Below are 97,730 nucleotides of genomic sequence, written 5' to 3' on the forward strand. Positions count from 1 at the left end.
CGACCCGTTGTTGCGGGTGCGCAGCTCGCCGAACCACGGCTCGTACGACTCGAAGACGTGGTGCAGGATGCCGGTGCCGCGGGTCTCGGTGAGGAACTCGGTCCGGAAGCCGATCAGGCCGCGCGCCGGGACCAGCCACTCCATCCGGATCCAGCCGGTGCCGTGGTTGACCAGCTGCTCCATCCGGCCCTTGCGGGTGGCCAGGAGCTGGGTGATGGCGCCCAGGTACTCCTCCGGGGAGTCGATGGTCAGCCGCTCGACCGGCTCGCAGGTCTTGCCGTCGATCTCCTTGGTGACGACCTGCGGCTTGCCGACGGTCAGCTCGAAGGACTCGCGGCGCATCTGCTCGACCAGGATCGCCAGGGCCAGCTCGCCACGGCCCTGCACCTCCCAGGCGTCCGGCCGCTCGGTGGGCAGCACCCGCAGCGAGACGTTGCCGACCAGCTCCTTGTCGAGCCGGTCCTTGACCATCCGGGCGGTGACCTTGGCGCCCTTGACCCGGCCGACCAGCGGCGAGTTGTTGGTGCCGATGGTCATCGAGATGGCCGGCTCGTCCACGGTGATCAGCGGCAGCGGCACCGGGTTCTCGGCGTCGGCCAGCGTCTCACCGATCATGATCTCCGGGATGCCGGCGACGGCGATGATGTCGCCCGGCCCGGCGGACTCGGCCGGCTTGCGCTCCAGCCCCTCGGTCATGAGCAGCTCGGAGATGCGTACCCGCTGGGTGCTGCCGTCGGTGCGGCACCAGGCCACGGTCTGGCCCTTGCTGATGGTGCCCTGGCGGACCCGGCACAGCGCGAGCCGGCCCAGGAACGGCGAGGCGTCGAGGTTGGTGACGTGGGCCTGCAGCGGCGCGCCCTCGTCGTACGCGGGCGCGGGGATGGTGTCCAGCAGCGTGCGGAACAGCGGCTCCAGGTTGCTGCTGTCGTCCGGGACGGCGCCGTCGGCGGGCTGGGTCAGCGAGGCGATGCCGTCGCGGGCGCAGGCGTAGACGATCGGGAAGTCGATCTGCTCCTCGTCGGCGTCCAGGTCGAGGAACAGCTCGTAGGTGTCGTCCACGACCTCCTTGATCCGGGCGTCCGGGCGGTCCACCTTGTTGATCACCAGGATGATCGGCAGCCGGGCGCGCAGCGCCTTGCGGAGCACGAACCGGGTCTGCGGCAGGGGGCCCTCGCTGGCGTCGACCAGCAGCACCACACCGTCGACCATGGTCAGGCCGCGCTCGACCTCGCCGCCGAAGTCGGCGTGACCGGGGGTGTCGATGATGTTGATGGTGACCGGTTCCGAGCCGTCCGCCGGCATGTACCGCACGCCGGTGTTCTTGGCGAGGATGGTGATGCCCTTCTCGCGCTCGAGGTCCATCGAGTCCATGACCCGCTCGGTGGTCTCACCACGGGCGCCGTAGGCGCCGGCCTGCCGCAACATGGCGTCGACCAGGGTCGTCTTGCCGTGGTCGACGTGGGCGATGATGGCGACGTTGCGGAGGTCGGTGCGTAGCTGCATACCCTCCATACTCCTGTCTGCGGTTGCCGGGGCACGCCTCGGGGTCACCCCGAGATCGCCCGGATCTGCGTCGAAAGTGCTGTGCCGACCGTTCCAGCGACTGGCATGCTGACACCCGTGCGGGGTGTCCGATGCCTGACCTGCTGAGCTGGCTGCAGGAGCTGCCGCCCCTGCTGATCTACCTGGCCGCCGCGGCGATCGTCGCGGCGGAGACCGCGGTGATCGTCGGGCTGCTGATGCCCGGCGAGGCGACCCTGCTTCTGGTCGGCTTCCTAGCGTACGCGGGGACGCTGCGCCTCGCGCCCGTGCTGGTGGCCATGACCGCCGCCGCCGTGATCGGAGACACACTCGCGTGGCGGGCGGGCCGCCGGTACGGCCCCCGGCTGCGCGCCTCGGGCGTGGGTGCCCGGATCGGCGCGCACCGGTGGCGGCGGGCCGACTCGCTGCTGGAGCGCCTCGGCGGCCGGGGCGTGCTCGCCGCCCGCTGGATCGCGTTCGCCCGCACGCTGGCGCCCCGGCTGGCCGGGTCGGCGGGGATGCCGTACCGGCGGTTCGCGCCGTGGAACCTGGCCGGGGTGGCGAGCTGGGTCGGCGCCTCGGTGCTGGCCGGCTACCTGGCCGGTGAGTCGTACGAGCGGGTGTCGAAGCTGCTCGGCCGGGCCACCGGAGCGGTGCTGGCCCTGCTGCTGTGCCTGCTCGCCGTGGTGCTCGCCGGCCGCTGGCTGGGGCGCAACCCGGACCCGGTACGCGCGCTGGCGGCGAGGGCCGCCGCGTTGCCGCCGCTGCGCTGGCTGCGGGCCCGGTACGGGGTGCTGTTCTTCCTGGTCGCCATGCGGGTCGGCCCGGCCTGGACCCTGCTGATCAACCTGGCGCTGGGGCTGGCGCTGCTGTTCGTCGCCGGGCTGGCCGTGGCGGTCCTGCTGGAGGCGGTCGTCGCGCACAGCGGGCTGGGTGTCCTCGACGGGCTGGTCGCCGACTGGTTCGCCGCCCGGCGTACCCCGGGTGTGGTCGACACGGCGCTGCTCGCGGTGTCGGTGCTGCGCGGCTGGGTGCTGATCGCCGCGGTGGCGGTGGTGGCCGCGGTGGTGGCGCGGCGGGGTCGGGCGTGGCGGGCCGACCCGCTCGGGGTGCTGGGCACTGTCGGCGCCGCCGTACCGCTGGTGTTGCTCGTCGTCGTCGCGGACCTGACCGGTCCGGGCGGCCCGGACCGCCCCGGTGACCTGTTCCCGACGCAGAACGCGGTGGTGACCGCGAGTTTCGGCACGCTCGCCTGGCTGCTGTCGCGGGGTGCCCGCTGGCCGGTGGGCGCGGCGGTGTGGACGGCCGCGTCGGCGGGGGTGGTCACTGTCACCGGCGCGCGGCTCTACCTGGGCTTCAGTACGGCCAGCGGCACCGTCACGGCGGTCCTGCTCGGCCTCACCTGGACGACCGTGTTCGTGGTGGCGTGGGCGACCCGGAACCGGCTGGCGGACCGCGACGAGCGTCCGGCCGACGCCGAGCCCGGGGATCGGCCGGCCGGCGCGGTCCCGGCGGAGTCGCCGCCCCGGCCCCGGCGGCGCCGGCCCGCGTCGCGGGTACCCCCCGGACCTGTCGATCCTTGCTAGGGTGCGCCGACGGGGGACTACGGGGAGGTCCGATGCGGCGAGGACTCGGCCGGTGGGCCGTGACGGTGGTGGCGCTGTTCGCGGCGGCCACGCTGACGGCGTGCGGCGAGCAGGAACAGCCGGTGCGGGAGGTCGCCGTGGAACTGCCCACGGCGGCGCCGGCGGAGCAACCCCAGGAGGCGCCGGCCGACGCGCCGAGCGAGGAGCCGGCGGCGGTCGCGGCGATGGGCGGTCGGCCCAGCCCGAGCGCGTCGGCGAAACCGAAGCCGCGGGCGAAGCCGACCCGCACGACCACGGCGCCGCTGGCCCGGCCGAAGCCGCCGACCGAGACCCAGGTGCCACCGGCGCCACCGAAGCCGGTGGACGACGGCTGCAAGCCGAGCTACCGGGGCACCAAGGCCAGCCAGAGCCAGGTCAAGGCGGCGCTCGCCGACGCCGCGGCGCGTACCTACTGGCCGACCTCGGCGCCGGACATCCGCATCCCGTCGGCGCTGCTGAAGGCCACCGCCTGGCAGGAGAGCGGGTGGCAGTCCAACATCATCGCCTGTGACGGCGGGGTCGGGCTGATGCAGGTCATGCCCGCCACGGCGGAGTGGATGAACCAGCGGTTCGGCCAGTCGTACGACATCGACGCCTACCGGGACAACGCCTACCTGGGCGGCACCTACCTGGCCTGGCTGACCAAGTACATCGGCGACATGTACTTCGAGTCCGACTACCGGCTCGACGCCTCGCTGTGCACCAGCGAGCTGAACTCCTGCCTGCTCAACGCCGTGATCGCCGCCTACAACTACGGGCACGGCGCGGTGGCGCGGGAGGACCAGCCGCTGGCCATCCCCAACCCGCAGTACGTGCGCAACGTGCGGGCGCTGATGACCGAGTGCGAGTGCCTGAGCTTCTGAGCGACCGGACGATCGGGCGGGGGCCGGCGCGTACGCCGGCCCCCGCCCGCCGGTTCAGTCCCGTGCGGGAACCGGCTCGGCCGACGCCCCGGTTGACGCGTCGGCGTCCCGGGTGATCCGTCCGGGCCACCAGAACCGGTCGCCGAGCAGGAACGCCAGCGCCGGCACCAGGACGGTCCGGACCAGCAGCGTGTCCAGCAGCACGCCGATGCAGACGATGATGCCGATCTGGGTGAGCGTGATCAGCGGCAGCACGCCGAGCACCGCGAACACCGCCGCCAGCAGGATGCCGGCGCTGGTGATGACGCCGCCGGTGACCCGCAGCGCCGACAGCATGCCGTCGCGGGTGCCGCTGCGCCGGGCGTCCTCCCGGGCCCGGGTGACCAGGAAGATGTTGTAGTCGACGCCGAGCGCGACCAGGAACACGAACGCGAGCAGCAGCACCCCGCTGTCCAGCGCCGGGAAGTCCAGCACGTGGTCGAAGAGCAGCCAGGCCGCGCCGAGGCTGGCGAAGAACGAGCCGATGACCGTGAGCACCAGCAGCAGCGGCGCCAGCAGCCCGCGCAGCAGCAGCACCAGCACCGCGCCGACCAGCAGCAGGATGAGCGGCAGGATCAGCTGCAGGTCCTTGGTGTTGGCCTCGTTCGAGTCGTACGTCGCGGCGACCGAACCACCGACCAGGGCGCCGTCGGGGGCGTCCGCGCCCTCCACGGCGGGCGGTGCCGAGTCCGGTACGGCGGACACGGCGTCGCGCAGCGCCACCACGGCCCGGTCGGACGCGGCGCTGCCCGGCTCGGCGGTGAGCACCACGTCGATCTGGGCGACCCGGTCCCCGGCGGCGCCGGGCCGGGCCGAGGCGACCCCGTCGACGCCGCCGGCCGCGGCGAGGACGGCCTGGGCGGCCTGCGGGGTGGTGAGCACCGCGACCGGCTGGGTGCTGCCGGCCGGGAACGCCCGGGCGAGCGTCTCCGCTCCGGCGACCGCCTCCGGCTTCTCGCTGAACTGCTCGGTCTCGGACAGCCCGGTGCGGATGCCCAGGCCGCCGAGGGCGAGGCCGGCGAGCAGCAGGACGGCGAGCGCGGCGACCGGCAGCGGCCGGCGGACGACCAGCTCGCCGAGGCGGCCCCAGATCCGGCCCTCGCGGGCGGCGCTGCCGACGCGGGGGACGAACGGCCAGAACAGGCCCCGGCCGAACAGCAGCAGGGCGGCGGGGAGCACGAACAGAGCGGAGAGCATGGCGAAGATCACGCCGGTGGCGCAGGCCAGTGCGAGCGCCCGGTTGGTCTCCTGCTCGGACAGCAGCAGTGTGAGCACGCCGAGGACGACGGTGCTGCCGCTGGCCAGGATCGGCTCGGCGGTGCGGCGCAGCGCGGACCGCATGGCGGCGAACCGGTCCTCCTCGCGGCGCAGCTCCTCGCGGTAGCGGGCGATGAGCAGCAACGCGTAGTTGGTGGCGGCGCCGAACACCAGCACGCTGGCGATGCCCGTCACCTGCCCGCTGGGCAGGTAGATGCCGAAGGCCGGTACGAGGGACTCCACCACGCGCAGCGTGATCTGCTCGGTCGCGCCCACCACCAGCAGCGGCACCAGCCACAGGAACGGGCTGCGGTAGGTGACGAGCAGCAGCACCGCCACCACGGCGGCGGTGACCAGCAGCAGCGTGGTGTCGGCGCCCTGGAACACCTTGCCCAGGTCGGCGGTGAACGCGGGCCCGCCGGTGACCTCGACGGTCAGCTCGCCGGGCAGGTCACCGACCGCCTCGCGGAGCTTCTCCACCTCGTCGACCACCGCCGACGGCCCGCCCTCGGTGGACAGCGGCACCGCGACCAGCGCCACGGTGCCGTCCGGGGAGACCTGGGCGGGGGAGACCCGCCCGCCGGCGGCGAGCGAGCCGAGGTCGCCGGAGATGCCGTCGAGCGTGCTGCGGTCCGCGCCGCTGAGCGGGCCCCCGTCGGCGCGGCTGACCACCACCAGGGCGGTCTGGGCGTCCTTGGAGGGCAACTGCTCCTGGAGCCGCTCGACCTGTGTCGACTGCCACTCCACGGACAGGCCGGTGTCGGAGACGGGCGCCGGATTGTCCGGCTTCGGCAGTCCGAAGGCGACCACGCCGACGACGAGCGCGGCGGCCAGCGTGAGCCAGGCGGCCAGCCGGCCCCGGACGACGCGGGTGAACAGAGACATCTGATGCCCTCACATATTGGTCGCGGGGGATTCTCTCTTAACGAGTATCTTGATGAGCGAGATTATCCGGGGTGGTTCTATGCTGCAACCGGAACTGTTCGACGGGGGGTGGCGGCAAGCGGTGGCGGCGCACAGGATGTACCGGCGACGCGACGACCCACGCGGTCGCATGGTGGCCGACATCACCAACGACCTGCGTCGTTACTCGGTCGACGCGCAGCACATCGGGCACGCGTTCGCCGGCCTGCACGGCCTCAACGCCACCGACCTGTACGCCCTGATCGCGGTCATGGAGGCCGAGCTGGTGGGCGACCCGATCACCCCCGGCCGGCTCGGCGAGGCGCTCAACCTCTCCTCCGGCTCGGTGACCGCGCTCGTCGACCGGCTGGAACGCGGCGGCCACATCCGGCGCGACCGGGACACCGCCGACCGCCGCAAGATCCTCCTGCACTACGCCGACCGCGGCGCCACGCTCGCGCAGAGCTTCTTCGGTCCGCTGGGTCGCCGTACCGACGAGGTGATGGAGCGCTTCAGCGACGACGAACTGGCGGTGGTGCACCGGTTCATGGCCGAGATGGTGCACTCCATGCGGACCCACCGGGACGAGATCCGCGCCGCCCCCCGTCGCGGCGCCGCCTCCGGCCCGGCCGACTGATCATGCGGCTGGTCACCCGGGCCGCCACCGCGGCGCTGCGACTGCCCGCCGCCCGCACCGGGCGGGTCGCCGTCACCCGGGACATCCCGGTCCGGGTACGCGACGGCGTGACGCTGCGCACCGACCACTACGCGCCCGGCCTGCCCGCCGCGCCTTGCGTGCTGATCCGCACCCCGTACGGGCGGGGCGGGCCGGTCCGGCTGCTGGGCCGCCTGATCGCCGAGCGGGGCTTCCACGTGGTGATCCAGTCGTGCCGCGGCACGTTCGGCTCCGGCGGCGAGTTCGCCCCGCTCGTGCACGAGCGCGAGGACGGCCTGGACACGCTGGACTGGCTGCGCCGCCAGCGGTGGTGGACCGGCGCGTTCGGCATGTTCGGCGCCAGCTACCAGGGCTTCGTGCAGTGGGCGCTCGCCGCCGAGGCGGGCGACGAGCTGCGCGCGATGGTCGCCGTGGTGACCGCGTCGGCCACCCGCGACTCGACGTACGCGGGGGAGTCGTTCGCGCTGGACACGGTGCTCACCTGGGCCGAGCTGCTCCAGGCGCAGACGGTGCCCTGGCTGGCCCGGCAGTGGGAACTCAAGCGCGGCCAGCCCCGGCTCGCCCGCGCCCTGGCGCACCTGCCGCTGGCCGAGGCCGACCGGGTCGCCACCGGCGTGACGGTGCCGTTCTTCCAGGAGTGGCTGCGCCACCACACCCCCGACGCCGACTACTGGCGTACCCGGGTCTTCGGCGACCGGATCACCGAGGTCCGCGCGCCGGTCGCCATGGTCAGCGGCTGGCAGGACATCTTCCTGCCGGCCCAGCTCGACGACTACGCCCGCCTGCGGGCCGCCGGGGCGCGGACCCGCCTGGTCGTCGGGCCGTGGACGCACGGGAGCCCGGGGCTGCTCCTGGCCTCGCTGCGGGAGGGCCTGGACTGGCTCGACACCCACCTGGCCGGGCGGCCCGGGCCGGAACGCGCGCCGGTGCGGGTGCACGTCGGCGGCACCGGCGGCGGCTGGCGTGACCTGCCGGACTGGCCGCCACCGGCCACACCCGCCCGGTGGCACCTGCGCTCCGCCGGCGGGCTGGCCCCGGAGCCGCAGGAGCGCGGCGCGCCGGACCGGATCTGGTACGACCCGGCCGACCCCACCCCGTCGCTCGGTGGCCCGCTGCTGGTCGCCCAGCGGGCCGGCGCGGTCGACAACCGGCCGGTCGAGGCCCGCCCCGACGTGCTCACCTACACCAGCGAGCCGTTGCGCGACCCGGTCGAGGTGGCCGGGCCGGTACGCGCCGAGATCCACCTGCGCAGCGAACTGTCGTACCTGGACGTGTTCGTGCGTCTGTGCGACGTGGACCGGCGCGGACGCTCCTGGAACGTCTGCGACGGCCTGGTCCGCGTCGAGCCCGGGCGGTTCCCGCGCGATCCGTCCGGAGTGGTCACCGTGCCGGTGACGCTCTGGCCGACGGCGTACCGCTTCGCGCCCGGGCATCGGCTGCGGGTGCAGGTCTCCGGCGGCGCCCATCCCCGCTACGCGCGCAACCCCGGCACCGGCGAGCCACTCGGCACCGCTGTGACCCTCCGTGCTGGCTGGCGGGAGATCCTCCACGATCGTGAGCATCCCTCGGCGTTGGTGCTGCCGCTCGTGCCGGCACCGTCCACAGCGGGCTGATAGTTCAAAAAACCGCCTCTGAGCTGGGCACTTTCCCCTAACCGTGGTTAAGCTCGGAGCAAGTGCCCGGTGCCGTGCAGTTATCCGGCGGGGCGCGTCCGCGGATCGCATGTCATCACGCGGTGTGATTGTCGTGCCCTCGCCGGTCATCGATCGGAAGGGGAGGCTGCCATGACGTCGGCCCCGGCGAACCTGCTGGCCGTCCGGAACCTGTTACTCACCTACCTCAACGTCGACAAGAAGGCCGTACGCGCCGACGACCTGGAGCCGGCGGAGGTCGGCATCGTCGGCGACGTCAACCATCGCGGCGGCTACCACTGCGGCTCCGACCGGGTCGTCACGAACGACTACTCGGTGGTGGAGTCCAGCCGGGACCGGTCCGGGCTCACGCTGTACGCGTCGGCGCTGGACGTCGGCACGTTCTCCGTCCGCTCCGGCGGCGGGACGCACAACCTGCGGACCTTCTCCGCCTGGATGGTGGCGCAGTGCGCGGCGAACGCGGCCGACACCCGGGACATCCGGGAGATCATCTACTCCCCGGACGGGCGGACGGTGCGCCGCTGGGACCGGCTGGGCCGGCGGACCAGCGGTGACAGCAGCCACCTGTTCCACACCCACTTCAGCTTCTTCCGCGACTCCACAAAGGCGGGGCGGGACCAGACCCCGCTGTTCCGCCGCTACCTCACCGCGATCGGGATGATCGCCGTCGTGAAACCGGAGGACGACATGGAACAGACCGACAAGCTCATCGGCAACACCGGCTCGAAGGGCCGCACGGTCGGCGACGTCCTGGCCGACCTGCAGAACCTGCGCAACTGGCTCATCTCGCCGGTGAACACCACCGGCCTGGTCAACCCGCCGATGGCGAACTCGCCGTTGCAGCAGATGCTGGCGATGCTGCGCGCGTGGCCGGCGCTGGTGGCGCAGGTGAACGAGCTGTCCGGCAAGGACTTCACCGACGAGGAACAGATCGTCTCCGGGGTGCTGGCCGGGCTGCCGCCGGAGAAGATCGCCGAGGCCATCCCGCCGCAGATCGCCCGGGACGTGGCCGACGAACTGTCCCGCCGGCTGACCGCCTGACCGTCCGGCGCCGCGACCCTCGCGTCGCGGCGCCGCGGTCCGGCCAATTCGGCAAGAGGTGTTGCGCAACAACTATTGCGGATGCCAGACTCCCCGCATGGAACAGCACACCGTCCGCCAGGTCACCGACTCGCGGGTGCTCGCCGCGCTCGCCCACCCACTGCGTCGCCGGCTCATGGACGTGCTCAAGGTGTACGGCCCGTGCACCGTCGGCATGCTCGCCGAGCACACCGACCAGGCGCCGGCGAACGTGAGCCACCACCTCAAGGTGCTCGCCGCCGCCGACCTGCTGGTCGAGGCGCCCGAGCTGGCCCGCGACCGCCGGGAACGCTGGTGGAAGCCCCGCAGCCGGGGCGTGCGCTGGTCCGAGTCCGACTTCGGCGACGACCCGTCCACCCGGGTGGTCGTCGAGGCCGCCGGCTCGCTCAACCTGGCGCGGCACACCGAGCTGGTGCGGGCCTGGCGCACCGCGTCCGACGAGACGCACGCCGCGTGGAACGACGCACCGTTCAGCACCGACCACTGGCTGCACCTGACGCCGGACGAGTTGGAGGCGCTCGGCCGCGAGGTGATCGCCCTGCTCACCCGATGGGCCGACCGGCCGGTGCCCGACGACGGGCAGCGCCGCGAACCGGTCTTCGTGTTCGCCCACGGCGTCCCCGGCCGTCCGTGACCGCCCACAGCGTTCCGGCGACGGCCGCGAACGCCTTACCGGGGCGCCCGTGGTGACCGCCCCCGCGCGCCCGTCCGAGCGCCCCGCCCCGCCGCGCGGCGGTCTGTTCCGGCACCGCGACTTCCGGCTGCTCTGGACCGCCCACACGGTCAGCGCCGTGGGCAGCAACATGACAGTCGTGGCGCTGCCGCTGGTGGCGGTCGCGGTGCTCGACGCGACCACGTTCCAGGTGGCGGTCCTCACCGCGGCCGCGTGGCTGCCGTGGCTGCTCGCCGGCCTGCCGGTCGGAGCGTGGGTCGACCGTGTCCGCCGCCGGCCCGTGATGATTGCCGCCGACCTGGCCGGCGCCGCGCTGTTCGCGAGCGTGCCGGTGGCGGCCCTGCTCGGACTGCTCACCGTCGGCCACCTGCTGGTCGTGGCGCTCGGCGCCGGGCTGGCCCGGGTGTTCTTCGAGACCGCCGACCAGGTCTACCTGCCCACGCTGCTGCGTCCCGAGCAGGTGCCCGAGGCCAACGCCCGGCTGCACGCCACCCAGACGGCGAGCTACCTCGTCGGGCCCGGTCTGGCCGGTCTGGTCGCTCAGATCGTCGGCGCGGTGGCAGCGGTGGCGCTGGACGCGCTGAGCTTCCTGTTCTCCGCGCTGTGCCTGCGCCGCATCCGCGCCGTCGAGGCCCGGCCGCACCGTCCCGCCGGTACGGCGTCGCTGCGCCGGGAGGTCGCCGCCGGGCTGCGGTTCGTCGTCCGCGACCCGTACCTGCGGGTGCTGACGGTCTTCGGAGCGGCGAGCAACATCGGGCTCACCGGCTACCAGGCGGTGCTCGTGGTGTTCCTGGTCCGCTCGGCCGAGCTGCCCGCCGGGCTGGTCGGCCTCCTGATCGGACTCGCCAGCCTCGGTGGTGTGATCGGCGCCGCGCTGGCCGCGCGCCTGTCCCGCCGGCTCGGCAGCGCCCGTACGGTGCTGGTGGCCGGCACCCTGACCGGCCCGCCCGCGCTGCTGATCCCGCTCGCCGGTCCCGGCGCACGCGTGGGCTGGCTGGTGCTCGGCGGGGTGCTGGTGAGCCTCGGCGTCGCCGTCGGCAACGTGGTGAAGGGCAGCTTCCGGCAGACGTACACGCCGCACCGGCTGCTCGGCCGCGTCACGGTGAGCATGCAGCTGCTCAACTACGGGACGATTCCGCTGGCCGCCCTGCTCGCCGGAGCGCTGGGCGCGGCCTGGGGGCCGCACGGCGCGATCCGGGCGATGACCGCCTGGCTGGCGCTGACCCCGCTGATCCTGCTGGCCGGGCCGCTGCGGAAACGGCGCGACCTGCCGGCCGCGCCGTCCTGATGATGCACTGCGGCGGCGGTCGGAGCCCGACCGCCGCCACCGGCACGCGTTACATCGGACGGACGTTGTCCGCCTGCGGGCCCTTCTGGCCCTGGGTAACCTCGAACTCGACCTTCTGGCCCTCGTTCAGCTCGCGGTAGCCACTGCTCTGGATGGCCGAGTAGTGGACGAACACGTCCGGGCCTCCGCCGTCCTGCTCGATGAAGCCGAAGCCCTTTTCCGAGTTGAACCACTTGACCGTGCCGGTTGCCATGCGTCTCTCCCTGTTCCAATGCGGGCGAGCATCGGCTCCACGGCCGGTGATCGCCCTGTACCACCTCGACAGTAACCGTCCGGGCCGGAATCCGCTGCCGGAAGCGCGCGGCGCGCCCGTGAATACGTGCGCGACCGGAAAAAGACCCCGCCGCCGGGCCGGGCGCGGCATGCTTGCCCCGATGAGCAGGCAGACGGCTCTGGCCGACCTGGAGCAGGAGATCGCGGCGCCCGGCGAGGGCCCGGACCGCCTGCGCCTGGTCGGTACGCCGTTCGTTCCGGAGGTCCGCCTGTACCTGGCCGAGGACGCCATCCTGTGGTGGGCCCGGATGGAGGCCGCCGCCGGGCGGTCGCTGCCGCCGCCGTACTGGGCCTCGGTCTGGGCCGGTGGCCAGGCGCTGGCCCGGCACCTGCTGGACCACCCCGAGCTGGCCGCCGGGCGGCGGGTACTCGACCTGGGCGCCGGATCGGGGCTGGTCGCCATCGCCGCCGCGCTCGCCGGGGCCGACCAGGTGGTCGCCAACGACATCGACCCGTACGCGGTGGCGGCGGTCACCGTCAACGCCCGGGCCAACCGGGTCCGGGTGACCGCCGACGGCGCCGACCTGCTCGACGGGGTGGCGAGCGCCGACCTGCTGGTGGCCGGGGACGCGCTCTACGACGCGGGCCTGGCCGCCCGGGTCCTGCCCTACCTGCGACGGTGCGCCGCGCACGGCGTGCAGGTGCTGGTCGGCGACCCGGACCGGGGCCACCTGCCACCGGACGGGCTGGAGCTGGTGGCCAGCTATCCGGTGCCGACCACCGAACCCTCGGTCGACTCCCCGGTACGCCGGGTGCAGGTGCTGCGACCCCGCTGACCCTAAGGGTCTGCCCGGGCGGGTGTCGGGGACCACTGGGGGATCACGCCCGATGTGCCGGCCTGCCGCCGGGGCATAGCGTGCAGCTCATGAACGAGATCGTGGCCGCCGCCGGTGAGCTGCCCACCACCCTGCTGATGGGGTTGCTCGGCGTGGTCATGCTCGCCGACGCCGTACCCCTGATCGGGGTGCTGGTGCCCGGCGACGCCGCGGTCCTGGCCGCGGTCGGCGCGGGTCGCCCGGCCGGTGGGGCGCTCACCGTGGCGGCGGTGGTCGCGGGCTGCCTGGCCGGCTGGTCGCTGAGCTTCTTCGCCGGCCGGCGCTGGGGCGGGCGGCTGCGGGACAGCCGGGTGGGCGGCTGGATCGGCGAGTCCCGCTGGGCCGCCGCCGAGACGCTGCTGCACCGCGGCGGCGGACGGATCGTGCTGGTGGCGCCGTTCCTGCCGGTGTTCAACGCGCTGCTGCCGCTGGCCGCCGGCGGGCTGCGGATGTCGTACCGGCGGTTCCTGGCCTGCGCGGCGCTGGGGGCCACCGGGTGGGCCGGGCTCTACGTGGCGCTGGGGCTCGCCGCGCGGACGCTGACCGGCCTGCTGCCCGGCGCGCTCAACCCCACGGTGCTGACCATGGCGGTCGGGCTGCTGCTGGCCGGTCCGGTGCTGCTCGCCACCCGGCGCCGGCTGCGGGCGGTCACCGGCTGACCGCGCCCGGCCCGGCCGTCACGGGGGAGGCCGGACCGGGCGTGCTCACCAGCCGCGGGCGCGCCACTGCGGCAACGCGGGCCGCTCGGCGCCGATGGTGCTGTCCTTGCCGTGGCCGGGGTAGAACCAGGTGTCGTCCGGCAGCCGGTCGAAGAGCTTGGCCTCGACGTCGTCGATGAGCCGGCCGAAACGCTCCGGGTCCTGGTCCGTGTTCCCCACGCCACCGGGGAACAGCGAGTCACCGGTGAAAAGATGCGGGGTGCCGGCCGGGTCGCGGTAGAGCAGCGCGATCGAGCCCGGCGTGTGCCCGCGCAGGTGGATGACCTCCAGCGCGCAGTCGCCGACCGGCACCGTGTCGCCGTCGCCGAGCCGCTCGGCCTCGATGGGCAGACCCTCGGCGTCGTCGGCGTGCACCAGCGCGCGCGCCCCGGTCTTGGCCACCACCTCCTCCAGCGCGACCCAGTGGTCCATGTGCTGGTGCGTGGTCACCACGGCGGCCAGACCACCGTCGCCGACCAGCTCCAGCAGGCGCGGCGCCTCGTTCGCGGCGTCGATCAGCACCTGCTCGCCGGTGGCGTTGCAGCGCAGCAGATAGGCGTTGTTGTCCATCGGGCCCACCGACAGCTTGGTGACGGTGAGCCGGTCGAGCTCGCGCACGGCCGGCGGACCGCCGGGCGTGACGTCTCCGGTGTAGGTCATGACGATGTTCAGATCCATTCCGGTGGGTTCGGCAGAGGGCCGTCGGGTTCGACGGTGAGCAGCTCGCCCGCGCCCCGGCCGGTCAGCCAGGCGGCGAGTTCCGGCGCGGGGCCGGTGACCGTGGGCGCCCCCTCGGGGTCACCCACGACGAGTTCGGACGCCGCACCGTCGAAGCGCAGCACCATGGCGGGTGCGGCCGGGTTGCCGGCCAGCCCGGTCACCACCTCGTGCAGCAGCCGCTGGGCGAACGCCTCCGGCCAGTCCGCGGGCCGGTACCCGGCCGCCAGGTCGACGTGGTGCACCTCGACCTCGCGCAGCCGGCCCCAGACCAGCATCGCCGCGGGCCACGGGCCGCGCCGGGTCTGCACCGTCGCGCCCCAGGCCTCCACGGGCATCGCGGCGACCGCCGTGTCGAAGCGCTGGCCGCTGCGGCGTACGTCGTCCAGCAGGTCGGCCGGGCCGCGGCCGGCGCCGGCGTCGATGTCGTCGGCGCGGGCCTGCGCCGAGGCGTACATCGGGATCTCCTCGCCGGTGCGCGCCGAGGTGAGCAGGTTGACGAACCCGTCGGCGTTGCGGGCCAGGTGGGTGAGCACGTGCGCGCGGGTCCAGCCCGGCAGCAGCGAGGGTGCCGCGACGTCCGCGGCGGTCAGGCCGTACACGGTACGCAGCAGCCGGTCGTTCGCCTCGGCCAGCGCGCCGGTCAGCAGCAGGGGGTCGCTCGTCATCTCGTTCTCACGCGTCCGACCCTAGCGGGCCGGACCGGGCCGTGCCCGGGGGGAAATCGCTTTCGGCGCGTCGGCGCGCCACCTACCGTCGGGGCCGACGACATCGCCGCCGGCGCCGGACGCGCCGGGGTCCACGTCGTCGCGAACGCGGCACCGGGAGTCGGAGGGGAGGTGGTGCGCATGCCGGTCGCAACGCGTGTGTTCCGCCGTACCTCCCCTCGACACCGATGAGGACACCATGACTCTCGATCTGACCGCCCTCGGCTGGGACGCCGGCTGGGCGGCCCATCTCGACCGGCGTGCCGGCCACCGTCACGGGCGGGTCGCCCGGGTGGACCGGGGCGTCTGCACCGTGCTGTGCCCGCAGGGGCCGGTGCGGGCCAGCCTCGGCGGCGGCGTGCTGTCCGCCGCCGCCCGCGACCTGACCGCGCTGCCCTGCGCGGGTGACTGGGTACTGCTGTCCACCTGGCCCGACGGCCCGGTCACGGTGGAGGCGGTGCTGCCGCGGCGTACCGCCCTGGTGCGGCGTACCGCGGGCAAGGACGCCAGCGGCCAGGTGCTGGCCGCCAACCTCGACGCCGCCGCGGTGGTCGAGCCGGTGCACCCGGAACCGGACGCCGCGCGGATCGAACGGCTGCTCTCCCTGGTGCACGAATCCGGGGCGGAGCCGCTCGTCGTGCTCACCAAGGCCGACCTGGCCGCCGACCCGGCGGCGGTGGCCCGGCAGCTGGCCGACCTCGCGCCCGGGGTGCCGGTCCTGCCGGTCAGCGCCGAGCGGGGCACCGGCCTGGCGCCGCTGCGCCGGCACGTCGCCCCGGGACGCACGCTCGGCCTGCTCGGCCCCTCCGGCGCCGGCAAGTCGAGCCTGGTCAACGCGCTGGCCGGGGCGGACGTGATGCGCACCCAGGCGATCCGCCGCGTCGACGGCAAGGGCCGGCACACCACCACCTGGCGGTCGCTGGTGCCGCTGCAGGGTGGGGGAGCGGTGCTGGACACCCCCGGCGTACGGGCGGTCGGCCTGCTCGACGGCGCGTCCGGCCTGGACCGGGCGTTCGCCGACATCACCGAGCTGGCCGCCGGCTGCCGGTACGGCGACTGCGCCCACGACGCCGAGCCGGGCTGCGCGGTGCGGGAGGCGCTGGAGGACGGGGAACTGCCGGTGCGCCGCTGGGAGAGCTGGCGCCGGCTGCAGCGGGAGATCGAGCACGAGAGCGGCCGGCGCGCGGCCCGGCTGGCGGCCGAACGGCGGGGTGGTTGGCGGGGCGGGCGGCGACGCACCGGGCGTCCGGCGACCCCGCCCGCTCCCGGGGCATTCTGAACCGGCCCGGGCCGGTCGGGCCGACCTGCGTGGTTCGCGCCCGACCGGCCTGAGCTGGGGGAATGTTCGCGCGACGGAAGTTGTCATACGTCGGGGCTAGAGTTGCCGAGGCGTCTTTTCTGCGCCCCGACAACCTGTGAAAACCACCCAGACCCGGCGTCTGGTGCACAGATCCGCCTCATATTCTTCTTCCGGGAGCACACGCACCGTGGCCGACCGACTGATCATCCGTGGCGCGCGCGAGCACAACCTGCGTGACGTCAGTCTCGACCTGCCCCGGGACGCCCTGATCGTCTTCACCGGGCTCTCCGGTTCGGGCAAGTCGAGCCTGGCGTTCGACACCATCTTCGCCGAGGGGCAGCGCCGCTACGTCGAGTCGCTGTCGTCGTACGCCCGGCAGTTCCTCGGCCAGATGGACAAGCCCGACGTCGACTTCATCGAGGGCCTCAGTCCCGCCGTCTCCATCGACCAGAAGTCCACCTCGCGCAACCCGCGCTCCACCGTCGGCACGATCACCGAGGTCTACGACTACCTCCGCCTGCTGTTCGCCCGCATCGGCGAGCCGCACTGCCCGATCTGCGGCGAGCGGATCTCCAAGCAGAGCCCGCAGCAGATCGTCGACCGGGTCCTGGCCATGGCCGAGGGCACCCGGTTCATGGTGCTGGCGCCGGTGGTGCGCGGCCGCAAGGGCGAGTACGTCGACCTGTTCGCCGAGCTCCAGTCCAAGGGCTACGCCCGCGCCCGGGTCGACGGCGTGGTGCACCCGCTGACCGAGCCGCCGAAGCTCAAGAAGCAGGAGAAGCACACCATCGAGGTGGTGATCGACCGGCTCAGCGTCAAGCCCAGCGCCAAGCAGCGGCTGACCGACTCGGTCGAGGCCGCGCTCGGCCTCTCCGGCGGCCTGGTGCTGCTCGACTTCGTCGACCTGCCAGAGGACGACCCGGCCCGGGAGCGCCGCTACTCCGAGCACCTGGCCTGCCCGAACGACCACCCGCTCGCCATCGAGGACCTGGAACCCCGCGTCTTCTCCTTCAACGCCCCCTACGGCGCCTGCCCGGAGTGCACCGGCCTCGGCACCAAGAAGGAGGTGGACCCCGAGCTGGTCATCCCCGACCCGGAGCGCACGCTGCGCGACGGCGCGATCCAGCCCTGGGCCACCGGGCACAACCTCGAATACTTCCTGCGGCTGCTGGAGGCGCTCGGCGAGGCCGAGCACTTCGACATCGACACGCCGTGGCGGGCGCTGCCGTCGCGGGCACAGAAGACGATCCTGCACGGCTCCGACGACCAGGTGCACGTGCGCTACCGCAACAAGTACGGCCGCGAGCGCTCCTACTACACCGGCTTCGAGGGCGTGGTGCAGTGGATCGAGCGCCGGCACACCGACACCGAGTCGGAGTGGTCCCGGGAGAAGTACGAGGGCTACATGCGGGACGTGCCCTGCGCGGCCTGCGGCGGCACCCGGCTCAAGCCGGAGGTGCTCGCGGTCACGCTGGCCGGCAAGAGCATCGCCGAGGTCTGCAACCTCTCCGTCGGCGAGGCGGCCGACCTGCTGGCCGGCATCGAGCTGACCGACCGGCAGAAGATGATCGCCGAGCGGGTCCTCAAGGAGATCAACGCCCGGCTGAAGTTCCTGCTCGACGTCGGCCTGGACTACCTCTCGCTGGACCGCCCGGCCGGCACGCTCTCCGGCGGCGAGGCCCAGCGCATCCGGCTGGCCACCCAGATCGGCTCCGGTCTGGTCGGCGTGCTCTACGTGCTCGACGAGCCGTCGATCGGCCTGCACCAGCGGGACAACCACCGGCTCATCGAGACGCTGCTGCGGCTGCGCGGGCTGGGCAACACGCTGATCGTGGTCGAGCACGACGAGGACACCATCCGGGTGGCGGACTGGATCGTCGACATCGGCCCGGGCGCGGGCGAGCACGGCGGCGAGATCGTGCACAGCGGGTCGGTGCCGGCGCTGCTCGACAACACCGAGTCGGTCACCGGGGCGTACCTGTCCGGGCGCAAGTCCATCCCGACGCCGGCCACCCGCCGGCCGCAGACCCCGGGCCGCGAGCTGGTGGTGCACGGCGCGCGCGAGCACAACCTGCGCAACCTCACCGTGAGCTTCCCGCTCGGCCAGCTCATCGCCGTCACCGGCGTCAGCGGCTCGGGCAAGTCGACGCTGGTGAACGACATCCTCTACACCGTGCTGGCCAACCAGATCAACGGCGCCCGGCTGGTGCCCGGCCGGCACACCCGGATCACCGGCCTGGAGAACGTGGACAAGGTCGTCGGCGTGGACCAGTCGCCGATCGGGCGGACGCCGCGCTCCAACCCCGCCACCTACACCGGCGTCTGGGATCACATCCGCAAGCTGTTCGCCGAGACCACGGAGGCCAAGGTCCGCGGGTACGGCCCGGGCCGGTTCTCGTTCAACGTCAAGGGCGGGCGCTGCGAGGCGTGCTCCGGCGACGGCACCATCAAGATCGAGATGAACTTCCTGCCGGACGTCTACGTCCCCTGCGAGGTGTGCAAGGGCGCGCGCTACAACCGCGAGACGCTGGAGGTGCACTACAAGGGCAAGACGGTCGCCGAGGTGCTGGACATGCCGATCGAGGAGGCGGCCGAGTTCTTCTCCGCCATCCCGGCCATCCACCGGCACCTCCGGACGCTCGTCGACGTCGGCCTCGGCTACGTCCGGCTCGGCCAGCCCGCGCCGACGCTGTCCGGCGGCGAGGCGCAGCGCGTCAAGCTCGCCTCCGAACTCCAGAAGCGCTCCACCGGCCGCACCGTCTACGTGCTCGACGAGCCCACCACCGGCCTGCACTTCGAGGACATCCGCAAGCTGCTGATGGTGCTGGAGGGCCTGGTCGACAAGGGCAACACGGTCATCACCATCGAGCACAACCTCGACGTGATCAAGACGGCCGACTGGCTCATCGACATGGGGCCGGAGGGCGGTCACCGGGGCGGCACCGTCATCGCCACCGGCACGCCGGAGGAGGTCGCCGAGGTGCCGGAGAGCCACACCGGGCAGTTCCTACGGCCGATCCTCAAGCTCGACGGCGAGGCCAAGGGCGCCAAGGCGGCCACCACCCGGGCGGCCAAGGCCAACGGCAGCGCCAAGTCGCGCGCCCGCAAGGTCCCCGCCGGGGCGCGCTGACCCATCCGGTACGCGTTTTCGCAGGCCGGGCAGCGAATGCCCGGCCTGTGACGCGCCAGTATGAACCGTGCCCCACGCTGGTGCGTGTTTCCGCAGTAAGCCGAGAGAAAGGCCGGACATGAGTGATGATCAGGCGCTGACCCGACCGGTCACCCAGAGCCGCCGTACCCTGCTCGCCGGAGCCGGAGCGATCGGCGCGGCCGTGGTGCTCGCGGGCTGCGGCAGCGACGACGACGCGTCCCCCGGGCTCGCCCCGACCAGCGGCGGCCCGCCCGGCGCCACCGCGACCGGCGACGCCGGCGGCGGCGACCGGGACGGCGGCAGCGCGCTGGCGCGCACCTCGGACATCCCGGTCGGCGGCGGTGCCGTCTTCGCGAGCCAGGGTGTGGTGATCACCCAGCCCGAGGCCGGCCAGTTCAAGGCGTTCGACCCGATCTGCACGCACCAGCGCTGCCCGGTGTCGAACGTCGACGGCGGCACGATCAACTGCACCTGCCACAACAGCCGGTTCTCGATCGTCGACGGCTCGGTGAAGGGCGGCCCGGCCACCAAGCCGCTCGCGGCGAAGGAGATCAAGGTCGACGGCGACCAGATCAAGCTGGCCTGACCTGTTCCGCGCCCCCGTCGGGCGATGGTCGGCGGGGGCGCGGCTACGGTCGGGTGTCAGGGGTGCGGACTAGGCTTGACACCGTGGCTGACCCCTCGACCTACCGTCCCGCGCCCGGCACCATCCCGGAGTCGCCAGGGGTCTACCGCTTCCGCGACGGCACCGGCCGGGTGATCTACGTCGGCAAGGCGCGCAACCTGCGCAGCCGGCTCAACTCCTACTTCGCCGACCCGGTCGGCCTGCACCAGCGCACCCGGCAGATGGTGTTCACCGCCGAGTCGGTCGACTGGATCACCGTCGCCACCGAGGTCGAGGCGCTCCAGCAGGAATACACCTGGATCAAGCAGTACGACCCCCGGTTCAACGTCCGCTACCGCGACGACAAGTCGTACCCCTATCTCGCGGTCACGCTCGACGAGGAATACCCCCGGTTGCAGGTGATGCGCGGGGTGAAGCGCAAAGGCGTGCGCTACTTCGGGCCGTACTCCCACGCCTGGGCGATCCGCGAGACGCTCGACCTGCTGCTGCGGGTCTTCCCGGCGCGGACCTGCTCGTCCGGGGTGTTCAAGCGGGCCGGGCAGGTCGGCCGGCCCTGCCTGCTCGGCTACATCGGCAAGTGCTCCGCGCCGTGCGTCGGCAGCGTCACCGCCGAACGGCACCGGGAGATCGTCGACGGCTTCTGCGACTTCATGGCCGGCCGCACCGACACCATGGTCCGGCGGCTGGAGAAGGAGATGCTCGACGCCAGCGAGCAGCTGGAGTTCGAGCGGGCCGCCCGGCTGCGTGACGACGTCGCCGCGCTGCGCCGGGCGATGGAGAAGCAGACGGTGGTGCTCGGCGACGGCACCGACGCCGACGTGGTCGCCTTCGCCGACGACCCGCTCGAAGCCGCCGTGCAGGTCTTCCACGTCCGCGGCGGCCGGGTGCGCGGCCAGCGCGGCTGGGTGGTGGAGAAGACCGAGGACCTGACCACCGGCGACCTCGTGCACCACTTCTGCACCCAGGTGTACGGCGGTGAGCAGGGCGAGGCCGACGTGCCCCGCGAACTGCTCGTGCCCGAGCTACCAGGCGACGCCGACGCGCTCGCCGAGTGGCTCACCGCCCGCCGGGGCAGCCGGGTGTCGCTGCGGGTGCCGCAGCGCGGCGACAAGCGGTCCCTGCTGGAGACCGTCGAACGCAACGCCAAGGACGCGCTGGCCCGGCACAAGCTCAAGCGGGCCGGTGACCTGACCACCCGCAGCCAGGCGCTCGACGAGATCGCCGACGCGCTCGGCATGAACACGTCGCCGCTGCGCATCGAGTGCTTCGACGTGTCCCAGATCCAGGGCACCGACGTGGTAGCCAGCATGGTCGTGTTCGAGGACGGGCTGCCGCGCAAGAGCGAGTACCGCCGGTTCATCGTGCGCGGCGCCACCGACGACCTGTCGGCCATGTCCGAGGTGCTGCGGCGGCGCTTCGCCCGCTACCTCGACGCCCGCGCCGAAACCGGTGAGCTGGGCGAGGAGACCGCCTCCGACCCCGACCGGCCCGGCATCGACCCGACCACCGGGCGGCCGCGCAAGTTCGCGTACCCGCCGCAGCTCGTCGTGGTCGACGGCGGCCCGCCCCAGGTCGCCGCCGCCGCGAAGGCGCTCGCCGAGCTGGGCATCGACGACGTGGCGCTCTGCGGGCTGGCCAAGCGGCTGGAGGAGGTCTGGCTGCCCGACGACGAGTTCCCGGTGATCCTGCCGCGCACCTCCGAGGCGCTCTACCTGCTGCAACGCGTACGCGACGAGGCGCACCGCTTCGCCATCACGTTCCACCGGCAGCGGCGCTCCAAGCGGATGACCGAATCCGCGCTGGACAACGTCCCCGGCCTCGGCGAGGTACGCCGCAAGGCGCTGCTGCGGCACTTCGGCTCGCTGAAGCGGCTGTCCGGCGCCACGGTGGAGGAGATCACCGAGGTGCCCGGGGTGGGCAGGCGTACGGCCGAGGCGATCCTGGCCGCGCTGGACGGCTCGACGGCGGACGCCGCCCCCCGTCCCTGACCCGCCCCCCGCTCACCACCTCAGGTGGAACCCCATGGGTGTCTCCGCGCCCGTTTGACACCCACGACGTTCCACTGACAGCCGGCTCCCCAAGCTCACCTCCGGAGGCCGTGGCAGATCTTGGTACGGAAGCGCCCCTATGGGGGCCATCCGGTACCAAGATCTCGTTCATGCGCCGCCGTGTCCCGATGGGCGGAAGCCGTAGTCCACTTCCTGGACGCGGTGCGCCGTCACCCGGGTCACTCACGAACCGCCCCGCGCGATCTTGCACTTGGTGCCCCAGGGTTGCCCGCTTTGCGAGGTTCGCCGGGGAGCAAACTGCAAGATCGCGCACGCGGCCGGGGGCGGGGGGCATCCGCGCCCGGCCGGGTGGTTCGGTCCGCGATTTCCGGTTCGGTGCGAGGGCGGGGCTGTGGTCGGTGCCATCGTGAGGGTGGAATCGGGGGCGGGCGCGGGGCGTTGTACATGGCTGACCGCCGAGGCACCGGGTCGAGCGCCGACCAGGCACCCCGAGCGGATCGCCAGGTCAGGGAATGACCCCCGCCCGGTCGTCGTTACATCCCTGAGCCGCGGACAGCAGGCCCCCTGGGTCGCCCGCGTGCCAGCCCTTTTTGACGGGCACCCCCCGAGACTTTTCCCCTCCGTGGCACCCCCGCCGCGGTCATCCCCCACCAGGGAGGCAACCATCATGGCTACCACTCTGCTGCGTAAGACCGTTCTGACCGCTGCCGGTATCGCCGCCACCGCCGGTGGTATCGCCGGGCCCGCGATCGCCGCCCACGCCGCCCCCACCGAGAAGACCACCGCCGTCGTCGCCGACCGCAAGGGTCACGGTGAGCGGGAACTCGACGTGCGCTACGAGGCCCAGCCCAACTTCTACTTCTGCGGCCCCGCCGCCGCCCGCAACGCTCTGTCCGTGCAGGGCAAGAACATCGACGTGCACGCCATGGCCAAGGAGATGGGCACCACCGAGGCCGGCACCAACAGCATCAACGACATCACCCCCGTGCTGAACAAGGAGACCGGCGCCAGCAACGCCTACAAGTCGGTCGAGATCAGCACCCCCAAGGCCGACGACAAGCAGACCGACACCCTGCGCACCGACGTGGTCAAGACCGTCGACGCCGGCCGGGCCGTGGTCGCCAACATCGCCGGCACCGCCACCGACACCGACGGCACCACCCACTCCTTCGAAGGCGGCCACTACATCAGCGTCATCGGCTACCGCGACGACGGCCACACCGTCACCATCGCCGACAGCGCCAACCCCAACACCGCCACCTACCGGATGAGCATCGACAACCTCGCCGACTGGATCGCCACCCGCGGCTACAGCACCAGCTAAGAACACCACCCCACCGCACACACGACTGCAGAGCAAGAACAAGGCCAGCGGCCAGAGCAACACATGGCGGACCGGAGCAAGATGGCGTGAAGCAACACGCGAAAGGGCCCGACCCCACCACAGGGGTCGGGCCCTTTCGTGCGTGTGTCAGGACTCGGCGAGGACGGCCAGGATCGCCTCGCCGTACTTGGCGAGCTTGTTCTCGCCGACCCCGTTGACCCGGGACAGCTCGGCCAGTGAGGCGGGCGGCTCGGCGGCGATCTGCCGCAGCGTCGCGTCGTGGAAGATGACGTACGCCGGGACGCCCTGTTCCTTGGCGGTGGCCGCGCGCCACGCGCGGAGCCGTTCGAAGACGGGCGCGGCGGCGGGGGAGAGGTCGGCGACGACTGTGGCCGCGCCCCGGGGCTTGGCGGACCGGCCGGCCGGGCGCTCCGGCTCCTTGCGCAGCGTGACCGTACGGCGGCGGCCGAGCACGTCCGCGCTGGCCTCGGTCAGCGCCAGCGTGCCGTAGTCGCCCTCGACGGCCAGCAGACCCTCGGCGAGCAGTTGCCGCACCACGCCACGCCACTCGGCCTCGCGCAGTTCGGTGCCGATGCCGAAGGTGCTCAGCGCGTCGTGGCCGTGCTGGTCGATCTTGTCGGTGTGCTTGCCGAGCAGGATGTCGATGCTGTGCCCGGCGCCGAACCGCTGGTTGCGTTCGCGGTCGAGCCGGTAGACGGTGGACAGCAGCTTCTGCGCGGCGACGGTGCCGTCCCAGGACTCGGGCGGGTCGAGGCAGGTGTCGCAGTTGCCGCAGTCGGCCACCTCGGTCTCGCCGAAGTATTCGAGCAGCTGGGCGCGGCGGCAGCGGACCGTCTCGCAGAGCGCCAGCATCGCGTCCAGGTGGGCGGCGAGGTTGCGCCGGTGCGCCAGGTCGCCCTCGGACGTCTCGATCATCTTGCGTTGCTGCACCACGTCCTGGAGCCCGTACGCCAGCCAGGCCGTGGACGGCAGCCCGTCGCGCCCGGCGCGGCCGGTCTCCTGGTAGTAGCCCTCCACCGACTTCGGCAGGTCGAGGTGGGCGACGAAGCGTACGTCGGGCTTGTCGATGCCCATGCCGAACGCGATGGTGGCGACCATGACCAGGCCGTCCTCGCGCAGGAAGCGCTGCTGGTTGGCGGCGCGGGTCGCGGCGTCCAGCCCGGCGTGGTACGGCAGCGCGGGGATGCCGTTGGCGACCAGGAACTCGGCGGTCTTCTCCACCGAGGCCCGGGACAGGCAGTAGACGATGCCGGCGTCGCCGGGGTGCTCGTCGCGCAGCAGGCTGAGCAACTGCTTGCGCGGTTCCCGTTTGGGCACGATGCGGTACTGGATGTTGGGCCGGTCGAAGCTGGCCACGAAGTGCCGGGCCTCGGTGAGCCGCAGCCGGGTGGCGATCTCGGTGCGCGTCGCCCGGGTCGCGGTGGCGGTCAGCGCGATCCGCGGTACGTCCGGCCAGCGCTCGTGCAGCATCGACAGGTTGAGGTAGTCGGGGCGGAAGTCGTGCCCCCACTGCGAGACGCAGTGCGCCTCGTCGATCGCGAACAGCGCGATCCGGCCGCGTTCCAGCAGGCCGAGCGTGGAGCGCACGGCGAGCCCTTCCGGGGCGAGGTAGAGCAGGTCCAGCTCACCGGCGAGGTAGGCCGCCTCGACCCGGCGCCGCTGCGCGGGGTCCTGGGTCGAGTTGAGGAACCCGGCCCGGACGCCGACCGCGGTGAGCGCGTCGACCTGGTCCTGCATGAGCGCGATCAGCGGCGAGACCACCACCGCCACGCCGTCGCGGACCAGCGCCGGGATCTGGTAGCACAGCGACTTGCCGCCGCCGGTGGGCATGAGCACCAGCGCGTCGCCGCCGGCCACCACGTGCTCGACGACCTCCTGCTGGAAGCCGCGGAAGGCGTCGTACCCGAAGACCCGGCGCAGCACCTCGAGCGCGTCGGCGGTCCGGGGGGCGTCGGTCCGCTCGTCGGTGGGGGAGACCATCCGCGCAGTCTACGAGCGTCCCCCGACACCGCCCGTCCCGGCGAGCCGTCCTGGGGCCGCCGACATGTTCCGGTCGTCACCCCGTGGAATCCCGGGCGGGGTCGCAGCCGTTAGAGTCGCTGATTGACCATGCGCGGCCGACCGGCCGCGGCGCCACGGCTGGGGGTAGCGGGTGAGCGAGGCGCGTACAGCGGGTGACCTGGGGCCGACCGAGGCGGAGACGACGCCGGTGCGACCGGCGCCGGCCGAGTCGGAGACCTCCCTGGTGGTGGTGACCGGCCTGTCCGGCGGCGGGCGCAGCACCGTGGCGCGGGCGCTGGAGAACGTCGGCTACTACGTGGTCGACAACCTGCCGCAGGCGCTGCTGCTGGACATGGCCGAGCTGGCGTTCAAGGCCGGCGGCGCGGCCCGGCGTACGGCGATGGTGCTGGACGTGCGCTCGCGCGCGTTCTCCACCGACCTGGCCGGGGCGATCCGGGAGCTGCGTGAGCGCGGCTTCCAGCCCCGGGTGGTCTTCGTCGACGCCGACGACGAGGTGCTGATCCGGCGGTTCGAGAGCGTGCGCCGCTCGCACCCGCTTCAGGGCGACGGGCGGCTGGCCGACGGCATCGCGGTCGAGCGGGCGCTGCTGGAGGAGGCCCGCGAGCAGGCCGACGTGATCATCGACACCAGCCACCTGAACGTGAACCAGCTGCGCCGCCGGGTCGAGGAGCTGTTCGGCGGCGAGGACGCCCGCCGGCTGCGGATCACCGTGATCTCGTTCGGCTTCAAGTACGGCCTGCCGCCGGACGCCGACTTCGTGATGGACGCCCGCTTCCTGCCGAACCCGTACTGGGTGCCGGAGCTGCGCGAGCACACCGGCCGCGAGGAGGCGGTCAGCGCGTACGTGCTGGGCCAGGAGGGCGCCGACGCGTTCGTGGCCGGCTACGCCGACCTGGTCAACGCCACCACCGCCGGGTTCGAGCGGGAGGGCAAGCGCTACCTGACCGTGGCGGTCGGCTGCACCGGCGGCAAGCACCGCAGCGTGGCCATCGCCGAGGAGCTGGCCTCCCGGCTCCGCCACTCCGGCATCGCCGCCAACGCCCAGCACCGGGACCTGGGGCGGGAGTGACCCCGACCAGGGTGGTCGCCTTCGGCGGCGGGCACGGGCTCTCGGCGTCGCTGCGGGCGCTGCGTCACTGCGTACCCGAACTGGACCTGGACATCACCGCGGTGGTCACCGTCGGTGACGACGGCGGCTCCAGCGGCCGGTTGCGCGCCGAGCGCGGCGGCCTGCCGCCCGGCGACCTGCGGCAGGCGCTCGTCGCGCTGGCCGGCGACCATCCGGCCACCCGGCGCAGCGCGGCGTTGTTCCAGCACCGCTTCGCCGCCGCGGTGCCGCCGGCGCCGACGATCGCCGCGCCGGTGCCGGTCGCGGTCGGCGACTCGCTCGCCGGCCACGCGGTCGGCAACCTGCTGCTGCACGGGCTGACCGAGCTGCTCGGCGACCCGGTGGCCGCGCTCGACCACGCCGGGGCGATGCTCGGCGCGGTGGGGCGGGTACTGCCGATGTCCCGCCAGCCGGTGGGCATCGAGGCCCGGGTCCGCGGCGCCGACCCGGAGCATCCGGACGAGGTGTCGACGGTGCGCGGCCAGCACCAGGTCGCGGTCACCCCGGGCACCGTCGAGTCGCTGCGGCTCAACCCGTCCGCGCCGTCCGCGTGCGCCGAGGCGGTGACCGCGGTACGCGCCGCGGACTGGCTGATCTTCGGGCCGGGCAGCTGGTACACGAGCGTGCTGCCTCACCTGCTGGTGCCGGGCCTGGCCGACGCGATCGTGTCCAGCCCGGCGCGGCGGCTGGTGACGCTCAACCTGGTGGCCGAGAAGGAGACCTCGGGGCTCTCCCTGCCCGACCATCTGGACACACTGCGGCGCTATCTGCCCGAGTTGAAGGTGGACCGGGTGCTCGCCGACTCCACGGCGGTGGGTGATCCCGCGGCGGTCGAACGTGCGGCAGAATCGCTGGGTGCCCGGCTGGTCCTCGCTCCCGTCGCCGTCCTGGACGGCACGCCCCGTCATGATCCAGCCGCCCTGGGCGCCGCGCTGGTGCCTGTCCTGCGCGCCGATCGTTAGACACGTACGTAATCACCGGCGACACGCCGGAACCGGTCCGTGAGGGGGCGCACTATGGCGATGACGGCTGCGGTCAAGGACGAGCTGAGTCGGGTCGACGTGCCCAAGCCCTGCTGTCGCCGGGCGGAGATGGCCGCCCTGCTGCGTTTCGCCGGCGGCCTGCACATCGTGTCGGGCCGCGTGGTGGTCGAGGCGGAGCTGGACACCGGCGCGGTGGCGCGGCGGCTGCGGCGGGAGATCGCCGAGGTGTACGGCTACCCGAGCGAGATCCACGTACTCGCCTCCGGCGGGCTGCGCAAGGGCAGCCACTTCATCGTGCGGGTGGTCAAGGACGGCGAGGCGCTCGCCCGGCAGACCGGCCTGCTCGACGTGCGGGGCCGTCCGGTGCGCGGCCTGCCGCCGCACGTGGTGGCGGCGAACGTCTGCTGTGCCGTGTCGGCCTGGCGGGGCGCGTTCATGGCGCACGGCTCGCTCACCGAGCCGGGCCGCTCCAGCGCGCTGGAGATCACCTGCCCGGGCCCGGAGTCGGCGCTGGCGCTGGTCGGCGCCGCCCGCCGCATCGGCATCACCGCCAAGAACCGCGAGGTGCGCGGCGTGGACCGGGTGGTGGTCAAGGACGGTGACGCGATCGCCGCGCTGCTCACCCGCATAGGGGCGCACTCCAGCGTGCTGGCCTGGGAGGAGCGGAGGGTACGCCGGGAGGTGCGCGCGACCGCGAACCGGCTGGCGAACTTCGACGACGCGAACCTGCGCCGCTCCGCGCGCGCCGCGGTGGCCGCCGCCGCCCGGGTGACCCGTGCGCTGGAGATCCTCGCCGACGACGCCCCGAACCACCTGACCTCGGCCGGGCGGCTGCGCCTGGAGCACCGTCAGGCCTCCCTGGAGGAACTGGGCGCGCTCGCCGAGCCGCCGCTGACCAAGGACGCCATCGCCGGCCGGATCCGCCGGCTGCTCGCGCTGGCCGACAAGCGTGCCCGTGACCTGGGCATCCCGGATACGGAAGCGGCAGTCACGCCGGACATGCTCGTGGTCTGATAGGACTCGGGCGGCAGTGCACCGCGAGCGGGATCACCACCCGCCGCAGCGCGACGCCGCGCGCTCGGATATGGTCGCTGCGTACGGCAAGGGGGCCGGAACAGGCGCTCCTCGCCGTGCTCACCGCCTCGGGCGGTCAGGTCTCCGTGACCGCGGCGGGGTGGCCGAGATGACATGTCGACGGCCGGCTCCAACGGTCGGCGCACACACCTCCGCCGGCCGCGGTCTGACGCCGGCGGACCAGAACGCGAGGAGATGGGACCTGTGACCATCCGGGTTGGCATCAACGGCTTCGGCCGGATCGGCCGCAACTTCTTCCGGGCAGTGCTGGCGTCCGGCGCTGACATCGAGGTCGTGGCGGTCAACGACCTGACCGACAACGCGACGCTCGCCCACCTTGTCAAGTACGACAGCATCCTGGGCCGCCTCCCGCACGAGGTGAAGGCCACCGCCGACGAGATCACCGTGGGCGGCAAGACCATCAAGGCGTACGCCGAGAAGGACCCGGCGAAGCTGCCGTGGGGCGAGGTCGGCGCCGACGTGGTCATCGAGTCCACCGGCTTCTTCACCGACGGCACCAAGGCGAAGGCGCACCTCGACGGCGGGGCCAAGAAGGTCATCATCTCCGCTCCGGCGAAGAACGAGGACGTCACAGTGGTCATGGGCGTCAACCAGGACCAGTACGACCCGGCCAAGCACAACATCATCTCGAACGCCTCCTGCACCACCAACTGCCTCGCGCCGATGGCGAAGGTTCTGCAGGACACGTTCGGCATCAAGCAGGGTCTGATGACCACCATCCACGCGTACACGCAGGACCAGAACCTGCAGGACGCGCCGCACAAGGACCTGCGCCGGGCCCGGGCCGCCGCGCTCAACATCGTGCCGACCTCGACCGGTGCCGCGAAGGCCATCGGCCTGGTGCTGCCGGAGCTGAAGGGCAAGCTGGACGGCTACGCGCTGCGCGTGCCGATCCCGACCGGCTCGGCCACCGACCTGACCGTGGAGGTCGGCCGGGAGACCACCGTGGACGAGGTCAACGCCGCGCTCAAGGCCGCCGCCGAGGGCCCGCTGCGGGGCATCCTCACCTACAACGAGGACCCGATCGTCTCCGCCGACATCGTGACCGACCCGGCGTCGTGCATCTTCGACGCGCCGCTGACCAAGGTGATCGGCAACCAGGTCAAGGTCGTCGGCTGGTACGACAACGAGTGGGGCTACTCGAACCGCCTGGTGGACCTGGTCAAGCTGGTGGGTCAGTCCCTGTGAGTGCGAGCCCCGCAGTCACGAACGGAGGGCTAGCTCTGTGACGATCCGCAACCTCGACGACCTGCTCGCCGAGGGGGTGTCGGGTCGGCGCGTGCTGGTGCGCGCCGACCTGAACGTCCCGCTCGACAAGCAGACCGGGGAGATCACTGACGACGGCCGGATCCGGGCCGTCCTGCCGACGCTGAGCGCGCTGGTGCAGGCCGGCGCGAAGGTGGTCGTCTGCTCGCACCTGGGCCGCCCGAAGGGCGCGCCGGACCCGCAGTTCAGCCTCCGCCCGGTCGCCGGGCGGCTCGGCGACCTGCTCGGCGCCCCGGTGCACTTCGCCGAGGACACCGTCGGCGACTCGGCGCAGTCCACAGTGGCCGACCTGGCCGACGGCCAGGTCGCGCTGCTGGAGAACCTGCGCTTCAACGCCGGTGAGACCAGCAAGGACGACGCGGAGCGGGGCGCGTTCGCCGACCAGCTCGCCGCGCTCGGCGACGCCTACGTCGACGACGCGTTCGGCGCGGTGCACCGCAAGCACGCCAGCGTGCACGACGTACCGGCCCGGCTGCCGCACTTCGCGGGCCGGCTGGTGCTGCGCGAGGTCGAGGTGCTCAGCCGTCTCACCGGCGAGCCGGAGCGGCCGTACGTGGTGGTGCTGGGCGGCTCGAAGGTCTCCGACAAGCTGGCAGTGATCGAGGCGCTGCTGCCGACCGTCGACCGGCTGCTCATCGGTGGCGGGATGTGCTTCACCTTCCTCAAGGCCCAGGGCCACGAGGTGGGCACGTCGCTGCTGGAGAAGGACATGGTCGAGACCTGCCGCAACCTGATGGAGCGCGCGCCGGGCAAGATCATGCTCCCGGTCGACGTGGTGGCCGCCGACGCGTTCGCGCCGGACGCCGCGCACGACACCGTGCCGGCCGACGGCATCCCCAGTCACCGGCTGGGCCTGGACATCGGCCCGGAGACGGTGGCTGGTTTCGCCGCCGCGCTGTCGCAGGCGAAGACCGTCTTCTGGAACGGCCCGATGGGCGTGTTCGAGATGGCGGCGTTCGCCAACGGCACCCGGGGCGTGGCCGAGGCGATCACCAAGGCCGACGCGTTCAGCGTGGTCGGCGGCGGCGACTCGGCCGCGGCGGTGCGCGCGCTGGGCCTGGACGAGTCCTCGTTCGGGCACATCTCCACCGGTGGTGGCGCCTCCCTGGAATACCTGGAGGGCAAGACCCTCCCCGGCATCGCGGCCCTGGAGAACTGAATGGCGAGCACGACCCGCCGGCCGCTGATGGCCGGCAACTGGAAGATGAACCTGAACCACCTCGAGGCCAACCTGCTGGTGCAGAAGCTGGCCGCGAGCCTGAACGAGAAGCAGCTCACCGACGTCGAGTGCGTGGTGCTGCCGCCCTTCACCGATCTGCGTACCGTGCAGACGGCGGTGGACGGCGACAAGCTGCTGATCGGCTACGGCGCGCAGGACCTGTCGCCGCACCCGTCGGGCGCGTACACCGGTGACATCGCCGGTCCGATGCTCGCCAAGCTGGGCTGCGGTTACGTGGTGGTCGGCCACTCCGAGCGGCGGCAGTACCACCACGAGGACGACGCGCTGGTCAACGCGAAGGTGTCGGCGGCGCTGGCGAACGGGCTCACCCCGATCCTCTGCATCGGCGAGGGCCTGGAGGTCCGGGAGCAGGCGGGTCAGGTGCGGCACTGCTGCGACCAGCTCGACGGCGCGCTGAAGGGGCTCACCGCCGAGCAGGTCACCAAGGTCGTCGTGGCGTACGAGCCGGTCTGGGCGATCGGCACCGGCAAGACGGCGACCCCGGACGACGCCCAGGAGGTCTGCGGCGCGGTGCGCAAGCGCATCGCCGAGACCTACGACGAGGGCACCGCCGAGCAGGTCAGGATCCTGTACGGCGGGTCGGTCAAGGCGTCGAACGTCGCCGCGATCATGGCGCAGCCGGACGTGGACGGGGCCCTGGTCGGGGGTGCCAGCCTGGACGCGGAGGAGTTCGCGCAGATCTGCCGGTTCCCGGAGCACATCGCCCGCTGATCGCTCGCTATCCTTGACGCTGCCCGTCCACCGGTCGGTGCCGCAGTGCCCGACAGGTCCGGGCAGTGATCGCAACGAGAGGACTGACCCCCGCCATGCCGATCTGGTTCGCCTACACGATGATCGTGTTGCTGGTCATCACGAGCGTCCTGCTCACCCTGCTGATCCTCCTGCACCGCGGTAAGGGCGGCGGGTTGTCGAGCATGTTCGGCGGCGGCGTCAGCTCCAGCCTGGCCGGTTCCTCGGTGGCCGAGAAGAACCTCGACCGCTACACCGTTCTGGTGGGAATCGTCTGGTTCGCGTGCATCGTCGGGCTCGGGCTCTGGCTGCGGCTGCAGATGGCCAGCGGCACCTGAGTCGGCGCTGAGAAGCGTACAATCTGCGCGCGGTCCGTCACGGACCGCGCGCAGTTTTGTTTCTCCGCGCGTCGCCCGTCGCCCACCCCCTCCGGCGGCGGTCCCCTCCGACGACAGGGAGCGAGCAACCGTGCCCAGCAACAACGTCATCCGCGGCACCCGGGTCGGGTCCGCCCCCGAGCGGTTCGACCAGCGGGTCGAGCCCGCGCCGCGCCGACCGGTCGTCTACTGGTGCCGCCACGGGCACCGGGTCGAGTTCCTGATCGCGGCCGAGGCGGAGACGCCCGCCTCCTGGGAGTGCCCCCGCTGCGGCGAGCCGGCCGGCCCCGACCCGGGCGACCCGCCGGGCCGCCAGCGCGCCGAGCCGTACAAGACCCACCTGGCGTACGTGCAGGAGCGGCGCACCCCGGAGGAGGGTGAGGCACTGCTCGCCGAGGCCCTCGACGCGCTGCGCCGGCGTCGCGGCCGCGCCTGATCCGGCGAGCTGGCGCCGCCGATCGCCAGATCGGGGTGGTGGGCGTGTCGGGGTGCCCCGGATGCCGCCACTCCGGCGAGCTGGTGTCGTCGACCGCCAGATCGTGGACGGGCCCCGGCAGGGGCCCGCCACGACCGGGATCAGCGGAGGCTGCGCAGCCGCGGCGGCACGTTCGCCGCGGCGGCCCGGTCCAGCAGCCAGAGGGTACGGGAGACGCCCCGCACCCCGGCGGCCGGCAGCTGCACCGGCCCGGCCCCGGCCAGCGCCATGCCCACCGCCCGGGCCTTGTCCGCCCCGGCGGCGATCAGCCAGACCTCCTCGGCCGTGTTGATCGTCGGCAGGGTCAGCGTGGTCCGCACCGGCGGCGGCTTCGGGCTGCCCCGCACCGCGCTGACCGGCCGGTTGTCGTGGTGCACCGGGTGCTCCGGGAACACCGACGCCACGTGCCCGTCCTCGCCGACGCCGAGCATCAGCACGTCGAAGTGCGGCACCACCGCGTTCCCGGGCCGCGCGGCGGCGGCCAGCTCCCGCGCGTATCCGGCGGCAGCCGCCTCCGGGTCGTCACCCGCTGGGCCGTCCGACGCCGGCATCGGGTGCACCCGGGCCGGGTCGAGCGGCACCGTGTCCAGCAGCGCCGCCCGCGCCTGCGTCTCGTTGCGGTCCGGGTCGCCGGCGGGCAGGAACCGCTCGTCGCCCCACCACACGTCGACCCGGGACCAGTCGACCGCGTCCCGGGCGGGCAGCTGCCCGACCGCCCGGTACACCGCCGCGGCGATCCGCCCGCCGGTCAGCACCACCGACGCCTGGCCGCGCTCGGCCTGCGCGTCGAGCAGCTTCACCACCAGCCGGGCCGCCACCGCCTGCGCCAGCAGGTCGGGGTCGGCGTGTACGGCGACACTCGCCTCAGTCATCCGTCGTGCCCTCGTGTTCCGACCGCCCACCGGCGGTCACCTGTGCCTCCGACCGCCCGGTCCGGGCGGTCACTCGTTCGCGGTCGCGCCCGCGTGCGCGGTCACGCCGGCCTCGGCCCGCTGGGCGGTCGCCGGATCCTTCCACACGTGCACCCGCTGGACCGGGCGCTGGTCGAGCCCGGTGATCCCGGCCGCAGCGCCGAGCGCCTCCGCGTACACCTGGTCGGCGTCGAGGCGGCGCAGCTCCTCGGCCAGCTCGTCACCGAGCGGCCGGCGGACCAGCGGCAGCGTGCGGTCCTCCTGCCCGGTACGCCGGAACACCGCGATGCTGTCGTCCCGGGTGAGCGTCAGCTCGTCGCCGTTGGCGCAGCGCAACTGCACCTGGCGCATCCGGGGGAACTCGTCGGTGGCGGTCAGGACCGGGTCGATGCCGAGCCGGGCCTTCAGCCAGCCGCGCATCAGCGCCGCCGTCGGGTCCGACGGGGGAGCCACCACGCTGGCCTCGGTGACCCGGGCCTGGGTGGTGTCGAACGCGCCCGCCACGAGCGTGCGCCACGGGGTGATCCGGGTCCACGCCAGGTCGGTGTCGCCCGGGGCGTAGTCGTGGGCCCGCTGCCGCAGCGCGGCGATCGGGTCGGCGGCCTGCGCCGAGTCGGTGATCCGCCGGTCCGCGACCACGCCGAGGAAGTCGGTGGAGATCTCCGCCGGGGGCTCACCGTGCCACCACGTCACCACCGGCACGTCCGGCACCAGCAGCGGCATCACCACCGACTCGGCGTGCAGCGCGAGGCGCCCGTACATCCGGGTCACCACCGCCTCGCACGGCCCGAGCCGGCCACCCACGACGATCTCCGCGTCCAGCCGGTTGCGGTCGCGTTCCACGTCGGAGCGGACCACCACGAGCAGCCGGCACGGGTGCGCCGCCGCGGCGATGGTGGCCGCCGCCTCCGCCTCGCGTACCCGCTTCTCGTCCACCACCACGATTAGCGTGAGCGCCATGCCACTGGCCACCCCGCCCGCGCTGCGCCGTTCCGCGGCCAGCGCCTTGACCACCTCGTTGCCGGTGGTGTCCCACAGCCCGATCATGCTCTTCTCCAAGCCCGGCCCTCGCGGGCCAGCATCTCGTCGGCGGCCCGGGGCCCCCACTCACCGGCCCGGTACGGCTCCGGGGTCGTGCCCTCCCAGGCGTGCTCCAGCGGGTCGACGACCTGCCAGCTCTGCTCCACCTCGGCGGCGTCCGGGAACAGCGTCCGGTCGCCGATCAGCACGTCCAGCACCAGCCGCTCGTACGCCTCGGGGCTGGACTCGGTGAACGCCTCGCCGTACTGGAAGTCCATCGCGATGTCGCGGACCTCCATCGTGGTGCCCGGCACCTTGGAGCCGAACTTCAGCACCACGCCCTCGTCCGGCTGCACCCGGATGACGAGCTGGTTGGGGCCGAGGGACTCCATGTCGGCGGCGTTGAACGGCAGGTGCGGCGCCTTCTTGAACATGATGGCCACCTCGGTGACCCGCCGGGGCAGCCGCTTGCCGGCCCGGATGTAGAACGGCACGCCGGCCCAGCGGCGGTTCTGGATGCCCAGCTTCACCGCCACGTACGTCTCGGTGGTGGAGCCCTCCGGGACGCCCTCCTCCTCCAGGTAGCCCTTGGCCCGCTCGCCGCCCACCCAGCCGGGCAGGTACTGGCCGCGCACGGTGTCCTCGGAGACGTCGTGCGGCACGGTGATCGCCTTGAGCACCTTGAGCTTCTCGGCCCGGATCTCGTCGGCGTCGAAGCTCGTCGGTTCCTCCATGGCGACCAGGGCGAGCAGCTGGAGCAGGTGGTTCTGGAGCACGTCGCGGGCGGTGCCGACCGAGTCGTAGAACGCCGCGCGGGTGCCGATGCCGACGTCCTCGGCCATGGTGATCTGCACCGAGTCGACGTACTTGGAGTTCCACAGCGGCTCGAACAGGTTGTTCGCGAAGCGCAGCGCCAGGATGTTCTGGACGGTCTCCTTGCCCAGGTAGTGGTCGATCCGGAACACGTCCTGGCGGGTGAAGACGTCGTCGACGAGGTCGTTGAGCGCCTTGGCCGAGGGCAGGTCGTTGCCGAACGGCTTCTCCACCACCACGCGCCGCCAGCCGCCGGACTTGGCGTTGTCCGCCATGCCGGTGCGGGCGAGCTGCTTGAGCACCACCGGGAAGGCCGCCGGGGGGATGGAGAAGTAGAAGGCGGCGTTGCCGGGGATGCCGTGCGAGTCGCGCAGCTCGTCGAGCGTGGCGGCGAGGTGGTCGAACGCGGCGTCGTCGTCGAACGAGCCGCCGACGAACTTGATGTTGCCGGCGAGCCGGGCCCACACCTCCTCCCGCCACGGGGTACGGGCGTGCTTCTTGGCCGCGTCGTGCGCCACCGACTCGAAGTCGCCGTCGCCCCAGTCCCGGCGGGCGAAGCCCAGCACCACGAAGCCGGGCGGCAGGAGCCCCCGGTTGGCCAGGTCGTAGACCGCCGGCAGCAGCTTCTTGCGGGCCAGGTCACCCGTCACCCCGAAGATCACCAGGGCACACGGCTCGGGGATCCGGGGCAGCCGTCGGTCCTGCGGATCGCGCAGCGGGTTCACCGGGCCACCTCCTCCTGCGTCTCGGTCCGCTGATTCCAGGTCATTGATCGTCACGTGCGTGTCCGTCCGGCCGTGTCCAGGAGCTGGGCGACACCCGCCGCCCGCTCGGTCAGGTGCAGTCGCAGCACCGGTCGCTCCCGGCCGGCCAGGGCCCGCCGGTCGCCGGCGGCCTGGGCCGCCTGGAGCTGCGCGAAGGTGTACGGACGGCCGGGCACCTCCAGATCATCGGTGACCGCACCGGTGATCTGGAGGTGCCGGCCGCGCGGGTCGGTGTGGTGCGGCCGGCGCGGTCCCCAGCCGAAGGTGACCGGGCGTCCGGCGGCCCGCGCCAGCAGCGGGCGCAGCCCGGCGATCGCCGCGTCGGCGTGCCGGTCGAGGTACGCGGTCACCACGAGGTGCTCCCGTTCGCCCAGCCCGTCGAGCAGCCAGCGCAGCGCGCCGGTCAGGTCGGCCGGCGCGCCGCTCGGGGCGTACACCTCGATCGCGCCCTCGACCGACGACGGCGGCCCGCTCTCCGGCGCCGCGTCGTCGTCCGCCGGGTCCGGCGGCGCGGCGAACGGGTCGGTCCGCAGCGTCACCGCGGCGGTCGCGGCGGCGTAGGCCCAGGTGAGCAGGTGTGCGCCGAGCGGACCGTTGACCGCGACGTCGGCGGTCACGCCCGGTCCGACACCGGCGCCGACGCCGCCGAGACCGACCGTGAGCACGCCCGGACCGGTGGCGCCGGGGGAGTCGGGGGACTCCGCCACCACCGGCAGCAGACGTCCACCGGTGGCGTCGGCGAGCAGCGCGCCCGCCCAGCGGCCCAGGCCGTCGAGGCCGGTGCCGTCGGGTACCAGCGCGATCGTGTCCCGGCCGGCGCCGGGCGCCGCGCCCAGGGCCGCGCCGAGCGCCAGGGCCGGGTTGTCCCGATCCCGGTCGAGCGCGCCGGTGAGCGCCTCGGCCTCGTCCAGCACCTCGGCCACCGGCGCGCCGGCCAGCGCCGCCGGGACCAGGCCGAACGCGGTGAGCGCGGCCCACGGCCCGGCCGTGCCGGGCTCGGCCGGGATCACCACCGCGCCCAGCTCGTCGGCGCGCGCCGCGAGTTCCGAGCCGGGCTCGGTGACCACCACGACGTGCCGGGCGGCATCCGGGCCCTCGTCCGCCCACGCCTGCCGGTAGACCCGCAGGTGGGCGTCGGTGGCCCGGTCGAGGCCGCGCCGGGCGGCGAGCACCAGGAGGGTACGCGCCGGGCGGTCGGCGAGCGCGGCCCGCGCCGGCCCCGGATCGGCGGTGTCGAGCACCGTCACCGGCCGGCCCAGGCACTCGGCCAGCACCTCGGCGGCGAGCGTGTCGCCGCCGGCGCCGGCCAGCACCACGTGGTCCAGGTCGTCCAGCTCGGCGGCCAGTTCGGCGAGCTGGGGGAGCAGGTCCCGGCTGTGCCGGTGGGCGTGCAGCCAGCCCAGCCGGGCGAGGGCCGCCGGCTCGGCGGCCGGCCCCCAGAGGGCCGGGTCCGCGGCGGCGAGACGGGCCGGGACGTCGTGGGAGACGAGCGTGGCGCGTGCGGACGCGCCGAGGGCGTCCGCGCCGCGCACGGCCAGACCGGCGGCCATGTCCGCCCGCCCGGCCAGCAGGTCACTCACCGCGCCACCTCGGCTCGTTCAAGGCAGACCACCTCACCCGGTCCACGGTACGGCGCGACGCGTCCCGGGGCCGGGCCCCGGGACGCGTCGGACGCCGTCGGTCACGCGTTGCCGCCGGCCTGCTGCGCCGCCTGCGCGTTCTCCCCGGCGGCCCGGTGCGGGCTGCCCGAGCCCTTGGCCGCCTCGGCGAGGGACTTCTTGACCCCCTCCAGCAGCTCCACCCAGCTCGCCTCGAACTTCTCCACGCCCTCGCGCTCCAGCGTGGCGATCACGTCGGACAGGTCGACGCCCACCGACTGGAGGTCGGCGAAGACCTGACGCGCGTCGTCGTACGCGACGGTGACGGTGTCCGGCTTCGTCTCGCCGTGCTCGGCGTAGGCGTGGATGACCGGCTCCGGCATCGTGTTGACGGTGCCGGGGGCGATCAGCTCCTCGACGTAGATGACGTCCCGGTAGTCCGGGTTCTTCGTCGACGTGGAGGCCCACAGCGGGCGCTGCGGGTGGGCGCCCGCGTCGGCCAGCTTCTGCCAGCGCGCCGAGGAGAAGACCTCCCCGTAACGCTCGTAGGCCAGCCGGGCGTTGGCGACGGCTGCCTTGCCGCGCAGCGCCTTGGCCCGGTCCGAGCCGATCTTCTCCAGCCGCTTGTCCACCTCGGTGTCGACCCGGGAGACGAAGAACGAGGCGACCGAGCCGATCTTCGACAGGTCGTGCCCGTTGGCCTGCGCCTGCTCCAGGCCGGCCAGGAACGCCTCCATGACCTGCGAGTAGCGGTCCAGGCCGAAGATCAGCGTGACGTTGACGCTGATCCCCTCGGCGAGCGTCGCGGTGATCGCCGGCAGGCCCTCCTCGGTGGCCGGGATCTTGATGAACAGGTTCGGCCGGTCGACCAGCCACCACAGCGCCTTGGCCTCGGCGACGGTCTTCGCCGCGTCGTGCGCCGAGCGCGGGTCCACCTCGATCGAGACCCGGCCGTCGACGCCGCCGCTGGCCTCGTACGAGGGGCGCATCACGTCGCAGGCCCACCGCACGTCGTACGTGGTGAGCATGCGGACCGCCTCCTCGACGTCCACGTCGCGTACGGCGAGGTCACGAAGCTGCCAGTCGTACTCGTCGGCGTCGCTCAGCGCCTTCGCGAAGATCGTCGGGTTGGTGGTCACCCCGGCGACGTGGCTCTCCCGGCGCAGCTTGTCCAGCCCGCCCGAGCTCAGCCGTACCCGGGAAAGATCGTCGAGCCAGATCGCCACACCGGCGCCCTGGAGCTCCTTCAGCCTGTCCGTCATGCCGTCCACGCTCCCCTCAGTTGCCGGTCGTGAAACCGGTGATGTCGCCCACCCGGGTCAGCGCCGCGTGCGCGGCGGCCACGATCCGGTCGGGGGTGAACCCGAACTGCTCGAAGAGCACGGTGTGCGGTGCGCTGGCGCCGTAGTGCTCGATGCTCACGCACTCGCCGCTGTCGCCGACGATCGCGCGCCACGACATCGCGATGCCCGCCTCCACGCTCACCCGTGCCTTTACCCCGCGAGGCAGCACCGACTCCCGGTACGCCTCGTCCTGGGCGAAGAACCACTCCTGGCAGGGCATGGACACGACCCGGGTGGGGGTGCCGTCGGCCTCCAGCCGCTCCCGCGCGGTGAGGCAGAGCTGCACCTCGGAGCCGGTGCCGACGATGATCACCTGCGGCTTGCCGTTCGACGCCTCGGCCAGCACGTACCCGCCCTTGGCGACGCCCTCGGCGCCGCCCAGGTCGGTGCGGTCGAACGTCGGCAGCGCCTGGCGGCTGAGCGCCAGCGCGGCCGGCCGGTCGGTGTGCTCCAGCGCCTGCCGCCACGCCCAGACCGTTTCGTTGGCGTCGGCCGGGCGCACCACGTCCAGGCCGGGGATGGCCCGCAGCGCGGTCAGGTGCTCGATCGGCTGGTGCGTCGGGCCGTCCTCGCCGAGGCCGATCGAGTCGTGCGTCCAGACGTACGTCACCGGCAGCTTCATCAGTGCGGCCAGCCGCACCGCCGGGCGCATGTAGTCGCTGAACACCAGGAACGTGCCGCCGTAGGGGCGGGTGCCGCCGTGCAGGGCGATGCCGTTGAGGATCGAGCCCATGGCGTGCTCGCGGATGCCGAAGTGCAGCGTGCGGCCGTACTCGTCACCGGGGAAGTCCTTGGTGGCGTGCGCGGCCGGGACGAACGACGGCTCGCCCTTCATCGTGGTGTTGTTGCTCTCGGCCAGGTCGGCCGAGCCGCCCCACAGCTCGGGCAGCACCGGCGCCAGGGCCTCCAGGATCTTGCCGGAGGCGGCCCGGGTGGCGACGCCCTTGGCGTCCGCCGGGAAGGTCGGCAGCGCGTCGGTCCAGCCGGTCGGCAGCGTACGGGTGGCCATCCGGTCCCACAGCGCCTTGCGCTCCGGGTTGGCCTGCGCCCACGCGTCGAATCCGGTGGTCCACTCGGCCTGCTCCTGCGCGCCGCGCTCCAGCACCTGGCGGGCGTGCTTGAGCACCTCCTCGTCGACCTCGAAGGTGCGCTGCGGGTCGAAGCCGAGGATCTCCTTGGTGGCCTTGACCTCGTCCGCGCCGAGCGCCGAGCCGTGGATCTTGCCGGTGTTCTGCTTGTTCGGCGCGGGCCAGCCGATGATCGTGCGCAGCGCGATGAACGACGGCCGGCCGGTCTCCGCCTTGGCCGCCAGCAGCGCCTGGTACAGCGCCTCCACGTCCTCGTGGTAGTCGCCCTGGTCGGCGTCGCCGCTGCGCCAGTCGACGGTCTGCACGTGCCAGCCGTACGCCTCGTAGCGGGCCGCCACGTCCTCGCTCTTGGCGATGCGGGTGTCGTCCTCGATCGAGATCTCGTTGTCGTCGTAGATCACGCAGAGGTTGCCGAGCTGCTGGTGACCGGCGAGCGCGCTGGCCTCGTGGGTGATGCCCTCCTCGATGTCACCGTCGGAGGCGATGCACCAGATGTCGTGCCGGAACGGCGAGTCGGCGCGGTCCGGCTCGGGGTCGAACAGGCCGCGCTCGCGGCGGGCGGCCATGGCCATGCCGACCGCGTTGCCGAGGCCCTGGCCGAGCGGGCCGGTGGTGGTCTCGACGCCCGGGGTGTGGCCGTGCTCCGGGTGGCCCGGGGTGAGCGAGCCCCACTGGCGCAGCGCCTTGAGGTCGTCCAACGCCAGCGGGTAGCCGGAGAGGAAGAGCTGGATGTAGAGCGTCAGGCTGGAGTGGCCGGCGGAAAGCACGAACCGGTCGCGTCCGGGCCAGTTCGGGTCGGCCGGGTTGTGCCGCATGACCCGGTTGAAGAGCAGGTACGCCGCCGGGGCGAGGCTCATCGCCGTCCCCGGGTGGCCGTTGCCGGATTTCTCCACGGCGTCCATGGCCAGCACGCGGACCGTGTCGACGGCCCTGCGGTCGAGGTCGGACCAGTTGAGAGCGGGAAGCTCGGGTCGGTTGGCAGCCACGATGGTTGTGCTCCTCGGCAGATGGGCGGAACCCTCACTGATGACCCTATCGAGCGGTGCTAAACGTCCGCCCGGGGATCTCAGCATGCTGTTCTGTACGGATCGCGGACGTCCGGTCGTTCAACCCCAGGTGTGACGGCTCGCACCGTTGCCGGGTCCACGGGGCAGCGAAAACGACGCCGCGTAGTGTGTGGGGCGGTGTGTGGACCCGCAGCGGTCCGGGCCGAACGACCTCCCCCGCCGATGCCGGAAGGTGGCAATCCGTGAGCATGATCACCGAGCGCCCCGTCAGCAACCCTGCCGGGCAGTCGCCGGTGGGCGCGGTGGCGGAGGCGCCGGCGAGCGGCCGGCGGGACGTACGCGCCGTGGTGGCGGCGTACGTGACGCTGACCAAGCCGCGGATCGTCGAGCTGCTGCTGGTCACCACCGTGCCGGCGATGATGCTCGCCCACGGCGGGATGCCGTCGCTGTGGCTGGTCGCCGTGGTGCTGGTCGGCGGGTCGCTCGCGGCCGGCGCGGCGAGCGTCATCAACTGCTACATCGACCGCGACATCGACCAGCTCATGCGGCGCACCAAGCGCCGTCCGCTGCCCGCGCACACCGTGTCGCCGCGCAGCGCCCTGGTCTTCGGCCTGGTGCTGGCGGCCGTCTCGGTGGCGCTGATGGCGGCGGCGACGAACTGGCTGGCGACGGTGCTGACGCTGGCCGCGATCGCCTACTACGACCTGGTCTACACGCTGTGGCTGAAGCGGACCACGGCCGCCAACACGTTCTGGGGCGGCATCTGCGGGGCCGCGCCGGTGCTGATCGGCTGGGCCGCGGTGACCGGTTCGCTGGCGCCGGCCGCGTGGGGCCTGTTCGCTGTGGTCTTCTTCTGGCAGATGCCGCACTTCTACGCGCTGGCCATCAAGTACAAGGCCGACTACGCCCGCGCCGGGGTGCCGATGCTGCCGGTGGTGGCCTCGGTCCGGCGGGTCAACGCCGAGATCATCGGCTTCTCCTGGCTGACGGTGCTCTCCTCGCTGGCGGTCTGGCCGCTCGGGATGAGCCCGATCTACGGGGTCACGGCGCTCGTGGTCGGCGGGATCTTCCTCGTCGAGGCGCACAAGCTGTGCCGGCGCGCGACGCGCGGCGAGGCGGTCAAGCCGATGCGGCTGTTCCACTGGTCCACGACGTACCTCACCATCCTCTTCGCGGCCGTCGCGCTCGACGCGCTGCTCTGACCCGCCCGTCCGGCGGTTCATCAGAAATTTTTTTCGGGCTTTCCCGGACGGGTCCAACCCGGACAGATTGTGACGATCCCGCCCGCCCGTTTCACCCAGATATAAGCGACATGTACGGGCGAATTACCTGTGGTTCTTCTTAAACCGATGGGTAATTGGCATCACATTCAGTTCATGGTTCTCGCACATCCGGGTGGAACTCTGCTTAGGCTTCGCGTCATGGCAGATGGTTCCGATACGACGCTGACGGCTGACAAGACCGCCGAGCAGGCCCCCAACGGCCTGGTCGCGGGCATCAAGTCGTTCGCCGCCGGACACGGCGGCGCGAAGGCGGTCATCGAGTACGTCGGCAAGCGCGGCGCACGGATCGTCCTCGTGGGTTCCGACGGGGTATGGGCAGACCAGTTCGCCGACGGCACGGACGTCGCGCGGCAGGCCTGCGCGAAGGCCGGGGTCGACGTCGAGAACGCCTGGGAGCGTGAACTGATGGACCAGATGCGTCCGAGCAACGACCTGTGGCGGTCGATGGCCCGGCGCACGATGGCCCGTTGACATATACCGAATGACCAACCACCACCAGTCGACCCGGGGGAGACCCCGGGTCGCTTTCGTCACCTGCGCCGAACTGCCCGGCCTCGACCCGGACGACCGGCTCGCGCTCGTCCCGCTCGCCGACCGCGGCGTCACCACCGAGATCGCGGTCTGGGACGACCCCTCGGTGGACTGGCCCGGGTACGACCTGGTCGTGCTCCGCTCCCCGTGGGACTACGCGCGGCGGCGGGACGAGTTCGTGGCCTGGGCACGTACGGTGCCGGCCCTGGTCAACCCGGCCGACGTGGTCGCCTGGAACACCGACAAGCGTTACCTGTCCGAGCTGGCCGCCGCCGGAGTGCCCACCGTCCCGACGGAGTGGGTCGAGCCGGGGCAGGCGTGGACGCCCCCGGCTCGCGGCGAGCACGTGATCAAGCCGGCGGTGAGCGCTGGTAGCCAGGACACCGGCCGCTACGACCTGACCGACCCGGAGCACCGTGAGCTCGCGATGGCCCACGTACGGCGGCTCTCCGCCGCCGGGCGGGTCACCATGGTCCAGCCGTACCTCGGCGCGGTGGACACCGCCGGGGAGACCGCGCTGCTGTTCCTGGCCGGCCCCGGCGGCCTGGCGTTCAGCCACGCGATCCGCAAGGGTCCGATGCTGACCGGGCCGGACCTGGGCGAGGCCGCGCTCTACAAGGAGGAGCGGATCGACGCCCGCGCCGCCACGGCGGAGCAGCGCGCGGTGGCCGAGAAGGTGCTCGCGGTGGTGCCCGGCGGCCCGGACCGCCTGCTCTACGCCCGCGTCGACCTGATCCCCGGCCCGGACGGCGCGCCCGTGCTGGTCGAGCTGGAGCTGACCGAGCCGAGCCTGTTCGTCGGGTACGCCGACGGCGCCCCGGACCGGCTCGCCGACGCGGTGCTCACCCACCTGGCCCGCCGCCGCTGAGCCGGGCCGCCGGCCGTCGTGGACGGGACCGGGTCAGGTGTGTGCCGGCGCCAGCCGGGCCAGGTGCGCGTCGATCTCCGCGCTCTACGAGGAGATCGCCTACCGGGGCGTCTTCTACCGAGGGCTCGCCGCGCGGCTGCCGGCGGTGGCCGCGGTCGTGCTGTCGGCGGCCTTCTTCGCCGTCGTGCACCTGCCCCGCGTCTTCAACACCGTCAGCGCGCTCTTCGCCAGGCTGCTGTTCGCCTGGCTCCTGCACCGCCACCGCAACCTCTGGGTGCCGATCCTCGCCCACGCCGTCAGCAACGGAACGCTAGTCGTGCTGGCGTTCGCCGCGGAGGCGGCCGCCTGACGCGGCGGCGTACTCAGTCGCGGTCGCTGTGGTTGCGCGCCCAGCGGCCACCGATCGGCGGCGTGTCCAGCCGCAGCGCGGCCTCGGTGCCGGCCAGGTCGTTGTCCTCGAACGCGCAGGAGACGCAACTGCCCGCCTCGGTGACCCAGATGCCGTACGCCTGGGTGTCGGCGTCCCGGTGCCAGATCCGGTTGCCGCGCACGGTGGCCGAGTCGAACGGCGCGGCGATCGTGATGCCGCCGCACGCGGGCGGTGAGTCGGGCAGCTCGTACGCCGTGCCGGGCCCCGGCGTGGCGGCGCTCCAGCCGGTGGAGCCGTCCGGGCGCACCTCGGCCAGGGAGAGCCGGTCGGCGCTGTTGTCGGACACCACGGCGTCGCGGGAGCCGACCCGCACCACCTTGCCCCGGTGCCCGCCGGCCGGCCAGTCGGCGTTGCCGTCGGTGACCTCGCGGGGGCCGTACCGCACCGCCTCGCCGGAGCCGGTGCCGGCCGGGGCGGAGCGGCGGCCGTTGTCCCGGATCCGGTTCCCGACGATCGACGTGTCGAGCATCGGCCGGTCGATCCGGATGCCGTCCAGCGCGTTCTCCCGGATGTCGTTGTCCTGGATCACCACGTCGGCCGCCGCGCCCCGGTAGCCGTGGCCCAGGTCGTGCTCGTGGTAGCCGAAGCCGCCGTTGCGGCTGATCCGGTTGGCCTGGACCGCGTACGGGCCGGGGGTGTTGCCCATGCTGATGCCGTCGCCGACGTTGTAGTCGATCACGCAGCCGGTGACCAGACCGCCGCGCCCGGCCACCCCGGCGGTGCCGTTGCCGGACACGTCGAAGCCGGCCTCCAGGTTGTTGGTCATGGTGCAGCCGGAGACGATCAGCCCGTCCGCGCCCCAGTCGGAGATGCCGAACCGGTTGGCCTGGCTGTGGCAGCCGATGATCCGGATGCCACGGGGCGGGGTCCAGTAGTCCTTCTGCAGCTCCAGGAAGATGCCGTTGGTGCCGTTGCCGATGGTGGTGCAGTTGGCGATGGTGAGGCGCTCCACGTCGCCCCAGCCGCCGATGCCGACGCCGATCCCCGCGCCGCCCATCTGGTCGCCGTTGTCCAGCCGGCCGCACCCCACCGCGACCACCCCGTCGATCAGGCTGTCCTGGAGGAAGTCGCAGCCCAGACCGGTCGCGCCGGTGTGGTGGATGTAGAGGTTGCGGAACACGCCGCGCACCACGTACTGCAGGCCCAGCCCCTTGGCCAGGTAGTCGTAGGCGGTCTGGGCCACGCCGGAGCCGTCGATCTCGAAGTCGGTGAACGAGCAGTCGGCGATGTGCCGGTCCCGGTCCGCGCCGTGCTGCACTGTGGTCCAGTAGGCGAGCGGGACCGGCGCGCTGCGGTTGCCCTCGTTGCTGAGCAGGAAGCGGGTCGCCGCCGGACCGGCGCCGAGCAGCGAGACGCCGCTGCGCCAGACGGTGCCCGCGTCGCGGATCGAGTACAGGCCGGGCGGGCAGTAGATCACCCGCGCCCGGCCGTCGGCGTCGTACCCGGCGCCGAGGCGGTCCACCAGCGCCGCCAGGGCGGGCTGGTCGTTGGTGACCCCGTCGCCGGTGAGGCCGTACTCGCGGGCGTCGCACCACAGCGGCGCGCCGGCGACCGGGGTCAGCCGTTGCGGGGTGGTGGTGGAGAGGCTCTTGCGCGACACGGGGAGCTCCCCTCGGGCGGACGGTCGGTGACCCGGACCGCTTTCCCGCTCCCGCCGCGCGGTAACGCCCGCACTCAGGCGGCGGCGCCCACCCGTTGCTCGGTGGGCACGGCCAGGGCCTCCGGGGTGGCCGGCAGCCGCTCCCGGGTCGCCCACAGCACGCCCAGCGTGGCCAGCAGCACCAGGCAGGAGCCGAGCATGTGCGCGCCGACCAGCACGGCGGGCAGGTGGGTGAAGTACTGGACGAAGCCGATCACGCCCTGGCCCAGCTCGACCGCGATCAGCACCGCGGCGGCCCGCGCCGCCCGCGCCGCGCCGACCGCCCGGAACGCGAAGTACAGCGCCACCGACAGGCCGATCAGCAGGAAGACGCCGTCGGCGTGCACCTGGGAGATCGCCGCCGGGTCCAGGCCGTTGCGGGCCGCGCCGTGGTCGCCGGCGTGCGGTCCGCTGCCGGTCACCCACGTGCCGACCACCAGCACCGACGCGCTCACCGCGGTGGTGATCCAGGCGAGCGTACGCAGCGGCGCCGGCACGGTCGGGGACACCGGCCCGTCCGGGTCCTTGATGCGCCGCCAGAGCGCGTACGCGACCGCGATCACCGCCATCGAGGCGAGGAAGTGCAGCCCGACCACCCACGGGTTGAGGTTGGTGAGCACGGTGATGCCACCGACGATCGCCTGGGCCGGGATGCCGAACAGCACGCCCACGGCCAGCGGCAGCGTCCCGCGGCGGCGCGGACGGTGCGCCAGCACGGCCAGCACCACGGCGAGCGCGATGATCCCGACCGCGAAGGTGAGCAGCCGGTTGCCGAACTCGATCACCCCGTACACGCCCATCTCGGGTGTGGTGGTGTAGGAGTCCTCGGTGCACCGGGGCCAGGTGGGGCAGCCGAGGCCGGAGGCGGTGAGCCGGACGGCCCCGCCGGTGACCACGATCGCGACGTTCGCGATGATCGAGGCGAGCGCGAGGCGGCGCAGCAGCGTGGCGGAGACCGGAAACCGGACGGATCGCTTCACGGAGCGAATCCTACGCACCGTAGTTGATCCCGATCGGGTGACTCCGGCACCCCGGTGGTCGGAATCACCGGACCCCGGGTTTGCGGGCCCTCCGCGAATTACGTAACGTTGGCGTTGTGAAAAACGCGGCGGCGCTCTCCCGAACGCCGGTGACCGGTCCGGTCGCCGGTGGTTCGCGCGCACGTCGCGGCGTACGGCCCGGCGAGCGGGAGACCGCTCCGGCCGACCTGTCGACCCGCGACCGGGTCACCCAGCTGCTGCTGGAGCGTGGTCCCACCACCGCCGCGCAGCTCGGCACGGCGCTCGGCCTGAGCCCGGCCGCGATCCGCCGCCACCTCGACGCGATGCTCGCCGACGGTGACGTGGTCGCCCGCGACCAGACCGTCCGCGGCAGTCGCGGGCGCGGTCGCCCGGCCAAGGTCTTCGCGCTCACCGAGGCGGGCCGCGGTCGCTGTGGCACCCACCACTACGACAACATGGCCACCGCCGCGCTGCGGTGGATCGCCCGCACCGGCGGCACCGAGGCGGTCGCGGCGTTCGCGGCCGAGCAGGTCTCCGCGCTGGAGACCCGCTGCCGGGCGGCCATGGAGGACGCCGGAGACGCCCCGCTCGCGCGAGCGGAGGCACTCGCCGGCGCGCTGACCGCCGAGGGTTACGCTGCCAACGCGTCCACGATCGCCTCCGGCGGCCAGCTCTGCCAGCACCACTGCCCGGTGGCGCACGTGGCCGCCGAGTTCCCTCAGCTGTGCGAGGCCGAGACCGAAGTGATCTCCCGTCTGGTCGGCACTCACGTACAGCGCCTGGCCACCATCGCGCACGGCGACGGCGTGTGCACCACGCACATTCCCGCCCAGTCCGGTTCCACCGTCACCACTGTGAGGACAGATAGATGACCGAGCAGATCGTCCAGCCCCTGACCCAGGAGGAGCAGCTCGCGGCCCTCGGCCGTTACGAGTACGGCTGGGCCGACCCCGACGTCGCCGGGGCGTCCGCCCAGCGCGGCCTCAGCGAGGCGGTGGTGCGGGACATCTCGGCCAAGAAGAACGAGCCGGCCTGGATGCTCGACCTGCGGCTCAAGGGCCTGCGCCTGTTCGGCCGCAAGCCGATGCCGAACTGGGGCGCCGACCTCACCGGGATCGACTTCGACAACATCAAGTACTTCGTGCGGTCCACCGAGAAGCAGGCCACCTCCTGGGAGGAGCTGCCCGAGGACATCAAGAACACCTACGACAAGCTCGGCATCCCGGAGGCGGAGAAGCAGCGCCTGGTCGCCGGTGTCGCGGCGCAGTACGAGTCCGAGGTCGTCTACCACCAGATCCGCGAGGATCTGGAGGAGCAGGGCGTGGTCTTCCTCGACACTGACACCGCGCTCAAGGAGCACGAGGACCTGTTCAAGGAGTACTTCGGCACGGTCATCCCGGTCGGCGACAACAAGTTCGCCGCGCTGAACACCTCCGTCTGGTCCGGTGGCTCGTTCATCTACGTGCCGAAGGGCGTGCACGTGGACATCCCGCTGCAGGCCTACTTCCGGATCAACACGGAGAACATGGGCCAGTTCGAGCGGACGCTGATCATCGTCGACGAGGGCGCGTACGTGCACTACGTCGAGGGCTGCACCGCGCCCATCTACTCCTCCGACTCGCTGCACAGCGCGGTCGTGGAGATCATCGTCAAGAAGAACGCCCGGTGCCGGTACACGACCATCCAGAACTGGTCGAACAACGTCTACAACCTGGTCACCAAGCGCGCCGTGTGCCACGAGGGCGCGACCATGGAGTGGGTCGACGGCAACATCGGCTCCAAGGTCACCATGAAGTACCCGGCGGTCTACATGACCGGCGAGCACGCCAAGGGCGAGGTGCTCTCGGTGGCCATGGCCGGTGAGGGCCAGCACCAGGACGCCGGCGCCAAGATGGTGCACGCCGCGCCGCACACCTCCTCGACCATCGTGTCGAAGTCGATCGCCCGGGGCGGCGGCCGCACCTCGTACCGCGGTCTGGTGCAGGTGCTGGAGGGCTCGACCAGCAGCAAGAGCACCGTCAAGTGCGACGCGCTCCTGGTCGACACGATCTCCCGCTCCGACACCTACCCGTACGTCGACATCCGCGAGGACGACGTGTCGATGGGGCACGAGGCGACCGTCTCCAAGGTCAGCGAGGACCAGCTCTTCTACCTGATGAGCCGGGGCCTGAGCGAGGACGAGGCGATGGCGATGATCGTGCGCGGCTTCATCGAGCCGATCGCCAAGGAGCTCCCGATGGAGTACGCGCTGGAGCTCAACCGCCTGATCGAGCTGCAGATGGAGGGCGCGGTCGGCTGACGCCGCCCGCCCTCCGCCTCACCTGACACCTCGTCGTAGAACAGACCAAGGAAGAGATGACTACCCAGGCTTCCGCACCGCCCACGACCAAGTCGCAGGCGCTCCGCTCGTACGACGTCGCCGACTTCCCGGCCCTGACCGGCCTGGAGGAGGAGTGGCGCTTCACCCCGCTCAAGCGCCTGCGCGGCCTGACCGGGTCGGCGCAGGGCGCGACCGGCACGGTCCGGCACGAGTACGGTGACCTGCCCGAGGGCGTCACCGTCGACCGGATCGGCCGGGACGACCCTCGGATGGGCAGCGTGCTCACCCCGTTCGACCGGGTCAGCGCGCTCGCGTACGGCGGGGCCGACGGCGCGCTGCTGGTGCGCGTCGACCGCGACGCGGTGGTGGAGCAGCCGGTGCGCCTGCGGGTGGTCGGCGAGAACGCCGAGGCGCTCGCCTTCGGCCACACGTTCGTCGAGGTGGACCGGTTCGCCGAGGCGACCGTGGTGATCGAGCACGTCGGCTCGGCCACGCTTGCCGACAACGTCGAGGTGACTGTGGGCGACGGGGCGAAGCTGACCCTGGTCACCGTCGCCGACTGGGCCGACGACGCGGTGCAGGCGCAGCACCTCAAGGTGCGGCTGGGCCGCGACGCCCGGATCCTGCACGTGCAGGTCAGCCTCGGCGGCGACCTGGTCCGGCAGTACACGTCGGTGGAGTACACCCAGCGCGGCGGCGAGGCCGAGCTGTACGGCGTCTACTTCGCCGACTCCGGCCAGCACCTGGAGCACCGGCAGCTGGTCGACCACACCGTGCCGGACTGCCGCAGCAACGTCGGCTACCGGGGCGCGCTGCAGGGCGACGACGCGCACACGGTCTGGGTCGGCGACGTGCTGATCCGCGCCGAGGCCACCGGCACCGACACGTACGAGATCAACCGGAACCTGCTGCTCACCGACGGCGCGCGGGCCGACTCCGTACCCAACCTGGAGATCGAGACCGGCGAGATCGCCGGCGCCGGGCACGCCAGCGCGACCGGCCGGTTCGACGACGAGCAGCTGTTCTACCTGATGGCCCGGGGCATCCCGGCGGCCGAGGCGCGGCGCCTGGTGGTGCGCGGCTTCTTCGCCGAGCTGATCAACAAGATCCCGGTCGAGGACCTGCGCGAGCGCCTCGGTGACGCCATTGAGGCCCGGCTGGCGAAGGCCGGCGCCTGATGCTCAAGATCTGCTCCACCGAGGACGTGCCGAAGGGCACCGCGATCAGCGCCGACGTGGACGGCGTGCAGGTCGCGATCGTGCACGGCGAGGACGACGTGTTCTACGCCGTGCACGACGAGTGCTCGCACGCCGCCGTGGCGCTGTCCGAGGGCGAGGTCGAGGGCTGCACGCTGGAATGCTGGCTGCACGGATCCCGTTTCGACCTGCGTACCGGTGAGCCCACCGGGCTGCCCGCGACCGAACCCGTACCCGTCTATGCCGTCGAAGTCCGCGACGGTGACATCTACCTTTCCGTGGACGGCGACGGCCGTCCGCTGCCGAGCAATGGAGTGACCCGCTGATGAGCACCCTGGAGATCCGCGACCTGAAGGTGTCGGTCAAGCTGCCCGAGGGTGAGCTCAAGCCGATCCTGCACGGGGTCGACCTGACCGTGCGCTCCGGCGAGACGCACGCCATCATGGGCCCGAACGGCTCCGGCAAGTCCACGCTGGCGTACTCGATCGCCGGTCACCCCAAGTACGAGATCACCGGCGGCGAGGTGACCCTCGACGGCGAGGACGTGCTGTCCATGTCCGTCGACGAGCGCGCTCGCGCCGGCCTCTTCCTGGCCATGCAGTACCCGGTCGAGGTCCCCGGCGTGTCGGTGGCCAACTTCCTGCGTACCGCCAAGACCGCCATCGACGGCGAGGCGCCGAAGCTGCGCACCTGGGCCGGCGAGCTGCGCGGTGCCATGGAGAAGCTCCAGATGGACCCGGCGTTCGCCCAGCGCAACGTCAACGAGGGCTTCTCCGGCGGCGAGAAGAAGCGGCACGAGATCGTGCAGCTGGAGCTGCTCAAGCCGAAGATGGCCATCCTCGACGAGACCGACTCCGGCCTGGACGTCGACGCGCTGCGCGTGGTCAGCGAGGGCGTGAACCGGGTGCGCGACACCGGCGACACCGGCCTGCTGCTGATCACCCACTACACCCGCATCCTGCGCTACATCAAGCCCGACTACGTGCACGTCTTCGTGGCCGGCCGGATCGTCGAGCAGGGCGGCCGCGAGCTGGCCGACAAGCTCGAGGAAGAGGGCTACGAGCGGTACGTCGCCGGGGCCGGCGCGGCGCGGGCCTGAGACTCGACATGACCTCGATGGCCATCCCGGCGGGCATGCCGCAGTACGACGACGTGCCGCGCTTCGACGTGGCGAAGGTGCGGGCCGACTTCCCGATCCTCGACCGGGAGGTCAACGGTCACCCGCTCGTCTACCTGGACAGCGCGAACACCTCGCACAAGCCGCGGCAGGTGCTCGACGTGCTCGCCGAGCACTACGCGCTGCACAACGCCAACGTGTCGCGCTCGGTGCACACGCTGGGCACCGAGGCCACCGAGGCGTACGAGGGCGCGCGGGCGAAGATCGCCGCGTTCATCAACGCGCCGAGCGTGGACGAGGTGGTGTTCACCAAGAACTCCACCGAGGCGATCAACCTCGTGGCGTACGCGTTCTCCAACGCCTCGCTGCGCGCGGACGGCGACCCCCGGTTCCGGCTGGGCCCCGGCGACGAGATCGTGATCTCCGAGATGGAGCACCACTCGAACATCGTCCCGTGGCAGCTGCTCGCGGAGCGCACCGGCGCGACGCTGCGCTGGTTCCCGGTCACCGACCAGGGCCGGCTCGACGAGTCCGGCCTGGACGACCTGGTCACCGAGCGGACGAAGATCGTCTCGCTGGTGCACATGTCGAACATCCTCGGCACCGTCAACGCCACCTCGCGGATCACCGCGCGGGTCCGTGAGGTCGGCGCGCTGCTGCTGCTCGACTGCTCGCAGTCGGTGCCGCACCTGCCGATGGACGTGGTCGACTACGACGCCGACTTCATCGTCTTCACCGGGCACAAGATGTGCGGCCCGACCGGGATCGGCGTGCTGTGGGGCCGGGGCGAGCTGCTCGCCGCGATGCCCCCGGTGATGGGCGGCGGCTCGATGATCGAGACGGTCACGATGGCGGGCTCGACGTTCGCCGCGCCGCCGGCTCGGTTCGAGGCGGGCACCCCGCCGATCGCCGAGGCGGTGGCGCTCGGCGCGGCCGTGGACTACCTCACCGCGATCGGCATGCCGGCCATCCAGTGGCACGAGAAGGAGCTGACGGCGTACGCGCTGGACGCCCTCGCCACCGTGCCGGACTTGCGGATCTTCGGCCCGACGGTGCCGGTGGGCCGGGGCGGGACGATCTCGTTCGCGCTCGGTGACGTGCACCCGCACGACGTCGGGCAGGTGCTCGACTCGCTCGGCGTGCAGGTGCGGGTGGGGCACCACTGCGCCAAGCCGGTGTGCACCCGGTTCGGGGTGCCGGCCATGACGCGGGCGTCGTTCTACCTCTACACCACCACCGCGGAGATCGACGCCCTGGTGGCGGGTCTGGAGCAGGTGCGGAAGGTGTTCGACTGATGCAACTTGAATCTCTCTACCAAGAGATCATTTTGGACCACTACAAGCACCCGCACGGCCGTGGCCTGCGGGACGCGGCGGACCCGGCCGCCCGGGTCGGCGAGGCGCACCACGTCAACCCGACCTGCGGCGACGAGATCACCGTACGGGTGGCGACCGACGGCAGCGTGTTCACCGACATCTCGTACGACGGGATGGGCTGCTCGATCAGTCAGGCGTCGGCGAGCATCCTGCACGAGCTGCTGCGCGGTAAGGCCGCGAGCGACGCCGCCGTGGTGCACGAGGCGTTCGTGCAGTTGATGTCCGGGCGGGGCCAGGTCACGCCGGACGAGGACGTGCTCGGAGACGGGGTGGCGTTCGCGGGTGTCGCGCGCTACCCGGCCCGGGTCAAGTGCGCGCTGTTGTCGTGGATGGCGTTCAAGGACGCCGCGGCACGCGCCGGGGTGGGCGTGAGCCCGGAGGTGAAGGCATGAGCGACGAGAACATGACCCCCGAGGCCGGCGCGGTGGCGACGGACGGCACCGCCGTCAACGGGACTGTTGCCGACGGTGCGGCCGCGGGTGCGGCGGCCCCGGTCGGCGGCAAGGCCGCGATCGGTGACATCGAGGAGGCGATGAAGGACGTCGTCGACCCCGAGCTGGGCATCAACGTGGTCGACCTGGGCCTGGTGTACGGCGTCCACGTCGACGACGAGAACGTCGCCACCCTGGACATGACGCTGACCTCGGCGGCCTGCCCGCTGACCGACGTGATCGAGGACCAGGCCCGGCAGGCGCTGACCACCGGTCCCGGCGGCGGCCTCGTCAACGACATCCGGATCAACTGGGTCTGGCTGCCGCCGTGGGGCCCCGACAAGATCACCGACGAGGGGCGCGACCAGCTCCGCTCACTCGGCTTCAACGTCTGACCGTTCCCCGGTCACCGCCACGGGCGTGGCACCCCTGACAAGAGGGGGTGCCGCGCCCGTGGTGTCTGCGGGCTTGATCGACACCACTTCGCCGAAGTGGTGTGGTCGGAGTGGCTCTGATGCCGCCACCTCGGCGTAGTGGTGTCGATCAAGGTGGGCTGACGGCACTGCCACCGGCGGCAGGGCCGGGAACGGCGAGATCTTGGTATGAGATCGCCCCTTGGGTGGCCGTTTCCTTCTGAGACCTCCTCGCCTCCCTCATGCCGGGATCCCGCTCCCTCGTTGTGGGAACCTGTCCGCCTTTTCGGCTTGATCGACACCACTTCGCCGAAGTGGTGTGGTCGGAGTGGGTCTGATGCCGCCACCTCGGCGTGGTGGTGTCGATCAAGGTGGGCTGACGGCACTGCCATCGGTGGCGGGCCGTGGGCGGCGAGATCTTGGTATGAGATCGCCCCCGGGGAGGCAGATTCGTACCAAGATCTCCAGCCGAGCCCAGCCCAGCCCAGCCCAGCCCAGCCCAGCCCAGCCCAGCCCAGCCCAGCCGCGGGGTGCGCGTGCGGGCGCGCGGGAAAAGCGGTCGCGGGGTGAGGGAGTGGGGCGCAGGATGAGCGGGTGATCGAGGCGTACCCGAAGCAGGCTCCTGTCCGTGCGGCCGCCGCCGCGCGTCGACAGCGCAGCCTGCCCTCGGCCGCCTCGACCCATCACCCGTCGTCGTGACCGGGGCGTTCCTGGCCGGCCTGGTCGCCGGCTACGGCGTCGCCATTCCGGTCGGCGCGATCGCGATCCTCATTCTCGGACTCAGCGCGCGTACCTCGTTCCGGGTCGGTGCGGCCGCGGCGCTCGGCGTGGCCACCGCCGACGGGCTCTACGCTGCCGTGGCGGCGCTCGGCGGGGCCGCGGTGGCGAGCGGGCTCGCGCCGTTCGCGAGTCCGCTGCGGCTGGTCGCCGCGGGGGTGCTGCTGGCGCTCGCCTGCCTCACCGCCTGGCGCGCGCTGCGCCCACCGGCCCCAACGCACCCGCCGAGCCCGTCGGCCACCACGCACCCGCCGGGCACGACACAGGAGCCGGGCGCGCGGGGTGGCCTGGACACGCCGGTGCGGGCGTTCGGCGCGGTTCTCGCGCTGACCCTGCTCAACCCGGCCACTGTGGTCTACTTCGTGGCGCTCGTCCTCGGCCGTGGTGACGTGCTCGACTCCGGCCCGCCGGCCGCTGCCGCCTTCACCCTCGGCGTGTTCCTCGCCTCGGCGAGCTGGCAGGTGCTGATCGCCGGGGGCGGCTCGCTGATCGGCCGGGCCCTCACCGGCGCCCGGGGGCGGCGGGTCACCGCGCTGCTGTCCAGCGTCATCATCGCCGCTCTCGCCGTCGCCACGGTGCTCGGCGTGTGACCGACGTGGACACGGCCATGTGTCGGGCCGATTGCGGACCGGTTCATGATCCGTTACCCGGGGATCGGCCGAACCGGCGGTTGCGGCTGACGGAAGGCACCGTTCCGGTCCCGCGTCCGACCACAGGTGTGCTCGGCCGTCCGGTCGGCTGTCTCCGCTGCGCGAAGCGCGGATCCCGTAGGCCGGGACGACCCGGATCACCGTCCAGGTAGAACCACATCGTCTTTGCGGGTGATGTTCGGGCTCGCGAGTGGTCCTAGGGTCACGGAACAATCCGTGGACCGTTCACGTACGTCCGGTCATCCCCGCCGGTCGTGTGTCGGTCCACACCCGACCGAACAGGGAGAAGACTTGAGGATCACCCTCGGGCGCCCGCCGCGCGACCGGCAACCCGCACGGCGCGGACGGACCGCTGCCCTCCTCGTCGCCGCGCTGGCCGCGGCGACGCTTCCCGTTCTCGCCGCGCCCGCGCCCGTCTCCGCGGCACCCGGCGTCCACGGACCGTGGCAGAAGGTGGACGGCAAACCGGCAGCCACGAAGGCGGGCCGCAACGCCGCCGTCAAGGCCAAGCGGCTGGCCGCGTACAAGCTGGACCGCGGCACCATGAAGGGCCTGCTGGACAAGGCGCCGGCCGAGGACCGCGTGGCGGTGGCCCGGGTGGCGAAGCAGGTGGTGTCGCTGCCCGCTCCGGACGGCACGTTCCAGCGCTTCGAGCTGGTCGACTCGCCGGTCATGGAGGCCGGCCTGGCCGCGAAGCACCCGGAGATCACCACGTACGCCGGCAAGGGCCTGGACGACCCGACGGCGACCATCCGCGCGGACCTCACCCCGCTCGGGTTCCACGCCTCGGTCCGTTCGGCCGAGGGCAACTGGTACATCGACCCGTACTACCAGCGCGACCAGAGCCTCTACGCGAGCTACTTCGCCCGCGACCTGGAGCACCCCGAGGGGGAGTTCGTCGAGCGTGAGGACGTCACGCAGGAGGCGCACGCGCTGGCCGAGGAGATCGCCGAGGCGGAGGTTCCGGCCGGGCCGCTGGTGAAGCTGCGCACCTACCGGGTGGCGCTGGTGACCGACCCGTCGTACGCCACCTACTTCGGCGCGGAGAACGTCACCGCCGCGAAGGTGACGCTGATGAACCGGGTGACCCAGATCTACGAGGACGAGACCGCGATCCGGCTCGTGCTGATCAACGACACCGACAAGACGAACCTGAACACGCCGGCCCTGGCCACCGAGCCGAACGGCCCGTGCGGCGCGGCGGCCTGCTTCACGCCGGCGCAGCTCACGTCCTGCGGCAGCGGCACGCTCAGCCGTAACCGGATCGTGCTCGGCCAGTTGGTCGGCGCGAGCAACTACGACGTGGGCCACGTCGGCCTGGGCGTCAACGGCGGCGGCGTGGCGAGCCTCGGCGTGATCGGCGGCAACGGCAAGGCGCAGGGCTGCACCGGCCTGCCGACGCCGGTCGGCGACTTCTACGCGGTCGACTACGTCTCGCACGAGATGGGTCACCAGTTCGCCGGCAACCACACGTTCAACGGCACGCAGTACAACTGCTCGGGCGGCAACCGCAGCGCGGCCAACTCGTACGAGCCGGGCAGCGGTTCGTCGATCATGGCGTACGCGGGCATCTGCCAGCAGGACAACCTCCAGCCGCACAGCGACCCGTACTGGTCGCACCGCAGCTACACCGAGATCACCAACTACGTCACCTCGAACCGTCCGGCGATCAACGAGGTGCAGAACGTCTCGCTGTACGGGTTCGACGCCGACGGCGACTCGTTCACCGTCAGCTACGCGGGCAGCGACTCGGCGCCGATCGTGCGGGGCGTCAACTACACCACCGCCGGCATCAAGGCCGCCATCGAGGGCATCGCCGGCTGGCCGGCCGGTGCGACCGTCACCGTGGCCGCGTTCGGTGGCAGCGGCACGCTCAACGACAACGGCTTCCAGGTGACCTTCGGCGGCACGCTGACGACCACGAACGTGGCGTCGCTGGAGCTGACGAACGTCTCCGGCGCCTCCGGTTTCGTCGGCGAGACGGCCAAGGGCGGCGCCATCGACAACGGCGGCTGGCTGGTCGAGGAGACCACCAACCACGCCCCGGTGGTCACCGTCCCGGAGACCGTCACCATCCCGGTGCGTACGCCGTTCGCGCTGACCGGCAGCGCCACCGACGCCGACGGCGACACGGTCACGTACCTGTGGGAGCAGAACGACAGGGGCGCCATGACCGGCACCGCGCTGACGAACAACACGAAGGTCAACGGTCCGCTGTTCCGGGTGTTCGGCGAGGCGGCGATCGTGTCGCCGACGGACACGCTGAAGTACCACTCGCCGGGTCTGAACTCGGTCACCACCGACTCGACCCGGGTCTTCCCGGACATGGCGCAGATCCTGGCCGGCAACACCAACGCCGTCACCGGCACCTGCCCGGCCCCGCCTGCGCCGCCGGCCACCGGTGGCGCCTCGAACGTGCCCGCCGAACTGGTCGACTGCTACTCGGAGTTCCTGCCCACCCGCGACTGGGTCGGCATGGCCGGTGACCGGACCCTGCACTTCAAGCTCACCGCCCGGGACGGGCGACTGGGTGGCGGCGGCATCGGCAGCGCCGACGTCGCCGTGGTCCTGGCGCCGGACGCGGGTCCGTTCCTGGTGACCTCGCAGGACACCGCGGCCGTCCTGGACGGCGGCTCGACCCAGACCGTGACGTGGGACGTGGCCGGCACCGACGTGGCGCCGGTGAACGCCACCCAGGTGAAGATCTCGCTGTCCGCCGACGGCGGGCTGACCTTCCCGTACGTGCTGGCGGAGCAGACCGCGAACACCGGCACCGCGACGGTGACGCTGCCGAACGTGGCGACCGGGAAGGCCCGGATCAAGATCGAGGCGGTCGGCAACGTCTTCTTCGACGTCAACGACGCCGACTTCACCATCCGGTCCGCCCCGGCCGTCACCAGCACCGCCCCGGCCGGCGGCGTACGCGTCCAGTACAGCGACGCGCTCTCGCCAGCCGTCACGGTCACCGCGACCGACGGCGACACCGTCGGCGCGGACCTGAGCGCTGCGGCCACCGGGCTGCCCGCCGGCCTCTCCCTGGCCGTCACGAGCACCTCGGCGACGGACGCCCGGCCCGGGTCGCGCACCTGGACGGTCGCCGGCACCACCACGGCGGTCCCGGGCGACTACCCGGTCACCGTGACCGTGTCCGACGGCTCCGGGCTGACCGGCAGCACCTCGTTCACCGTCACCGTCGCCGCCGAGGACACGGCCGTCAGCTGGGCCGGTGACACGCTCGTCAACACCGTGACCGGCGGCGCGTCCGGCCAGGCGCTGCTGCGGGCCGTGGTCCGGGACAGCTCGGTGCTGCCCGGGGCGACGGACACCACGGCCGGTGACATCCGTACCGCCACAGTCACCTTCACCAAGGGCGGCGTGACGCTCTGCACCGGCGTGCTCGACCTGCTCGGCACGGCCACCACCACCGCGTCCGCGGCGTGCACGGCCACCCTGCCGAAGGGCACGCACGCGGTCACCGCGACAGTGGGCGGCAACTACACGGGCAGCACCACCGCCCAGGTGACAGTCGCCGTCTCCGACGGCGGCTTCCTCACCGGCGGCGGCGAGTTCACCGCCACCCGTTCGGCGGGGACCTACCCGGCCGACGTGAACTCCACCGTCGAGGTGGAGCTGAACGCGAAGCCGGGCAAGGCGAACAAGCCCGCCACGGGCAAGGCCGAGGTCGAGTTCCGCTCCGGCGGGAAGTCGTACACGATCGAGGCCGGCACCGTCGACGCGCTCGGCGTCACCTCGGTGGGCAAGGTCGCCCAGGTGCGCTACCAGGCCGCCCTGTACGACAGCAGGGGCAAGCTGGTGGCCTCCGGTCTGACCCTGGCCGTGACGGTGACCGACCGGGGCGCACCCGGCAGGAACGACACCGTCGGGGTGACCCTGTGGCGGGGCGGCTCGCTGCTCTTCTCGTCCGACTGGACGGGCGGCGCGACCGCCGAGGTCAAGCTGAAGGGCGGCAACCTGACCGTCCACTGATCACGCGGCACACGCGCGGGAGGGCACCGGCACCGGTGTCCTCCCGCGTTGCGTCTCGGGTTCCGTCGATGGCGTACCGTCGGGCCATGAGCAGCCGACCCGCCGCCGGGGGCGGCCGGTGGGTCGAGGTCGACCCCGGCCGCGTCGGCCGCTGGGTCGAGGGCTTCACCGACCGGCACGGCCCGCCGACCACGACGGTCCAGGAGTACGGGCTGCTGCTCACCGCCCCGGACGACGCCACCGCCGAGCTGCACACCCCGCCCGGCGCGAGCGCGTCGGCTGACGTACCCGGATTCGTCGCTTCCGCCACGGCGGCCCGCCGGCTCGGTCTGCTCCTGGCCCGCAAGGGCGCGGTGGCGGTCGGTGTCGCCGACGGCACCGATCTGGTGGTCTCCAAGGTGGACACCCGGTACGTGCAGGGGCGCACCGCGGCGGGCGGCTGGTCCCAGCAGCGGTTCGCCCGGCGGCGCGACAACCAGGCGAAGGCCGCGCTGGGCGACGCGGCCGAGCTGGCCGTACGCCTGCTGCTGCCGGAGGCGGGCACGCTGGCGGCGCTGGTGTGCGGCGGCGACCGGCGCGCGGTGGACACGGTGCTGGCCGACCGGCGGCTGGCCCCGCTCGCGGCGCTGCGCGCGCCGCGCCTGCTCGACGTGCCGGAGCCCCGGCACGCGGTGCTGGTGGCCGCCGTCGCCGCCGCCCGGGCGGTCCACATCCTGGTCCGCTGAACAGGAAAGATCACCTCAAGACGGCTCAATCCCGCTCGTCGATGATGCATCGAATCGACTCGATGCATAAGGTCGGTGTCACGAAGCGGCGGGTCTCCGGGCGACCCGCAGGGCCCGCTTCGCCTCCGCCATCCGACATCGTTGGGAGAGAACAACTTCATGAGCGGATATCAGGACGGCCGGCTGCGGGCCCGGTGGCGCCGTGCGACGAGGCTCCTCGTCGCCGCGGCGGCGATGAGCGCCGGAAGCCTTGTGCTCACCGCGACACTGACGGCCGGTACGGCGAACGCGGCCGCCGGCCCGGTCGAGCGCGCCGCGCTCGCCGCGCCCACCGTCACCAGCGTCACCGCGGGCGGCGCGCACACGTGCGCGATCAGCACCGACGGGGGACTGTGGTGCTGGGGCTCGAACTACGGCGGCCAGCTCGGCGACGGGACCACCACGAACCGCAGCGCCCCGGCGCGGGTCGGCACCGCCACCTGGACCGGCGTCGACGCCGGCTCCGGAAACACCTGCGCGGTACGCACGGACGGGACGCTGTGGTGCTGGGGCTCGAACTTCCGGGGCCAGCTCGGCGACGGGACCACCACCAGCCGCAGCGCCCCGGTGCAGGTCGGCACCGCGACCACCTGGGCCCGGGTCGACGCCGGCCCTCAGCACACCTGCGCGGTACGCACCGACGGCACGCTCTGGTGCTGGGGCTTCAACCGGACCACCCAGCTGGGCGTCGGCGCCTCGCCGTACGTCGCGAACACTCCGTTGCAGGTCGGCACGGCCACCGACTGGGTGAGCGTCTCGACCGGCTACGGGCACACCTGCGGTATCCGGACCGGCGGCACGCTCTGGTGCTGGGGGTCCAGCTCGGACGGCCAGCTCGGGCTCGGCAACCTCGCGCCCCAGACGGCGCCCGCGCAGGTCGGCACCGCGACCGGGTGGACCGGCGTGGCGGCCGGGTACGCGCACACCTGCGGGGTCCGCTCCGGCGCGCTGTGGTGCTGGGGTGAGAACGGGTACGGGCAGCTCGGCGTGAGCGGCACGTACCGGACCGCGCCGGTGCAGATCGGCACCGCCACCACGTGGAACCGGATCGCCGCGAGCAGCGACACGACCTGCGCGTCCCGCACCGACGGCAGCCTGTGGTGCTGGGGCAAGAACTCGGCCGGGCAGGTGGGCGACGGCAGCACCACCCACCGGTCCGCGCCCGCCCAGGTCGGTACGGCCACCAGCTGGACCGGCGGACTCGCGGTCACCGATCACGGCTGCGCGATCCGTACCGACGCCGGCCTGTGGTGCTGGGGCGACAACAGCGGAGGCCAGCTCGGTGACGGGACGACCGTCAACCGGTCCACCCCGGGTCAGGTGACCCTGCCGGCCTGACCGGCCCCGGAAACGACATCGGCCCGCACCGCCGCCGTCGGCGGCGGGGCGGGCCGGTGCACGGAACGGCTCAGGCCCCCGAACCGAAGGTGTCGCAGGACTTCGGGTCACCGGTGGTGAAGCCCTTGGTGAACCACTGCTTGCGCTGCTCCGAGGTGCCGTGGGTGAACTCGTCCGGGTTCACCGGCCGGCCGGAGCGCTCCTGGATCGCGTCGTCGCCGATCTTCTCGGCGGCGTCGATGGCCTGCGAGATGTCCTGCTCGGTGATGCTCTTGAAGATCTTCTGCCCGCGCTCGTCGGCGGTGCCGGTGGCGTTCTTCGCCCACGCGCCGGCGTAGCAGTCGGCCTGCAGCTCCAGCTTCACCGACAGCGCGTTCGCGCTCTGCGGGTCGCGCTGCTGCTGGCGGCGCATCTGCGCCTCGGTGCCGAGCAGGTCCTGCACGTGGTGGCCGTACTCGTGGGCCAGCACGTACGGCTGGGCGAACTCGCCCTTGGCGCCGAGCTGGTCGGCCAGCAGCCGGTAGAACGTGAGGTCGATGTAGACCTGGTCGTCGGCCGGGCAGTAGAACGGGCCCACCCCGGAGTCGGCGGCGCCGCAGGCGGTGCTGACGTTCTGGCTGAAGAACACCGTCTTCGACGGCTTGTACTGCTCGCCGAACGCCTCCGGCATGGCGGTACGCCAGTACGCCTGGATCGAGTTGACGTAGAGGGTGTTGCGGCAGTCGAGCTGCTCCAGCGCGTCCTGCGCCGAGCACTTCTGCTCCAGCGAGGTGTTGTCGCCCTGCTCGGAGCCGCCGCCGTTGGTGGCGGCGTTGAGGCCGAACCCGCCGCCCACCAGGGCGACGAGCACGGCGATGATGATGCCCACGATCCCGCCGCGGCCGCCGCCGATCGGGATCGGAATGCCCATCCCGCCGCCTCCGCCGGACCCTCGCCGGTCGTCCACCTGGCTGGTGTCGACCCGCGCGTTCTCGTTCAGCTCCATGTTGACCCCGATCACCGATGTGTCCGTTTTTGGTGGTTGCGGTACCGGACCGGGTCCGGACGGCGGTTTCCGTACCCGATGATCTTGAACGGTAATCCGGCGGAAGGGGTCCGCGGAGCCCGGTACACTTGCTCCCGTGCTGCGCTGCGAAGGCTGAACGGCCCCGCGCCGACGGGAAATCACCACCCGCCGGCGCTTTCGCGTGCCCTGAATCAGCCTGTCCGGACCCGAGAGCGAGTACTCCGAGATGATCACTGCCACCGGCCTGGAACTGCGCGCCGGTTCCCGGATCCTGCTGTCCGACACCACCCTGCGGGTGCAGCCGGGGGACCGGATCGGCCTGGTCGGCCGTAACGGCGCCGGCAAGACCACCACACTCAAGGTGCTCGCCGGGGAGGGCCAGCCGTACGGCGGCCAGATCGACCGGCGCAGCGCCATCGGCTACCTGCCGCAGGACCCGCGTACCGGTGACCTGGACGTCACCGGCCGGGACCGGGTGCTCTCCGCCCGCGGCCTGGACGTGCTCATGGCCCAGATGAAGGAGCTGGAGGACAAGCTCGCCGAGGGCGCCGACGACGAGCGGCTGGTCCGCCGCTACGGCGCGCTGGAGGACCAGTTCGCCTCGCTCGGCGGCTACGCGGCCGAGGCCGAGGCGGCCCGGATCTGCGCCAACCTGGGCCTGCCCGACCGGGCCCTGGCGCAGACCATCGGCACGCTCTCCGGCGGTCAGCGCCGCCGCATCGAGCTGGCCCGGATCCTGTTCCGCGACGCCGGCGAGAACGGCGGCGGCATCCTGCTGCTCGACGAGCCCACCAACCACCTCGACGCCGACTCGATCACCTGGCTGCGCGGCTTCCTCGCCAACCACAAGGGCGGCCTGATCGTGATCTCCCACGACGCCTCGCTGCTGGAGGCCGTGGTCAACAAGGTCTGGTTCCTGGACGCCACCCGGTCCGTGGTCGACACGTACAACCTGGGCTGGAAGGCGTACCTGGAGGCGCGGGAGACCGACGAGCGGCGCCGCCGCCGGGAGCGGGCCAACGCCGAGAAGAAGGCCGGCGCGCTGATGGCGCAGGCGGACAAGATGCGGGCCAAGGCCACCAAGACCGTCGCCGCGCAGAACATGGCCCGGCGCGCCGAGCGCCTGCTCTCCGGCCTGGACGAGGTCCGCGTCGCGGACAAGGTCGCGAAGGTACGGTTCCCGAGCCCCGCGCCGTGCGGCAAGACGCCGCTGACCGCGACCGGCCTGTCCAAGTCGTACGGGTCGCTGGAGATCTTCACCGACGTCGACGTGGCGGTGGACCGCGGCTCCCGGGTGGCCATCCTCGGCCTCAACGGCGCCGGCAAGACCACGCTGCTGCGGATGCTCGGCGGGCTGCTGGAGCCGGACACCGGCGAGGTGCGCCCCGGGCACGGGCTGCGGCTGGGCTACTACGCCCAGGAGCACGAGACGCTCGACGTGGACCGGACGATCCTGGAGCACATGCGTAGTGCCGCGTCCGACCAGACCGACACCGACCTGCGCAAGATCCTCGGCGCGTTCCTGTTCTCCGGTGAGGACGTGGACAAGCCGGCCGGCGTGCTCTCCGGCGGCGAGAAGACCCGGCTGGCGCTGGCCACGCTGGTCTGTTCCGGCGCCAACGTGCTGCTGCTGGACGAGCCGACGAACAACCTCGACCCGGTCAGCCGCGAGCAGGTGCTCGACGCGATCGCCCGCTACCCGGGCGCGATCGTGCTGGTCACGCACGACCCGGGCGCGGTCACCGCGCTCAAGCCGGACCGTGCCATCCTGCTCCCCGACGGCGACGAGGACGCCTGGTCCGACGACCTCCTGGAGCTGGTAGAGCTGGCCTGACCCCGCCCTCTTCCGCCCCCTCTTTCCCGGTCGATCATGAAGTTGGCGGCGGTTTTGGAGATCCACATCGCCGCCAACTTCATGATCGACGGGGTGGGGGCGGGGTAGGGCGGGGTGGGCGGTCAGGTGGGGAGGGTGGCCAGGTGGGGGAGGACGCCGGAGGTGAGCAGGATGGCCGCGCCGATGGCGATGAAGATCGCCGGGACCAGCCAGTGGCCGGCGCGGCCGACCAGCGCCACCACCCGCGGGTGACCGCCGAGCGCGGCGGCGACCGCGCACCACACGGCCACCAGCACGGCGAACACCAGCAGCCAGATCAGGCCGGTCACCGGGTCGAGGGCGCGGAACACCGGCACGTAGACGGCGATGTTGTCCGCGCCGTTCGCCACAGTCACCCCGGCGACGCCGAGCAGGCTGCCGACCACCGCCGGTGGCTCGTCGTCGCCGCGCCGGGTCAGCAGCGCGCGGACGCCGAGCGCGATCGGCAGCAGTCCGAGCAGCCCGGGCCACGGGTCCGGCACCACGAGCAGCCCGGCGGCGGCCACCACGGCGACCGCGACGAGCGCGCCGATGCCCGCGTACTGCCCGGCGACGATCTGCCACGGCCGGGGACGCCCGATCCGCCGGGCGGCCACGAAGAGCACGGTGAGCACGACGACGTCGTCGAGGTTGGTGGCGGCGAAGACGCCGGCGGCGCCCGCCGCGGCCGTGATCGTGTCAATCACCCCGGGCACGATACGGCCCGTCGCACCGGCCGTCGCATGATCCACACCAGGTCGCCGTGGTGGCGGTATCCGGAGCGCGGCATGGCAGCCACCTCGGGGAGGTGGTTCGGTCATGCGGGAGGACGCCGCCACCTCGTCGATGTGGCGCCGGCCGGCCTGTCCGGCGGGGCGGTACGGATCAGCGGGCCGGAAGGATCACTCTATCGGGAAGCTGACATTGCGTAGCGTGTCGGTTGGCGAATAGTTGATATCTGGCGCATGATCGTCCGAGGCGGTCTAATAGGTGGGACCGTATCCGAACCGCACAGTCTGGGACGTGAGGAATCAGCATGGCAGCCACCGGCACAGCCACCAGCACTGAGAAGGGTCGCCGGATCGTCGGGGCCGAGCGTCAGACGCTCGCCAAAGACCTGGTAAAGCGGTACACCGGGGGTGAGAGCATCCGTGCTCTGGCGGCCTCGACGGGCCGTTCCTACGGGTTCATCCACCGTGTGCTCACCGAGTCCGGGGTGCAGCTGCGGCAGCGCGGCGGCGCCCGGCGCCGGAAGAAGGCGTGACCCGCCCCCCAGCGTCGTCCATCAGCGCGTTCCGGGGCGTCCGGTGACCGCCGAGACGACCGGAGTGCGCTTCGACTGCGACGGGCCGGTCGCGACGGTGACGTTGTGCCGGCCCGACGTGCTCAACGCGCAGACCCCGGCGATGTGGCGCGCGATGAGCGACTTCTCTCGCGACCTGCCCGGCGACGTGCGCGTCGTCGTCGTACGCGGAGAGGGACGAGCCTTCTCCGCGGGCCTGGACCTGGCGGTCGCCGGTGCGACCGGGCCGGGCTCCTTCGCCGAGCTGGCCGCGATGCCGGAGGCGGAGTGCGCCGACCGGATCGCCGCGTACCAGGGCGGTTTCACCTGGCTGCACCGGCCCGACGTGGTGTCGATCGCCGCCGTGCAGGGCCACGCCATCGGCGCCGGCTTCCAGCTCGCGCTGGCCTGCGACATGCGGGTGCTCGCCGCCGACGCGAAGCTCTCGATGGCCGAGGTGACCCTCGGCCTCGTTCCCGACCTGGCCGGCACGCGCCGCCTGGTCGAGCTGGTCGGCTACTCCCGGGCGCTGGAGATCTGCGCCACCGGCCGGCGGATGGACGCCGCCGAGGCGGACCGGATCGGCCTGGCCACGCTCGTGGTGCCGAACGACGAACTGGACGGCGCCGTGCGTGACCTGTCCGCCGGGCTGCTCGCCAACAACCGGGACGCGATCGTCGAGATCAAGGCGCTGCTCGCGGGCGCGACCGGGCGCTCGCACGCCGAGCAGCAGCGCGCCGAGCGGGAGGCGCAGACCCGGCGGATCCGGGATCTGGCCGGGCGGGGCGAATAGCCGGGACGGCGATTTCGTAAGGACCGTCCGGGAAGATCTGGGTTACTCGCGAGGTTGTCACAGGCGTCGGGAGAATGGACTCCGACGGTTCATGCTGCCCCGACGACCCGGAGGTGACGAGTGTCCCACCCGATGGCCGGCGGCGGCATGGGCGGCTGGAGCATGCTCCGGTCGCTGCGTAACCGCGACGAGGTCTCCGCCCACGAGCTCAAGCGCGGCACCGCCCGGCGGATCGTCGCGTTCGCCCGGCCCTACCGGCGCGACATCGTCGTCTTCCTGATCACCGTGATCGTCGCCGCGGTGATCGGCGTGGCCACACCGCTGCTCGCCGGCGACGTCATCGACGCGATCGCCGTGGGCGGCGCGGACGCCCGCTCGACAGTGGTCCGGCTCGCCCTGATCATCGCCGCGCTGGCCGTGGCCGACGCGTTGTTCTCCCTGGTCCAGCGGTGGTATTCGGCCCGCATCGGCGAGGGCATCATCCTCGACCTGCGCACCCGGGTGTACGACCACGTCCAGCGGATGCCGTTGCAGTTCTTCACCCGCACCCAGACCGGCGCCCTGGTCAGCCGGCTCAACAACGACGTGCTCGGCGCCCAGCGGGCGTTCACCTCGACGCTGTCCGGCGTGGTCAGCAACGTCATCCAGCTCGTGCTCACCGCCGGGGCGATGCTCGTGCTGTCGTGGCAGATCACCGTGCTGGCGCTGGTGCTGCTGCCGATCTTCATCATCCCGGCCCGCCGGGTCGGCCGGCGGCTCGCCGAGATCACCCGCGAGTCGTACAACCTCGACGCCAAGATGAACGCCACGATGACCGAGCGGTTCGGCGTGGCGGGCGCGCTCCTGGTCAAGCTGTTCGGCGCGCCGGAGGTCGAGGCCGACCGGTTCGCCCGCCGGGCCGAGCGGGTGCGCGACATCGGCATCCAGTCCGCGATGTACTCGCGGACGTTCTTCGTCGCGATGCTGCTCGTCGCGTCGCTGGCCCAGGCGCTGACGTACGGCGTCGGCGGCTGGCTCGCGGTGACCGGGGCGGTCAGCGCCGGCACCGTGGTCAAGCTGGCGCTGCTGCTGACCCGTCTCTACGGCCCGCTGACCGCGCTGTCCAACGTCCGGGTCGACGTGATGAGCGCGCTCGTCTCCTTCGACCGGGTCTTCGAGGTGCTCGACCTGCGCCCGTCCATCGCCGAGAAGCCCGGCGCGGTGCCGGTGCCGCGCGGCAACGGCCGGGTCGAGTTCCGCGACGTGCGCTTCCGCTACCCGAGCGCCGCGGAGGTGTCGCTCGCCTCCCTGGAGGAGGTCTCGACCCTCGACCGCACGGTCAACGAGCCGGTGCTCAGGGGCGTCTCGTTCGCCGTCGAGCCGGGGCAGATGGTGGCCCTGGTCGGCCCCTCCGGCGCGGGCAAGTCGACGCTGTCCATGCTCATCTCCCGGATCTACGACGTCAGCGACGGCCAGGTGCTGGTCGGCGGCGTCGACGTACGGGACGCGACGCTCGCCTCGCTCCGCGACGAGATCGGCGTGGTCACCCAGGACTCGCACCTGTTCCACGAGACGATCCGGGAGAACCTGCGCTACGCCAAGCCGGACGCCACCGACGACGAGATCTGGGCGGCGCTGGCCGGCGCGCAGGTCGCCGACCTGGTCCGGGCGCTGCCGGACGGGCTCGACACGACGGTCGGCGAGCGGGGTTACCGCTTCTCCGGCGGCGAGAAGCAGCGCATCGCCATCGCCCGGCTGCTGCTCAAGGCCCCGTCGATCGTGATCCTCGACGAGGCCACCGCCCACCTGGACTCGGAGAGCGAGGCGGCGGTGCAGCGGGCGCTGTCGGTGGCGCTGACCGGGCGTACCGCGCTGGTCATCGCGCACCGGCTCTCCACGGTGCGCGACGCCGACCAGATCCTCGTGCTCGACGAGGGCCGGATCGTGGAGCGCGGCCGGCACGACGAGCTGGTGGCGGTCGGTGGCCTGTACGCCGAGCTGTACCGCACCCAGTTCGCGGTCACCGACTCGCCGACGCCCCACGCCGAGGCGGAGCAGCCCGAGCCGGTGGTGACCACGGTGCCGATGGGCACCTACGTCGCCCACGAGGCCATGCCCCCGGCGGCCGCCAACTAGCGGCCCGGCGAGACCACATCCCGGCGCCGGGCCGTCGACAGCCGGCGGCGCCGGACGACCGGCCCGCGACGACCGGAGCCCTAACCCGCGACGACCTCGGCGCGCAGCTCGGCGAACGCGGCGCCGAGCGTCTCCGGGGTGAAGTGGGCGTTCAGGCCGCTCGGGTTGGGCAGCACCCAGAGCCGGGCCGCCGCGAGCGTCTCCGGCTGCGGCCCGAAACCGGCCTTCGGCCGGGCGAACCCGATCCGGTACGCGGTCACCCCGACCACCGCCACCCAGCGCGGCCGGTAACGCTCGACCTTCGCGGTGAGCGTGGCCGCGCCGTCGACGAGTTCGGCGGCGGTGAGTTCGTCGGCGCGGGCGCTGGCCCGGGCCACCATGTTGGTGATGCCGAGGCCCAGGGCCGGAAGCGTGTCCTGTTCGCTGGGGTGCAGCAGGCGCGGCGTGAAGCCGCCCCGGTGCAGGGCGGGCCAGAACCGGTTGCCCGGGCGGGCGAAGTGCCAGCCGGTGGCCGCCGACCACAGGCCCGGGTTGATGCCGACGAACAGCACGTCCAGGCCGGGCGCGATCACGTCGGGCAGCAGCCGGTCGGCCGCCGCGGCGAGCTGCTCGCGGCTGGGCCGGGGGTGGCGGCGGGCGGGCGTGCCGGGTCCGGGCGCGGCCTCGGGCCGTCCACCGCCCGGCCGCCGTCGATCGCTCACCGGCCCGCCGTCCCGTACGACCGGCCCGCCACGGTCGCGGCCATCCGCACCCGGCTCACCGGAGCGGCCGCGGAAAGCCGGCTGGAGCCGCCGCCGTCGCGGGGAGCCCGACCACCGCGCCCACCGTCACAGTCCGCGCAGCGCGCCGCCGTCGACCGGGACGGTGATCCCGGTGACGTACCCGGCGGCGGGGGAGAGCAGGAACGCGGCCACCTTGCCGAACTCCGCCGGGTCGCCGATGCGCCCGAGCGGGATGGCCGCCTCGGCCTGCGCGCGGGCCCGCTCGGGGTCGCCGGAGCCGGCCAGCAGCTCCCGGTTGCGGTCGGTCATGATCCGTCCGGGCAGCAGGCTGACCACGCGTACGCCGCGCGGGCCGAACTCGTCGGCCATGTCCTTGGCGACGCCGGCGAGGCCCGGCCGCAGGCCGTTGGAGATGCCGAGGCCGGGCAGCGGTCCGCGTACCGAGGTGGACAGCACCAGCCCGATCGCGCCGCCGTCGGTGAGCGCCCCGGCCATCGTGCGGGCGAGCCGGACGCTGCCCAGGAAGACCGTCTCGAACGACTCGCGCCATTGCTCGTCGGTGACGGTGGCGGCGGTGCCGGGCGGTGGGCCGCCGACGGAGATCAGCGCGCCGTCGAGGCGTCCGAAGTGTTCGCGGGCGGCGGCGACGAGCCGTTGCGGCGTGGCGGGGTCGGTGAGGTCGGCGGTCAGCCCGATCGCCCGCCGCGGGTCACCGAGCGCCTCGACGGCGGCGGCCACCCGTTCCGGGGTACGCGCGGAGATGACCACCCGGGCGCCGTCGGCGACGAGTTGTTCGGCGGTGGCGAAGCCGAGGCCGCCGGAGGCGCCGGTGAGCACGTACACCCGGTCGGCGAGTCCGAGATCCATGCACCGATCCTGCCGTACCGGCGGGTGCCTGTCAGCGCGGGGCGGGCCGCAGCAGGCGTACCCGGCCGGCGACCTGAACCGCGACGGCGCCGCCGGCCCGGGCGAGGGCCGGCAGCCGGCGTGGCCGGGGCGGGCGGCGGCCGTCGTAGCGGCTCGCGGCCTCGCGCGCGGCCAGCTCCTCCGCGCCGAGCGGCGGCAGCGCGTCCCGGTCGCGCAGGTCGCGGGCCAGGTCCCAGCCGTCGCGCAGCGAACCGTTCGTGGGACGGTTGTCGGCCCACGTGGTGAACGTGGCCGACCAGGCGGAGCCGAGGCCGGCGGCGAGCAGCGGCCAGTGCCGGGCCACGTCGCCGGCCCGTTTGCGCAGCAGCGCCCGGCGGGCCGCCTCGACCGGGGCCGGGGCGAAGCCGGGCGGCAGCGGTCCACCGGCGACGAGCGCGGCGACCAGCTCGGCCTGCCGGGCCGCCAGGTCGCCGCTCACGTGACCACCGGGTGGCCGGACGCGGCGGCCAGCGCGTCCAGTTCGCCGCGCAGCTCGGCGGCGGGCGGGTAGTGCCCGTCGCGTTCCAGCAGCAGCGCGGGCGGCCGGCGCCGGGCGCACAGCTCGCGGACCAGGTCCAGCACGGCGGCGGGCACCGGGTCGGTGTGCGTGTCGTGGTAGAAGCCGCCGTGTTCGGCGCCGCCCGCCACGTGCACGTAGGCGATGCGCTCCAGCGGCAGCCGGTCCAGCAGCGCGGCCGGGTCACCGCCCCGGTTGCGGGCGTTGGCGTGCACGTTCGCCACGTCGAGCAGCAGCAGCGCGTCGGTGGCGTCGAGGATCTCGGTGAGGAAGTCCGCCTCGTCCAGCTCGTCGTCGGGCCAGTCGAACAGCGCCGCGATCGGTTCCAGGGCCAGCGGCACCGGCAGCTCCGCCTGCGTCCGCCGGACGTTCGCCACCACCGTGGCGACCGCCTCCCGGCTGCGCGGCAGCGGCAGCAGGTGACCGGCCTCCAGACCGCCGGCCCGCACGAACGCGATGTGCTCGCTCACCAGCGGCGCGTCCAGGGCCGCGGCCACCCCGGCCAGGTGCGCGACCCGGGCCGGGTCGACCGGCTCCGCGCCGCCGAGGGACAGCCGCACCCCGTGGGGTACGACGTCGACGCCGCGTTCGCGCAGCTCGGCGAGCCCGTCCGGGAGCGGCCCGGCCGGGGCGACCGCCTCCGCGACCACCTCGACGAAGCGCAGCCCCGGCAGCCCGGCGACGAACCCGGCGATCTCGGGGCGCCAGCCGATGCCGACGCCGGACGGGCCGCTCATCCGCCGCACCCGCCTCCGCCGCAGCCACCGCCTCCGCCGCACGAGCTGCCGCCGCCGCAGGAGCTGCCGCCGCCGGCGGTCGCCCCGCCGCCGCAGGAGGTGCCGGAGCTGGCGCCGCCCGCGTTGCCCATCGCCTGCCGCTGGATCTCGGCCTGCTCCGCGAAGCCGGGATCCATGGTCCAGAGCGTGGCGGTGCCGAACAGCGCCACGCCCAGCGCCACCTCCGTCGGGCCGTACGTGGTGTACGCGGGCCCGGCCGCCGGCCGCAGCCAGGTGTGCCGGCGGCGCATGTCGTTCAGCGCGGCGGTGGCCGCCCGGGTACGCCAGGGCACGCGGTTGAGCAGCACGAACGCGAGGCCGAGCGGGAACAGGCTGAGCAGCAGCCAGCCGGTGGGCCGGTCGTTGAGCAGCCCGGAGACCGCGCGCACGATGCCGATGACCAGCAGGGCTCCGACCAGCAGCGCGCCGCGCCGCAGCGTCCGGCGCCGTTCCTGGTCCAGGGCCAGGCCCCGGCGTACCAGGCCGTCGCGCAGCTCGTCGAGCGCCCGCCGGACCCACTCGTCGGCGGCCAGGTCCCGGGTGCGCAGACCGCGGCTGGCCGCGTGGTGCACCGCCTGGTCCAGCGGGGTGGCGCCGGCCGGCAGCGGGCCGCCGGTGGTGAGCCGCCGGTCCGGTCGTACCCCGACCGCGCCCGCGTGGCGCAGCCCGCCGAGTGCGGCCCAGACGGCGAGCTGGTCGCCGCCGTTGAGGTATGCGACCTGCTGCGGGCCGAGGTCGCCGTAGGCGGTCACCGGCGTGCCCGCCAGCATGCGCCGCCGGTACACGATCGCGCCGACGACCAGGACGACGGCGAGCAGGAGGTACCAGCGCAGGAATACGGGGCCGGGGATGCCCCAGGTGTCGGTGGGGGTCATCGTCTGCTCCTGTCGCGAGGAGGGGTCGCGGCTCATTGTGGAGCAGGCGCGACAGAGTCGATCTCCTGGAGCGGCGTAGTTACCGGACCGAGACCGGTGCCGGTTCAGTGCCGGCGGACGGCTTCCTCGACCAGGTCGAGCACGCGGGCCAGGTCGCCGGCCGGCCGGCCCATGGCCAGGTGCAGCACCAGCCCGTCGTAGGCCAGCTCCAGGAACTGGGCCAGCACGTCGATCGGCACGTCGTCGCGGAGCACCCCGGCTTCGCGCTGGCGCAGCAGGCGTTCGCGGGTGGCACCGGCGATGGCCTCGGAACGCTCCGCCCAGCGCTTGGCGAAGGCGGGGTCGGTGCGCAGCCGGCGGGAGACCTCAAGCTGGCTGCCGAGCCAGCCGGTGGTGTCCGGCGAGACGGCCCGGGCCAGCAGGTCGCGCATCACCTGCACGAGACCGTTGCGGGCGACCGTCTCCACCATGGCGGCGGCGTCGTCCTCGGCCACGGCGAGGAACAGGGAGTCCTTGTCCCGGAAGTGGTGGAAGATCGCGCCACGGGACAGGCCGGTGGCCTCCTCCAGCCGCCGTACGGTCGCGCCCTCGTAGCCGTGCCGGGCGAAACACGCCCGCGCCGCCGCGAGGATCTCCTGGCGGCGCGCGTCGAGCTGGTCCTGACTTACTCTGGGCACGGGTGGATCGTCGCAGGTGTAACCGGCCGATGCAAACCGTACGTACGGCTTGAGATGCGATTTCAGATGATCATCTGTCCGTCGCCGGGTGGTTAGGATCGGCGCGTGACCGCCCCTCCCGCGCACCCGCTCACCGTCGCCGCCGTCCAGGCCCAGCCCGCCCCCGGCGACGTCGCCGGCAACGCCGGTGCCGCCGCCCGCCTCGTCGCCCGGGCCGAGGGCGCCCGCGTCGTGGTGCTGCCCGAGCTGTTCCTGCCGGCGTACCACCCGCCGACGCTCGGGGCCGACCCGGACGCCACGGACGTGGCCGCCGACGCCGACGGCCGGGTCGCCGACGCCCGGCTGGACCCACTGCGCTCCGCCGCCGCCGACGCGGGCGCCGCGGTGGTGATCGGCGCCGCCGTCCGCCACCCCGACCGGCGGCGCACCATCTCCTCGCTCGTCGTGGACCCGGCCGGCACGGTCACCGCCGCGTACGACAAGCAGCAGCTCTGGAGCGGCGAGCGGGAGCTGTTCGACGCCGGCCGCCGGGGCGCCACGCTCGTGGTCGACACGTGGCGGCTGGGCCTGGGCGTCTGCTACGACGGCTGCTTCCCGGAGCACGCGCGGGCCGCCGCCGGCGACGGCGCGCACGGCTACCTCTGCCCGAGCGGCTACCTGGCCGGCTCGGCGCACCGCCGCGACCTCTACTACGCCGCGCGGGCGCTGGACAACACGATGTACGTGGTGTTCGCCAACTCGGTCGGCGGCACCGATCCCTGGCGCTTCAACGGCGGCGCGGCGGTGTACGACCCGGAGGGCCGGCCGCTGGCCCGGGGCGCCGACACCGGCGAGGACGTGCTGGTGGCCACGCTGGACCCGGACGCGCTGACCGCCACCCGCGCGGCGCACACGATGCTGCTGGACCGTCCGCTCGACGCCGGGGCGGATCGCGCCGTCCTCGTCGCCTGATCGCCGTGGCGGGGCCCTCGGCCCTGTCGGTGCTCCGGCCGTTCCCGTAGGGTGCCCAGGTGCCGTTGCTCCTGCTCGATCTGGACAACACCCTGCTGGACCGCGACGGGCCGTTCCGCGCCTGGGGAGAACGCTTCCTGGGCGGCATCGGCGCGCCGCCGGCCGACCTCGACTGGTTGGTGTCCGTGGACGCGGACGGGCTGACCAACAGGTGGGACGTGGCGGATGCGATCCGCGACCGGTACGCGCTGCGCATCCCCTCGATCGACCTGGTCGACGAGCTGCACGACGGGGTGGTGGCCCACATGCGGCTCGACCCGCTGGTGGCCTGCGCGCTGCGGATCGCGGCCGACGCCGGCTGGGTGCCGGTGGTGGTCACCAACGGCGCGTCCCGTCAACAGGACGCCAAGATCCGCAAGACCGGCCTGGACCGGTACGTCGCCGACTGGGTGATCTCCGAGGAGGCGGGCGTCAGCAAGCCCAACCCGAGGATCTTCGCGCTCGCCGCCCAGCGGGCCCGGATGCCGCTGCGCGGCGCGTGGGTGGTCGGCGACAGCCCGGAGGCGGACATCGGCGGCGCGACGGCGGTGGGCCTGCCCAGCGTCTGGCTGCACCGGGGACGCCGCTGGTCCGACCCGAGGTTCGCGCCCACCCGGATCGAGGACGGGTTGATCGCGGCCGTCGCGGCCGTCCTGGCCGGCTGACCGCGCGCGACGACGGCGCAGCGACGAGGCGCGACGGCACGGCGGCCCGGACGGCGGCGCGGAAAATCCGTTGACCTGCCCCGGGCGGGGTACGAGCATGGTGCCGCGCGAGTGCGCAGCCGGGGTGTGCCCGGTCGAGGAGAGGAGGTCGGTCATGGCCGTCTTCGCAGGGTCGTTCCACCTGCCTCCACCAGCCTCGATCGAAGGACAGATCCACCCGTGCGCGATCACGACTTCCCGGCGCCGCAGCGCCGTGGCCGCGGCAAGAGCCGCTTCGACGACGACGAACCCGACTTCCTGAAGCGGGGGCGGCACACCCCGCCGACCCTCACCGACCCGGACGCCGAGCCCGAGGCGGAGGACGCCTGGTCCTCCTGGGACCAGGCCGTCCACGGCCCCGAGCCGCACCCGGACTGGCTGGTCACCGAACTGGCCGCCCGGGACACCGAGCTCGGGGTGCTCAAGACCGGCAAGGAGGCGGACGTCCACCTGGTCCGCCGGGCCGTGCCGGACACCGACCGCAGCTGCCTGCTGGCGGTCAAGCGCTACCGCGACGCCCAGCACCGGCTCTTCCACCGCGACGCCGGTTACCTGGAGGGCCGCCGGGTACGGCGGTCCCGGGAGATGCGGGCGATGACCGGCCGTACCGCGTTCGGCCGGCAGATGATCGCCGGGCAGTGGGCGGCGGCCGAGTTCGCCGCGTTGTCCCAGCTCTGGGAGATCGGGGCCGCCTCCGGGCGGATCGCGGTGCCCTATCCGGTGCAGCTGCTCGGCACCGAGTTGATGCTGGAGTTCGTCGGCGACGCCGAGGCGGGGGAGGCCGCGCCGCGGCTGGCCCAGGTCCGGCCCGACGACGACGAACTGCGCGACCTGTGGGAGCAGCTCGTGGAGGCGCTCACGGTGCTGGCCCGGGCCGGGTACGCACACGGCGACCTGTCCCCGTACAACCTGCTGGTGCACGCGGGCCGGCTGGTGATGATCGACCTGCCGCAGGTGGTCGACGTGGTGGCCAACCCGCAGGGGGCCGACTTCCTGGCCCGCGACGTGCGGGTGGTGGCCGCCTGGTTCACCGCCCGCGGGATGCCGGCGACGGTGACCGATCCGGCGGCGCTGACCGAGGCGCTGCTGCGGGAGGCGGGCATCCGCTGACCGACCGGCGTCCCGGGCGGAGACCGCCCGGGACGCCGGTCCGGGTCACTGCAGGTAGCGCTCGACCTCCGGCACCGGGCGCTCGCCCTGGGCGTCCGGGTCGCCGTGCGCCTGGCGGGCGGCCCGGCGGCGGCGCAGCAGGTCCCAGCACTGGTCCAGGGACTCCTCCAGCGCGCGCAGCCGCTCCCGCGCCTCGTCGTCGGTGCCGGCCTCGTGCTGCTGCGCGTCGGCGCGCAGCCGGTGCTCCTCGTCGACGAGTTCCGAGATCCGGCTGAGGATGGTCTTGTCGTCCATGCCCGAAGCTTGGCACAGCGGACGGGTCCGCGCCCGCGTTCTGCCGCCGTCCGTGGACAGGTGAGCGTCGCTCGCGCTCCGCAACGGCCACTGTGTACCTCAGTGACGCATATCCCACGGGCTCCATTCTCGACAAAGAGATTGTTGTTACGTGAAATATCCTCCGACCTGCCTTTTGATCTGCGGCTCAGGATGGCATGCTCGCGAGCAACGTCACGGGTCGATACGGAGTCGCGACCCTGAGTCAACCGAGGGAGCGTTCAGGTGCCCGAACCAACGGACACACCGAGGCCCACCGGCCGACCCCGAATCGTGCCGCTGCGGCAGATCCTGCCGGCGGTGCTCCGCGACCCCGCCCGGGCTCTCATCGACATCGGTAACCGTACCGAAGGCGAACTGGTCCGGCTCAACCTCGGCTCGTTCCGGCCGTACCTGGTCACCCACCCCAGGCACGTGCAGCACGTGCTGCGTGACCGCGCGGACAACTACGAGCGGGCCGGCGACGGGCTGTTCTGGCGCCCGGTCAAGCGGCTGTTCGGCGAGGGGATCCTCGGCGAGGGGCAGATCTGGTCGGCCAGCCGGCGGATGCTCCAGCCGATGTTCACCGCCAAGCGGGTCGAGGCGCTGGTCGACGGGATGGCCGACGCGATCCGCGACGCGGTGGAGGAGCTGGACGAGCCGGCCCGCGCCGGGCAGCCGGTCGACATCGGCGTGGAGCAGGCGCGCATCGTCAGCCGGGCGATCATGAAGGTGCTGTTCGCCGACCGGATCTCGGTGCCGGACGCGATGCGCGTGATCGAGGCGCAGGACCGGATCGCCACCGCCGTCATCCCCCGGATCATCGTGCCGTTCGCGCCGCTGTCCCTGCCGATGCCCGGCGACCGCACGTTCGCCCGCGCCGTCCGCATCGTCGACGACGTGCTGGTGCCGATCGTCCGCCAGACGCGGGAGTCCGCCGACCAGGGCGACGACGTCATCTCGACGCTCTGGCAGGCCCGCACCGAGGACGGGCGGCAACTCGACGAGCGGCAGGTCCGCAACGACACGGTGGCGATGTTCGCCGCCACCACGGAGACCACCATCAACGTGCTGACCTGGGCCTGGCCGCACCTGGACCAGCACCCCGAGGTGGCCGAGCGGCTCTACGCCGAGATCGACGAGGTGGTCGGCGGCGAGCCGGTACGCCGCGAGCACCTGAGCCGGCTCACGTACACCCGGATGGTGCTGGACGAGCTGCTGCGGCTCTACCCGATCGGGTGGAGCATCCCGCGCCGCGCGGTCGCCGGGGACGTCATCGACGGCGTGCCGATCGAGCCCGGCGCCACGATGGCGGTCAGCCCGCTGATCACCCAGCGGATGCGGCAGTTCTGGGACCGCCCGGACGAGTTCGACCCGGAACGGTTCCGCCCCGAGCGGGTCCGCGCCCGGCACCGGTACGCCCACTTCCCGTTCGGCGGCGGGCCGCACCAGTGCCTCGGCATGTACCTGTTCTACCTGGAGGCCCAGCTCATCCTCGCCACCATGCTCAGCCGCTACCGGTTCCGGCTGCACCGCCCCGGCGTACCCGGACTGCGGCTGGCCGCGGCGCTGCGGCCGCGTGAGCGGGTCGAGCTGACGCTCGTCGCCGCCGGGCGGACGGAGCGGGCATGACCGACGGGCCGGCACCCGATCCGCTCGCTGTCGCCGCGGAGCAGGGCCGGCTCTGCGCGCTGGCCGCGCAGGGCCAGCGCGGCCTGCGCAGGGCCGCCGCCGCGCACCCCGAGCTGTTCCCCGGCGACCCGTTCGACGCGACGCTGTTCAGCAGCATCGCGCAGGCGATGGCGTTCAGCGCGCCCTGGCACAGCGCCGCCGAACTCGCCGTGACCAACCGCGCGGTGCTCTGGGGCTTCGCTGTGGACTGGCTGGTCGACCACCAGGCCACCAGCCGGGCCGAGGTCGACCGGATCACCGGCGTCTGCCTGGACGTGCTCGACGGCGGCGAGTCCGGCGACCCGCTGGGCCGGTTCCTCGCCGAGCTGCGCGACGACGTCGCCGCCGCGCCCGCCTACCCGGCGCTGCGCGGCCACTGGCGCGACACGATGGCACGCACGCTCGACGCGATGGCCCGCGAGTGGGACTGGCGGCGTACCGGCCGCCCCACACTCGCCGACTACCTCGCCAACGCCGACAACCTCGCCGCCACAGTGGTGAACGTGGCGCACTGGATCCACACCGGATCGGTGTCCGACGCCGCCACGCTGGCGCGGCTGATCGAGGTCGGCGACGAGGTCCAGCGGGCCCTGCGCCTGGTCAACGACCTCGGCACCCACGGCCGCGACGCCGAGTCCGGCGACCTCAACGCGCTGCTGCTGGTGGACGACCCGGCCGAGGTCGAACGGCGCTTCGCCGAGCAGGTCGACCACTGCCGCGTCCTGCTGGCGAAGCTGGCCGGCGAGGTGCCCCGGGAGGCCGACTTCCTGTCCCGGCAGCTCGGCTTCACCACCGGCTTCTACCGGAACACCGACTTCTGGGGCGTGCGGTGACGCTCACCGCCGGACCGGTGCCCGCCACCCGGTCCGGGACCGCGCACGACCTGATCACCGCGCTCGGCGGCGAACCGGAGGGGCAGACGTCGCCGTCGGTCTACGAGACCGGGCGGCTGGTCGCGCTCGCGCCGTGGCTCGACGGCCACGACCGGCGCATGGCCTGGCTGCTGGCCCGGCAGCGTCCGGACGGCGGCTGGGGTGGCCCCGGCGGATACGCGCTGGTGCCGACGCTGAGCGCGGTCGAGGCGCTGCTGGCCGTGCTGCACCGCGACGGGCCAGCCACCGCGCCCGCAGCCGCCGCGCACCGGGGGCTGGCGTACCTGACCGGCGCGCTGCGCGCCGGCGCCCCGCCGGACCTGCCCGCCACCGACCTGATCGTGCCGGCGCTGCTGACGGCGGTGGACCGGCACCTCGACGGGCCGTCCGGTCCGCCGCCCGGGCTGGCCGAGTGGGCCGGCCGGCCCCGCCTGCCGCTGCCGGCCGGTCTCGACCCGGCCCGGCTGACCCGGGTACGCGGACTGCTCGCCACCGGGGGGCCGGTGCCGGAGAAGCTGGCGCACGCGCTGGAGGTGGCGGGCGAGCTGGCGTACCGCGCTTCCGGGGTGCGTCCCTCGGCCAGCGGCGCGGTCGGCGCCTCACCCGCCGCCACGGCCGCCTGGCTGGGCGGGCCGGAGCCCGGGCCCGCGCTGGACTACCTGAACGCTGTCGCCCGGCCCGGCCCGGTGCCCTGCGCCAGCCCGATCACCGTGTTCGAGCGGGCCTGGGTGCTCGGCATCCTGGTCCGGGCCGGCGTGCCGGTCGGCGCGCCCGAGCCGGTGCTGACCGAACTGCACGCCGCGGTCGGACCGTCCGGCGCGGCCACCGCGCCCGGCCTGCCCGCCGACGCCGACACCACGGCGGTCACGCTCTACGCGCTGGCCCGGCTGGGCCGGGCGCCGGGCGTCGCGCCGCTGGCCGGGTTCGACACCGGAGCGCACTTCTGCACCTGGCCGGGGGAGGACGGGGCGTCGCTGACCACGAACGCGCACGTGCTCGACGCGCTCGGCGAGCAGCCGAGCGCGCCCGGCGTCACCGGCGCCCGGCGCCGGGTCACCGAGTGGCTGCTGAGGCGGCAGGAGCCGGACGGCCGGTGGGAGGACCGCTGGCACGCCTCGCCGTACTACGCCACGTACGCGGTGCTGCTGGCGCTGGCCGACCACGCGCCGGACGGCGCGGCGCGCGCCGCGGTCGAGCGAGGGGTGGCCTGGCTGCTGGACACGCAGCGTCCGGACGGTTCCTGGGGACGGTGGGACGGCACCGCCGAGGAGACCGCGTACGCGGTGCTCGCGCTGGCCGACGCGGGCCGGCCCGGCGACCCCCGGATCACGTCGGCGCTGGCGCGGGGCCGCCGTCGACTGTCCGAGCTGGACGGATGCGACGGCGAACCGGCACTATGGCACGACAAGGACCTCTACCGCCCGACGCGGATCGTGCGCGCCGCGGTGCTGGCGGCCTCCGGCCGGGCCGGGGCGACCCGGACCAGGGCCGCACCTACCATGATCAGGATCGCTTGAATGAGGTTCACGACGGCTGCTAGCGTGCGCCGGAGTCGATCGGATTTCGAACCGACCGAAGACCGGGCCAGGACGGTGTGATGGGTTCCCGCAGTACGAATCTCCGTACGAAGATCATCGCGCTGCTGGCGTCGCTGACCGCGCTCTGGGCGTTCGCCGCGTGGGTGACCGTACGGGACGGATTCAACCTGCTCGGCGTGCAGACGCTCAACGCGCGCGTCTTCGAGCCGAGCGACCCGCTGCTGCAGGAGTTGCAGGCCGAGCGCCGGCTGTCGCTGCGCTACCTCGGCGAGTCCGACCCGGGCCGGCTGCAGGAGCTGGAGGCCCAGCGCGCCCGTACCGACGAGACCGCCGGCGCGCTGTGGCGCTCGGTGCGGGACTGGCGCACCGAGATCCCGGCCAGCGAAGAACTGATGAGCCGGCTCGACGAGCTGAAGACCGAGCTGGACCAGCTCGGCCAGGTACGCGCCGACGTCAGCCGCAAGACCATCGACCGGACCACCACGCTCATCGCGTACGACGAGGCGGTCGACGGGATCTTCGCGGTGTTCGACGCCCTCGGCGGCCTCGACGACGACGAGATCGCCGAGGACACCGCCGCGCTCATCGACCTCAACCGGTCCCGGGAGCTGCTGTCCCAACAGGACGCGCTGATCACCGGCGCGATCGCGGCCAACCGGATCACCGTCGGCGAGCAGACCGCGTTCGCCCGCCTGGTCGGCGCGCAGTGGTTCCTCGCCGACCGCACCTCCCGGGAACTCGCCCCGAGCGACCGCGCCCGCTTCGAACGGATGGTCGAGGGCGACGCGTTCCAGCAGCTCCGCACGCTCCAGGACCAGGTGCTCGCGGCCAAGGGCGCCGAGGTGCGCCCGCCGGTGAGCGCCGCGGCGTGGCAGGCCGCCGCCGAGAAGGCGATGGCCGACCTGCGGGAGGTGATCCTCGCCGGCGGTGAGGACATCGTGTCCCGGGCCATGCCGGTCGCGATCGGCGTCATCGTGCGGCTGGTGCTCGCCGCCGGTCTCGGCCTGATCGCCGTCATCGCGTCCGTGGTCGTCTCGATCACCACGGCACGGGCGCTCGTCCGCCAGCTCGAACGGCTGCGCGAGGCCGCCTTCAAGCTGGCGCACGAACGCCTGCCGAGCGTGGTGGAACGACTGGGCCGCGGCGAGGAGGTGGACGTCGCCCGCGAGGCGCCGCCGTTGCAGTTCGGCGACGACGAGATCGGCCAGGTGGGCAAGGCGTTCAACGTCGTCCAGGAGACCGCCGTCCGCACCGCCGTCGAGCAGGCCGAGCTGCGCCGCAGCGTACGCGACGTGTTCCTCAGCCTGGCCCGGCGCACCCAGGCGCTCGTGCACCGGCAGCTCACGCTGCTGGACGCGATGGAACGGCGGGAACACGACGCCGAGGAGCTGGAGGACCTGTTCCGGGTCGACCACCTGGCGACCCGGATGCGGCGCAACGCGGAGAACCTGATCGTGCTCTCCGGCTCGACTCCGGGCCGGGCCTGGCGGCGCAACGTCCCCATGGTCGACGTGGTCCGCGGCGCCGTCGCCGAGGTCGAGGACTACACGCGGGTCACCGTGCGCCCGCTGGGCGAGGTGGCGCTCACCGGCCGCGCCGTCGGTGACGTCATCCACCTGCTGGCCGAGCTGATCGAGAACGGACTCTCCTTCTCGCCGCCGCAGACCACCGTGGAGGTCCGCGGCCAGCTCGTGGCCAACGGCTTCGCCATCGAGATCGAGGACCGCGGCCTCGGCATGAGCGCCGACGAGCTGGCCGCCGCCAACGCGCGCATCGTCGACCGGTCCGAGCTGAACCTGGCCGACGCCGCCCGGCTCGGCCTGTTCGTGGTCAGCCGGCTCACCGAGCGGCACGGCGTCAAGGTGCAGCTCAAGGAGTCCGCGTACGGCGGGACGACGGCGGTGGTGCTGATCCCGCGTGAACTGATCACCGCCGACGGCGCCGACGCGGCCGACGCCCTGCCCGCCCCCGGGACGGCCCTGCCGGCGGCGCCCGCACCGGATCCGGCGCGGAGCACGCGCGACGGCGACGGGCCGGCGACCCCGTCCGGCCCGGACGGCGACACCGAACCGGACCAGCCGGCCGAGCCCGCCCCGCAGGCGCCGGAGCCGGTGGCGCGGGCACCCCGGCTGACCCCCTCCGGGCTGCCCGCGCGTACCCGCAAGCGGCAGCCCGGGGTGGTGGGGCCCACCACGGAGCTGGCGGTGGTGGAGCGGCGGCCCGCCGCCACGACCGACGAGCCTGACGCGTCGCCGGCGACGGAGCCGGAGACCGCGCCGGTCACCGACGCGGGACTGCCGGTCCGGGTACGCCAGGCCAGCCTCGCGCCGGAGCTGCGGCACGACCAGACCGAGGCGGAGGACGACGCCGCCGACGACGACACGGCGCGTGCACCGGAGCAGGTGCGCCGGATGATGAGCTCCTACCAGAGCGGTACGCGACGCGGCCGTACCGATGCCGCGCGATTGCTCGGTGGAGCCCAGGGGGCCGGCGGCGGGCCGGCCGACGCGGACGAGCAGGTTACCTGACCGGGACGTCGACGCGACGGAAACCGGAAGTTGACGGCACACAAGCCGGGAAGATGAGGACGACGAGTGGCGCAGAAGACGGCTTCGAGCGCGGATCTGACGTGGCTGCTGGATGACCTGGTCGGCCGGGTCAAGCAGGCGGAGCACGCCGTGGCGCTCTCCACCGACGGACTGTTGATGGCCTCGTCCCGCGGATTGAGCCGGGACGACGGCGAGCACCTGGCGGCCATGGCGGCCGGCATCCAGAGCCTGGCCCGCGGCGCGGGCAAGCGGTTCGGTGGCGGGCACGTACAGCAGACCATCATCGAGATGCAGTCCTCCTTCCTGTTCGTCACCGCGGCCGGGCGCAACGCCTGCCTGGCGGTGCTGGCCTCGGAGGACGCGGACGTCGGCCTGATCGCGTACGAGATGGCCATGCTCGTCACCCGGGTCGGCCGGTTCGTCGCGTCACCGACCCGGGAACAGCCCCTCGGCGAGAACGCGGCACGATGACCGGCCGGGGGGACTCCGCGGAGCAGGAGTGGGTGGACGACCACGCCGGCCCGGTGGTGCGCCCGTACGCGGTGACCGGAGGCCGGGCCCGCCCGGTGACCGGCACGTTCGACCTGATCTCGCTGGTCACCTCGACCCGCACGGATGTCGGGTCGGAGTCCGGGCTGGGCCCGGAGCACGTGGCGATCGTCGGCCTCTGCCAGCGGATCCTCTCCGTGGCCGAGATCGCCGCCCATCTCGACCTGCCGGTGGGCACGGTCCGGGTCCTCCTCGGAGACCTGGCCGCCCGCAGCCTGGTACAGGTACGCGAGCCGCGCGCGACCACCGCCGGCCTTCCCGACGAGCACGTTTTCGAGGCGGTAATCAATGGACTACGGGCGCTCTGAGCGGCCGGCGGGCGCCGCGCCGCTGCCCACCGCGATCAAGATCCTGATCGCGGGCGGGTTCGGCGTCGGCAAGACCACGATGGTCGGCGCGGTCAGCGAGACCCGGCCCCTGCGGACCGAGGAGGTGCTGACCGAGACCGGGATCGGCATCGACGACCTGTCCGGCATCGAGGAGAAGTCGACCACCACCGTGGCGATGGACTTCGGCCGCATCACCATCAGCGACGACCTGGTGCTCTACCTGTTCGGCACGCCCGGGCAGGACCGGTTCTGGTTCGTCTGGGACGAGCTGGCACTCGGCGCGCTCGGTGCGGTGGTGCTCGCCGACACCCGCCGGCTGGCCGACTGCTTCCCGTCGATCGACTACTTCGAGGGACGCGGTACGCCCTTCGTGGTGGCGGTGAACTGCTTCGAGGGCGCCAAGACGTTCCGTCTCGACGAGGTGCAGGCCGCGCTCGACCTGGACCCGGGCGTACCGGTGGTGCTGTGCGACGCGCGCAAGCGGGAGTCGGCCAAGGAGGTGCTGATCACGCTGCTGGAGCACGCCATGAAGCTGCGGGAGGCGCGCCGCCGCGCCGCCGAGGACTGAAGGGTCACACATCGACGGGGGAGTGGCGATGACCGAGGTGAGCGTCCGGGCGATGACCCCGGACGAGTTCGACAGCTGGCAGGACGAACTCGCCGCCGGCTACGCGCGGGAGCACGTGGCCGCCGGCAACTGGACTCCGGAGGAGGCGCTCGACCGGGCCCGGCGGGAAAGCGCGGCCTTCCTGCCGCAGGGCATGGCCACGCCCGGCATGCTGTTCCTGCTCGGCGTGCTGGCCGACGGCTCGCCGGTGGGACGCCTGTGGATCGGCCTCACCCACCCGCGTGGGCTCGCCGGCTGCGCGTTCCTCTACGACATCGAGGTCGCCGCCGGGCACCGGGGCCGGGGCCTCGGGCGGGCGCTGCTCGCGGCCGGGGAGCGGGCGGCCCGGGAGCGGGGCGCGCAGGCGCTGGAGCTGAACGTCTTCGGCGCCAACGAGACGGCACGCAAGCTGTACGAGACGTCCGGCTACCGGGTGGTCACCCAGCAGATGCGCAAGGACCTGTCGTAGGGCGGTCCCTACAGGCGGGTGGCGGTCCGGATCAGGGCGGCGAGGGACCGGGACCGGCTGTGCGGCGGCCACGCGATGACAGTGGTCACCGCCGGAGCGTCCGGCACCGGCACGGCGGTCAGGTCGGCGAGCAGCAGCGTCCGGACTGACTCCGGCAGCACCACAACGGTACGGCCGAGCGCGATGAGCTGGAACAACTGGGCGTGGTCCCGGACCTCGGGGCCCGGGCCGTCCGGATACGACCCGTCGGCCCGGGGCCAGCGCGGCATCGGCAGGCCGGGCAGCGTCTCCACCTCGGCCATGAGGAGGTGCGGCCGCCGGGCCAGCGGATGGCCGCCCGGCAGGACCGCCACCTGCTGCTCGGTGACGAGTTCCTCGGTGTCCAGCCCGGTGGTCGAGTCGAACGGCAGGTGCAGCAGCGCCACGTCGGCCCGCCCGTCGCGCAGCAGCCGTTCCTGTTCGCCGATGCCGCACAACAGCACCTCGACGGGGACCCCGTCCGGCTCGGCCGCGTACGCGTCGAGCAGTTTCGGCAGCAGCTCGCTCGACGCACCCGCCTTGGTCGCCAGCACCAGCCCGGGGCCGCCCTTCACGGCCTGACCGGCGCGGCGGGTACGGCGGTCGGCGGCGTCCACGGCGTCCAGGGCGGCCCGGCCCTCCCGGAGCAGCACCGTACCGGCGGCGGTGAGCGCGACGCTGCGGCTGTCCCGTTCCAGCAGCGTCACGCCGAGGCGCCGTTCGAGTTGCCGGATCGCGCGCGACAGCGGCGGCTGGGCGATGCCCAGGCGGCGCGCGGCGCGGCCGAAGTGCAGTTCCTCGGCGACCGCGACGAAGTAGCGAAGCTCCCGCGTCTCCATCCCGCCACCGTACCGCCGGATCGATACCCGCCGGGTATCGGCCGCTACCGAGGTGGTGTTGGAGGCCCGCGCGCCCCGCGGACAGGATCGAGGGCATGAGCGAACGGACGATCGCGCTGGTGACGGGCGCGAACAAGGGTATCGGGTACGAGATCGCGGCGGGCCTGGGCGCGCTGGGCTGGCGGGTGGGCGTCGGCGCCCGGGACGAACAGCGGCTCGCCGAGGCGGTCGCGAAGCTGCGCGCGGGCGGCGTGGACGCGTTCGGCGTACCGCTGGACGTGACCGACGACGCGAGCGTGGCCGCCGCCGCCCGGCTGCTTGAGACGGAGGCCGGCGGGCTGGACGTGCTCGTCAACAACGCGGGCGTGACGGGTGGCGTGCCCCAGCACCCGGGTGACGTCGACCTCGCGACCATCCGGACCGCGGTCGAGGTGAACGTGATCGGGGTGGTCCGGGTGACCGAGGCGATGCTGCCGTTGCTGCGCCGCTCGGCCTCGCCGCGGATCGTCAACATGTCCAGTGGCGTCGGCTCGCTGACCCGGCAGAGCGCCTCGGAGGGCGAACATCAGACCGGCCCGCTGTCGGTGGCGTACTCGCCGTCGAAGAGCATGCTCAACGCGGTGACCATCCAGTACGCGCGGGCGCTCGCCGGCACGGGCATCCTGATCAACGCCGCCTGCCCGGGTTTCACCGCGACCGACCTCAACAGCTTCCGGGGCGTGCGGACCCCACAGCAGGGCGCGGCGATCGGAATCCGGCTGGCGACGCTGCCGGACGACGGGCCGACCGGCGGCTACTTCGAGGACGCGGGCACGATCCCGTGGTGAGCGGCGCTCGTCAGCACCACATGACCGGGTTGCCGGTCGCCACCGACGCCGCGCACAGCCGGCGCAGCGGCTCCACGATGTAGGCGAAGTCGCCGCCCGACCGGCTCCGGGTCCGTACCGCGAGCCGTTCGGGCGGCGACTCGCCGTGCTCGCCCACCGGCCGCATCGCCACCACCGTCCGCGTCCCGCCGGCGGTGAACTCCACTCGGTCGCCGGGCAGCGGCCGCTGGCCGAACCGGACGGCCCGGAACAGCGTGGCGGGCTGTTCGGCGCGGTCGAGGACGAAGAAGCCGTCCGGATCGACCCCGGCCTGAAAGCCCGGGCCGAACATGAACACCCCGTGGTAGCTCTCGACGTACTGCATCAGCACCCGGCCGGTCGCCTCGTCGATCAGCTCCACCTCGTCGGTGATCCGGTCGGTGCGCGCGAACGCGTCCAGCTCGGCGAGCGCCACCGCCGCCCGGTCGGCCGGCAGCGAGCCGCCGTTGAGGTTCGGCAGCGCGGTGGCGAGCGTCGGGAAGCGCTCCGGGCCGGCAGCGCGTAGCGCCTGCTGGAACAGCCGCACACCGGCCCAGTTGGACACGTGCTCGTTCGCCTGCTCCATTGCCTTGTGCGGGCACGCCTCCGCCTGCCAGGCGTCGAACGTGCGGTGCGCGGCCTTGTTGCCCTCCCACGGCCGCAACAACGCGAGACAGCCGTCCTCGTCGTAGCCGACCGGCCCGACCGGGCACGGGGTGGCGAGGCCGTCCTGCCAGCACCGGCAGTACACGAACGCGTCGAGTCCCACGCCGGCACGCTACCGGCGCGCGGCCGTCGGCGCGCACCCGTTTCCGGCGGCTCGTCTCCAGCGGCTCGTTTCCGGCGGGTCAGGTGACGGCGAGCAGCACGGCGTCTCCGCTCGCCGCCGCGTCGCGGTAGAAGTCGCGCAGCGCGGTGAAGTTCGGCAGCAGGTAGTTGTCGAACTCGTCTTCGCCGTCGTCCCAGATGTGCGGATAGATCTCGGCCTCCGACATGGCCGCCGGATCGAAGCGGGCCCGCAGCGTCGCGTCGTCCACCGCGTCGAGCCCGGCGGCCACGGCGCGCACGGCGTCGGGCATGAGCAGCCGGGCCGGGCCCATGCCGAGGTCCGGCCCGATCGGGTCGCCCCCGATGATCGCTGGGCCGGCGTCGCCCCGGACCTCGTACGTGGTGCCGTTCAGCAGGTAGTGCAGACCGTGCCACGCCTTGTCGAGGTCGAGTTCGTCCGGACCGCCGTCGAACAGCGTGCCGACCGTGTCCGGGTCGGCCAGTACCGTCGCCAGTTCGTCGCCGGACAGCCGGCGTGCGGTGAACACCATGCCCATGTGGTCGTCTCCCGGGGTGTCGGTCGGAATCGGCGGCAGCGTAACGGGGGCGTCCGACAGCGTGCCATCATCGGCGCATGGCCTCGGAGTCCCGGCACCTCAGCGTCCACATCGACCGTCCGGTGGCGGAGGTCTACGCCTTCGCCGCCGACCCGGCGAACCTGCCCCGCTGGGCCCCGGGCCTCGGCGGCTCGGTCGTGCTCGTCGACGGCCACTGGTACGTGGACACACCCGAAGGGCGGGCGCGGCTGACGTTCGCCCCGGCCAACGAGTACGGCGTGCTCGACCACGAGGTGCTGACGCCGTCGGGCGAGACGGTCTACGTGCCGCTGCGCGCCATCGCCGACGGGGACGCCACCGAGGTGGTGTTCAGCCTGCGGCGGATGCCCGGCATGAGCGACGTGGACTTCGACCGGGACACCGCGCTCGTCGAGGCGGACCTGGCCCGGCTCAAGGCCGTGCTGGAGAGCGCCGCCGGCTGAGAGCGACCGCGGCGTCCATCACGAGTCGCGGGAAGCGGCCCGGGAACAGGTCTGGCGCCAGGGCCGGTGACCCGCTGGGAATGGGAATTGCGCATTCGATTCCGGCGAACGCAGATCCGGCGGACGCAATTCGGTGAATTAGTCGCCGATCGCGTCACGCATTCGTTCCCTCGTCCAGTATTCGGACGGATCGGTGGCGCCGGGGCTCGGATTGTGCGTCGCGACCACCGGGCCGGGCGGCGCTGGTCGCCGCGCGCCCCCGTCGCGCGCCGCGACGACTACGACGGCCGCGGCCACGGCGAGCGCCGCGACGGCGGCCGCGCCGAGCAGCACACGATGTGACATGTCGCCTCCTCCGGGGCCGGGTGCCGGTCCGACTGGCACCGGTCCGCCTGGTGCGCCGGGCGGCACACCAGGCGGACGTCGTTCACCAGGTGTCGTTCGCGTACGTGTTGTAGAGCGTCCCCACCACCGCGGCGGAGAAGTACGGCGAGCCGTTCGTGTTCGAGCCGCTCGAGTAACTCATCACCCCGTGCACGTCACCGCGCCTGGTGGTGTTGTCGTAGCTGTAGTACCACGGACCGCCGCTCGAACCGCCCCCGAAGCCGCAGTTCATCTCGATCCGGTTGCTGCCCGCGTCCCGCGACGTGCCCGAGCAGACCCACTGGACCTCACCGCTGTCCTTGTTGCTCGGGTAGCCGAAGATGTCGTAGTGGTACGCCCGGCCACCGCCGGTGAGCAGCCCGTTCGCGCCGACCGCGTCCACGATCGACCGGCTGCCGTAGACGAGCGCGACCGCAACGTCGTACTGCCGCTCGCGGGTGCTGATCCAGCCGCTCGGCACCGCGAGCGTGGACCAGTCCCAGGTGCCGTACGGCTGCGCGCCGTTGCGGTACGACGGCACGAACATCCAGTTCGCGGTGTGCCAGTCCCGGCCCGGCCCGTCGTGCACGCAGTGCGCGGCCGTGAAGACCATGTTGCGCGCCGGGCTGTTCACCACGCTCGCGGAGCAGTAGTGGCCCAGGCCGTCGGTCGAGCTGGTGTAGAAGATCTTCCCCACCGTGATCGACTCGTTCAGCTGGGCGCCGAAGCCGCTGCCGTCCTTCGGCGCCACCGCCTCCGCGAAGCGCCGCACCCGCTCCGCCACAGGGCTCTGGGTGACCGGGCCGGCGGACTTCTCCACCTCGTCGGCCGGAGTGGCCGCCGCCATGCGCTCGGCCGTCCAGTAGGCCCTGGCCTGCGCGGACGACCCCGCCTTGCGCTCGATCGACGTGACAGCGGCCGGAGCGGCCGTGCCCGCGGTGGTGCCGGTGCCGGTGCCGGCCAGCGCCGGAGTGCCGGCGAGGATCGCCGGCAGGATCAGGGCCGGCAGGGCCAGAAGTTTGATCGTCGTCTTCATGAAATCCTTCCCAGTGTTCGATTCCCGGATCGAAACTGGAGCGCCCCCGTTGTTCATCGCGATGTCGGCAACGTATCGACGGTATTCGGGGCGTGTCAACGAATCATGGACGTCGATTGTTTGCAGTGTCGGATGTGCGATCGGGGGCGATGGAATTCATCGAATAGCAATTTCTCAATGCGTGGGATGGGCGAAAGGGTGGCCCTTTCGGCCCGCTCAGCGGCGGGTCGACGTCAGGAACCGGATCCACGCGGCCGGGGTGAAGGTGAGCACCGGCCCGGCCGGGTCCTTCGAGTCGCGGACGCCGACCACACCGGGCAGGTTGCCGGCGACCTCGACGCAGTTGCCGCCGTTGCCGCCGCTGCGGGTGCTCTTGCGCCACCGGGCGCCGCTCAGGTCCATGCCGCCGCCACTTCCCTCAGCAGTTCCAGGGTCCGCGCGCGAGGCAGCGCCTCGCCCCGGATGCGTTCCCACCGACGCTCCAGGGTAGCAATCTCCGAGGGCTGCTCGATGATCTGCGCGCGGGCCTGGCTGTCCACATGCGCCACCCGGTTGCCGTCGCGCAGCTCCGCGATGACGAACGGCCCGTCCAGCCCGGGATAGGTCGGCGTGTCCACCGGTACCACGTGGAGCTGCACGTTCGGCAGCTCGGCGCAGGCGAGCAGGTGGGTCACCTGCGCGGCCATCAACGCCCGGTCGCCGGCGGCGGCGCGGCGCAGCACCTGCTCGTCGAGCACCACGACGTACAGCGGCCCGCGCGGCCGGGTGAGGATGCCCTGCCGGTCCAGCCGGGCGGTGACCAGGTCGGTGACCTCGTCGGCGGTCAGCGGCTGGCCGATGAACGTGGCCCGGGCGTACGCCTCGGTCTGCAACAGGCCCGGCACCCACGCCAGCTCGAACGTGCGTAGCGCGACCGCCTCGCGTTCGATGTCGACCCACGGGCGGAACCAGACCGGCTCGCGGCGGCGGACCGTGTCTGGCCAGAGCGCCTCGATCGGCTGGCCCAGCAGGTTCGCCACAGTCGCGCGGTGCCGGCTCTGCGGGATGTGCCCGGGGTTCGCCCATCGGGCCACCGTCTTCGGGTGCAGTCCGAGCCGTTCCGCCAGGCTCTCGGCGGTGTGGCCGGCACCGGCCAGCGCGGTGACGAAGGCATGGTTCATGCCCGTTCCTCCCCGGAGCAAAAGAACTGTCCGAAGGAGATTACACAACGCTGTGTGATTGTTCGGGCACCCTCGGCACGGTAGGGGCATGACCGAACCGACACCCACATCGGCGTACCCCCGGGTGGTGCTGCCGCTGACCGGCCACCGCGCGTGCGGTCCGGCCTGGCGCTGCGACCGCTGCGGCGAGCCCTGGCCGTGCCCGACCCTGCGGGCCGCGCCCACCGACGCGGCCCGCCGCGCCACGATGATCCCCGAGTTCTCCCGGCTCACCCGGCAGGCCATCCGCGACCTGCGCGGCCGGCCCGGCGGCCCGGACCCGGTCGCGATCGTGCGGCGCTTCCTGTGGTTCCTGCCGCTCACCGACTCCGAGGCACGCGCCGTCGCGCTCCGGCTGCGATGACCACGGTACGGCGAGGGCCGCTCCCCGCCGGAGCGGGAAGCGGCCCTGTGTCAGCCGTACGCGAATCAGCTCGCGATCATGCGGCGCAGCACGTACTGCAGGATGCCGCCGTGCCGGTAGTAGTCCGCCTCACCCGGGGTGTCGATGCGGACCACGGCGTCGAACTCCACGCCGGTGTCGGTGGTGACCTTCACCGTACGCGGGGTGTCGCCGTCGTTGAGCGCGGTGACGCCGCTGATCGAGAACGTCTCGGTGCCGGTCAGGCCCAGCGACTCGGCGGTCTCGCCGCCCGGGAACTGCAGCGGCAGCACGCCCATGCCGATCAGGTTCGAGCGGTGGATCCGCTCGTACGACTCGGCGATGACCGCCTTCACGCCCAGCAGCATGGTGCCCTTGGCCGCCCAGTCACGCGACGAGCCGGAGCCGTACTCCTTGCCGGCCAGGATGACCAGCGGGACGCCCGCCTCCTGGTAGGCCATCGAGGCGTCGTAGATCGAGGTCTGCTCGCCGGTCAGGTGGTTGACCGTGAAGCCGCCCTCCACGCCCGGGACGAGCTGGTTGCGCAGCCGGATGTTGGCGAACGTGCCCCGGATCATCACCTCGTGGTTGCCCCGGCGGGAGCCGTACGAGTTGAACTCGTGCCGGGCCACGCCGTGCTCGGCCAGGTACTTACCGGCGGGGGAGTCCGCCTTGATCGAACCGGCCGGGGAGATGTGGTCGGTGGTCACCGAGTCGCCCAGCTTGGCCAGCACCCGCGCGTCGGCGATGTCCTGCACCGGGGCCGGCTCCTGCTGCATGCCCTCGAAGTACGGGGGCTTGCGCACGTAGGTCGACTCGCCGTCCCAGGAGAACGTGTCGCCGGTCGGGGTCGGCAGCGACTGCCAGCGCTCGTCACCGGCGAACACGTCGGCGTACGCGGCGCTGAAGCCGGTCGCGCCGATCGCGGAGGCGATGACGTCCTGGATCTCGGCGCTGTTCGGCCAGATCTCCCGCAGGAACACCGGGTTGCCCTGGGCGTCCTCGCCGATCGGCTCGTTTGCCAGGTCGATGTCCATGGTGCCGGCGAGCGCGTACGCGACCACCAGCGGCGGGGACGCCAGGTAGTTCATCTTGACGTCCGGGTTGATCCGGCCCTCGAAGTTGCGGTTGCCGGACAGCACCGACACGACGGCCAGGTCACCGTCGTTCACGGCGGCGGAGACCTCCTCCGGCAGCGGGCCGGAGTTGCCGATGCAGGTGGTGCAGCCGTAGCCGACCAGGTTGAAGCCGAGCTTGTCCAGGTACGGCGTCAGGCCCGCGCGGTCGTAGTAGTCCATGACGACCTTCGAGCCCGGCGCCAGGGTGGTCTTCACCCACGGCTTGCGGGCCAGGCCCTTCTCCACCGCGTTGCGGGCCAGCAGCGCGGCGCCGATCATCACCTGCGGGTTCGAGGTGTTGGTGCAGGAGGTGATCGCGGCGATCACCACGGCGCCGTGGTCCAGCTCGTACTCGACGCCGTCGGCGCTGGTCACGCGTACCGGATTGCTCGCCCGGCCGCCCGCGCCCACCGCGGCGGTCTCCAGGTCGCGCGGCGCGTCCGCCGGGTCGTTCACACCGTTGGCGGGGGAGTCGCTGGCCGGGAACGACTCGGCCGACGCCTCGTCGGCCGGGCCGTCGGCGCCGAACGGCTTCTCCTGCTGCGGCACGCCCGGCTTGCGGCCCGGGTCGCCGCCGGTCTCGTCGGCGGCCACGTAGTCGCTGAGCGCGGCGCGGAACAGCGTCTTGGCGCTGCCCAGCGGCACCCGGTCCTGCGGGCGCTTCGGGCCGGCCAGCGACGGCTCGATGGTGCTCAGGTCCAGCTCCAGGCGCTCGGAGTACTCCGGCTCGCGCTCCGGGTCGTGCCAGAGGCCCTGCTCCTTGGCGTACGCCTCGACCAGCGCGACCTGCTGAGCGTCGCGGCCGGTCAGCTCCAGGTAGCGGACGGTCTCGGCGTCGATCGGGAAGATCGCCACGGTCGAGCCGTACTCCGGCGACATGTTGCCGATGGTGGCGCGGTTGGCAAGCGGCACGGCGCTCACGCCGGGGCCGTAGAACTCGACGAACTTGCCGACCACGCCGTGCTTGCGCAGCATCTCGGTGATGGTCAGCACCAGGTCGGTGGCGGTGGTGCCGGCCGGCATCTCACCGGAGAGCTTGAAGCCGACCACGCGGGGGATCAGCATGCTGACCGGCTGGCCGAGCATCGCGGCCTCGGCCTCGATGCCGCCGACGCCCCAGCCCAGCACGCCCAGGCCGTTGACCATGGTGGTGTGCGAGTCGGTGCCGACGACCGTGTCCGGGTACGCCTGGCCGTTGCGCTCCATGATCGTGCGAGCCAGGTACTCGATGTTGACCTGGTGCACGATGCCGGTGCCCGGCGGGACGACCTTGAATTCGTTGAACGCGGTCTGGCCCCAGCGCAGGAACTGGTAGCGCTCCTTGTTGCGCTCGTACTCCAGCTCGACGTTGCGCTCGAACGCGTCCTCGCGGCCGAACAGGTCGGCGATGACCGAGTGGTCGATGACCAGCTCGGCCGGAGCGAGGGGGTTGACCTTGGTGGCGTCGCCGCCCAGGTCACGGACCGCCTCGCGCATGGTGGCCAGGTCGACCACGCAGGGCACGCCGGTGAAGTCCTGCATCAGCACCCGGGCCGGGGTGAACTGGATCTCCACGCTCGGGTCGGCGGTGGCGTCCCACGCGCCGAGCTGCTGGATGTGGTCGGCGGTGATGTTCGCGCCGTCCTCGGTCCGCAGCAGGTTCTCCAGCAGGATCTTCAAGCTGTAGGGCAGCCGCTCGTGGCCCTCCACCTTGTCGATCCTGAAAATCTCGTAGCTCGCGTCTCCGACGCGTAGCTGGGTCTTCGCACCGAAGGTGTCGAGGCTCGCCACGTCGTACTCCTTCACACCAGCGACCGTGAGTAGTCCTGAGCAGTTTGTCGCACCGACCGGGGCGCTGCCGTGCTTAGGCAACACTTACCTGCGTCGGTCTCTACAAAACCGTACGTCCGTCTTGCTATTCGTGCAACCTCGTGCCACGCTGCGGGACGAGGAGGTGCCACCATGATCCATCACGTCCTGCTCGCCTGCCCCCGCGGCTCCGAGGACGCGTCCCGCTCCTTCTACACCGGTCTGCTCGGCCTCGCCGAGAAGCCCAAACCCCCGGCCCTCGCCGCCCGCGGTGGCTGCTGGTTCACCGGGTACGGCGCCGAGCTGCACCTGGGCGTCGAGGACGACTTCCGCCCCGCCCGCAAGGCGCACCCCGCGCTGCTGCGCACCGACCTGGACGAGCTGGCCGCCCGCCTCGACGCCGCCGGACACGCCGTGACCTGGGGCGACGACGAGATTCCCGGCATGCGGCGGTTCCACACGTACGACCCGCACGGCAACCGGCTGGAGTTCCTGGCCCCCGCGGGCTGACCCGGCGCGGGTAGGGTCGGCGGGTGGTCGACGTACAGCACTGGCTCGCCGCGCTCCCGCCGGCCCTGATCTGCCTGCTCGTGGGCGGCGTGATCGGCGTGGAGAGCATGGGCATCCCGCTGCCCGGCGAGATCGTGCTGGTCAGCGCCGCGCTGCTCGCCGCCACCGGCGCCGTCGGGCCCGAGTGGGTGGCGACCGCCGCGGCAACCGGCGCCATCATCGGCGACTCCATCGGATATGCCGTGGGCCGCCGAGGTGGCCGCCCCCTGCTGGAACGGCTCGGCCGGCGCTTCCCGAAACACCTCGGCCCGGCACACCTGGCCCGCGCCGAGCTGAGCTTCGCCCGGCACGGCGTCTGGGCGGTGTTCTTCGGACGGTTCGTCGCGCTGCTGCGCATCCTCGCCGGGCCGCTCGCCGGGGCGCTGCGCGTGCCGTACCGCCGGTTCCTGGTCGCCAACGCCGCAGGCGGGCTGGTGTGGGCGTTCGGCACCACCTACCTGCTGTTCTATCTCGGGCAGGCCGCCGAGCACTGGCTCAAGGACATTTCCTGGGCCGGGCTGGTGCTGGCCGTGCTGGCCGGCGTGGTCAGCACCGCGTGGCTGCGCCGCCGGGCCAAGCGCCTGCACGTGTCCGAGCCCTCCGAGCAGCCCGCCCCGGTCCCCGCCGCCGACCGCTGACGGCTCACCCGAGCGCGCCTGAGGAATCCAGCGCCTCCCGGCCATTACCCTCCAGGGCCGCACAGTGCTCTCCCTCGCGCCGCCCGCCCCCGCCCTGGCCCGCCCTCGTCCGGTTGATCAAGGAGTTTGTGCCCTGTGCGGGCTCCCGCAGTGACACAAACTCCTTGATCACCGACGCGGATCGGGGCGAGCGGGTGGGCAGGGCGCGGCGAACCGCCGGGCCGGGTGAACGGGTGAACGGGGAGCGCGCTGCCCGGGGGATCGCCCTGCCCCGTCGATCATGAAGTTGGCGGTGGTTGGTGCCTGATTTGTCGCCGCTAACTTCATGATCGACGCGATCGGGGCGGTGCGGGTGGGGTGCTGGGGTCTCGGTGAGGGCTGGCGGCAGGGTCAGGAGGCGGTGAGCAGGGTGAGCAAGGTTTCGTGGGCGGTGCGGACTGCGGCCCGGGACTCCTCGGTGTGGTCCAGCGCGTCGAATCCGTGCTGCCCGTTCGGCACGTCCACCACGCACAGCGGGATGCCGCGCCGCCGCGCGACCACCGTGAACGCCTCGATGGTGGGGGCGACCTCGGGCCGTTCCCGCCCCGCCCGGGTCAGCACGAGCGTCGGCCCCGCCGCGCCCTCCGCGTGCGCGGCGTCGACGTTCGCGCCATCGGGAGATGCCGCCTCCGGGCGCTCGGCGTCGTCGGGGGAGGCCGTGCCCGACGCAGTGGTGGCGCCCTGATCCGCGGGCAGGTCGAGGGCGTCTATCGGGCGGAAGCGCGGGTCCACCGGGGGCCATCCGGGCAGCGGGGCCAGCAGCGGATAGGTCGCGGCCACGCCGCGCAGCCAGACCGGCGGGTCCCGGAGCCAGTCGCCGAGCAGCAGGCCGGCGCCGGAGAAGAACCAGAGGCCGAGCCGGTCGGGGTCGACGCGCGGGTCGGCGCGAAGCAGTTCGGCGGTGGCGGCGACCCGGGCGGCGACCGTGTACAGGTCGTCCGGGCTGGCCACGGTGAGCCGGGGGATCGCGGCCAGCACGCCCGCCTCGGCGAGCAGCGCGCCGTAGCCCCGGTAGAGCGGCCAGTCCCGCGCGTCGGGCGCCTCGGGCGGTCCCGGTACGCCGTGCACGACGACGACCGCGGGATGCCGGCCGTCGCCGGTGGGCACGTGCAGGTCGACGTCGCCGTGCCGCTCGACGGCGGCGGGCGGAGGATCGAGGACGAACGGGCTCTCCCAGAAAACGGTTCCCATCATTGCGATGGTAGGAGAATCCGCCGCCCCCGACTGTCCGGTCAGGACGAGGAAGCCTTGGCGTGCCGCTCGCGCAGCCGCTCCCGGATCTCCTCCGGGGTGTACGCCCGGCGCCGCCGTTCGGCCCGCGCCACCACCACTCCGGTCGCCGCGACGCCGGCGAGACCCGCGAGTCCGAGTACCTTCCACCACCGCATCCGTTGCCGCATCCGCATAGGGTAGTCCTCCATGAGCATCAGCCTGGACGAGGCAGTGGAGCTGACCCGCACCGGCGACCTGTGGGTGTTCCGCGGACGCAGCGTGCCCGACCGGGCCATCCAGCTCACCACGAACAGCCCGGTGAACCACGTCGGCATGGCGGTGGTGCTCGACGACATGCCGCCGCTGATGTGGCACGCCGAGCTGGGGCGTTCGCTGCCGGACATGTGGACCGGCACCCACCAGCGCGGCGTGCAGCTGCACGACCTGCGGGACGCGGTCTGCGTCTGGGCCAACCGGTACGGCCAGCGGGGCTGGCTGCGCCAGCTCGAACCACCGGCGGACACGGCGATGGAGGAGGCGGTGCTGCGTACCGTGGCTCGCCTGGACGGCACGCCGTTCCCGTCCACCGCGCAGCTCGCCTGGCGGTGGGCGCGGGGCCGACTGCCGCACCCGCGCCGCCTGAGCCTCGGCGCCCTCCGGGGCAGGACCGGCGACCGGAACCAGATCGGCATCCTGAACAGGATCATCGACAGGGGCGAGGCCGGCAGCCGGGGCAGGGCCGGCGATACCGGCCACCGAGGCGATACCGGCGACCGGGCCGAGACCGGCGACCGGGCCGAGACCGGCGACCGGGGCGAGACCGGCGACACGAGCAGGATCGGCGACACGGGCAGGGAGAACGCCGCCGCGCTGGAGACCGCGTACTGCGCCGAGGTGGTCGCGGTGACCTATGAGGCGATGGGCCTGCTGCCCGCCGGGCGACGGCCCAACTGGTACGACCCGGGCCGGTTCTGGAGCGGCGACGACCTGGCCCTCAGCGGCGGCGCGCACCTCGGCGCCGAGATCGAGGTACGGATCCCGCCGCGCTGAGGAAGGTTTGCCGCCGGGGCGGGCCGGTAATGAGGAGCGTCGTGACGGCTTCCACCGACCTCGACACGCTCACCGACTTCTTCGACCGGTACGGCGTGGCGCTGACCACCGCCGACGTGCCGGCCATCGCCGGCTGCTACGCCCTGCCCGGGCTGGTGGTCGCCGACACCTACAGCTTCTCGTTCACCTCGCCCGCGGCGGTGGCGCTCAGTTTCGTCGGCGCCGCGCCCGACTACCAGGAGCGGGAACTCGTCGCCGCGAACGCGCAGATCGAGGACGTGCAGCAGATCTCCGCGCTGCTCACCGAGGTGGCGGTGCGCTGGGAGTTCCTGGACAGCCAGGGCGGCGCGGTGCCGGGCGAGCGCTACCGCTACCTGCTGCGCACCACC

93 protein-coding genes (1 of these 93 cut by a window edge) are annotated in these 97,730 nt (G+C 73.0%); 60 read left to right on the forward strand and 33 right to left on the reverse strand.

What is annotated here, in order from left to right; all coding sequences use genetic code 11:
* On the reverse strand, window positions 1–1,503 hold the 5' portion of the coding sequence (gene typA, locus M8C11_RS09810; RefSeq protein WP_252449322.1) for a translational GTPase TypA. Its footprint begins 366 nt before the window's first position; 1,503 of the gene's 1,869 nt are visible here — the first part of the coding sequence; it begins with the start codon at window positions 1,501–1,503; its stop codon lies beyond the left edge, outside the window.
* A gap of 131 nt (window positions 1,504–1,634) precedes the next feature.
* Between typA and M8C11_RS09815 the strand changes: the two genes are divergently transcribed.
* Together M8C11_RS09815 and M8C11_RS09820 are read left to right on the forward strand one after the other, a co-directional pair.
* The gene (locus tag M8C11_RS09815) at window positions 1,635–3,107 is read left to right on the forward strand and encodes a DedA family protein (protein ID WP_252449323.1); all 1,473 of its coding nucleotides are present in this window, start codon (window positions 1,635–1,637) and stop codon (window positions 3,105–3,107) included.
* 32 nt (window positions 3,108–3,139) lie between these two features.
* Window positions 3,140–4,009 (forward strand): lytic transglycosylase domain-containing protein, encoded by an 870-nt coding sequence (locus M8C11_RS09820; protein ID WP_252449324.1) that lies wholly within the window; start codon window positions 3,140–3,142, stop codon window positions 4,007–4,009.
* A gap of 54 nt (window positions 4,010–4,063) precedes the next feature.
* Here the strand turns inward: M8C11_RS09820 and M8C11_RS09825 are convergent, their stop codons facing one another.
* Entirely contained in the window at window positions 4,064–6,190 is a 2,127-nt protein-coding gene (locus M8C11_RS09825; protein ID WP_121683569.1) for an MMPL family transporter, read from the reverse strand.
* Window positions 6,191–6,326: 136 nt separating this feature from the next.
* Between M8C11_RS09825 and M8C11_RS09830 the strand changes: the two genes are divergently transcribed.
* From M8C11_RS09830 to M8C11_RS09850, 5 genes are all read left to right on the forward strand, one after another.
* Entirely contained in the window at window positions 6,327–6,845 is a 519-nt protein-coding gene (locus M8C11_RS09830; RefSeq protein ID WP_091420471.1) for a MarR family winged helix-turn-helix transcriptional regulator, read from the forward strand.
* 2 nt (window positions 6,846–6,847) lie between these two features.
* Window positions 6,848–8,497: a CocE/NonD family hydrolase gene (locus M8C11_RS09835; protein ID WP_374667666.1), complete on the forward strand. Its 1,650-nt coding sequence runs from the start codon at window positions 6,848–6,850 to the stop codon at window positions 8,495–8,497.
* Window positions 8,498–8,668: 171 nt separating this feature from the next.
* A complete protein-coding gene (locus M8C11_RS09840) occupies window positions 8,669–9,577 on the forward strand; it encodes a hypothetical protein (protein ID WP_120568908.1) in 909 nt (302 codons plus the stop codon).
* A 97-nt stretch (window positions 9,578–9,674) separates the two neighbouring features.
* On the forward strand, window positions 9,675–10,250 hold the full coding sequence (locus tag M8C11_RS09845; protein ID WP_252449325.1) for a helix-turn-helix transcriptional regulator: 576 nt from the start codon (window positions 9,675–9,677) through the stop codon (window positions 10,248–10,250).
* A 52-nt stretch (window positions 10,251–10,302) separates the two neighbouring features.
* The gene (locus tag M8C11_RS09850) at window positions 10,303–11,577 is read left to right on the forward strand and encodes an MFS transporter (RefSeq protein ID WP_252449326.1); all 1,275 of its coding nucleotides are present in this window, start codon (window positions 10,303–10,305) and stop codon (window positions 11,575–11,577) included.
* A gap of 49 nt (window positions 11,578–11,626) precedes the next feature.
* Here M8C11_RS09850 and M8C11_RS09855 read toward each other — a convergent pair whose 3' ends face one another.
* Window positions 11,627–11,830, reverse strand: a complete 204-nt coding sequence (locus tag M8C11_RS09855) for a cold-shock protein (RefSeq protein ID WP_013287480.1) — start codon at window positions 11,828–11,830, stop codon at window positions 11,627–11,629.
* 181 nt (window positions 11,831–12,011) lie between these two features.
* Here M8C11_RS09855 and M8C11_RS09860 point away from each other — a divergent pair, with 181 nt between their 5' ends.
* Together M8C11_RS09860 and M8C11_RS09865 are read left to right on the forward strand one after the other, a co-directional pair.
* Window positions 12,012–12,686, forward strand: coding sequence for a methyltransferase (locus tag M8C11_RS09860; protein WP_252449327.1), 675 nt, complete (start codon window positions 12,012–12,014; stop codon window positions 12,684–12,686).
* 89 nt (window positions 12,687–12,775) lie between these two features.
* Entirely contained in the window at window positions 12,776–13,384 is a 609-nt protein-coding gene (locus tag M8C11_RS09865) for a DedA family protein (protein WP_252449328.1), read from the forward strand.
* Window positions 13,385–13,429: 45 nt separating this feature from the next.
* On the opposite strand, the gene M8C11_RS09870 is transcribed toward M8C11_RS09865, so the two are convergent.
* Together M8C11_RS09870 and M8C11_RS09875 are read right to left on the reverse strand one after the other, a co-directional pair.
* Complete coding sequence (locus M8C11_RS09870; RefSeq protein ID WP_121683578.1) at window positions 13,430–14,083, reverse strand: MBL fold metallo-hydrolase; 654 nt, start codon at window positions 14,081–14,083, stop codon at window positions 13,430–13,432.
* Between the two features lie 8 nt (window positions 14,084–14,091).
* The gene (locus M8C11_RS09875) at window positions 14,092–14,808 is read right to left on the reverse strand and encodes a maleylpyruvate isomerase family mycothiol-dependent enzyme (protein WP_252449329.1); all 717 of its coding nucleotides are present in this window, start codon (window positions 14,806–14,808) and stop codon (window positions 14,092–14,094) included.
* 238 nt (window positions 14,809–15,046) lie between these two features.
* Between M8C11_RS09875 and rsgA the strand changes: the two genes are divergently transcribed.
* The 5 genes from rsgA (at window position 15,047) to M8C11_RS09900 (ending at window position 23,256) form a co-directional block, all read left to right on the forward strand.
* Window positions 15,047–16,126 (forward strand): ribosome small subunit-dependent GTPase A, encoded by a 1,080-nt coding sequence (rsgA, locus tag M8C11_RS09880; protein ID WP_252449330.1) that lies wholly within the window; start codon window positions 15,047–15,049, stop codon window positions 16,124–16,126.
* 208 nt (window positions 16,127–16,334) lie between these two features.
* Window positions 16,335–19,277 carry an excinuclease ABC subunit UvrA gene (gene uvrA / locus M8C11_RS09885; protein ID WP_252449331.1) on the forward strand — a complete coding sequence of 981 codons (2,943 nt, stop codon included), beginning with the start codon at window positions 16,335–16,337 and terminating at the stop codon, window positions 19,275–19,277.
* A 118-nt stretch (window positions 19,278–19,395) separates the two neighbouring features.
* The gene (locus M8C11_RS09890) at window positions 19,396–19,884 is read left to right on the forward strand and encodes a Rieske (2Fe-2S) protein (protein ID WP_091420448.1); all 489 of its coding nucleotides are present in this window, start codon (window positions 19,396–19,398) and stop codon (window positions 19,882–19,884) included.
* 83 nt (window positions 19,885–19,967) lie between these two features.
* Window positions 19,968–21,911 carry an excinuclease ABC subunit UvrC gene (uvrC, locus tag M8C11_RS09895; protein WP_252449332.1) on the forward strand — a complete coding sequence of 648 codons (1,944 nt, stop codon included), beginning with the start codon at window positions 19,968–19,970 and terminating at the stop codon, window positions 21,909–21,911.
* Between the two features lie 688 nt (window positions 21,912–22,599).
* Entirely contained in the window at window positions 22,600–23,256 is a 657-nt protein-coding gene (locus M8C11_RS09900; RefSeq protein ID WP_252449333.1) for a C39 family peptidase, read from the forward strand.
* Window positions 23,257–23,403: 147 nt separating this feature from the next.
* On the opposite strand, the gene recQ is transcribed toward M8C11_RS09900, so the two are convergent.
* Window positions 23,404–25,257, reverse strand: coding sequence for a DNA helicase RecQ (recQ, locus tag M8C11_RS09905; protein WP_252449334.1), 1,854 nt, complete (start codon window positions 25,255–25,257; stop codon window positions 23,404–23,406).
* Between the two features lie 229 nt (window positions 25,258–25,486).
* On the opposite strand from recQ, the gene rapZ reads away from it, so the two are divergent.
* The 8 genes from rapZ to M8C11_RS09945 all read left to right on the forward strand — a co-directional run bounded on the left by rapZ (window position 25,487) and on the right by M8C11_RS09945 (window position 32,533).
* Complete coding sequence (gene rapZ / locus M8C11_RS09910) at window positions 25,487–26,368, forward strand: RNase adapter RapZ (RefSeq protein ID WP_120573677.1); 882 nt, start codon at window positions 25,487–25,489, stop codon at window positions 26,366–26,368.
* Window positions 26,365–27,369 (forward strand): uridine diphosphate-N-acetylglucosamine-binding protein YvcK, encoded by a 1,005-nt coding sequence (gene yvcK / locus M8C11_RS09915; protein ID WP_252449335.1) that lies wholly within the window; start codon window positions 26,365–26,367, stop codon window positions 27,367–27,369. Before rapZ ends, yvcK begins: the two co-directional genes overlap by 4 nt.
* A gap of 54 nt (window positions 27,370–27,423) precedes the next feature.
* On the forward strand, window positions 27,424–28,404 hold the full coding sequence (gene whiA, locus M8C11_RS09920) for a DNA-binding protein WhiA (protein ID WP_018788213.1): 981 nt from the start codon (window positions 27,424–27,426) through the stop codon (window positions 28,402–28,404).
* Window positions 28,405–28,668: 264 nt separating this feature from the next.
* Complete coding sequence (gene gap, locus M8C11_RS09925) at window positions 28,669–29,673, forward strand: type I glyceraldehyde-3-phosphate dehydrogenase (protein WP_013287466.1); 1,005 nt, start codon at window positions 28,669–28,671, stop codon at window positions 29,671–29,673.
* A 37-nt stretch (window positions 29,674–29,710) separates the two neighbouring features.
* Window positions 29,711–30,910 carry a phosphoglycerate kinase gene (gene pgk / locus M8C11_RS09930; RefSeq protein ID WP_252449336.1) on the forward strand — a complete coding sequence of 400 codons (1,200 nt, stop codon included), beginning with the start codon at window positions 29,711–29,713 and terminating at the stop codon, window positions 30,908–30,910.
* The gene (gene tpiA, locus M8C11_RS09935; RefSeq protein ID WP_252449337.1) at window positions 30,911–31,702 is read left to right on the forward strand and encodes a triose-phosphate isomerase; all 792 of its coding nucleotides are present in this window, start codon (window positions 30,911–30,913) and stop codon (window positions 31,700–31,702) included. It begins immediately after the preceding gene.
* A gap of 95 nt (window positions 31,703–31,797) precedes the next feature.
* Window positions 31,798–32,058 (forward strand): preprotein translocase subunit SecG, encoded by a 261-nt coding sequence (gene secG, locus M8C11_RS09940; RefSeq protein ID WP_013287463.1) that lies wholly within the window; start codon window positions 31,798–31,800, stop codon window positions 32,056–32,058.
* Window positions 32,059–32,188: 130 nt separating this feature from the next.
* Window positions 32,189–32,533: an RNA polymerase-binding protein RbpA gene (locus tag M8C11_RS09945; protein ID WP_091420426.1), complete on the forward strand. Its 345-nt coding sequence runs from the start codon at window positions 32,189–32,191 to the stop codon at window positions 32,531–32,533.
* Window positions 32,534–32,673: 140 nt separating this feature from the next.
* On the opposite strand, the gene pgl is transcribed toward M8C11_RS09945, so the two are convergent.
* The 6 genes from pgl to tkt form a co-directional block, all read right to left on the reverse strand.
* Window positions 32,674–33,444 carry a 6-phosphogluconolactonase gene (gene pgl, locus M8C11_RS09950; RefSeq protein ID WP_120568921.1) on the reverse strand — a complete coding sequence of 257 codons (771 nt, stop codon included), beginning with the start codon at window positions 33,442–33,444 and terminating at the stop codon, window positions 32,674–32,676.
* A 69-nt stretch (window positions 33,445–33,513) separates the two neighbouring features.
* Entirely contained in the window at window positions 33,514–34,530 is a 1,017-nt protein-coding gene (locus M8C11_RS09955) for a glucose-6-phosphate dehydrogenase assembly protein OpcA (protein WP_252449338.1), read from the reverse strand.
* Window positions 34,527–36,041: a glucose-6-phosphate dehydrogenase gene (gene zwf / locus M8C11_RS09960; protein ID WP_252449339.1), complete on the reverse strand. Its 1,515-nt coding sequence runs from the start codon at window positions 36,039–36,041 to the stop codon at window positions 34,527–34,529. The genes M8C11_RS09955 and zwf overlap by 4 nt, the downstream gene beginning before the upstream one ends.
* A 50-nt stretch (window positions 36,042–36,091) precedes the next feature.
* The gene (locus M8C11_RS09965; RefSeq protein ID WP_252449340.1) at window positions 36,092–37,660 is read right to left on the reverse strand and encodes a glucose-6-phosphate isomerase; all 1,569 of its coding nucleotides are present in this window, start codon (window positions 37,658–37,660) and stop codon (window positions 36,092–36,094) included.
* Between the two features lie 101 nt (window positions 37,661–37,761).
* Complete coding sequence (gene tal / locus M8C11_RS09970; RefSeq protein WP_252449341.1) at window positions 37,762–38,940, reverse strand: transaldolase; 1,179 nt, start codon at window positions 38,938–38,940, stop codon at window positions 37,762–37,764.
* A gap of 16 nt (window positions 38,941–38,956) precedes the next feature.
* On the reverse strand, window positions 38,957–41,095 hold the full coding sequence (gene tkt, locus M8C11_RS09975; RefSeq protein WP_252449342.1) for a transketolase: 2,139 nt from the start codon (window positions 41,093–41,095) through the stop codon (window positions 38,957–38,959).
* 263 nt (window positions 41,096–41,358) lie between these two features.
* Between tkt and M8C11_RS09980 the strand changes: the two genes are divergently transcribed.
* From M8C11_RS09980 to M8C11_RS09995, 4 genes are all read left to right on the forward strand, one after another.
* The gene (locus M8C11_RS09980) at window positions 41,359–42,318 is read left to right on the forward strand and encodes a heme o synthase (protein WP_120568925.1); all 960 of its coding nucleotides are present in this window, start codon (window positions 41,359–41,361) and stop codon (window positions 42,316–42,318) included.
* A 219-nt stretch (window positions 42,319–42,537) separates the two neighbouring features.
* Entirely contained in the window at window positions 42,538–42,870 is a 333-nt protein-coding gene (locus M8C11_RS09985; RefSeq protein WP_013287454.1) for a hypothetical protein, read from the forward strand.
* A gap of 10 nt (window positions 42,871–42,880) precedes the next feature.
* Entirely contained in the window at window positions 42,881–43,798 is a 918-nt protein-coding gene (locus M8C11_RS09990; protein ID WP_252449343.1) for a RimK family alpha-L-glutamate ligase, read from the forward strand.
* Between the two features lie 37 nt (window positions 43,799–43,835).
* Complete coding sequence (locus tag M8C11_RS09995; RefSeq protein WP_252449344.1) at window positions 43,836–44,147, forward strand: CPBP family intramembrane glutamic endopeptidase; 312 nt, start codon at window positions 43,836–43,838, stop codon at window positions 44,145–44,147.
* 13 nt (window positions 44,148–44,160) lie between these two features.
* Here M8C11_RS09995 and M8C11_RS10000 read toward each other — a convergent pair whose 3' ends face one another.
* A complete protein-coding gene (locus tag M8C11_RS10000; protein ID WP_121685540.1) occupies window positions 44,161–45,828 on the reverse strand; it encodes a right-handed parallel beta-helix repeat-containing protein in 1,668 nt (555 codons plus the stop codon).
* Window positions 45,829–45,902: 74 nt separating this feature from the next.
* Window positions 45,903–46,865: a heme A synthase gene (locus M8C11_RS10005; RefSeq protein WP_252449345.1), complete on the reverse strand. Its 963-nt coding sequence runs from the start codon at window positions 46,863–46,865 to the stop codon at window positions 45,903–45,905.
* 98 nt (window positions 46,866–46,963) lie between these two features.
* Between M8C11_RS10005 and M8C11_RS10010 the strand changes: the two genes are divergently transcribed.
* The 12 genes from M8C11_RS10010 to M8C11_RS10065 all read left to right on the forward strand — a co-directional run bounded on the left by M8C11_RS10010 (window position 46,964) and on the right by M8C11_RS10065 (window position 61,237).
* Window positions 46,964–47,740, forward strand: coding sequence for a metalloregulator ArsR/SmtB family transcription factor (locus tag M8C11_RS10010; RefSeq protein ID WP_091420402.1), 777 nt, complete (start codon window positions 46,964–46,966; stop codon window positions 47,738–47,740).
* Window positions 47,737–49,167, forward strand: coding sequence for a Fe-S cluster assembly protein SufB (sufB, locus tag M8C11_RS10015; protein ID WP_073831403.1), 1,431 nt, complete (start codon window positions 47,737–47,739; stop codon window positions 49,165–49,167). Before M8C11_RS10010 ends, sufB begins: the two co-directional genes overlap by 4 nt.
* A 56-nt stretch (window positions 49,168–49,223) precedes the next feature.
* Window positions 49,224–50,366, forward strand: coding sequence for a Fe-S cluster assembly protein SufD (gene sufD / locus M8C11_RS10020; RefSeq protein WP_252449346.1), 1,143 nt, complete (start codon window positions 49,224–49,226; stop codon window positions 50,364–50,366).
* Window positions 50,366–50,710: a non-heme iron oxygenase ferredoxin subunit gene (locus M8C11_RS10025; RefSeq protein WP_120568930.1), complete on the forward strand. Its 345-nt coding sequence runs from the start codon at window positions 50,366–50,368 to the stop codon at window positions 50,708–50,710. The genes sufD and M8C11_RS10025 overlap by 1 nt, the downstream gene beginning before the upstream one ends.
* Complete coding sequence (sufC, locus tag M8C11_RS10030; protein ID WP_120568931.1) at window positions 50,710–51,483, forward strand: Fe-S cluster assembly ATPase SufC; 774 nt, start codon at window positions 50,710–50,712, stop codon at window positions 51,481–51,483. The genes M8C11_RS10025 and sufC overlap by 1 nt, the downstream gene beginning before the upstream one ends.
* An 8-nt stretch (window positions 51,484–51,491) precedes the next feature.
* On the forward strand, window positions 51,492–52,796 hold the full coding sequence (locus M8C11_RS10035) for a cysteine desulfurase (RefSeq protein ID WP_252449347.1): 1,305 nt from the start codon (window positions 51,492–51,494) through the stop codon (window positions 52,794–52,796).
* Window positions 52,796–53,269, forward strand: a complete 474-nt coding sequence (sufU, locus tag M8C11_RS10040; RefSeq protein ID WP_252449348.1) for a Fe-S cluster assembly sulfur transfer protein SufU — start codon at window positions 52,796–52,798, stop codon at window positions 53,267–53,269. The genes M8C11_RS10035 and sufU overlap by 1 nt, the downstream gene beginning before the upstream one ends.
* Before the next feature lie 11 nt (window positions 53,270–53,280).
* A complete protein-coding gene (locus M8C11_RS10045; RefSeq protein WP_374667721.1) occupies window positions 53,281–53,703 on the forward strand; it encodes a metal-sulfur cluster assembly factor in 423 nt (140 codons plus the stop codon).
* Between the two features lie 713 nt (window positions 53,704–54,416).
* Window positions 54,417–55,088, forward strand: coding sequence for a LysE family transporter (locus M8C11_RS10050; protein WP_252449350.1), 672 nt, complete (start codon window positions 54,417–54,419; stop codon window positions 55,086–55,088).
* Window positions 55,089–55,439: 351 nt separating this feature from the next.
* A complete protein-coding gene (locus M8C11_RS10055) occupies window positions 55,440–59,135 on the forward strand; it encodes a M12 family metallo-peptidase (protein WP_252449351.1) in 3,696 nt (1,231 codons plus the stop codon).
* A gap of 86 nt (window positions 59,136–59,221) precedes the next feature.
* Complete coding sequence (locus M8C11_RS10060; protein ID WP_162959015.1) at window positions 59,222–59,860, forward strand: acVLRF1 family peptidyl-tRNA hydrolase; 639 nt, start codon at window positions 59,222–59,224, stop codon at window positions 59,858–59,860.
* A gap of 159 nt (window positions 59,861–60,019) precedes the next feature.
* Entirely contained in the window at window positions 60,020–61,237 is a 1,218-nt protein-coding gene (locus M8C11_RS10065) for a hypothetical protein (RefSeq protein WP_252449352.1), read from the forward strand.
* 70 nt (window positions 61,238–61,307) lie between these two features.
* On the opposite strand, the gene M8C11_RS10070 is transcribed toward M8C11_RS10065, so the two are convergent.
* Window positions 61,308–62,222 carry a neutral zinc metallopeptidase gene (locus M8C11_RS10070; RefSeq protein ID WP_252449381.1) on the reverse strand — a complete coding sequence of 305 codons (915 nt, stop codon included), beginning with the start codon at window positions 62,220–62,222 and terminating at the stop codon, window positions 61,308–61,310.
* A 247-nt stretch (window positions 62,223–62,469) separates the two neighbouring features.
* Here M8C11_RS10070 and M8C11_RS10075 point away from each other — a divergent pair, with 247 nt between their 5' ends.
* The gene (locus M8C11_RS10075) at window positions 62,470–64,077 is read left to right on the forward strand and encodes an ABC-F family ATP-binding cassette domain-containing protein (RefSeq protein ID WP_121685548.1); all 1,608 of its coding nucleotides are present in this window, start codon (window positions 62,470–62,472) and stop codon (window positions 64,075–64,077) included.
* A 122-nt stretch (window positions 64,078–64,199) separates the two neighbouring features.
* Here the strand turns inward: M8C11_RS10075 and M8C11_RS10080 are convergent, their stop codons facing one another.
* On the reverse strand, window positions 64,200–64,802 hold the full coding sequence (locus M8C11_RS10080; RefSeq protein WP_252449353.1) for a cadmium resistance transporter: 603 nt from the start codon (window positions 64,800–64,802) through the stop codon (window positions 64,200–64,202).
* 329 nt (window positions 64,803–65,131) lie between these two features.
* On the opposite strand from M8C11_RS10080, the gene M8C11_RS10085 reads away from it, so the two are divergent.
* From M8C11_RS10085 to M8C11_RS10095, 3 genes are all read left to right on the forward strand, one after another.
* A complete protein-coding gene (locus M8C11_RS10085) occupies window positions 65,132–65,359 on the forward strand; it encodes a helix-turn-helix domain-containing protein (protein WP_007072022.1) in 228 nt (75 codons plus the stop codon).
* A gap of 43 nt (window positions 65,360–65,402) precedes the next feature.
* Window positions 65,403–66,170, forward strand: a complete 768-nt coding sequence (locus tag M8C11_RS10090; RefSeq protein WP_252449354.1) for an enoyl-CoA hydratase/isomerase family protein — start codon at window positions 65,403–65,405, stop codon at window positions 66,168–66,170.
* A gap of 132 nt (window positions 66,171–66,302) precedes the next feature.
* Window positions 66,303–68,285 carry an ABC transporter ATP-binding protein gene (locus tag M8C11_RS10095; RefSeq protein WP_120568941.1) on the forward strand — a complete coding sequence of 661 codons (1,983 nt, stop codon included), beginning with the start codon at window positions 66,303–66,305 and terminating at the stop codon, window positions 68,283–68,285.
* An 80-nt stretch (window positions 68,286–68,365) separates the two neighbouring features.
* Here M8C11_RS10095 and mug read toward each other — a convergent pair whose 3' ends face one another.
* From mug to M8C11_RS10125, 6 genes are all read right to left on the reverse strand, one after another.
* Entirely contained in the window at window positions 68,366–68,986 is a 621-nt protein-coding gene (gene mug / locus M8C11_RS10100) for a G/U mismatch-specific DNA glycosylase (protein WP_120568942.1), read from the reverse strand.
* A 126-nt stretch (window positions 68,987–69,112) separates the two neighbouring features.
* A complete protein-coding gene (locus M8C11_RS10105; protein ID WP_120568943.1) occupies window positions 69,113–69,874 on the reverse strand; it encodes an SDR family oxidoreductase in 762 nt (253 codons plus the stop codon).
* Window positions 69,875–69,905: 31 nt separating this feature from the next.
* Window positions 69,906–70,352, reverse strand: a complete 447-nt coding sequence (locus M8C11_RS10110) for a hypothetical protein (protein WP_252449355.1) — start codon at window positions 70,350–70,352, stop codon at window positions 69,906–69,908.
* Window positions 70,349–71,167, reverse strand: coding sequence for a DUF692 domain-containing protein (locus M8C11_RS10115; protein WP_252449356.1), 819 nt, complete (start codon window positions 71,165–71,167; stop codon window positions 70,349–70,351). Before M8C11_RS10115 ends, M8C11_RS10110 begins: the two co-directional genes overlap by 4 nt.
* On the reverse strand, window positions 71,164–72,081 hold the full coding sequence (locus M8C11_RS10120) for a TIGR04222 domain-containing membrane protein (RefSeq protein ID WP_252449357.1): 918 nt from the start codon (window positions 72,079–72,081) through the stop codon (window positions 71,164–71,166). The genes M8C11_RS10115 and M8C11_RS10120 overlap by 4 nt, the downstream gene beginning before the upstream one ends.
* A 104-nt stretch (window positions 72,082–72,185) precedes the next feature.
* Window positions 72,186–72,758: a TetR/AcrR family transcriptional regulator gene (locus tag M8C11_RS10125; RefSeq protein WP_013287426.1), complete on the reverse strand. Its 573-nt coding sequence runs from the start codon at window positions 72,756–72,758 to the stop codon at window positions 72,186–72,188.
* Between the two features lie 105 nt (window positions 72,759–72,863).
* Between M8C11_RS10125 and M8C11_RS10130 the strand changes: the two genes are divergently transcribed.
* The 3 genes from M8C11_RS10130 to M8C11_RS10140 all read left to right on the forward strand — a co-directional run bounded on the left by M8C11_RS10130 (window position 72,864) and on the right by M8C11_RS10140 (window position 75,562).
* Complete coding sequence (locus M8C11_RS10130; RefSeq protein ID WP_252449358.1) at window positions 72,864–73,709, forward strand: carbon-nitrogen hydrolase family protein; 846 nt, start codon at window positions 72,864–72,866, stop codon at window positions 73,707–73,709.
* A 59-nt stretch (window positions 73,710–73,768) separates the two neighbouring features.
* On the forward strand, window positions 73,769–74,413 hold the full coding sequence (locus M8C11_RS10135) for an HAD family hydrolase (RefSeq protein WP_252449359.1): 645 nt from the start codon (window positions 73,769–73,771) through the stop codon (window positions 74,411–74,413).
* Between the two features lie 219 nt (window positions 74,414–74,632).
* Window positions 74,633–75,562 carry a serine protein kinase RIO gene (locus M8C11_RS10140; protein ID WP_120568948.1) on the forward strand — a complete coding sequence of 310 codons (930 nt, stop codon included), beginning with the start codon at window positions 74,633–74,635 and terminating at the stop codon, window positions 75,560–75,562.
* Window positions 75,563–75,607: 45 nt separating this feature from the next.
* Here the strand turns inward: M8C11_RS10140 and M8C11_RS10145 are convergent, their stop codons facing one another.
* Window positions 75,608–75,856, reverse strand: a complete 249-nt coding sequence (locus M8C11_RS10145) for a DUF2630 family protein (RefSeq protein ID WP_013287422.1) — start codon at window positions 75,854–75,856, stop codon at window positions 75,608–75,610.
* A 312-nt stretch (window positions 75,857–76,168) separates the two neighbouring features.
* On the opposite strand from M8C11_RS10145, the gene M8C11_RS10150 reads away from it, so the two are divergent.
* From M8C11_RS10150 to M8C11_RS10185, 8 genes are all read left to right on the forward strand, one after another.
* Window positions 76,169–77,506, forward strand: a complete 1,338-nt coding sequence (locus M8C11_RS10150) for a cytochrome P450 (protein ID WP_252449382.1) — start codon at window positions 76,169–76,171, stop codon at window positions 77,504–77,506.
* Window positions 77,503–78,378, forward strand: coding sequence for a terpene synthase family protein (locus M8C11_RS10155; protein WP_252449360.1), 876 nt, complete (start codon window positions 77,503–77,505; stop codon window positions 78,376–78,378). Before M8C11_RS10150 ends, M8C11_RS10155 begins: the two co-directional genes overlap by 4 nt.
* On the forward strand, window positions 78,375–79,934 hold the full coding sequence (locus M8C11_RS10160) for a prenyltransferase/squalene oxidase repeat-containing protein (protein WP_252449361.1): 1,560 nt from the start codon (window positions 78,375–78,377) through the stop codon (window positions 79,932–79,934). Before M8C11_RS10155 ends, M8C11_RS10160 begins: the two co-directional genes overlap by 4 nt.
* An 80-nt stretch (window positions 79,935–80,014) precedes the next feature.
* Window positions 80,015–82,483 (forward strand): nitrate- and nitrite sensing domain-containing protein, encoded by a 2,469-nt coding sequence (locus M8C11_RS10165; protein WP_145751942.1) that lies wholly within the window; start codon window positions 80,015–80,017, stop codon window positions 82,481–82,483.
* Window positions 82,484–82,549: 66 nt separating this feature from the next.
* Complete coding sequence (locus tag M8C11_RS10170; protein ID WP_013287417.1) at window positions 82,550–82,975, forward strand: roadblock/LC7 domain-containing protein; 426 nt, start codon at window positions 82,550–82,552, stop codon at window positions 82,973–82,975.
* Window positions 82,972–83,361 carry a DUF742 domain-containing protein gene (locus M8C11_RS10175; RefSeq protein ID WP_013287416.1) on the forward strand — a complete coding sequence of 130 codons (390 nt, stop codon included), beginning with the start codon at window positions 82,972–82,974 and terminating at the stop codon, window positions 83,359–83,361. The genes M8C11_RS10170 and M8C11_RS10175 overlap by 4 nt, the downstream gene beginning before the upstream one ends.
* Window positions 83,342–83,950: an ATP/GTP-binding protein gene (locus M8C11_RS10180; protein ID WP_013287415.1), complete on the forward strand. Its 609-nt coding sequence runs from the start codon at window positions 83,342–83,344 to the stop codon at window positions 83,948–83,950. The genes M8C11_RS10175 and M8C11_RS10180 overlap by 20 nt, the downstream gene beginning before the upstream one ends.
* A gap of 28 nt (window positions 83,951–83,978) precedes the next feature.
* On the forward strand, window positions 83,979–84,458 hold the full coding sequence (locus M8C11_RS10185) for a GNAT family N-acetyltransferase (protein WP_145751945.1): 480 nt from the start codon (window positions 83,979–83,981) through the stop codon (window positions 84,456–84,458).
* 8 nt (window positions 84,459–84,466) lie between these two features.
* On the opposite strand, the gene M8C11_RS10190 is transcribed toward M8C11_RS10185, so the two are convergent.
* Entirely contained in the window at window positions 84,467–85,315 is an 849-nt protein-coding gene (locus M8C11_RS10190) for a LysR family transcriptional regulator (protein ID WP_252449362.1), read from the reverse strand.
* Between the two features lie 95 nt (window positions 85,316–85,410).
* Between M8C11_RS10190 and M8C11_RS10195 the strand changes: the two genes are divergently transcribed.
* The gene (locus M8C11_RS10195) at window positions 85,411–86,142 is read left to right on the forward strand and encodes an SDR family oxidoreductase (RefSeq protein WP_252449363.1); all 732 of its coding nucleotides are present in this window, start codon (window positions 85,411–85,413) and stop codon (window positions 86,140–86,142) included.
* 10 nt (window positions 86,143–86,152) lie between these two features.
* Here M8C11_RS10195 and M8C11_RS10200 read toward each other — a convergent pair whose 3' ends face one another.
* Window positions 86,153–86,929, reverse strand: coding sequence for a hypothetical protein (locus M8C11_RS10200; RefSeq protein WP_252449364.1), 777 nt, complete (start codon window positions 86,927–86,929; stop codon window positions 86,153–86,155).
* A 79-nt stretch (window positions 86,930–87,008) separates the two neighbouring features.
* Window positions 87,009–87,485, reverse strand: a complete 477-nt coding sequence (locus M8C11_RS10205; RefSeq protein WP_252449365.1) for a YfbM family protein — start codon at window positions 87,483–87,485, stop codon at window positions 87,009–87,011.
* Between the two features lie 77 nt (window positions 87,486–87,562).
* Here M8C11_RS10205 and M8C11_RS10210 point away from each other — a divergent pair, with 77 nt between their 5' ends.
* Complete coding sequence (locus M8C11_RS10210) at window positions 87,563–87,967, forward strand: SRPBCC family protein (RefSeq protein WP_145751955.1); 405 nt, start codon at window positions 87,563–87,565, stop codon at window positions 87,965–87,967.
* A 138-nt stretch (window positions 87,968–88,105) separates the two neighbouring features.
* Here M8C11_RS10210 and M8C11_RS10215 read toward each other — a convergent pair whose 3' ends face one another.
* From M8C11_RS10215 to M8C11_RS10230, 4 genes are all read right to left on the reverse strand, one after another.
* Window positions 88,106–88,312: a hypothetical protein gene (locus tag M8C11_RS10215; RefSeq protein ID WP_145751957.1), complete on the reverse strand. Its 207-nt coding sequence runs from the start codon at window positions 88,310–88,312 to the stop codon at window positions 88,106–88,108.
* A gap of 82 nt (window positions 88,313–88,394) precedes the next feature.
* Window positions 88,395–89,366 (reverse strand): serine protease, encoded by a 972-nt coding sequence (locus M8C11_RS10220; RefSeq protein WP_252449366.1) that lies wholly within the window; start codon window positions 89,364–89,366, stop codon window positions 88,395–88,397.
* A gap of 216 nt (window positions 89,367–89,582) precedes the next feature.
* Window positions 89,583–89,768: a DUF397 domain-containing protein gene (locus tag M8C11_RS10225; RefSeq protein WP_252449367.1), complete on the reverse strand. Its 186-nt coding sequence runs from the start codon at window positions 89,766–89,768 to the stop codon at window positions 89,583–89,585.
* Window positions 89,759–90,526 carry a DUF5753 domain-containing protein gene (locus tag M8C11_RS10230; RefSeq protein ID WP_252449368.1) on the reverse strand — a complete coding sequence of 256 codons (768 nt, stop codon included), beginning with the start codon at window positions 90,524–90,526 and terminating at the stop codon, window positions 89,759–89,761. Before M8C11_RS10230 ends, M8C11_RS10225 begins: the two co-directional genes overlap by 10 nt.
* A gap of 88 nt (window positions 90,527–90,614) precedes the next feature.
* Here M8C11_RS10230 and M8C11_RS10235 point away from each other — a divergent pair, with 88 nt between their 5' ends.
* Entirely contained in the window at window positions 90,615–90,929 is a 315-nt protein-coding gene (locus M8C11_RS10235) for a hypothetical protein (RefSeq protein WP_121683054.1), read from the forward strand.
* A 65-nt stretch (window positions 90,930–90,994) separates the two neighbouring features.
* Here the strand turns inward: M8C11_RS10235 and M8C11_RS10240 are convergent, their stop codons facing one another.
* Window positions 90,995–93,850 carry an aconitate hydratase gene (locus M8C11_RS10240; RefSeq protein ID WP_252449369.1) on the reverse strand — a complete coding sequence of 952 codons (2,856 nt, stop codon included), beginning with the start codon at window positions 93,848–93,850 and terminating at the stop codon, window positions 90,995–90,997.
* A 156-nt stretch (window positions 93,851–94,006) separates the two neighbouring features.
* Between M8C11_RS10240 and M8C11_RS10245 the strand changes: the two genes are divergently transcribed.
* Together M8C11_RS10245 and M8C11_RS10250 are read left to right on the forward strand one after the other, a co-directional pair.
* Window positions 94,007–94,363: a VOC family protein gene (locus M8C11_RS10245; protein WP_145751963.1), complete on the forward strand. Its 357-nt coding sequence runs from the start codon at window positions 94,007–94,009 to the stop codon at window positions 94,361–94,363.
* 23 nt (window positions 94,364–94,386) lie between these two features.
* Window positions 94,387–95,040, forward strand: coding sequence for a DedA family protein (locus M8C11_RS10250; RefSeq protein ID WP_145751965.1), 654 nt, complete (start codon window positions 94,387–94,389; stop codon window positions 95,038–95,040).
* 390 nt (window positions 95,041–95,430) lie between these two features.
* Here M8C11_RS10250 and M8C11_RS10255 read toward each other — a convergent pair whose 3' ends face one another.
* Both M8C11_RS10255 and M8C11_RS10260 read right to left on the reverse strand, forming a co-directional pair.
* Window positions 95,431–96,270: a hypothetical protein gene (locus M8C11_RS10255; protein WP_252449370.1), complete on the reverse strand. Its 840-nt coding sequence runs from the start codon at window positions 96,268–96,270 to the stop codon at window positions 95,431–95,433.
* A 41-nt stretch (window positions 96,271–96,311) separates the two neighbouring features.
* Window positions 96,312–96,500 carry a hypothetical protein gene (locus M8C11_RS10260; RefSeq protein ID WP_145751969.1) on the reverse strand — a complete coding sequence of 63 codons (189 nt, stop codon included), beginning with the start codon at window positions 96,498–96,500 and terminating at the stop codon, window positions 96,312–96,314.
* Between M8C11_RS10260 and M8C11_RS10265 the strand changes: the two genes are divergently transcribed.
* Together M8C11_RS10265 and M8C11_RS10270 are read left to right on the forward strand one after the other, a co-directional pair.
* The gene (locus tag M8C11_RS10265; RefSeq protein ID WP_252449371.1) at window positions 96,499–97,341 is read left to right on the forward strand and encodes a hypothetical protein; all 843 of its coding nucleotides are present in this window, start codon (window positions 96,499–96,501) and stop codon (window positions 97,339–97,341) included. The genes M8C11_RS10260 and M8C11_RS10265 overlap by 2 nt on opposite strands.
* 41 nt (window positions 97,342–97,382) lie before the next feature.
* On the forward strand, window positions 97,383–97,730 hold a 348-nt coding region (locus M8C11_RS10270), incomplete at its 3' end, for a hypothetical protein (protein ID WP_252449372.1).

The sequence above is a fragment of the Micromonospora sp. CPM1 genome, from assembly GCF_023896895.1.
Taxonomy (GTDB): Bacteria; Actinomycetota; Actinomycetes; order Mycobacteriales; family Micromonosporaceae; genus Micromonospora; species Micromonospora tulbaghiae.

Bases quoted from the DNA above. Each gene is read 5' to 3' on its own strand.
- M8C11_RS09815 (WP_252449323.1), top strand. From the start codon at position 1,635: ATGCCTGACCTGCTGAGCTGGCTGCAGGAGCTGCCGCCCCTGCTGATC.
- M8C11_RS09820 (WP_252449324.1), top strand. From the start codon at position 3,140: ATGCGGCGAGGACTCGGCCGGTGGGCCGTGACGGTGGTGGCGCTGTTC.
- M8C11_RS09825 (WP_121683569.1), bottom strand. From the start codon at position 6,190: ATGTCTCTGTTCACCCGCGTCGTCCGGGGCCGGCTGGCCGCCTGGCTC.
- M8C11_RS09830 (WP_091420471.1), top strand. From the start codon at position 6,327: ATGTACCGGCGACGCGACGACCCACGCGGTCGCATGGTGGCCGACATC.
- M8C11_RS09835 (WP_374667666.1), top strand. From the start codon at position 6,848: ATGCGGCTGGTCACCCGGGCCGCCACCGCGGCGCTGCGACTGCCCGCC.
- M8C11_RS09840 (WP_120568908.1), top strand. From the start codon at position 8,669: ATGACGTCGGCCCCGGCGAACCTGCTGGCCGTCCGGAACCTGTTACTC.
- M8C11_RS09845 (WP_252449325.1), top strand. From the start codon at position 9,675: ATGGAACAGCACACCGTCCGCCAGGTCACCGACTCGCGGGTGCTCGCC.
- M8C11_RS09855 (WP_013287480.1), bottom strand. From the start codon at position 11,830: ATGGCAACCGGCACGGTCAAGTGGTTCAACTCGGAAAAGGGCTTCGGC.
- M8C11_RS09860 (WP_252449327.1), top strand. From the start codon at position 12,012: ATGAGCAGGCAGACGGCTCTGGCCGACCTGGAGCAGGAGATCGCGGCG.
- M8C11_RS09865 (WP_252449328.1), top strand. From the start codon at position 12,776: ATGAACGAGATCGTGGCCGCCGCCGGTGAGCTGCCCACCACCCTGCTG.
- M8C11_RS09870 (WP_121683578.1), bottom strand. From the start codon at position 14,083: ATGACCTACACCGGAGACGTCACGCCCGGCGGTCCGCCGGCCGTGCGC.
- M8C11_RS09875 (WP_252449329.1), bottom strand. From the start codon at position 14,808: ATGACGAGCGACCCCCTGCTGCTGACCGGCGCGCTGGCCGAGGCGAAC.
- rsgA (WP_252449330.1), top strand. From the start codon at position 15,047: ATGACTCTCGATCTGACCGCCCTCGGCTGGGACGCCGGCTGGGCGGCC.
- M8C11_RS09890 (WP_091420448.1), top strand. From the start codon at position 19,396: ATGAGTGATGATCAGGCGCTGACCCGACCGGTCACCCAGAGCCGCCGT.
- M8C11_RS09900 (WP_252449333.1), top strand. From the start codon at position 22,600: ATGGCTACCACTCTGCTGCGTAAGACCGTTCTGACCGCTGCCGGTATC.
- recQ (WP_252449334.1), bottom strand. From the start codon at position 25,257: ATGGTCTCCCCCACCGACGAGCGGACCGACGCCCCCCGGACCGCCGAC.
- whiA (WP_018788213.1), top strand. From the start codon at position 27,424: ATGGCGATGACGGCTGCGGTCAAGGACGAGCTGAGTCGGGTCGACGTG.
- tpiA (WP_252449337.1), top strand. From the start codon at position 30,911: ATGGCGAGCACGACCCGCCGGCCGCTGATGGCCGGCAACTGGAAGATG.
- secG (WP_013287463.1), top strand. From the start codon at position 31,798: ATGCCGATCTGGTTCGCCTACACGATGATCGTGTTGCTGGTCATCACG.
- pgl (WP_120568921.1), bottom strand. From the start codon at position 33,444: ATGACTGAGGCGAGTGTCGCCGTACACGCCGACCCCGACCTGCTGGCG.
- M8C11_RS09955 (WP_252449338.1), bottom strand. From the start codon at position 34,530: ATGATCGGGCTGTGGGACACCACCGGCAACGAGGTGGTCAAGGCGCTG.
- tal (WP_252449341.1), bottom strand. From the start codon at position 38,940: ATGACGGACAGGCTGAAGGAGCTCCAGGGCGCCGGTGTGGCGATCTGG.
- M8C11_RS09985 (WP_013287454.1), top strand. From the start codon at position 42,538: ATGGCAGATGGTTCCGATACGACGCTGACGGCTGACAAGACCGCCGAG.
- M8C11_RS09990 (WP_252449343.1), top strand. From the start codon at position 42,881: ATGACCAACCACCACCAGTCGACCCGGGGGAGACCCCGGGTCGCTTTC.
- sufB (WP_073831403.1), top strand. From the start codon at position 47,737: ATGACCGAGCAGATCGTCCAGCCCCTGACCCAGGAGGAGCAGCTCGCG.
- sufD (WP_252449346.1), top strand. From the start codon at position 49,224: ATGACTACCCAGGCTTCCGCACCGCCCACGACCAAGTCGCAGGCGCTC.
- M8C11_RS10025 (WP_120568930.1), top strand. From the start codon at position 50,366: ATGCTCAAGATCTGCTCCACCGAGGACGTGCCGAAGGGCACCGCGATC.
- sufC (WP_120568931.1), top strand. From the start codon at position 50,710: ATGAGCACCCTGGAGATCCGCGACCTGAAGGTGTCGGTCAAGCTGCCC.
- M8C11_RS10035 (WP_252449347.1), top strand. From the start codon at position 51,492: ATGACCTCGATGGCCATCCCGGCGGGCATGCCGCAGTACGACGACGTG.
- sufU (WP_252449348.1), top strand. From the start codon at position 52,796: ATGCAACTTGAATCTCTCTACCAAGAGATCATTTTGGACCACTACAAG.
- M8C11_RS10045 (WP_374667721.1), top strand. From the start codon at position 53,281: ATGACCCCCGAGGCCGGCGCGGTGGCGACGGACGGCACCGCCGTCAAC.
- M8C11_RS10060 (WP_162959015.1), top strand. From the start codon at position 59,222: ATGAGCAGCCGACCCGCCGCCGGGGGCGGCCGGTGGGTCGAGGTCGAC.
- M8C11_RS10065 (WP_252449352.1), top strand. From the start codon at position 60,020: ATGAGCGGATATCAGGACGGCCGGCTGCGGGCCCGGTGGCGCCGTGCG.
- M8C11_RS10070 (WP_252449381.1), bottom strand. From the start codon at position 62,222: ATGGAGCTGAACGAGAACGCGCGGGTCGACACCAGCCAGGTGGACGAC.
- M8C11_RS10075 (WP_121685548.1), top strand. From the start codon at position 62,470: ATGATCACTGCCACCGGCCTGGAACTGCGCGCCGGTTCCCGGATCCTG.
- M8C11_RS10085 (WP_007072022.1), top strand. From the start codon at position 65,132: ATGGCAGCCACCGGCACAGCCACCAGCACTGAGAAGGGTCGCCGGATC.
- M8C11_RS10095 (WP_120568941.1), top strand. From the start codon at position 66,303: ATGGCCGGCGGCGGCATGGGCGGCTGGAGCATGCTCCGGTCGCTGCGT.
- M8C11_RS10105 (WP_120568943.1), bottom strand. From the start codon at position 69,874: ATGGATCTCGGACTCGCCGACCGGGTGTACGTGCTCACCGGCGCCTCC.
- M8C11_RS10115 (WP_252449356.1), bottom strand. From the start codon at position 71,167: ATGAGCGGCCCGTCCGGCGTCGGCATCGGCTGGCGCCCCGAGATCGCC.
- M8C11_RS10120 (WP_252449357.1), bottom strand. From the start codon at position 72,081: ATGACCCCCACCGACACCTGGGGCATCCCCGGCCCCGTATTCCTGCGC.
- M8C11_RS10145 (WP_013287422.1), bottom strand. From the start codon at position 75,856: ATGGACGACAAGACCATCCTCAGCCGGATCTCGGAACTCGTCGACGAG.
- M8C11_RS10155 (WP_252449360.1), top strand. From the start codon at position 77,503: ATGACCGACGGGCCGGCACCCGATCCGCTCGCTGTCGCCGCGGAGCAG.
- M8C11_RS10165 (WP_145751942.1), top strand. From the start codon at position 80,015: ATGGGTTCCCGCAGTACGAATCTCCGTACGAAGATCATCGCGCTGCTG.
- M8C11_RS10175 (WP_013287416.1), top strand. From the start codon at position 82,972: ATGACCGGCCGGGGGGACTCCGCGGAGCAGGAGTGGGTGGACGACCAC.
- M8C11_RS10180 (WP_013287415.1), top strand. From the start codon at position 83,342: ATGGACTACGGGCGCTCTGAGCGGCCGGCGGGCGCCGCGCCGCTGCCC.
- M8C11_RS10185 (WP_145751945.1), top strand. From the start codon at position 83,979: ATGACCGAGGTGAGCGTCCGGGCGATGACCCCGGACGAGTTCGACAGC.
- M8C11_RS10190 (WP_252449362.1), bottom strand. From the start codon at position 85,315: ATGGAGACGCGGGAGCTTCGCTACTTCGTCGCGGTCGCCGAGGAACTG.
- M8C11_RS10195 (WP_252449363.1), top strand. From the start codon at position 85,411: ATGAGCGAACGGACGATCGCGCTGGTGACGGGCGCGAACAAGGGTATC.
- M8C11_RS10205 (WP_252449365.1), bottom strand. From the start codon at position 87,485: ATGGGCATGGTGTTCACCGCACGCCGGCTGTCCGGCGACGAACTGGCG.
- M8C11_RS10210 (WP_145751955.1), top strand. From the start codon at position 87,563: ATGGCCTCGGAGTCCCGGCACCTCAGCGTCCACATCGACCGTCCGGTG.
- M8C11_RS10215 (WP_145751957.1), bottom strand. From the start codon at position 88,312: ATGTCACATCGTGTGCTGCTCGGCGCGGCCGCCGTCGCGGCGCTCGCC.
- M8C11_RS10220 (WP_252449366.1), bottom strand. From the start codon at position 89,366: ATGAAGACGACGATCAAACTTCTGGCCCTGCCGGCCCTGATCCTGCCG.
- M8C11_RS10225 (WP_252449367.1), bottom strand. From the start codon at position 89,768: ATGGACCTGAGCGGCGCCCGGTGGCGCAAGAGCACCCGCAGCGGCGGC.
- M8C11_RS10230 (WP_252449368.1), bottom strand. From the start codon at position 90,526: ATGAACCATGCCTTCGTCACCGCGCTGGCCGGTGCCGGCCACACCGCC.
- M8C11_RS10235 (WP_121683054.1), top strand. From the start codon at position 90,615: ATGACCGAACCGACACCCACATCGGCGTACCCCCGGGTGGTGCTGCCG.
- M8C11_RS10245 (WP_145751963.1), top strand. From the start codon at position 94,007: ATGATCCATCACGTCCTGCTCGCCTGCCCCCGCGGCTCCGAGGACGCG.
- M8C11_RS10255 (WP_252449370.1), bottom strand. From the start codon at position 96,270: ATGGGAACCGTTTTCTGGGAGAGCCCGTTCGTCCTCGATCCTCCGCCC.
- M8C11_RS10265 (WP_252449371.1), top strand. From the start codon at position 96,499: ATGAGCATCAGCCTGGACGAGGCAGTGGAGCTGACCCGCACCGGCGAC.
- M8C11_RS10260 (WP_145751969.1), bottom strand. From the start codon at position 96,500: ATGGAGGACTACCCTATGCGGATGCGGCAACGGATGCGGTGGTGGAAG.